The 115,343-nt window shown below is 40.3% G+C and carries 109 protein-coding genes, 1 rRNA gene and 2 pseudogenes (1 of these 112 running past the window's edge); 45 read left to right on the top strand and 67 right to left on the bottom strand.

Annotation, left to right across the window (positions count from 1 at the left end; translation table 11 throughout):
* Positions 1-688 carry the 5' portion of an ATP-binding protein gene (locus NO991_RS15635; protein ID WP_371352173.1) on the bottom strand. Its footprint begins 2,741 nt before the window's first position, so 688 of the gene's 3,429 nt are visible here — the first part of the coding sequence; the start codon lies at positions 686-688; the stop codon falls past the left edge of the window.
* Between the two features lie 61 nt (positions 689-749).
* Positions 750-1,007, bottom strand: a pseudogene (locus NO991_RS15630) (PhoH family protein); the annotation flags it as partial.
* An 85-nt stretch (positions 1,008-1,092) separates the two neighbouring features.
* On the opposite strand from NO991_RS15630, the gene NO991_RS15625 reads away from it, so the two are divergent.
* The 7 genes from NO991_RS15625 to NO991_RS15595 all read left to right on the top strand — a co-directional run bounded on the left by NO991_RS15625 (position 1,093) and on the right by NO991_RS15595 (position 9,136).
* Positions 1,093-2,583 (top strand): site-specific integrase, encoded by a 1,491-nt coding sequence (locus NO991_RS15625; RefSeq protein ID WP_075594024.1) that lies wholly within the window; start codon positions 1,093-1,095, stop codon positions 2,581-2,583.
* Positions 2,567-5,338: a hypothetical protein gene (locus tag NO991_RS15620; protein ID WP_135923588.1), complete on the top strand. Its 2,772-nt coding sequence runs from the start codon at positions 2,567-2,569 to the stop codon at positions 5,336-5,338. Before NO991_RS15625 ends, NO991_RS15620 begins: the two co-directional genes overlap by 17 nt.
* A complete protein-coding gene (locus NO991_RS15615; protein ID WP_008113384.1) occupies positions 5,335-7,419 on the top strand; it encodes a hypothetical protein in 2,085 nt (694 codons plus the stop codon). Before NO991_RS15620 ends, NO991_RS15615 begins: the two co-directional genes overlap by 4 nt.
* Positions 7,416-7,880 (top strand): hypothetical protein, encoded by a 465-nt coding sequence (locus NO991_RS15610; RefSeq protein ID WP_008113385.1) that lies wholly within the window; start codon positions 7,416-7,418, stop codon positions 7,878-7,880. Before NO991_RS15615 ends, NO991_RS15610 begins: the two co-directional genes overlap by 4 nt.
* Before the next feature lie 222 nt (positions 7,881-8,102).
* Entirely contained in the window at positions 8,103-8,480 is a 378-nt protein-coding gene (locus NO991_RS15605) for a MerR family transcriptional regulator (RefSeq protein WP_008464133.1), read from the top strand.
* A gap of 60 nt (positions 8,481-8,540) precedes the next feature.
* Positions 8,541-8,930, top strand: coding sequence for an organomercurial transporter MerC (merC, locus tag NO991_RS15600; RefSeq protein ID WP_008109712.1), 390 nt, complete (start codon positions 8,541-8,543; stop codon positions 8,928-8,930).
* Complete coding sequence (locus NO991_RS15595; protein ID WP_371352172.1) at positions 8,918-9,136, top strand: GDCCVxC domain-containing (seleno)protein; 219 nt, start codon at positions 8,918-8,920, stop codon at positions 9,134-9,136. Before merC ends, NO991_RS15595 begins: the two co-directional genes overlap by 13 nt.
* 1 nt (position 9,137) lies before the next feature.
* On the opposite strand, the pseudogene NO991_RS15590 reads toward NO991_RS15595, so the two are convergent.
* The 7 genes and pseudogenes from NO991_RS15590 to cadR all read right to left on the bottom strand — a co-directional run bounded on the left by NO991_RS15590 (position 9,138) and on the right by cadR (position 15,563).
* A pseudogene (locus NO991_RS15590) lies at positions 9,138-9,699 on the bottom strand (manganese efflux pump MntP family protein).
* A 51-nt stretch (positions 9,700-9,750) separates the two neighbouring features.
* On the bottom strand, positions 9,751-10,482 hold the full coding sequence (gene qatD, locus NO991_RS15585; protein WP_062566148.1) for a Qat anti-phage system TatD family nuclease QatD: 732 nt from the start codon (positions 10,480-10,482) through the stop codon (positions 9,751-9,753).
* Positions 10,479-11,813 (bottom strand): Qat anti-phage system QueC-like protein QatC, encoded by a 1,335-nt coding sequence (qatC, locus tag NO991_RS15580; protein ID WP_063702034.1) that lies wholly within the window; start codon positions 11,811-11,813, stop codon positions 10,479-10,481. The genes qatD and qatC overlap by 4 nt, the downstream gene beginning before the upstream one ends.
* Entirely contained in the window at positions 11,806-12,693 is an 888-nt protein-coding gene (locus NO991_RS15575; RefSeq protein ID WP_016708226.1) for a hypothetical protein, read from the bottom strand. The genes qatC and NO991_RS15575 overlap by 8 nt, the downstream gene beginning before the upstream one ends.
* Before the next feature lies 1 nt (position 12,694).
* Positions 12,695-14,455, bottom strand: coding sequence for a P-loop NTPase fold protein (locus tag NO991_RS15570; RefSeq protein WP_371352171.1), 1,761 nt, complete (start codon positions 14,453-14,455; stop codon positions 12,695-12,697).
* A gap of 11 nt (positions 14,456-14,466) precedes the next feature.
* On the bottom strand, positions 14,467-15,042 hold the full coding sequence (locus tag NO991_RS15565) for a recombinase family protein (RefSeq protein WP_062566150.1): 576 nt from the start codon (positions 15,040-15,042) through the stop codon (positions 14,467-14,469).
* 131 nt (positions 15,043-15,173) lie between these two features.
* Positions 15,174-15,563 carry a Cd(II)/Pb(II)-responsive transcriptional regulator gene (gene cadR, locus NO991_RS15560; protein ID WP_016708229.1) on the bottom strand — a complete coding sequence of 130 codons (390 nt, stop codon included), beginning with the start codon at positions 15,561-15,563 and terminating at the stop codon, positions 15,174-15,176.
* Positions 15,564-15,645: 82 nt separating this feature from the next.
* On the opposite strand from cadR, the gene NO991_RS15555 reads away from it, so the two are divergent.
* The 7 genes from NO991_RS15555 to NO991_RS15525 all read left to right on the top strand — a co-directional run bounded on the left by NO991_RS15555 (position 15,646) and on the right by NO991_RS15525 (position 23,820).
* Positions 15,646-16,299, top strand: coding sequence for a cation transporter (locus NO991_RS15555; protein ID WP_016708230.1), 654 nt, complete (start codon positions 15,646-15,648; stop codon positions 16,297-16,299).
* Between the two features lie 12 nt (positions 16,300-16,311).
* Positions 16,312-17,040 carry a transglutaminase family protein gene (locus NO991_RS15550; protein ID WP_016708231.1) on the top strand — a complete coding sequence of 243 codons (729 nt, stop codon included), beginning with the start codon at positions 16,312-16,314 and terminating at the stop codon, positions 17,038-17,040.
* The gene (locus NO991_RS15545) at positions 17,033-17,932 is read left to right on the top strand and encodes a cation diffusion facilitator family transporter (RefSeq protein WP_016708232.1); all 900 of its coding nucleotides are present in this window, start codon (positions 17,033-17,035) and stop codon (positions 17,930-17,932) included. The genes NO991_RS15550 and NO991_RS15545 overlap by 8 nt, the downstream gene beginning before the upstream one ends.
* 45 nt (positions 17,933-17,977) lie before the next feature.
* Positions 17,978-18,340 carry a hypothetical protein gene (locus NO991_RS15540; RefSeq protein WP_016708233.1) on the top strand — a complete coding sequence of 121 codons (363 nt, stop codon included), beginning with the start codon at positions 17,978-17,980 and terminating at the stop codon, positions 18,338-18,340.
* A gap of 75 nt (positions 18,341-18,415) precedes the next feature.
* Entirely contained in the window at positions 18,416-19,738 is a 1,323-nt protein-coding gene (locus NO991_RS15535; protein WP_231387283.1) for a TolC family protein, read from the top strand.
* A gap of 2 nt (positions 19,739-19,740) precedes the next feature.
* The gene (locus tag NO991_RS15530; RefSeq protein ID WP_016708235.1) at positions 19,741-20,655 is read left to right on the top strand and encodes an efflux RND transporter periplasmic adaptor subunit; all 915 of its coding nucleotides are present in this window, start codon (positions 19,741-19,743) and stop codon (positions 20,653-20,655) included.
* Between the two features lie 54 nt (positions 20,656-20,709).
* Entirely contained in the window at positions 20,710-23,820 is a 3,111-nt protein-coding gene (locus tag NO991_RS15525) for an efflux RND transporter permease subunit (RefSeq protein WP_016708236.1), read from the top strand.
* 91 nt (positions 23,821-23,911) lie between these two features.
* On the opposite strand, the gene NO991_RS15520 is transcribed toward NO991_RS15525, so the two are convergent.
* Both NO991_RS15520 and NO991_RS15515 read right to left on the bottom strand, forming a co-directional pair.
* A complete protein-coding gene (locus tag NO991_RS15520) occupies positions 23,912-24,052 on the bottom strand; it encodes a cupredoxin domain-containing protein (RefSeq protein WP_229677580.1) in 141 nt (46 codons plus the stop codon).
* Between the two features lie 56 nt (positions 24,053-24,108).
* A complete protein-coding gene (locus NO991_RS15515; RefSeq protein WP_353683143.1) occupies positions 24,109-24,228 on the bottom strand; it encodes a hypothetical protein in 120 nt (39 codons plus the stop codon).
* A gap of 698 nt (positions 24,229-24,926) precedes the next feature.
* On the opposite strand from NO991_RS15515, the gene NO991_RS15510 reads away from it, so the two are divergent.
* The gene (locus tag NO991_RS15510; RefSeq protein WP_008109672.1) at positions 24,927-25,448 is read left to right on the top strand and encodes a DUF305 domain-containing protein; all 522 of its coding nucleotides are present in this window, start codon (positions 24,927-24,929) and stop codon (positions 25,446-25,448) included.
* 1 nt (position 25,449) lies between these two features.
* Positions 25,450-26,181, top strand: coding sequence for a MauE/DoxX family redox-associated membrane protein (locus NO991_RS15505; protein WP_016708238.1), 732 nt, complete (start codon positions 25,450-25,452; stop codon positions 26,179-26,181).
* Positions 26,182-26,397: 216 nt separating this feature from the next.
* Here NO991_RS15505 and NO991_RS15500 read toward each other — a convergent pair whose 3' ends face one another.
* From NO991_RS15500 to NO991_RS15365, 28 genes are all read right to left on the bottom strand, one after another.
* A complete protein-coding gene (locus NO991_RS15500; RefSeq protein WP_062566151.1) occupies positions 26,398-26,748 on the bottom strand; it encodes a hypothetical protein in 351 nt (116 codons plus the stop codon).
* Between the two features lie 50 nt (positions 26,749-26,798).
* Entirely contained in the window at positions 26,799-27,170 is a 372-nt protein-coding gene (locus tag NO991_RS15495) for a hypothetical protein (RefSeq protein ID WP_019677951.1), read from the bottom strand.
* 10 nt (positions 27,171-27,180) lie between these two features.
* The gene (locus NO991_RS15490; protein WP_062566152.1) at positions 27,181-27,603 is read right to left on the bottom strand and encodes a hypothetical protein; all 423 of its coding nucleotides are present in this window, start codon (positions 27,601-27,603) and stop codon (positions 27,181-27,183) included.
* On the bottom strand, positions 27,587-28,252 hold the full coding sequence (locus tag NO991_RS15485; RefSeq protein ID WP_063529850.1) for an isoprenylcysteine carboxylmethyltransferase family protein: 666 nt from the start codon (positions 28,250-28,252) through the stop codon (positions 27,587-27,589). The genes NO991_RS15490 and NO991_RS15485 overlap by 17 nt, the downstream gene beginning before the upstream one ends.
* Entirely contained in the window at positions 28,245-28,580 is a 336-nt protein-coding gene (locus NO991_RS15480) for a DUF2933 domain-containing protein (RefSeq protein WP_063529849.1), read from the bottom strand. Before NO991_RS15480 ends, NO991_RS15485 begins: the two co-directional genes overlap by 8 nt.
* Positions 28,570-28,917 carry a P-II family nitrogen regulator gene (locus NO991_RS15475; RefSeq protein WP_138627004.1) on the bottom strand — a complete coding sequence of 116 codons (348 nt, stop codon included), beginning with the start codon at positions 28,915-28,917 and terminating at the stop codon, positions 28,570-28,572. The genes NO991_RS15480 and NO991_RS15475 overlap by 11 nt, the downstream gene beginning before the upstream one ends.
* Before the next feature lie 4 nt (positions 28,918-28,921).
* Positions 28,922-29,275, bottom strand: a complete 354-nt coding sequence (locus NO991_RS15470; RefSeq protein WP_138627005.1) for a cupredoxin domain-containing protein — start codon at positions 29,273-29,275, stop codon at positions 28,922-28,924.
* A gap of 11 nt (positions 29,276-29,286) precedes the next feature.
* On the bottom strand, positions 29,287-31,530 hold the full coding sequence (locus tag NO991_RS15465) for a heavy metal translocating P-type ATPase (protein WP_371352170.1): 2,244 nt from the start codon (positions 31,528-31,530) through the stop codon (positions 29,287-29,289).
* A gap of 101 nt (positions 31,531-31,631) precedes the next feature.
* A complete protein-coding gene (locus tag NO991_RS15460; RefSeq protein WP_016708244.1) occupies positions 31,632-32,045 on the bottom strand; it encodes a MerR family transcriptional regulator in 414 nt (137 codons plus the stop codon).
* A gap of 297 nt (positions 32,046-32,342) precedes the next feature.
* Positions 32,343-32,765 (bottom strand): hypothetical protein, encoded by a 423-nt coding sequence (locus NO991_RS15455; RefSeq protein WP_290209154.1) that lies wholly within the window; start codon positions 32,763-32,765, stop codon positions 32,343-32,345.
* Positions 32,766-33,438: 673 nt separating this feature from the next.
* Positions 33,439-34,299 carry a copper resistance protein B gene (locus NO991_RS15450; protein ID WP_016708246.1) on the bottom strand — a complete coding sequence of 287 codons (861 nt, stop codon included), beginning with the start codon at positions 34,297-34,299 and terminating at the stop codon, positions 33,439-33,441.
* A complete protein-coding gene (locus NO991_RS15445) occupies positions 34,296-36,119 on the bottom strand; it encodes a copper resistance system multicopper oxidase (RefSeq protein WP_135923583.1) in 1,824 nt (607 codons plus the stop codon). The genes NO991_RS15450 and NO991_RS15445 overlap by 4 nt, the downstream gene beginning before the upstream one ends.
* Positions 36,120-36,146: 27 nt before the next feature.
* Positions 36,147-36,617 carry a DUF4440 domain-containing protein gene (locus NO991_RS15440; protein WP_008467847.1) on the bottom strand — a complete coding sequence of 157 codons (471 nt, stop codon included), beginning with the start codon at positions 36,615-36,617 and terminating at the stop codon, positions 36,147-36,149.
* Positions 36,618-36,632: 15 nt separating this feature from the next.
* Positions 36,633-37,520, bottom strand: coding sequence for a copper resistance D family protein (locus tag NO991_RS15435; RefSeq protein WP_135923582.1), 888 nt, complete (start codon positions 37,518-37,520; stop codon positions 36,633-36,635).
* Between the two features lie 18 nt (positions 37,521-37,538).
* Positions 37,539-37,886, bottom strand: a complete 348-nt coding sequence (locus NO991_RS15430; RefSeq protein ID WP_016708251.1) for a copper resistance CopC family protein — start codon at positions 37,884-37,886, stop codon at positions 37,539-37,541.
* Positions 37,887-37,910: 24 nt separating this feature from the next.
* A complete protein-coding gene (locus NO991_RS15425; RefSeq protein WP_135923581.1) occupies positions 37,911-39,743 on the bottom strand; it encodes a 2Fe-2S iron-sulfur cluster-binding protein in 1,833 nt (610 codons plus the stop codon).
* Complete coding sequence (locus tag NO991_RS15420) at positions 39,743-40,354, bottom strand: PepSY domain-containing protein (protein WP_240704499.1); 612 nt, start codon at positions 40,352-40,354, stop codon at positions 39,743-39,745. Before NO991_RS15420 ends, NO991_RS15425 begins: the two co-directional genes overlap by 1 nt.
* Before the next feature lie 88 nt (positions 40,355-40,442).
* Entirely contained in the window at positions 40,443-43,607 is a 3,165-nt protein-coding gene (locus NO991_RS15415) for an efflux RND transporter permease subunit (RefSeq protein WP_135923579.1), read from the bottom strand.
* A gap of 14 nt (positions 43,608-43,621) precedes the next feature.
* The gene (locus NO991_RS15410) at positions 43,622-45,379 is read right to left on the bottom strand and encodes an efflux RND transporter periplasmic adaptor subunit (RefSeq protein WP_135923578.1); all 1,758 of its coding nucleotides are present in this window, start codon (positions 45,377-45,379) and stop codon (positions 43,622-43,624) included.
* Positions 45,379-46,806: a TolC family protein gene (locus NO991_RS15405; protein WP_135923577.1), complete on the bottom strand. Its 1,428-nt coding sequence runs from the start codon at positions 46,804-46,806 to the stop codon at positions 45,379-45,381. Before NO991_RS15405 ends, NO991_RS15410 begins: the two co-directional genes overlap by 1 nt.
* Positions 46,806-47,303, bottom strand: coding sequence for a DUF411 domain-containing protein (locus tag NO991_RS15400; RefSeq protein WP_016708256.1), 498 nt, complete (start codon positions 47,301-47,303; stop codon positions 46,806-46,808). The genes NO991_RS15405 and NO991_RS15400 overlap by 1 nt, the downstream gene beginning before the upstream one ends.
* Before the next feature lie 107 nt (positions 47,304-47,410).
* Positions 47,411-47,776: a hypothetical protein gene (locus NO991_RS15395; protein ID WP_235403999.1), complete on the bottom strand. Its 366-nt coding sequence runs from the start codon at positions 47,774-47,776 to the stop codon at positions 47,411-47,413.
* A 157-nt stretch (positions 47,777-47,933) separates the two neighbouring features.
* A complete protein-coding gene (locus NO991_RS15390; RefSeq protein WP_135923575.1) occupies positions 47,934-48,281 on the bottom strand; it encodes a hypothetical protein in 348 nt (115 codons plus the stop codon).
* A 12-nt stretch (positions 48,282-48,293) separates the two neighbouring features.
* Positions 48,294-48,611, bottom strand: coding sequence for a hypothetical protein (locus tag NO991_RS15385; RefSeq protein WP_135923574.1), 318 nt, complete (start codon positions 48,609-48,611; stop codon positions 48,294-48,296).
* Entirely contained in the window at positions 48,608-49,645 is a 1,038-nt protein-coding gene (locus NO991_RS15380; RefSeq protein WP_135923573.1) for a hypothetical protein, read from the bottom strand. The genes NO991_RS15385 and NO991_RS15380 overlap by 4 nt, the downstream gene beginning before the upstream one ends.
* A gap of 207 nt (positions 49,646-49,852) precedes the next feature.
* Positions 49,853-50,215: a hypothetical protein gene (locus NO991_RS15375; protein WP_076920056.1), complete on the bottom strand. Its 363-nt coding sequence runs from the start codon at positions 50,213-50,215 to the stop codon at positions 49,853-49,855.
* A gap of 194 nt (positions 50,216-50,409) precedes the next feature.
* Positions 50,410-51,792 (bottom strand): PhoH family protein, encoded by a 1,383-nt coding sequence (locus NO991_RS15370; RefSeq protein ID WP_062566157.1) that lies wholly within the window; start codon positions 51,790-51,792, stop codon positions 50,410-50,412.
* Positions 51,792-53,156, bottom strand: a complete 1,365-nt coding sequence (locus tag NO991_RS15365) for a PhoH family protein (protein ID WP_300418929.1) — start codon at positions 53,154-53,156, stop codon at positions 51,792-51,794. The genes NO991_RS15370 and NO991_RS15365 overlap by 1 nt, the downstream gene beginning before the upstream one ends.
* Before the next feature lie 299 nt (positions 53,157-53,455).
* Between NO991_RS15365 and rapA the strand changes: the two genes are divergently transcribed.
* Entirely contained in the window at positions 53,456-56,350 is a 2,895-nt protein-coding gene (gene rapA, locus NO991_RS15360; protein ID WP_300362551.1) for an RNA polymerase-associated protein RapA, read from the top strand.
* A gap of 55 nt (positions 56,351-56,405) precedes the next feature.
* On the opposite strand, the gene NO991_RS15355 is transcribed toward rapA, so the two are convergent.
* Complete coding sequence (locus NO991_RS15355) at positions 56,406-56,636, bottom strand: hypothetical protein (protein ID WP_187490286.1); 231 nt, start codon at positions 56,634-56,636, stop codon at positions 56,406-56,408.
* A gap of 133 nt (positions 56,637-56,769) precedes the next feature.
* Here NO991_RS15355 and rluA point away from each other — a divergent pair, with 133 nt between their 5' ends.
* Both rluA and NO991_RS15345 read left to right on the top strand, forming a co-directional pair.
* Complete coding sequence (gene rluA / locus NO991_RS15350) at positions 56,770-57,423, top strand: bifunctional tRNA pseudouridine(32) synthase/23S rRNA pseudouridine(746) synthase RluA (RefSeq protein ID WP_187490285.1); 654 nt, start codon at positions 56,770-56,772, stop codon at positions 57,421-57,423.
* A gap of 80 nt (positions 57,424-57,503) precedes the next feature.
* The gene (locus NO991_RS15345) at positions 57,504-58,439 is read left to right on the top strand and encodes a DUF3530 family protein (RefSeq protein ID WP_138619088.1); all 936 of its coding nucleotides are present in this window, start codon (positions 57,504-57,506) and stop codon (positions 58,437-58,439) included.
* On the opposite strand, the gene djlA is transcribed toward NO991_RS15345, so the two are convergent.
* The 3 genes from djlA to NO991_RS15330 are packed head-to-tail and all read right to left on the bottom strand — an operon-like array spanning position 58,422 to position 60,972.
* Positions 58,422-59,294, bottom strand: coding sequence for a co-chaperone DjlA (djlA, locus tag NO991_RS15340; RefSeq protein WP_054551003.1), 873 nt, complete (start codon positions 59,292-59,294; stop codon positions 58,422-58,424). The genes NO991_RS15345 and djlA overlap by 18 nt on opposite strands.
* A 23-nt stretch (positions 59,295-59,317) precedes the next feature.
* Positions 59,318-59,974 carry an N-acetylmuramate alpha-1-phosphate uridylyltransferase MurU gene (murU, locus tag NO991_RS15335; protein WP_138619084.1) on the bottom strand — a complete coding sequence of 219 codons (657 nt, stop codon included), beginning with the start codon at positions 59,972-59,974 and terminating at the stop codon, positions 59,318-59,320.
* Positions 59,971-60,972: an aminoglycoside phosphotransferase family protein gene (locus NO991_RS15330; protein ID WP_300420689.1), complete on the bottom strand. Its 1,002-nt coding sequence runs from the start codon at positions 60,970-60,972 to the stop codon at positions 59,971-59,973. The genes murU and NO991_RS15330 overlap by 4 nt, the downstream gene beginning before the upstream one ends.
* A 103-nt stretch (positions 60,973-61,075) precedes the next feature.
* Here NO991_RS15330 and lptD point away from each other — a divergent pair, with 103 nt between their 5' ends.
* The 7 genes from lptD to NO991_RS15295 all read left to right on the top strand — a co-directional run bounded on the left by lptD (position 61,076) and on the right by NO991_RS15295 (position 69,804).
* Positions 61,076-63,322 (top strand): LPS assembly protein LptD, encoded by a 2,247-nt coding sequence (lptD, locus tag NO991_RS15325; protein ID WP_300420691.1) that lies wholly within the window; start codon positions 61,076-61,078, stop codon positions 63,320-63,322.
* Between the two features lie 36 nt (positions 63,323-63,358).
* Positions 63,359-64,651 (top strand): peptidylprolyl isomerase SurA, encoded by a 1,293-nt coding sequence (gene surA / locus NO991_RS15320; RefSeq protein WP_300362139.1) that lies wholly within the window; start codon positions 63,359-63,361, stop codon positions 64,649-64,651.
* 5 nt (positions 64,652-64,656) lie between these two features.
* The gene (gene pdxA / locus NO991_RS15315; protein WP_054550998.1) at positions 64,657-65,649 is read left to right on the top strand and encodes a 4-hydroxythreonine-4-phosphate dehydrogenase PdxA; all 993 of its coding nucleotides are present in this window, start codon (positions 64,657-64,659) and stop codon (positions 65,647-65,649) included.
* Positions 65,646-66,452 (top strand): 16S rRNA (adenine(1518)-N(6)/adenine(1519)-N(6))-dimethyltransferase RsmA, encoded by an 807-nt coding sequence (rsmA, locus tag NO991_RS15310; RefSeq protein ID WP_054550997.1) that lies wholly within the window; start codon positions 65,646-65,648, stop codon positions 66,450-66,452. The genes pdxA and rsmA overlap by 4 nt, the downstream gene beginning before the upstream one ends.
* Entirely contained in the window at positions 66,436-66,825 is a 390-nt protein-coding gene (gene apaG / locus NO991_RS15305) for a Co2+/Mg2+ efflux protein ApaG (protein ID WP_054550996.1), read from the top strand. Before rsmA ends, apaG begins: the two co-directional genes overlap by 17 nt.
* 6 nt (positions 66,826-66,831) lie before the next feature.
* Positions 66,832-67,647 (top strand): symmetrical bis(5'-nucleosyl)-tetraphosphatase, encoded by an 816-nt coding sequence (locus NO991_RS15300; RefSeq protein WP_054550995.1) that lies wholly within the window; start codon positions 66,832-66,834, stop codon positions 67,645-67,647.
* Between the two features lie 141 nt (positions 67,648-67,788).
* Positions 67,789-69,804: a methyl-accepting chemotaxis protein gene (locus NO991_RS15295; RefSeq protein WP_187490280.1), complete on the top strand. Its 2,016-nt coding sequence runs from the start codon at positions 67,789-67,791 to the stop codon at positions 69,802-69,804.
* Positions 69,805-69,970: 166 nt separating this feature from the next.
* On the opposite strand, the gene NO991_RS15290 is transcribed toward NO991_RS15295, so the two are convergent.
* From NO991_RS15290 to rplU, 5 genes are all read right to left on the bottom strand, one after another.
* Positions 69,971-70,348, bottom strand: coding sequence for a DUF3718 domain-containing protein (locus NO991_RS15290; RefSeq protein WP_054551017.1), 378 nt, complete (start codon positions 70,346-70,348; stop codon positions 69,971-69,973).
* A gap of 79 nt (positions 70,349-70,427) precedes the next feature.
* Positions 70,428-70,907 carry a type 3 dihydrofolate reductase gene (gene folA / locus NO991_RS15285; protein ID WP_166340613.1) on the bottom strand — a complete coding sequence of 160 codons (480 nt, stop codon included), beginning with the start codon at positions 70,905-70,907 and terminating at the stop codon, positions 70,428-70,430.
* 79 nt (positions 70,908-70,986) lie between these two features.
* Complete coding sequence (cgtA, locus tag NO991_RS15280; protein ID WP_138619097.1) at positions 70,987-72,141, bottom strand: Obg family GTPase CgtA; 1,155 nt, start codon at positions 72,139-72,141, stop codon at positions 70,987-70,989.
* A gap of 162 nt (positions 72,142-72,303) precedes the next feature.
* Positions 72,304-72,561 carry a 50S ribosomal protein L27 gene (rpmA, locus tag NO991_RS15275; RefSeq protein ID WP_054551015.1) on the bottom strand — a complete coding sequence of 86 codons (258 nt, stop codon included), beginning with the start codon at positions 72,559-72,561 and terminating at the stop codon, positions 72,304-72,306.
* Between the two features lie 16 nt (positions 72,562-72,577).
* Entirely contained in the window at positions 72,578-72,889 is a 312-nt protein-coding gene (gene rplU, locus NO991_RS15270; protein ID WP_036965957.1) for a 50S ribosomal protein L21, read from the bottom strand.
* A 410-nt stretch (positions 72,890-73,299) separates the two neighbouring features.
* Between rplU and ispB the strand changes: the two genes are divergently transcribed.
* Positions 73,300-74,271 carry an octaprenyl diphosphate synthase gene (gene ispB / locus NO991_RS15265; RefSeq protein WP_054551014.1) on the top strand — a complete coding sequence of 324 codons (972 nt, stop codon included), beginning with the start codon at positions 73,300-73,302 and terminating at the stop codon, positions 74,269-74,271.
* A gap of 89 nt (positions 74,272-74,360) precedes the next feature.
* Here the strand turns inward: ispB and mdh are convergent, their stop codons facing one another.
* Positions 74,361-75,296: a malate dehydrogenase gene (gene mdh / locus NO991_RS15260; protein ID WP_054551013.1), complete on the bottom strand. Its 936-nt coding sequence runs from the start codon at positions 75,294-75,296 to the stop codon at positions 74,361-74,363.
* A 225-nt stretch (positions 75,297-75,521) separates the two neighbouring features.
* On the opposite strand from mdh, the gene argR reads away from it, so the two are divergent.
* On the top strand, positions 75,522-75,989 hold the full coding sequence (gene argR, locus NO991_RS15255) for a transcriptional regulator ArgR (protein WP_054551012.1): 468 nt from the start codon (positions 75,522-75,524) through the stop codon (positions 75,987-75,989).
* Here the strand turns inward: argR and NO991_RS15250 are convergent.
* From NO991_RS15250 to ampD, 11 genes are all read right to left on the bottom strand, one after another.
* Positions 75,986-76,885 carry a Dyp-type peroxidase gene (locus NO991_RS15250; protein ID WP_187490278.1) on the bottom strand — a complete coding sequence of 300 codons (900 nt, stop codon included), beginning with the start codon at positions 76,883-76,885 and terminating at the stop codon, positions 75,986-75,988. The genes argR and NO991_RS15250 overlap by 4 nt on opposite strands.
* A gap of 61 nt (positions 76,886-76,946) precedes the next feature.
* Positions 76,947-77,990, bottom strand: coding sequence for an ABC transporter ATP-binding protein (locus tag NO991_RS15245; RefSeq protein ID WP_166340488.1), 1,044 nt, complete (start codon positions 77,988-77,990; stop codon positions 76,947-76,949).
* Positions 77,987-79,621, bottom strand: a complete 1,635-nt coding sequence (locus tag NO991_RS15240) for an iron ABC transporter permease (protein ID WP_300362428.1) — start codon at positions 79,619-79,621, stop codon at positions 77,987-77,989. The genes NO991_RS15245 and NO991_RS15240 overlap by 4 nt, the downstream gene beginning before the upstream one ends.
* Before the next feature lie 77 nt (positions 79,622-79,698).
* The gene (locus NO991_RS15235; RefSeq protein WP_187490276.1) at positions 79,699-80,703 is read right to left on the bottom strand and encodes a Fe(3+) ABC transporter substrate-binding protein; all 1,005 of its coding nucleotides are present in this window, start codon (positions 80,701-80,703) and stop codon (positions 79,699-79,701) included.
* 790 nt (positions 80,704-81,493) lie between these two features.
* Complete coding sequence (locus NO991_RS15230) at positions 81,494-82,138, bottom strand: tRNA-uridine aminocarboxypropyltransferase (RefSeq protein ID WP_187490306.1); 645 nt, start codon at positions 82,136-82,138, stop codon at positions 81,494-81,496.
* A gap of 435 nt (positions 82,139-82,573) precedes the next feature.
* Positions 82,574-83,998 (bottom strand): dihydrolipoyl dehydrogenase, encoded by a 1,425-nt coding sequence (gene lpdA, locus NO991_RS15225; protein ID WP_054550993.1) that lies wholly within the window; start codon positions 83,996-83,998, stop codon positions 82,574-82,576.
* A gap of 188 nt (positions 83,999-84,186) precedes the next feature.
* Entirely contained in the window at positions 84,187-86,079 is a 1,893-nt protein-coding gene (aceF, locus tag NO991_RS15220) for a pyruvate dehydrogenase complex dihydrolipoyllysine-residue acetyltransferase (protein ID WP_187490275.1), read from the bottom strand.
* A gap of 9 nt (positions 86,080-86,088) precedes the next feature.
* Entirely contained in the window at positions 86,089-88,755 is a 2,667-nt protein-coding gene (gene aceE / locus NO991_RS15215; RefSeq protein ID WP_187490274.1) for a pyruvate dehydrogenase (acetyl-transferring), homodimeric type, read from the bottom strand.
* Between the two features lie 85 nt (positions 88,756-88,840).
* A complete protein-coding gene (gene pdhR, locus NO991_RS15210) occupies positions 88,841-89,590 on the bottom strand; it encodes a pyruvate dehydrogenase complex transcriptional repressor PdhR (protein WP_036965924.1) in 750 nt (249 codons plus the stop codon).
* Between the two features lie 478 nt (positions 89,591-90,068).
* Entirely contained in the window at positions 90,069-90,920 is an 852-nt protein-coding gene (gene ampE / locus NO991_RS15205; RefSeq protein ID WP_166340475.1) for a beta-lactamase regulator AmpE, read from the bottom strand.
* Positions 90,921-90,941: 21 nt separating this feature from the next.
* Positions 90,942-91,484, bottom strand: coding sequence for a 1,6-anhydro-N-acetylmuramyl-L-alanine amidase AmpD (gene ampD, locus NO991_RS15200; RefSeq protein ID WP_187490273.1), 543 nt, complete (start codon positions 91,482-91,484; stop codon positions 90,942-90,944).
* A gap of 187 nt (positions 91,485-91,671) precedes the next feature.
* On the opposite strand from ampD, the gene nadC reads away from it, so the two are divergent.
* The 8 genes from nadC to yacG all read left to right on the top strand — a co-directional run bounded on the left by nadC (position 91,672) and on the right by yacG (position 99,905).
* Positions 91,672-92,520, top strand: coding sequence for a carboxylating nicotinate-nucleotide diphosphorylase (nadC, locus tag NO991_RS15195; RefSeq protein ID WP_187490272.1), 849 nt, complete (start codon positions 91,672-91,674; stop codon positions 92,518-92,520).
* A gap of 491 nt (positions 92,521-93,011) precedes the next feature.
* Positions 93,012-93,434: a pilin gene (locus tag NO991_RS15190; protein ID WP_300360988.1), complete on the top strand. Its 423-nt coding sequence runs from the start codon at positions 93,012-93,014 to the stop codon at positions 93,432-93,434.
* Between the two features lie 48 nt (positions 93,435-93,482).
* Complete coding sequence (locus NO991_RS15185; RefSeq protein ID WP_300360991.1) at positions 93,483-94,811, top strand: O-antigen ligase; 1,329 nt, start codon at positions 93,483-93,485, stop codon at positions 94,809-94,811.
* A gap of 63 nt (positions 94,812-94,874) precedes the next feature.
* Positions 94,875-96,104, top strand: coding sequence for a type II secretion system F family protein (locus NO991_RS15180; protein ID WP_300419497.1), 1,230 nt, complete (start codon positions 94,875-94,877; stop codon positions 96,102-96,104).
* A gap of 123 nt (positions 96,105-96,227) precedes the next feature.
* Positions 96,228-97,124, top strand: coding sequence for an A24 family peptidase (locus tag NO991_RS15175; protein WP_300362483.1), 897 nt, complete (start codon positions 96,228-96,230; stop codon positions 97,122-97,124).
* Positions 97,125-97,126: 2 nt separating this feature from the next.
* Positions 97,127-97,723, top strand: coding sequence for a dephospho-CoA kinase (gene coaE, locus NO991_RS15170; protein ID WP_300362480.1), 597 nt, complete (start codon positions 97,127-97,129; stop codon positions 97,721-97,723).
* A 198-nt stretch (positions 97,724-97,921) separates the two neighbouring features.
* The gene (gene pilB, locus NO991_RS15165; RefSeq protein ID WP_138619056.1) at positions 97,922-99,598 is read left to right on the top strand and encodes a type IV-A pilus assembly ATPase PilB; all 1,677 of its coding nucleotides are present in this window, start codon (positions 97,922-97,924) and stop codon (positions 99,596-99,598) included.
* Positions 99,599-99,671: 73 nt separating this feature from the next.
* Positions 99,672-99,905, top strand: coding sequence for a DNA gyrase inhibitor YacG (gene yacG, locus NO991_RS15160; protein ID WP_054550981.1), 234 nt, complete (start codon positions 99,672-99,674; stop codon positions 99,903-99,905).
* A gap of 60 nt (positions 99,906-99,965) precedes the next feature.
* Here the strand turns inward: yacG and NO991_RS15155 are convergent, their stop codons facing one another.
* The gene (locus NO991_RS15155) at positions 99,966-100,493 is read right to left on the bottom strand and encodes a Spy/CpxP family protein refolding chaperone (protein WP_166340462.1); all 528 of its coding nucleotides are present in this window, start codon (positions 100,491-100,493) and stop codon (positions 99,966-99,968) included.
* Positions 100,494-100,664: 171 nt separating this feature from the next.
* On the opposite strand from NO991_RS15155, the gene NO991_RS15150 reads away from it, so the two are divergent.
* Genes NO991_RS15150 through NO991_RS15140 form a run of 3 tightly spaced genes read left to right on the top strand, consistent with a single transcriptional unit; the run spans position 100,665 to position 103,683 of the window.
* The gene (locus NO991_RS15150; protein ID WP_054550979.1) at positions 100,665-101,354 is read left to right on the top strand and encodes a response regulator; all 690 of its coding nucleotides are present in this window, start codon (positions 100,665-100,667) and stop codon (positions 101,352-101,354) included.
* 1 nt (position 101,355) lies between these two features.
* Entirely contained in the window at positions 101,356-102,741 is a 1,386-nt protein-coding gene (locus tag NO991_RS15145) for an ATP-binding protein (RefSeq protein WP_300362472.1), read from the top strand.
* The gene (locus NO991_RS15140) at positions 102,742-103,683 is read left to right on the top strand and encodes an alpha/beta fold hydrolase (RefSeq protein WP_300419440.1); all 942 of its coding nucleotides are present in this window, start codon (positions 102,742-102,744) and stop codon (positions 103,681-103,683) included.
* On the opposite strand, the gene NO991_RS15135 is transcribed toward NO991_RS15140, so the two are convergent.
* The gene (locus tag NO991_RS15135) at positions 103,662-104,570 is read right to left on the bottom strand and encodes a cation diffusion facilitator family transporter (RefSeq protein WP_235372578.1); all 909 of its coding nucleotides are present in this window, start codon (positions 104,568-104,570) and stop codon (positions 103,662-103,664) included. The two genes, NO991_RS15140 and NO991_RS15135, sit on opposite strands and share 22 nt — an antisense overlap.
* Before the next feature lie 101 nt (positions 104,571-104,671).
* On the opposite strand from NO991_RS15135, the gene trmL reads away from it, so the two are divergent.
* A complete protein-coding gene (gene trmL, locus NO991_RS15130; protein WP_054550977.1) occupies positions 104,672-105,136 on the top strand; it encodes a tRNA (uridine(34)/cytosine(34)/5-carboxymethylaminomethyluridine(34)-2'-O)-methyltransferase TrmL in 465 nt (154 codons plus the stop codon).
* Positions 105,137-105,238: 102 nt separating this feature from the next.
* Complete coding sequence (locus NO991_RS15125; RefSeq protein WP_138619044.1) at positions 105,239-107,125, top strand: bifunctional diguanylate cyclase/phosphodiesterase; 1,887 nt, start codon at positions 105,239-105,241, stop codon at positions 107,123-107,125.
* Between the two features lie 73 nt (positions 107,126-107,198).
* Here NO991_RS15125 and gpsA read toward each other — a convergent pair whose 3' ends face one another.
* Genes gpsA through NO991_RS15105 form a run of 4 tightly spaced genes read right to left on the bottom strand, consistent with a single transcriptional unit; the run spans position 107,199 to position 109,456 of the window.
* Entirely contained in the window at positions 107,199-108,206 is a 1,008-nt protein-coding gene (gene gpsA, locus NO991_RS15120; RefSeq protein ID WP_054562802.1) for an NAD(P)H-dependent glycerol-3-phosphate dehydrogenase, read from the bottom strand.
* Positions 108,207-108,209: 3 nt separating this feature from the next.
* Complete coding sequence (gene secB, locus NO991_RS15115; RefSeq protein ID WP_054550974.1) at positions 108,210-108,695, bottom strand: protein-export chaperone SecB; 486 nt, start codon at positions 108,693-108,695, stop codon at positions 108,210-108,212.
* 41 nt (positions 108,696-108,736) lie between these two features.
* Positions 108,737-108,994, bottom strand: a complete 258-nt coding sequence (gene grxC, locus NO991_RS15110) for a glutaredoxin 3 (protein WP_054550973.1) — start codon at positions 108,992-108,994, stop codon at positions 108,737-108,739.
* Positions 108,995-109,024: 30 nt separating this feature from the next.
* Entirely contained in the window at positions 109,025-109,456 is a 432-nt protein-coding gene (locus NO991_RS15105) for a rhodanese-like domain-containing protein (RefSeq protein WP_054551326.1), read from the bottom strand.
* 192 nt (positions 109,457-109,648) lie between these two features.
* Between NO991_RS15105 and gpmM the strand changes: the two genes are divergently transcribed.
* Genes gpmM through NO991_RS15085 form a run of 4 tightly spaced genes read left to right on the top strand, consistent with a single transcriptional unit; the run spans position 109,649 to position 114,434 of the window.
* A complete protein-coding gene (gpmM, locus tag NO991_RS15100) occupies positions 109,649-111,193 on the top strand; it encodes a 2,3-bisphosphoglycerate-independent phosphoglycerate mutase (protein ID WP_054550972.1) in 1,545 nt (514 codons plus the stop codon).
* A 3-nt stretch (positions 111,194-111,196) separates the two neighbouring features.
* A complete protein-coding gene (locus NO991_RS15095) occupies positions 111,197-112,336 on the top strand; it encodes a murein hydrolase activator EnvC (protein WP_371352167.1) in 1,140 nt (379 codons plus the stop codon).
* Between the two features lie 35 nt (positions 112,337-112,371).
* Positions 112,372-113,640, top strand: a complete 1,269-nt coding sequence (locus NO991_RS15090; RefSeq protein WP_300362232.1) for a S41 family peptidase — start codon at positions 112,372-112,374, stop codon at positions 113,638-113,640.
* Between the two features lie 35 nt (positions 113,641-113,675).
* Positions 113,676-114,434 carry a divergent polysaccharide deacetylase family protein gene (locus NO991_RS15085; protein ID WP_209327254.1) on the top strand — a complete coding sequence of 253 codons (759 nt, stop codon included), beginning with the start codon at positions 113,676-113,678 and terminating at the stop codon, positions 114,432-114,434.
* Positions 114,435-115,073: 639 nt separating this feature from the next.
* Here NO991_RS15085 and rrf read toward each other — a convergent pair.
* Positions 115,074-115,188, bottom strand: a 5S ribosomal RNA gene (gene rrf, locus NO991_RS15080).
* Positions 115,189-115,343 lie beyond the last annotated feature (155 nt).

Genomic DNA, 115,343 nt, shown 5'->3' with positions numbered 1-115,343 from the left:
CTATTTTCTTTAACCAGCTAGAAATTGCTTTAAGATCATAAATCAACACGATGTAATCACTACTATTGGCTGCTCGTTGCTTACCAATTGCAAAATAAGCATGGCCATTAATTGTCAACACAGAGCTTGAGGAAAGCTTATTACTATTAACTAATTGAGGCCTAAATTTGTTATCTAACACACTGGTCAAGAATTCACTTTTTGACGTACTTCGGCGCTTAATATAAACAAAACCTTGCTCATTAACATAAGCCACGGCTTCTAAAGATTGAACAAGTGACAGGGTAGTATTAAAAGAGGGGCCAAGGGCGATAACTCGCCGCCACTGATTAATTGCATAAGCGGTTGAGGCAAACTTTCCTTGCCCGACTATCTCCCCCACTCCATCGCCAACACTTTGGTAGTAATAGTGATCATATTGATTCACATTGCGTGCCCAACTTGGATCAAAGTCATAAGAAAGTGGCTGCTCGTAAAGCTTGAACATGGTGTCTATAAGGCCATCTGCGGCACTCATCGCATGGCTAAGCTGAGCGGATATATTATTAAACCCGCTTTGCCTGCTTTCTATCGCCCGCTCAAGTTTTAAATTATATAGGTGTAAACACAAAAAAAACGCCACTAACAGCGGCACAATAAGTGCCACTGCTAAAGAGCGATAGTAATGCTTTAACGGTAAAAAATTCACTGGCTTATAAGTACCTTACCTCGATAAAGCTAGGTTAACGAGGCATAGGAATACTGGCAAGTTATAAATTTTCTTCAGCAAAGCTGGCTAAGCGGCTACGTACCACACCGTTTAAGTTAACGGTGGCACTGCCCTGAAAATCTTTAAAACGTTCAACAATATAGGTTAAGCCTGAGGTGACAGGCGTGAGGTAGTTACTATCAATTTGCGCTAGGTTTCCTGAGCAAATGAGTTTAGTGCCTTCGCCGCAGCGAGTGATAATGGTCTTCAGTTGTGAAGCAGTTAAGTTTTGACTTTCATCCAAAATCACCCCCGAATTGATATAATACTATCATACCCTTAATAAACTTGAACAAAAAAGTTTTTACACACATACTCTAGCTAAGAATCAAAGGTGAACGAAAATGATACTTCGAAATACAACAAAAACTAAAATAATTAAAACATCAGTCAACTTTGGAAAAGGAATGTCTTTTCACCTCGATAAATCAGGGCAACCTATTAAGACTGAAAAAGGCATCAGAACTCACTCATATAGGCACGATAAAATAGAACCTAATTTTCCAGTGCTATATCACCCGACTCGCTTCACAGAATGCCAAGAAATGAACTTATTTTTAATGCACCGCTTTGAAGGTCATTTCAGTCTCAAAAAGAATCAAATAGACAATGAGGCTTTTAGTGACGCTTATCATGCCAGCCAACCGGGAAAGCCATTAGATGTTAAGTCTGTTCGCAGTATAGCTAAGCACTTAAAAGCTTTCTTAGATTGGTTGGATAAAGATGGTGCATCCTATTTTGAAGTAATAGCCGCGCCACTTTCGAAACAGTCTGTAGATGATGAGATTTCTAGGTTACCTGTGTGGAGATATCACGAGCATTTGTGTGAAAGAATCGAAACCAAAGATAAGTCTAAACGCATAAGCTTTAACAGTGCTCAAGAACGAATTAGAGCGGTTAAAGCATTCTATATATGGAGTCATAAACGCGGGGCTATAGATAGCCTCCCTTTTTCGCTCGAATATAAACAGGTACGTATTAAAACAAAAGCTAAATCAGGTGTCAGTTCGTTGTTTCAATTACCTACCAGCAACAATCGTTCTGGGGGCTTATGGAAATGGGTCAGTAATTTGAGCATTCCAAATACATTGAAACAAAAAGAAGACTCACCAGACAAAGGTCTACAACCATATTCTCCAAAAGAACTTAAACAATTACTGGAGACGAATACAGCTCAAAAAGAGACTTATAAACTTTATTTGCAATGTGCTTTGCTAGGTGGACTTCGTTCTTTTGAGATTTCAGCCATCGACCAGAAAGACCTTTTTGATCCTGATGAAAAAGAAAACGAGAAACGTATTCCAAAATTGAACATTGTACGAAAAGGACATAAGCCAGTGAGATTAACAATAGCGCGAGTTCTAATGAAGCTTTTGTACAATCACACTTTGACAATTCAAAATATGAAGCGACGTACCAAACATGAGACTAATCATGGTATGGACAATAGTGAACATCCGCTTCCTTTGTTTATGAATAGTTCAGGATCGCGGATAAGCGAAGATACACCGGGGAATACTATTTCCATAGTTAGAAAAGAACAAAGGAAGCAGGGATTAGAAATACTATTACGCACATTCCATGACTTACGCGCTACCTTTGCTACTTATGTCGCTAAATACCTAATTGACAAAGGTGAATCGGAGAGTTCCATCAGACAGACACTAATGACCTTGATGAGTCACGAAAGTTTTAAAACAACCAAACGTTACATCGACTTTGCCAAAAGTGTAGCAGTGGATGCATACGGAGCAATGTCAGAGTGGGTGAAAGATATCTACGGTGATGTTGACGAATTACTGATGCGTGAGGCTGAAGATGCAGCAGCAAGTTAAAACGCGGAAGTCCAATCGTATTCCTGCTAGATTTAAACCTCATTCAATTGTTCTAGCCAAACAGTTAGACGTTTTATTTAACAGGGCATATGACAAAGAAAACAATATTAGCGCAGATGACGACACTGCTATTTCAATGAGTCGCTTGCGGAATGCTTGTGTCAGTTTACAACACACTCTTCCTCTAGCCCTTAATAAGGTTAGTACAGATACTGCGACATCAATTCAAACTTCGGGATTAAATGCTCTATCAGACTTTGAAATTTGGCAAGAACTGGAATACTTTTGCATTAATGAAATAAATGATGTCAAGCTACCTAGTTATGCTACTCGTATAGAAGAAGCCTTAGAAAACTTAGCTAAGTTTCATTTTTATGATAACGCTATCAACGCTCCTTTTAGGCTAGTAAATGGGGCTACTTCAATCGACATAACTAAATTATTCGAACTTGAATTCCATCAAGTAAAAGAGATTCGTAAATTACTAAATAAATATCTGGACTATCTCGTCCTTCCAGAATTAAGCCTCAAAGATTCTTCTATTAGGGACAATATCCTCAAAACTGCGACAGCTATTATAAATCTTTGTCTACATGATACTTTTAAGAATACTGAACGCGTCAAACTGCCATTATTGGCAACATTACAGGATAGGGAATTCGTTTCATCATTTATATGCAATCACAACTTCCGTACTTTTTTAAAATTTATACTACCCGATGTGTGGGGTAAAGCTAGAGTCAATCAATTTAAAACTGAAGCCGAAGTAATAGGGTATGCACAAAGCATATCATCCAAATTTGGCAATGAAGTTGATGCTTTTTTGAAAAATCAGATAGCAAGCGCTTCGGAAGCTAATACAACAAGAGTTAGATCCTCAACTTTATCATTTCCAAGGTGGTTGAATAGTGCTGGTAGCGTAGCATCACCAATAATTAAGCTGCTTAGTGAGCGTGGAATTCAAGGGTTTGCAGAAAATGGCCTTCAGGGATTTAAATACCTTTATAAGCATTACCAAGAAGAAACTCAAAATAACCAGCAGTTTTTACTGCTACTAAACGCTGCATTGGACCTTTACCACTTTGTTACGGGTGAAAAAATCGCAAAGGAAAGTTTATTACCCTACTCATTGGGCTATTACCTTAAAGAAAGTGACACTACCGAATGGCAGAAGCATGAGTGGGTATATGACAATGCCTATAAATTTTATCAAAACCTAGTCGAATACCATAAAGTTTTTACAAAGCGAATTGATGGCGAGAGCATAGGTATCGTCACTCTCAAAGGTTACATAGGTAGTATGGCTAGAGCATTGAAAGAAAATGCATCATCATTAACAGATGAACAAATGAAGCTTATTGCCAGTCATGGGGTTCATGCTTTTGTTGAAAATAACTGTGAGATACTAAAGGCTATAAGAGAGGCAATTCAACTAAAATCAAAACAAGGCGACTTGTCGGTTTTTGTTGGTAATCAATATCAGAGCGCTATCGACAAATTACTATCGTTTTATGGTCTAGATACTATTAAAAGCTTTCCGGTCAACACCGAATTAACTGCACAACATCAAGAGCAACTCTCTCAGAATCAAGATAAGCTCTACTCATATAGAGAAGTAGTAGAATTAGCATATTACATAGAAAAAGGGCTTTCTGAGACCTTACTCACAATTAAAGACAAAGTTACACTTTATGCAGCAAAAGTCATATTGAAAACTGGTTGGAATTCAACTCCTACGCTAGAGCTTGATACTGACGACTTATTTTTCTTTAACACGCCATTACATTCAAGTAAAACTCCTGCTCTTCGTTTATTTAAACGCCGAGCTAATTATCAAACACAATGGCATAAATTTGAAATTCAAGCCGAAGATCTAGAAAAAGAAGGCGTCTTATACGGCGACGTTGTCGAACCAGTAATATTTGATATTAAGGCTGCGACTAAACTTACGTCTATTTACCGCCCTTCTATTGAGAACCTATCAAAAAGAATTTTTGTTTTTCCCAAAGTAAATAGTATTGGAGAAGTAAAGATTCAATTATTAACAGCATCACGTTTCAAGACCACTATAGATAGGATATTGACTGAGCTTGGGTGTGATATCGTATTTAATTCGCAAAAGATCAGAAAATCAGGGCTTAACTACATTTACCGAAAAGTTGCCAAAGAATTTAAGTGGTATCAAAAAGCTGGCAAGCACTCTTATGAAACGTTCTTGCGTCATTATTTAATGCAAGATAACAAAGATGTTGCAATGACAATCAACAGAGCGACAAAAACAATGGCAGACTATTTTGTTCGCGATGTTACCGACAAAGTAATCATTTTGCAGACTCCACCAGAAGACGGTAAAAAAGTCCCGAATGGCACATGCATTAACTCAAAAGATAAATCCGCAGTAGTGGCATTCGAATCACAAAACAGGAAATTATTAGACCAGCGAGATACAAACGAGCATGCATGTGCCGACTTTAACGCATGCTTGTGGTGTCCGTTCTATCGCTGTGTTGCTGACGCATTGCATGTTTGGAAACTTTTGTCATACCGGGATTTTGTTGTTGCTGATATGGAAAACTCAGCCGCAACATTTGACTCTATAACAGAGCAACTGGAAAACATAGAGCAGTTGAAAAATAGGGTTAACGAAATATTAGCTGATATTGCCAAGCTTAATGCTCAAGCTGTGACTGATGGAAAAGAACTATTGAGAACAGAGGGTATTCATCCTCATTGGAAAAACACAGGTTTGCTATGACCAAAGAGATAACTAAAACAAAACTACTTGATATCGCTGTTGTAAAAACACATACAGGTCAAATCACTATAAAACCTTTGGTTCAGGTGTTAGAAGATTTTAAAGTTGATGATACTAGCGCTTTTAATTCGATTGCTTTGTGGGAAAACAGAGCATTGAATATTGCTAAACATGGCACTATTCACTTTGGCGATGACACTTGGATAAGCTATGAAGAAACGCAAAGAAATGTGAATTTTAAAGGTGTTGATGAATTAGCATATCAAATTCGAATTTATTCACTAATTAAACTCACACATGGTGATGTTGTAGGCGGTAAACCTCTAAAAATCTCTACACTTCAAAATGATGTAACGTATCTAAATTTATTTGCAGCCTTCTTAAGACAAAGAGGTTATCACTCATTTCATGAGTTGGAGTTCAAATCTGACTTAGTTATTAGGAATCTCATAAAAGACTATTTATATGAAGTCAGGAAAATAGCTATTTACAGACAATCACACTCATTTACTAAACTATTTGACGTGCAGCGCAGCTTTCGTCTTTTTGGCCCTAAGGTGTGTAGTGTTTTTATTGATGTACTTAACCAACTAAACGAGTTACACCATCCGAGACCAGTCACTTATTCGCACCCTGTCATTCCTACTAAAGTAATGAAAAAAATTCTGAAGTTTGCAGAAAAAATAGTTGAAAACTCTAAGGATAAGATAGAACGATGGCTAGAATTAAATGCACGCTTAATAGATAGTTTAAATGAAGGCTCCGTTGAACCACCGCCCAAAATTAGTACAGGTGAGCTAATAGCAAAACATGTAAGAAACTTACCCGATGAAGTGGAATTCATTCAATTATCCGAAGAATTAGAAGATTTAAAATTAGCCACATACATTAATATCTTGGCCTATACAGGCATGAGATATAACGAAGTACTTACATGCAAGGTTGGCTGTGCCAATTACAAAGATGATATTTATTACATTACGGCAATCATGACCAAAACCGACAACAGTAAGGTTGAGATGGAATGGTTTTCAAACGCTGAAGTACATGAGTGTGTTGGTATTTACGAAAAATATGTGTTCGGTATGCAAGAAAGGGCAAAAGCTGTACTTTCTTCATGCAGAGCCAATATAACAAGTAGTCAAGCACACAACTTGAAAGAAGGGTTAGAAAGAAACCGTCTTTTCGGGGTTTCACATAGTAGCTGTAGTGTTAGTTTTAGCGATGCTGGGCGATTCACAAAATTTGAGGTTAAAAACAGTGAAAACATTGAGCTTTTTGACTTAACTCTAGACGATGATGATATAGCAGAGCTTGAACGCCTTGAATCTAACTACAAAGAAGTTAGAGGAGAGAATAGAGGTGTCCCATACGAAGAAGGCGATACGTTTAGATTAACCGCTCACATGTTTCGACATACGTTGGCCTACTTTGTCATTGCCAATAAATTAGGTGAGCTTGATGATATTAGATATCAATTTAAACATTTAACCAGCCTAATGACGTTTGTTTATACTCGAAGAGCATTTTTGGCCTCAACAACTTTAATTAAAACTACTGAAGAGTTTAATGAGATTTTAATTGACCGTGTTGCAGAAGAGTTAATAGATGAAGCCGAGTCACAATCACTTAAAGGTGGTGCTGGTGAGCAAATTAATAAAACATCTAAAGATCTGATAATAGGTATTACTGATAGTCAAAGTAAAGATTCGACTGTGATTAAGCAGATCCATTTCAGTTCAATTGAAGAACTGAAAAAATTTCTCGTCAAAAATATTAAAAACATACGTGGCTTGCCTACGGGGTACTGCACTGCGGGAGAAGCTTGCAAGATAAAAGGAGCAGGAATCCCTAGTGGCTGTGTGTATTGTGGTAGTAAAATCATTACCAAACGCCACAAGGTCAATTGGCAAGTGATAAAAAAAGATGCGACCCAGAAACTAGAGGCATATGCAGCATCAACCACAGAAGAGCAAGAAGATTACGAGCTATTTGCTATTCACTGGAAAAATAATATAGCAGCAGCTGACTATGTATTAGATGAAGGCAAAGCGCATACAAACCAAGGAGAACAAGCATGAGTAGCGCATATGATGATATAAAACGTGCTTTTGAAGAGATGAAATCTGATGGCAGCAAGATAACCAAAAATGCAGTAGCAACGAGAGCTAAAAGAAATATTGCGAATCTATCTAAAGAAGAAGAAAAATGGGTAAAGTTACGAGAAAGTATTGAAAAAGCTCAATTAACTTGGGAAGAAAAAAATAAAGATAATTTAATAAAACAACTCAGAACAAAGGTAGCCGAACTAAAAAGCAAGCTTGCTAAAGAAAAGCAAAAAAATAATATCGGCACTAAGGAAATCGATAATAAAGATACAAAGTTATTAGTGTTGTTGAGTGAAATGTACGCAGAAATAGATAAGCTCAAACTGATTAATGCCGATTTACAAAATCAACTTCAGCATTCAGGGCAACATACAGAAATAAGAGTGGATACGTCTACTGGTGAAATTATTGAATTAGTTTCAACGAAACAATAGATTAGATGTAGTAGCTCATATCTCAACTTACAGTTTTGTTGATTAGGCTTAGACTTCACCTGACAGGCAGCAAGAGCGAACAAGAGACGGTCAGAGTGATCTGGATATGTGAACTTAATTCTACAAAGAGGACGCTTAGCGACCCCGTTCATGCAATAAAATTGAGTTTAGGCAATCCGCATTAATTGTATAATGATATTTCTGCTTCTAAAGAGTATGTTTATGAGAACCATTGGAAAACTGGCAAAAGATTTAGATATCAATGTTGAAACAATCCGTTTCTATGAGCGCCAAGGTCTGATAGAGCAACCTTTAAAACCAGAGTCTGGTTACAGAATGTATGGCGATGCCCTTACCAGTCAACTCAAATTTATTCTGAAAGCTAAAGCATTAGGGTTTACGCTGAAAGAAATTGAATCGCTTATGTCACTAAGTGACAGTTGCGCTGATATTGAGTCGATGGGGTTGCAAAAACTTAATCTCATTCGTAATAAAATTGCTGATTTACAGCGATTAGAGAAAGTAATTCAAGATATGACAGATTCTTGCAAGGCCAATCAAGACCCTCAATCCTGCCCGGTAATAAATTCACTTAAATAGCTATTGACCCCGTACTTATGTACGGAGTTTATACTACCTTAAAAATTGAGGTAGATAGTTATGATCAATAAAATTCTAGATAAAGTAGGTTCTGGTGGCGTTTGGCTAGCCGCCCTTAGCTGCACAGCATGTTTTCCTGCACTCGGCTCATTGGCATCTGCTCTTGGGTTAGGTTTTCTTTCACATTTTGAAGGGATAGCGGTGAACACCTTATTGCCATTATTTGCTTCACTAGCGTTGTTAGTTAATTTCTATAATTGGTATCAACATCGAGATTCATTGAGAGGCGTTTTAAGTGTCATTGGCCCAATTGCAGTATTGCTGACCCTTTATCCTTTATGGCAATACGACTGGAGCACTTACTTATTTTACTTTGGGATCATTTGGATGGTCGTAATGTCTATTTTAGATATTGTTAAGCCCATTAAGGAACCAGTATGCAAGGTATAGAACTAGAATCTAAAATCACTTGCCCTGAATGTGGATTTAGCAAAGTTGAAACCATGCCTACAAACGCTTGCCAATGGTATTACGAATGCGAAAGCTGTAAAGCACTACTTAAACCGTTCAAAGGTGATTGTTGCGTTTACTGCTCTTATGGAACAGTTAAGTGTCCTCCTATTCAAGAAGGCAATGCATGTTGCTCAGGTAAGTAGCCTAGTATTCGGTGGTTCTGTGCCAACCAAGTAATATCTTAAATGCGATTGCGATTAACACTAAACCACCAAATAGTTCAGCTTTAGACTCCAGCCATACGCCACTTCTTTCGCCGATATTCACACCAATCTAGCTAAAGGCAAACGTCGTGACGCCTATTATCAAGCAAGCTACGGCTATGTCTACCTCAAGCAATGTGATTGCATAACCTGCCGCCATTGCATCAATACTGGCGGCAATAGCAAGAACAAATAGCACACGATGAGTAACATTAGCAATATCTTCTTCAATTCCTTCAGATTGGGACTCATAAATCATTTTTGCCACCGATAAATAATAGCAAAATAAAAGCTATCCAAGGTGCATAATCTTCAATCCAAGATGATCATCCTTTACCGCTGTAATAGCCTAAAAGAGGTATAAAGCCTTGGAAAAATCCAAAATAAGCAACGGCTTTAATAAAGAGTTTTTCAGCATTTGCTACTTTTTTAGAACCTAAGCCTATGGATACTGCAAACACGTCCATACTGAGTGCTATAGCTAATACAAATACTTCAAACAAATCGATTAAACCTGAATAAAATTGTTATAAGATTACGTGACGTATAATTAGTTACTTGACTGATGTTAAACACCTAAGGTTTGCTGACAGTTGCTCAATTATCGAAGCCTTATTTTTACACCAAATTTCAGCCAGATATTCAGTAACAGTGCCAACACTTGAAGGAAACAGAATATTCCCCGCCACTTTGGCGAAAGGGCCATCAGTTTCGAGTAAAATCCTATCTTGAGGTATCCACGATATTACTTTTTTAGCTCTGGCTGAAGTAAGCATGGCTGGCCCAATAGAAAAGAAACAGCCTAGCTCGACGGCTTCTAGAACTTGCTTCTTAGTACCTAAAAACCAATGAAGAATAGAAGTACCAGCATCGGGGTATAACTTAAGTTGTTCAAGTACTTCACCTGTCGCATTAAGACTATGGATAGTTAATATTTTGTTATCGAAGCCTTCACATTTTTTCAAAATATGCGTAAAAACCTCTAATTGATCATCAAAGTAATCAGCATAACCTTTTGAGCCATCCAGCCCAATTTCTCCAATATATCTAGTTCTATCAACTAGCTTATCGAATAGAGGTAGTTCATTTTTCCTTAAATGAGCAAGTTGAGGGTGCAGACCCAAAGCCGTTTTACAGTGTTTTATGTCACTTGTTAACTGGACAGTACCTTCAAAAGCTGACGGCACCGTAGTTACTGATAGCACGTAATAATTACTGCTTTTTATGTCGTTCAATACCTCTTGATAATCTGGATATAAATCAACATGGCAATGAAGATCCATCATGATGATTTATCCGCTTGGAGAAATAATTCAACCTCTGCCAATCCTCGCTTAATAGTTGATTCTAATTTTTCTCGTATATCTTTTTCTTGTGGTATTGGTCCTGACTTTCGAAGCCAAGAACGATAGTTATCTGATTGTTTCAATCTAATAATGGCAGTTTGAACCGCTTGGAGATCATCGCGAGTATCTTTTTCTTTAATAAGACCTCTCAACCGCTTTGTCTTGTATGGCGCATCTTGTGTAAAACCAGCATGAAAAACTGACGCTCTTCGAATAAGGCAAGGTACACAATGCCCACACTGTTTATGCTCTCTGTGCCAATGACTACAAGAAACACTCAGAGGAACTGCTTTTCTAATTGCGTCTTGATCAACACATTCCGCTAACATTTCACCTTTAGTTTTGAATTGATAGGGGTTTACAAATTTGACATGAAACCCAGTGTCTCTAAGCAAAGATTCAAGCCTGCTTAGAAAATTAGGATGAGTAGTTCTAGTACTATGGCTACCAATCCGTCTTCTGGTAAGCGGTGGATTTATAGAAATATAGCCATTCTCAGGGACGACAATAGTTTCAATACTGCTATCGCAATTAGCATTTCTTAAGGCTGATATACCAAGTACCGCCATAGCTAGGAAGTTGAAGCTTCTTCCCCTCATGCTAATGTCAGTTTTACCTTCTAACTGCTTGATAATATGAGGAGACATTGAATAGGACAATTCGCCGAATGGCGGGGACAATAATTGCTTAATATCTTCCTGTTTTGCGCCATCACCACGATAAGCGTGACTAACCAAAAGCGGTTTTAAGGCTGACTCTCCGTTTAAAATGTCAATTGCACCAACTGCGCTATCAAGACCTCCTGAAAAAAGGCAGACTGAGTTGAGTCCAATTAATGATTTTGCTTTTGCTTTCGCTTGCTCACTTGTTTTAGGAGTCGGCATCGGCATAGTTGTTTTTTCAAAAGTAAACTGCCATTGATCGCCCGTTAGAAAGTTGAGCAAAGAACTTAGTTCAGGCTCAACAGTATTCCACATATCCTCATCGGTAACAGGAACATGCAAGTGCATTTTTCTAGCCCATGCATTTTCTGCATTATCCCTCAATTCAAATGTATCAGCGGCGGTAACGGCGGTTGCAATTGTTATCAGATCTATTGCATCAGCATCTACATGCAATCCTAAATCACGAACTGTTTGTAGTAGTTGTTTTGACACCAAGCTGTGCTTAGTGATGTCATTTTGATGCGTGTGAAACATTTGGACAGGATGACAGTCTTCAGAAAAATCAGGCAAGTTAGCTGGGTCATGGTTAAAATAAAAATTAGTCATCAAAACTCTCCCATTCATCCACTGTCATTGCAATTGCATCAGCTTGAATTTTAGTAATATTTTCCTTGCTAATAGTACTAGGGTTGCCATTAGTTACTTTGTCTAACTGCTCTTGTGTGATCACTTTTATTAATTCCCTTAATTCTACTTCCATTTGATGATGCTTGCTTGCTGGCTCTACATGAAACCAAGCTCTGCCCATGCCTTCAACCACATCCTGAAAAATAAGATCTGTTAAATAACAGCCTATGGCTTCTTGAATAACTTCGTCAGTAAAACTGTTTGGGTCAAATTCTTCTGTATCGGGGAGTGCTTCTTCTAGTGCGTAATCCAACGCAACTCTTACAGCATCCGAATCGGCATTATCAGGTGCCAAATGACTAGCAATTTTGTCAATTGCTTGGTCAGTCGATAACCCAGTTAGATCACCTAATGATAAGCTTTGATTATTAACCGTTACGGTGTCGCCACGCATGACACCAAGCAATCCAGAACCAGCCGTTATACCGCTTGCTAGTCTCCGGCTTGTGCTTTTACCTCCGCCAGAGCCTTTTCTAGAGTAGCTTTTTAATGAACGCCTTAGATCTGAGGTTGAGCCACCTGTTTGTGCATATTTACCAAATGCTCTTCTGGCGCTGGCAAACCTATTTGGAGGTGGCGTTGCTGTTGGCGAACCACCGATTTCTTGTTGAACCTTGTCATTGTCAATATCGTTGGTATGGTCATTCTGATCATCAGATTGATTGTTATCAGAACCAGTTTGATCATCCCCATCAGTACCTGATGCAGGCTCTATTGTGACGGGATCTCCTTGCTCTGCCCAAGATGGAATTAGCGGACTCTTGTTATTCGGTCCTGTAGACGATGCGGACGTACCCATATTACTTAATTCCCTCTAGTTCTTTTAAGATTGGATTGAGCCACCTTTGACGAGGCAAGCTTTTTAAGAATGTAAGAAGACTTAAGCAACATTTATCATCCTGCTTGGCAAGTAACACGGCTCCATAGATGCCTGTTGGTTTTTCGGTCCAATCACCAATCAACTTAAAGTTTTCAATCAAACCATCCATGACTGACATGTACTCTTCCTTCGGAGTTGTGGTAATCGCAGTAGAGTTAACGCCACTGACCCTTACCTTTTGCTTCATTAATTCTTCTACAAGTTTTTGAGCAGCTCCCGACATTACCGCATTAACAGCACCCATTGGAATGCTTTCTCGGCTAAGGTATGCCGCTGGGGTCAAATCCATCTCAGTAAACATTGGAGGTAATTTTGACCATTTATCAATAAAAGCTAGGTCGAGTTTCCACTCTTCAGGTAACTTTATTTCATCAAATTCAACTTCTGAATTTTCGAGATCCGCTAAAACTTTTGGATATCCGTTTTCCTTATCAATTAATTCATAAAGCTTGTTAGTAGCCTGAGTGCCTAAGCACCTCTCAAAAATTACCAGCTTAGTGATAGTTTTCTCGTCAAGCTGCATTCCTCGACGGTGAGCCGTTTTCTTTCTCATCTTAACTTGATTGAGTAATCGCTTAACTATGCGAGGGTTACCGTTAATGTTTGTGGATTCAGCTAATAGTGGAGCTAACTGTTCAGCAACTACAAATTTGCTTCTGAGTCCTGAATGCTTTTCGATATCGTGATCCTGAAGAAGCTCATCAACGGTAATTTGTGGTTGTTTCCAAGAAAGCCTTAATGATTCTTCAAGGGCACATCTTATCGCTTCTAACTGAGCATCTGTCACTCCGTGGTCTTGAGCGGTGAGCATCATTAAATATGCCCTTATCTCAAGAACACCGGGCCTTGGTACATGCACAGGAATTTGAATAAGCTTGTCTAAATAATCAGTTTGATGTCGTTGAGATGCACCTTTGTGATATTCAGGTACTGCCAAACGGATCATGTCTTCATCGGCGGCAATGACAAATGCGGTATTTGGTAAAAATAGAAATAATCTGATCGCCTCAAGTGTTGAAATGGCATTAAATGGAGAGCAGCGATCTAAATTATCGACATAGACAATAAGTGGCTTATCAAACTCCTTTAACAGATCAGAATATGCTTTTCGGAATTCTTTAATTTCTTTAGGAGGTGAGAATGATTTCTTATCTTTGATCAAACCTTTGTTTTTCTTCGCAACATCCTTAGCGCCATCGACAGCACCTTTTACATCATCAACATCAAGTTCACCATCGTCACCACCACTGAATAGTCCCATGATCTTCTGTATACCACCCATAGTCGGTATACCAGCTAATGCTGCACCACCATCCATTAGCAGTCCCATCAGTCTGATCTTATCTATTCGTCCAGCAAACTCTATTGCTTTTGCACTTAGATTTTTATCGTCTGCTGCTTTTTTTACTAAAGTAGATGCAATTGTTTCTAATAGCGCTGCTTTAGCGTCATCGTATCCTTGGAAAGTCCATGCATCGAAATGCACTTGTATATATTCTTGTTCATCAGTTTCCAAAGATGCTTTGGTAAGTTCAAGAATCGTGGATTTTCCAGCGCCCCAATCACCAAAGACACCTATACTAATAGGCATTAATTCCTTTTCAGTGATAAGATCTTTAATCGACTCAGCCGCTTCATTAAAATTTAAGAAGTCAATTTTTGACTCTTTATCAGACCACATAACATCTCCTTTTATTTATTATTTTTTTGTTCCATTCTTTCAATAGTTCGATGAACCGTCGGGCGGCTAACAGAATATTTCTTCGCTAATGCAGAGATCGATTCACCATTTAATTTATCTTTATATAATTCTTTCGCTTGTTTGTCTGATAAAGCAGGCAACCTACCCATATGTTTGCCTTTAGCCTTCGCTTCTTCGCGACCTTCTGCGGTTCTGGCTTTTATAAGATCCCGCTCAAGTTGAGCGAATACTCCACATAGGTTGATCATGGCGGTGGCAAACGGATTATCATTTTTAGTATTGAGAGAGCCGTCGATAATATTTAAACAAGCCCCCTTTTTGTGGATACTTTCAATAGCCTCAAGAATAGACTTTAATGATCGGCCTAGCCGATCAAGGCGAGTAACAATTACCTCATCACCCTCCCTGATAAAATCGATGAGTTCCTTTAGCTTTTCTTCATTTCTAATGGAAGCACCTGACTGTTTTCCTTGAAATATTTTTTCACAGCCATGAGCGTCCAACTTGGACAGTTGAATATTTAAATCTTGCTCTTTAGTTGAGACTCTTGCAAAACCAACTTTCATATGTACGAAACCTGTAACTTTCGTACATCTTAACAATCAAGTGAACGAAAGTACATTAAATAAATTTCGTACATGAACGTAATAAAATATAGTTATTCGTACACAACACGGATAGAAAATGAATGACAATTCTAACTATCAAGTGACTTAATTATTCCACACGCTTCAATGGTGTTTTCAGTTGTACACAAACTTGCCATTTGTTGAAGCTCAGCTTTTAGTGCTTTGAGTTCTCTCATTCGATTGTTAACTAAGGCCAATTGTTGAGCAATGAGCTTATTAACACTTGCACAGCTTTCTTCTGGCTTATTTTTCAGTTCCATAAGGCGTTTAACATCTGTTAGAGGGATATCCAAACTTCGGCAATGCTTTATAAACTCTAATTCTTTTAAAGCCCGTTCACCGTATAACCTGTAATTCCCTTCAGTACGTTCAGGAGTTGAAAGCAACCCTTCTTTCTCGTAATACCGAATTGTTTGTATCGAACACCCTGTCGTTTTTGAAAGTTCACCTATCTTCATAAAACTTTAGTCCTAAATCTTGACTCTATAGTCACTATAGACTTTATAGTTAAGTTATCAAGCAAATAACTAAGGCCGTGCAATGAGTGGTTGTGGTTGCGAAGTCGAACTAAAAGATGCGAAACAAAAACATGTGCTGTATTGGTTGCTAGGTATTAATGCGGTTATGTTCTGCGTTGAGATTACTGTGGGCCTATATGCAAACTCAACGGCTTTGATAGCAGATTCAATGGATATGCTGGCTGACGCAATTGTCTATGGTATTGCTCTATATGCCGTGAGCCGATCTTTAAAGCATAAAGCCAATGCAGCCCTTATCAGCGGTTACTTTCAGCTGACACTCGGAATACTGGTAATCTTTGACATAGTAAGAAGACTCGGAGAAGGTGAGCCTCACTCTTGGTTCATGATCGGCTTTGGTTTTGTAGCATTAATAGCAAACGTCATTTGTTTAGTTTTAATCAGAATGCAAAGCAATGGTGAAGTCCATATGCGTGCAAGCTGGATATTTTCAGCCAACGATGTGATCGCAAACTTGGGGGTCATTGCTGCTGGTGTTTTAGTGATGCTACTTGATTCTCGCTGGCCTGACATTGTGATTGGTAGTGTGATTGCAACCCTAATTTTAAGAGGGGCTTACCTGATTATTACTGATGCGAAGAAAGAGCTGAGCAACGCAGAGTTAACAAGCGAAAACAATAGCTGTAGTGGAAGTAAATCAAAATCATGTTCTTAAAGGAGATGGATAATGAGTGCTAATTATTTAGAGAAAACACAAATATTAGACTTAGATGATCACAGCATCCAATCTCTAATAGCAGATCGGAATTGGAATACAATGGATGAATACAACACAATAGGAGCTGCTTACACCTTTGTTAAAGATGAGATTCAGTTTGGTTACAACCGCAGCGATGATATATCTGCGAGTGAAGTTTTAGCGGATGGCTATGGACAGTGCAATACCAAGGGAAACTTGTTAATGGCTCTATTCCGAGCGCTTGGTATTCAGTGCCGATTTCATGGTTTCACGATTGACCAACAGCTTCAGAAAGGCGCTATTCCTTCTTATGTATTTTGGCTTGCCCCAAAATCCATTATCCATAGCTGGGTAGAAGTGCTCTATGAAGGTAAGTGGATCAATTTAGAAGGCTTCATTCTCGACGAAGCTTACCTAAGTTCAATTCAATCCAAATTCAGTCAAGCTAAAGATAATTTTTGTGGTTATGGAATAGCTACTACCTGCATAAGTAACCCAGAGACGAACTGGGTTGGTAAAGATACTTATATTCAAAAAGAAGGCATACACGACGACTTTGGCTTTTATGACTCACCCGATGAATTCTATGCTGAGCAGGGAACCAATCTAACGGGTATTAAACGTTGGGCGTACCAAAACTTTATCCGTCATATCATTAATTGGAATGTACAAAGGCTTAGAAGAAAAAATGTAACCGCCGAGGCTCAACATGCATAACCACTCTCACGGTCATGATCACCCTCACAATGATGAGGACGCTTCGAGACGCATTGGCTGGGCTTTTTTTCTAAACCTCACGTTTACCATCATCGAATTTATCGGAGGTTGGTTAACCAATAGTACGGCAATCATGGCAGATGCTATCCATGATTTAGGAGATAGCATCTCCATAGGCACCGCATGGGGATTAAATAAGCTCAGTAACAAGCCTGCCTCTAGCCAGTTTTCATATGGTTACAAGCGCTTTTCATTGCTTGGCGCATTGATTAACGGTTTGGTATTAACTGTTGGTTCTGTTTTTATACTAATTGAGGCCATACCAAGATTAGCTAACCCCGAAATGCCTCAAGTCGAAGGAATGCTTTTATTAGCTATTTTTGGCATGGTGGTAAACGGTTACGCTGCCTATAAGCTAAGTCATGGAAAGACCTTAAATGAACGAGTTTTAAACTGGCACTTGCTTGAAGACGTTTTAGGTTGGATAGCTATATTTATTGTATCAATCGTATTGATGTTTGTTGAATGGCCCATACTCGATCCTATTTTATCAATTGGGTTTACCCTTTTTATTTTATTTAATGTTGTAAGAACACTGAAAACGACACTTATGCTCTTCTTGCAAGCGACACCAGATATTGATCTTATTGAAAATATTAAATCGAAAATAGTTTCTAAAGCCATTGTGGGTGAAGTACATCACTTACACATCTGGTCACTTGATGGTGAACACAACGTTTTAACCGCCCATATTGTTTTAAACACTGAAATATCTAACGAAGAGCTGAAATCGTACAAGCTAGAGTTGCGACAGGAGCTTAAAGAGTTTGATTTTGCTCATACAACAATTGAAATAGAGTTCATAGACGAGCAATGTCGTGACGCAAGCTAAACGATAGTGTTAACATTGGCATAACTAAGAGATAGTTGAAACGAAATGAATATTAAACAATTCCCTGCATACATCATGATAGTGCTGATATTACTTCAGTCATTTTCTGCTGTGGCAAAAGTTGCTGATGTTCATATTGTTGATTCCGAGCATATAAAAACCGAGCATGTTCATGCTTTAGATGACCACATTTCTTCTGAAAAATTAATACAATCATCAGCAGATAATGACCAACACAACCCCGCTGATTGTCATCATTGCGGACACTGCAATGGCTCGCATGTACAGTTTGCTACGCATGTTTACATCAGTAGAGACATTGATTTCAAATCAAGTCAGGTATTTGATTATTTAAAAGTAGTCATTGAAGCTCCCCCTTCCAGATTACTTCGACCTCCCAAAAGTTAGTCCTTTTATTTAATTGGCGCGTTAGGCGGTGAAGCCAACGCTCGTTTCATAAAATAAACAGGACAAAATATGAATATGTCTTATTTTAAGGCCCCCGTACTTGCTTGGAAGAAAGTAAAACGGTTGCTTCTGTTGTCGTTTTTAGTGACAACTAATAATGTATTTGCAAATGACTTAACTGTTGATTCAGTTTCATTGTCAGAGGCAATACAACGAACACTTGCAAACAACCCACAGCTAACAGCTTTTAAATACAAACAAAAGCGTTTAGACGGCGAGTTAGCTACCGCAGGGTTAAAACCTGAATATAACGTCAGCGCTGAATTGGAAAACTTTGCAGGTACAGGTGATGTATCTGGATTCAGCGACGCTGAACTTACCTTATCAATATCTTCCGTGGTGGAATTGGGAGATAAGGTAAATAGCAGAAAGCTTTATGTTAATGCCCAACAGCAAGCAATAGCTGTTGAAAAAAGAATACAAACACTCGATATTTTGGGTGAAGTAGCAGCTCGCTATATCGATGTTTTGACGTTACAGCAAATCATGCTCGTCAATGAAAATGCAGAAAAGCTAGCACGAGAAACCTATCAAACTGTCTCCAAAAAAGTTCGTGTTGGTTCGGCACCGTCATCAGAGCAAAAACGAGCTGATGCAGCTTTAGCAACAGCTCGACTAAAGACGCTAACCATTTCCAAGCAGTTAGAGGCCAGTGTTCGTAAGTTAGCTATTATGTGGGGAGAACAATCACCGCAATTCTCTCGTGTATCAGGCGATTTATTTGCACTTCCCAAAACAATATCACTCGAATACATCATGGCTCAACTTTCTCAAAGTCCTCATATATTAGCTTATGCAGAGCAATCGAGAATTCAGCAAGCTCAATTACAATCAATCAACGCACAAAGCCACGCTAATATAACGTGGAGCGCAGGTGTGAAAAGACTTGAAGGTAGCAATGAGACTGCGTTGGTTGCAGGAATTAGCGTCCCTCTGTTTACGAGTGATAGAAATAGAGGCAGCTATCAATCTCAAAAAGCAAAACTCGATGAAGTTGAGCAGCAACGGAAAGCCAGTGAGCGAGCAATTTACAGCCAATTAGCGACATTTTATGCGGCTCAGGAAGAGGCTCGCCTTACGGTTGAAACCTTACAAACCAGTATTATTCCGCCTCAAGAAAGTGCTTTGTCATTAGTGCAAAAAGCCTATTCGGACGGGCGCTTTAGTTATTTAGAGCTAGTTTCAGTTCAAAAAGAGCTTATTGAGATGCAATATGCGCTTATTTTTGCCGCAAGTGAGGTTCACAAACAAAGCGCCTCCATTGAGTCCTTATCAGGCATTCCATTAATTTCTTCCGGCAATACAGAAAGCCAACTTTCAAGCTTTATTGAGAATTAATCATGAAAAAGAAAAATATATTAAATTCACCAATCAGCCTTTTCAAATTAATGCTTGTTGCTGTAATTGGTTTCACCTCCATCACGACCTCAGCCAGTGAAGAACACAAAGATGAAATAGTCTCTATGTCTGTTGAGATGGCTAAACAAAACAGCATTGAAACAGTAGCAGCAACTAGCGGTGTTATTCATAACGAAGAAGTTGTATATGGAAAAATCGTTGCCGATCCTGCCTCACTTGCGCACGTTAACGCTAGATTCGATGGTGTTATTAAGGAAGTAAAAGTCAATCTCGGCGAAGAGGTCAAAAAAGGTGAAACGTTGGTAGTGATTGAATCCAATGAGAGCTTAAATCAATATTCGATAAAAGCACCAATGTCTGGGCGTATAGTCGCTAGGCAAGCCAATATTGGCGAGCTTACAAATGGTGAAAACTTGCTGACAATAGCCAATTTTGACGTGGTTTGGGCACAACTATCAGTGTTTCCTACTCAGCTAAGTAAGGTTAACGCTAACCAGCAGGTGCTAATTCATAGCACTGAATTTAATCAAAGTGCGCAAATTAGCTATTTAACACCATCACTAAACGACAAGCCATACTCATTGGCATTTGTAAAATTGGATAACAAAACCAACAAGTGGCCGCTTGGCACTGTAATTAAAGGTGCGGTTACGACCAGTCAACACTCTGCTCCAGTTGTTGTGCCAAAAGGAGCCATTCAAGAGTTTGAAGGCAAAGATGTTGTTTTTATTAAAGAAGGCAATGAATACCACCCTAGCGCCGTAAAAACTGGCGCTTCAGACGCTATCAATATTGCTATCATCGACGGTTTGAACGTCGGCGAAAGTGTGGTTGTAAAGAACAGTTATCTGCTAGTTGCTGATCTAAAAAAATCGGAGGCTGGACATGAACACTAATCTCCGACCTTTTTGTCCTCTACATATTGGCTTCAGTATTATCGAGGTGAAAATATGATCGCTTGGATACTAGAATTATCTATCCGTAGACGTGGTACTATGTTGCTTATGGCCTTGTTTATCATCGCTTTAGGAATATGGAACTATCAGAAGCTACCTATTGACGCTGTGCCAGATATAACCAATGTACAGGTACAAATAAACACGCAGGCTCAAGGTTATTCACCTTTGGAAACAGAGCAACGGATTACGTTTATCGTCGAAACGGGCTTGGCGGGTTTACCTAAGCTGGATTATACCCGTTCACTTTCTCGATATGGCCTGTCGCAAGTGACTGTTGTGTTTGAAGAAGGCACAGATTTGTATTTTGCCAGAAACCTAATCAATGAGCGACTTAGCGCAATTAAGGAGCAACTACCGTTTGGCATTGAACCAGAAATGGGACCAATTGCTACGGGCCTCGGTGAAATATACATGTACAGTATAACTGCCGACGAAAGTGCAAAGCAGAATAATGGCTTACCCTATGATGCGATGGCGTTAAGGGAGATCCATGACTGGGTAGTGAAACCACAACTTGCATTGGTTAAAGGGATTACGGAAATCAATGCAATTGGTGGCTATAAAAAGCAATACCATATCAATCCCGATCCGTTAAGGATGTTGCACTTCGGTATTACCAGTGAAGCACTATCAAATGCAATAATGCGAAATAATGCAAATCAAGGGGCTGGATTCATCGAAAGAAGCGGACAGCAAATTCTTGTTCGTTCACAAGCTCAGTTGCAATCTATTCAAGACATCCAAAACGTCATTATAAAAAGCGACGACGGCACACTTGTAAAAGTTAAAGATGTCGCCGAAGTTGCGATAGGAAAAGAGCTAAGGACAGGAGCTGCATCACTGGAAGGCAAGGAAAGTGTGATTGGCACCGCAATGATGCTGGTAGGAGAAAATTCACGCTCGGTGGCATTGGCTGTTGGTGACAAGCTTAGTGAAATCCAAAACAGTTTACCTCAAGGCGTGTCCATAGTTCCCTTATATGACAGGACAACTCTGGTTGATAAAGCAATTAGCACCGTACAGAAAAATCTTATTGAAGGTGCATTACTGGTTATCTTCGTATTGTTCCTATTACTGGGTAACATACGCGCCGCTTTGATTACCGCCGCAGTAATTCCTTTGGCAATGTTGGCAACAATCACGGGCATGGTTCAAAGCAAAGTCTCTGCGAATTTAATGAGTCTGGGAGCCTTAGATTTTGGATTGATTGTCGATGGCGCGGTAATAATCGTTGAGAACTGCATTAGGCGGTTAGCAGAAAGCCAAAAACGAAATAGTTCTGTCATTTCCCTGAAAGAACGCCTAGACATTGTTTATTCTGCTACCAATGAGGTTATACGACCTAGTGTTTTTGGCGTATTGATCATAACGATTGTCTATTTACCTTTGTTTACCTTATCGGGTGTCGAGGGCAAAATGTTTCATCCGATGGCCGCAACGGTGATAATCGCTCTATTGTCTGCAATGGTATTTACCTTCACGCTAGTCCCCGCTGCGGTTGCTTTATTCTTGAAAGGCAAAATCAGCGAAAAAGAAAGTCCAGTAATTGTCGGCGCTAAGTCAGTTTATAGTCCTGTTTTGAAGTGGGCTTTAAAACTACGTTGGCTAGTTGTTTGCGGCGCTGCTTTACTTGTGACATTTAGCATATTACTTGGTAGTAAATTAGGATCTGAATTTGTTCCTCAACTTAATGAAGGTGACATTGCACTGCACGCGATGCGTATTCCGGGCACGGGTATTGACCAAGCTGTAGAAATGCAGAAGGTACTTGAACAACAAATTATGAAATATGATGAAGTTGTTACGGTGTTTTCAAAAACGGGCACAGCAGAAGTTGCGACAGACGCGATGCCGCCAAATGTGACTGATACTTTTCTGATATTAAAGCCGAGAGAGCAATGGCCCGACCCTAATTTAACGAAAGAGGATTTTGTTGAAAGGCTGGAAAAAGATCTCAGCTCTATTCCCGGCAATAATTATGAGTTTACTCAACCAATTCAGATGCGATTTAACGAATTAATTAGCGGAGTAAGAGCTGATTTAGGGATTAAGCTCTACGGTGATGATCTATCCCAACTTGTCATTTCTGCACAAGAAGTTTTGGCTACACTCAATACAATTTCAGGTGTTGCTGATGCGCGGCTCGAACAAGTTGATGACGTGCCTATCTTTACCGTTAACCCCAAGCCTGAAGCATTAGCGCTATACGGGTTGGATGCAAGCGACTTACAGTCTTGGTTAAAAACAGTCGTGTCAGGTGAAGGCGCAGGGTTAATATTCGAAGGTGATCGTCGATTTGAAATTGTAGTTAGATATCCTGAGCTGTTGAGAGCCAACCTTGATCAGCTAGGTAATTTGCCAATCGCGACAGAAAGTGGTGAGTTTGTACCTGTAAGCGAAGTTGCAGAGTTAAATTATACGACAGTTCCAAGTCAAATAAGCCGAGAAAATGGTAAGCGACGAATTGTAATTACAGCAAATGTTAGAAACCGAGATCTAGGCTCATTCGTACAAGAGGCACAGCAAAAAATTCAACAAAATGTTGAATTGCCTGCTGGTTATTGGCTTGAGTACGGCGGAACATTTGAGCAACTTGAGAGTGCAACGCAAAGATTATCCATCGTAGTACCTGCCACATTGTTTGTAATTTTGACACTGCTTGTCATAGCATTTAGTTCAATAAAAGATGCCCTGATCATATTTAGTGGTGTGCCTTTAGCACTTACAGGCGGCGTATTGGCTTTGTGGTTAAGAGACATGCCTCTTTCAATTTCTGCTGCTGTTGGATTTATCGCTCTTTCAGGGATAGCTGTATTAAATGGACTGGTGATGCTGTCATTCATTAAACAGCGATTACTTGAAACAGGAGAGCTAATAAACTCAATTATCGAAGGTGCAACTATCAGGCTTCGCCCTGTATTAATGACCGCTTTGGTTGCTAGCTTAGGTTTCATTCCTATGGCATTAAACGTCGGAACTGGGGCTGAAGTTCAGAGGCCATTAGCAACGGTGGTAATTGGAGGGATTATTTCCTCTACTTTACTTACTTTAGTTGTTTTGCCTGTTCTATATAGAATTGTTTACAGTAAATACAAATCTTAACTTTAATTTAGAGGCTTCTCGTAATGTTTTCGAGAAGCCTTTTGTTAAGTTACTTTTGCTCGTTCAGGTGTGTAAAAAGACCTATTTAAAACTAAATTACTTTTAAGACGCCGCGATACATTTGTATCTGACAATGAAACTCATGCTCTCCCTGTGACAAGTTTAATAAGGTAATTTGAGTAATTTCATTTAACTTAAGCTGTTCGCTTATATCCAATGAAGGAATAAGCATTATTTCAGCGCAGGGGGATTGCTCTTTATGACCGTTATGAACGCACGTCATTATTGCTAATTGCGCAGATTATGAATGAAACTGGTAAACGGATTATCATTTTTTGTACTGACAGAACCATTAATAATCTTTGAACAATCGCCCCGTTTGTGAGTACTTTCAATGTCCTCAAGAATAGACTTTAATGATCGGCCTAGCCGATCAAGGCGAGTAACTATTACCTCATCACCCTACCTGATGAAATCGATTAGCTTCTTTAACTTTTTTCATTTCTAACCGAAGTACCAGACACATTGCCTTATAATATTTTTTTACAACCATAATAGCCCAACTGAACAGTTGAGCATTCAAATCTTGTTCTCTAGTAGATACTCTTGCAAAACCACTTTCATGTGTAGGAAACTTTTAGCTTTCGGACATGAACGAGATAAAAGATCAATATTCGTTCATTTAAAAAGTGAAATAAATGACAACTCTAACTATCAAGATTAATTCTTCCACATGCTTTAACTGTGTCTTCACTTGTACACGAGCTTACATTTGTTGAAGCTCAGCTTGTAGTACTTTGAGTTCCCACATTAGATTGTTAACTAAAGCCAATTCCGCCTGTGTCTATCACAAGTTCAAAACTCAAACTCTAAATATAAGCTGATTTGATCTCCTTCAAAGAAGATTTTTTGCCCATAAACTCTTACACCGAAATGTGTAGATTAGTACTGATTCACAATAATTGCGCTGAAATTGAGTCAATCGTATTACAAATACTCTTATTGATACTGGCTCATTACTTGCAATTTTTCGAGAACATGACCACATGTAGAGAATAATAGGCTAACAGTGGGAAATATTTACACTATCAATGTAAGGATTACTTATGAAATACTCAAGATTTGCTGCAATGATCATCACCTCAACCATTGCTATGTTTGTCATGATGTATCTCAACACTTACGCAGTATCACATATATGGTTTAGTGAAACGCGTATCTATATGGCGTTGTATATGGGAGCAGGTATGGCAATGATCATGCTGGCCTTTATGCTTGGCATGTACAGTAACAAGAAGCTCAACATGGCTATTTTTCTATTGGCGACAATACTGTTCGCCATATGTCTTTATCTTGTTCGCTCTCAAAGCACAATTTCTGACACTGCCTACATGAAAGCGATGATTCCTCATCACTCCATTGCTATTCTTACTAGTGAGCATTCAACTTTGGAGGATGTACGCGTGCGTGAATTGGCAAATGGTATTATTAAAGCCCAACGAAAAGAAATAAAAGAAATGGAATGGCTGATTAAGGATATTTCTGAAAATGGAAAGGTCAGCTCACAAGCTCAGGCTGAGCAACGACCGCTCCCAAAGTTTGAAGGCACACTGAACAAAGGAGACTAAGATGACTAAGACAGCTACCCTGTACAGAATGGTCACTGACGAACATATCTGCCCCTATGGTTTAAGGTCGAAAGATTTGCTGGAGAGGCAAGGGTATGATGTAGAAGATCATAAGCTCACGTCAAGACAACAAGCTGATGACTTCAAAGATAAGCATGATGTCAAAACTACGCCACAAACCTTTATTGAAGGAAAGCGTGTCGGAGGATACGATGACTTAAGAGAGTATTTTGGTAAAGATGAAGCAGGTCAAACTGGCACAACCTACACGCCAGTTGTAGCCATTTTCTCGATAGCTGCACTTCTTGCTGTCGCATCTCAACATTTTGCTTCCGGCTCATTTATCTCCATCAGAACACTGATGCTATTTATAGCTTTTTCAATGACGCTCTTAGCGGTGCAAAAACTGAAAGACCTATACAGTTTCACAAATTCGTTTATTACTTATGATTTACTAGCGATGAGATGGATAAGATATGGTTATATTTATCCCTTCATTGAAGCATATGCAGGTATTGGTATGGTTGCCCAACTACAGCCTCTCGCAGTGGCACCATTTTCATTGTTTATCGGCACAGTTGGAGCAATTTCAGTTTTCAAAGCCGTTTACATTGACAAACGCCAGTTAAAGTGTGCCTGTGTAGGCGGCGATAGTAGTGTGCCACTTGGATTTGTATCGCTATCTGAAAACTTATTTATGATCGCGGGAGCATTGATTATGCTGCTGATGTAAAGGTATAGCTCTATTCGGCGGCTCCTTAACTGTTAAGATTAGACCTAGGATGCCAGCCCACACCTTTCTAATCCATATGTAACATTTTTTCTGTCGTACTGGCATCAAGATAACCAGAACTGAGCAAACAATCTCAAAGGTTGTACAAAATAACACTAAAGCTTTTTCATTAAGTTTTATTGTTATGCTCTTGTGGTGGCTTTCGCCACCACTTTATTAGTTTTCAAGTTCCACCATATCTTTCGCTGCAATGTCACCAGACACTAGCTTTACAGTTGCGAAATGATCATTCACAATTTTAGTAATTTGTACCGTTCCTACCTTTTCGATAGTGTAGGGATCGTCACCTTCACTCAATACTATTCTTTCATGGAATCTAATAACACTGTATTTTTGCCCAACCTCTGCGCCATGCTTAGCACCAATACAGATTAGAGTTCGATTATCAGAACTTTCTACTACCTGACCTCTCATCATGTATTTATGATAAAAAGTGGTATTAGAACAACCCACTAAATATAAACCGAATGTAAGCAATAAAAGAGCTTTTATATAGGGTGTTTTCATCACTGTTACCTCATTTGACTAACTAATTATCTATACACTTTTTTATGAATTCATTTGTTTTTCCGGCCAGCCCCCGAAGGTGCTTGATGACAACTCCAAGGCTTATGAACAGAGTTATCTTTGATGTTCTGATCAACAAATTTATAGTAACTTTCTTTAGTATGTGTCCACCAATCATCATGAACATCTGCGCCATACTTACGGATTACCTCCTCAATCCCATCAAGGCTTACGTTTGCGGCATCATAGGCAAGGTGTATTTCACCTTCTTTGATGTTGTAACTAACTTCATCTATACCAAAAAGCTGATCTATTTCTTTTACTAACTCGTCACAGCTTTCTTCTGTGACATTGCTAAGCTTTAGATTTCGAACAACTAAATTTTGCTCTCTAACGCCAACTCTATGATCTAAATCGCTCATAATTTTTCTCCTAATGTTTGTGTGAATGCTGTTGATTGCTATCTTTCATTTCTTCCATTTTCCGGTTCATCTGCGGCATCATGTTCTCCATCATTTCTAAATGATGTTCAGTCATCTTGATTTGTTGATGCATTGGCATTTCTTCCATATTTTTGTGCATGGATTGCATCATCTTCATCATTGAACGGTGATGTTCAACCATCATCTGCTGTTGCTTGTCAGGATCTTTTTCAGTTTTAATGGCATGGACTTCCTTTTTCATTTCCATCATTTTTTTATGCATTTCTCCCATGTTCTCATGTGGTATTGTCATGCCTTGATGCATATCAGCTTTGTTCGCACCTTCATGTTTATGCTCATTGTTTTGGGCAAATGAGCTAGTGGTTATCAGTAGTGAACTAATAAATAAAATTGATTTAGTTAACGTTTTCATGATTTTTACCTTCTACACTTTTATTAAAATTTGGGATCCAACTTGGTGTCGATTCCATATACCTGTGGTACTCCGAACCAAACTCAGCAATCGCTTGTGCTTCTTCGCGTTTCGCTAGCTTGACGTAAACAACGACTAAGATCGGAAACATCGCAAGTGTTGGGATTGTCGGCCACTGCAATAAAAAGCCGAACATGATTAGAATGAAAGCTACATACTGTGGGTGGCGACACCTTGCATACCATCCAGTTGTAGCCAATTGATGATGCTTTTGCGCGTGATGCAATACATTCCATGCTGAAGACAACATAAAGAAACCTGCAACAATAAACACCATACTCACTATATGAAATGGGTCCCAATGGGCATCACCTTGAAATCCAAAGAAAGTATGTAATAAATGCCCATTCTCATGCGCAAAGAAATTTACTTCTGGATAGGTCTCCGTCAGCCACCCCGACAGAAAATAGATAGTTAAAGGAAAGCCATACATTTCAGTAAATAGGGCAACAATAAAGGCGGAGAACGCTCCAAGGCTTCGCCAATCAGTAGATGTTTTTGGTTTGACAAAACTAAAGGCAAAAAAGATAAAAATTGCTGAGTTCAGTATCACCATTGACCATAAGCCATAATCATATGTCTCATTCATCACTGTTCTCCTTTTTATGTGATTCCTTACGTCCTTCTTCTAAACCTTGTATGTAGCCGTCACGATAGGCAGCATTTTTATCCGTGAGTTCTTGAAAGCTCTCTTCCTTTTTCTCATCAGGCGCATGTGAATGATCGTGGCCATGTTTGCCATGACTGCCATGCATAAATACGTGCATCAACGGGCATAGCAATAAAATCAAATAAGGAAGAAATTGCAGTACATGCTGTCCATGTTCAAAGATTAAAAAATAGGTGGCTGCGGCAATAAGCACCAATGCAGCCCAACCCGTGGGTGTTGACCAAAATTTAGGGTGCTCATTTTTCATATTGGCCTCCTATTGACCTTAAATTTTCCGCTGAAGCTTCAGACTTAGAATTTATCCAGAAGAGATTATCCACAGGGGAGATACTAACTAGTCCTTCTCCTTCAACGTTGGTATACGCTGCATCAAGCAAAACTTTAGCAACATGTTCTGCATCATCAAAAGCAACATAAATTGTCATAACTATATGTGCTGATAAGTGATTTCTGTTGTAAGTATCAGCATATGCACCTCTGCCCGTTGCTTTATGAATGGTAAAGCCTTTATAGCCATGTGAAAGTAGTGCCTCTTCTACTCGTGTTAACACCATTTCATCGAAAATGGCGGTCACTTTTTTCATCCTCCTAAACAACCTTTAAGACACCGCGATACATTTGCATCTGACAATGAAACTCATGCTCTCCCGGTGATAAGTTCAATAAGGTAATTTGAGTAATTTCATTTAATTTAAGCTGCTCGCTTACCTCCAATGATGGAATAAGCATTGTTTCAGCGCAGGGTGATTGATCTTTGCGCATAAACTTCAGAGTGACAGGTTGACTAGCAGACACTTGGATTGAGGATGGTGAATACACGCCATCCCTCACTTCAATGAGTACTTCATTACCTTGAACAATTGTTTTATTGGGTTTGTATAGCCAAAACCACCAAACAATCAGTGCGATTAACACTAAGCCTAATAAGTTAATTAACATCATCGTGTTTCTCCTTAATGCTCTTTTGCTTTAAACAAGCGAAGTCGATTTGCATTTGACACTACAGTCAATGACGAAAACGCCATTGCAGCACCTGCAATTACAGGGCTAAGCAGAATGCCAAAGAAGGGATATAGAACCCCCGCAGCAAAAGGAATCCCGGCTACGTTATAGACAAACGCGCCAAACAAGTTTTGTTTTATATTTCGTAAAGTAGCTTTGCTTACCGCTATGGCATCAGCTAGGCCATGAAGTGAACCACGCATTAGGGTAATGTCAGCACTTTCGATAGCTACATCAGTCCCTGTGCCTATGGCGAAGCCAACATCGGCTAACGCTAGCGCAGGAGCATCGTTGATGCCATCTCCTGTCATACCAACAATTTCGCCGCCTTCTTGTAGCTCTTTCACCTTGTTGGCTTTATCTTCTGGCAGCACTTCAGCAAGAAACTCACTAATACCCGCTTTTTTGGCAACAGCAGCAGCGGTTTCCTTGTTATCACCCGTTAACATGATGACGCGTATACCATTAGCCTGAAGTCGTTTGATAGCAGAGATTGAGTCTGACTTGATAGGATCTGCAACAGCAATGATTGCTGCAAGTTCACCATCTACAGCAAAGTACATAGGTGTTTTGGCTTCTTTGGCTAAAGACTGCGCTTGTTCAACAAAGCCTGTGAGGTCTATGCCTTTTAACTTCATTAGTTTATCGTTTCCGAAAAGCAGGGCTTTATTGTTGCAGTTTGCTTCTACACCAAAACCCGTAATGGCGTTAAACGCTTCAATTTTTAGTAACTCAATATCCTTATCTAACGCACTTTCAACAATCGCTTGCGCTAAAGGGTGCTCTGAGCCGCTCTCTAAACTTGCAGCAAGCTGTAGTACGTCTTTTTCGTCCGTAGCTTTTGCTAAAACAATATCGGTTACCTTAGGTGCCCCTTCAGTAATAGTGCCCGTTTTATCTAAAATCATGGCAGTGATTTTAGAGGCGGTTTGCAGTGCTTCACCGTTGCGAATTAGCACGCCTGCTTCTGCGGCCTTTCCTACTCCGACCATGACAGACATGGGCGTTGCCAAGCCCAAAGCACATGGGCAGGCAATAATGAGTACAGTAGTTGCTGATACGATGGCAAAAGCAATTGCTGGCTCAGGTCCAAAGTTAAGCCATGCTAGCGCACTTAACACAGAGATGATCATGACAACAGGAACGAAAAAAGCTGAAATAACATCAGCCAAGCGGCCAATCGGCGGTTTAGAATTTTGTGCTCGTTTCACCATATTGATGATTTGCGCAAGCGCCGTGTCTTTTCCAACACGTGTGGCTTTAAACATAATCATGCCTGATTTGTTCAAAGTACCAGCGACAACCTCATCTTCTTCGGCTTTTTCAACAGGCATAGGCTCGCCTGTCAGCATGGACTCATCAATAGAGGTGTGCCCTTCCAATACCACACCATCGACGGGAATTTTTTCGCCCGGTTTTACCTTTACAATATCGTTAAGTAAAACCTGCTCAATACCAATCTGAACTTCTTTGCTATCACGAACTACGGTTGCCGTTTTGGCCTGCAAGCCGATAAGACGCTTAATGGCCTCAGAGGTTTTACCTCTGGCTTTTATTTCTAATGCCAGACCTAAATCAATTAAGCCAATGATCATGGCGGTAGCTTCAAAATAAACATGCCGTGCCATTAATGGAACGGCGTCAGGTGCAAACACGACAACCATCGAATACACCCAAGCTGTACCTGTTCCTAAAGCTATTAGAGTGTCCATATTAGCGGAGTGGTTTTTAAAGCTTTTCCATGCTCCTACATAGAAATGCTTACCTGAAAAATACATAACACCAAAAGTTAAAATGCCTACAACCAGCCAAGACATGCGTTCAAGGTTTGTTTCAACCGTCATTTCTCCAACCACAATGCTGTAGATCATCAAAGGAACACCAAGTGAAAGGGCAATAAACGTATCGCGCATTAGTTTTTTATAATATGCCCAATCAGCCGCTTCTTTCTCGTCAAGCGCATCTGCTGCCGAGCTATCATCAATTGACTTCGCGTTATACCCCACAGACTCAACAGCTTTGATCAATTCTTCTGTCTTAGCTGTCCCAGAAACTGTTACAGTCCTATCAGCAAAATTCATTTCCGCACTGACTACACCAAGAGTTGCCTTTAACGCCCCTTCAATTTTGCCTACACAGCTAGCACACCCAGCGCCTTCAATGATAAGCTGTTGGTTATGTGATACTTTCTCCAACGTATTCTCCTTACTTTTACACGAAGAGGATTGAGCTTTTGCCTGACAGCAACAGCCTGATTCAGTTTTTATATTTGTGTTAGTAGCCACCCTTTTTCCTCCTATGCTTTTTTAATTTGCTCAAAGTTTTCGATGAGATGACAAACCATGTTTGCAGTCGGTGCTTTGTCTTCCATTTCTTCCCATTGAGAAAGCGCAGAAGACATTTTTCCTCGAAGTGCCAACATTGCTTGAAACTGCTTTTCTGTTTCTTCAAGCCGCTCTTTGATCAGGCTTCTGACTAATGGGCACGCACTTTTACCATCTTCAGATTCATTAATAATTTCCTTGATATCTGCAACGGAAAAACCAAGGTTTCTGGCACTTAAAATGAATTTAAGTCTCGATACTTCTTTATTCGAGTATGACTTGTAGCCGTTCACTGACTTAGCAGGTTTTAACAATCCTAATCTGGTGTAATAGCGCACCGTATCAGCAGTCGTTCCAAGGCTTTTTGCCAGCTCCGCAACTTTCATATTCACTCCTCAGTTTTTTAGCTAAGTTTGTACTCTCATCTTCAGCTTAGACCTGTGTCTAAGACACAGGTCAAGTACTAATTCTAGTGAATAAGCTAAAAACTAATTTTTTGGTAAAAGAGAAATCTCGGCCAAAATCGACAGCATTAAGTACTGTAAATGGCAATAGTTTGAGAATTTTCATAGTGCCTTCAAAATATCGTACTAATCGTTCAAAACAATTGATTATTTAAATCAATGAATAAGTCATTCTATTTTTGATGGGAGTGGCGAAAAAAAGACGCACTGATCCCGTGATTAGCCAATAATTGGTGGACGATAAAGTAAGAGATGGATACCAGATTTTGGTAGAGGTGTACGCTGTAGAAATAGCTCAGAGTAAATATTGCAAATACCTTCCTCTTGCGCTTGCACAAGATAGGCATTTAAATGAAAGCTTGAACAAAATCCCCCCTCACAACAAACACAATCACTAGCTTTGCATTTTTCACATACTTCATCACCATGACGGTGTTTAGAGTCTTGCGAGTTTACAGTGTGATAGTGACTATTGTCATTCATTGATTGATGGTGAATATTTTTGCTTCGTTGCATAATATGAGTGTCGGAAGATCCATTTTTATGTTCTTCACAATTCATTGGCTTAGCTGTAACAAAACTATGCTGCGTAAGCAACACAGTTATTATCACTATTTTAAACCACCTGAAAAGTCCAAACATTATCATTCCTTCTTTAGCACCTATAATATTAGCCACTTTGTAAAAATAATTTTATGATCTTGATCAACCTTTGAACTAAAACCTAAACTTTTTACTTTTTACTTTTTACTTTTTACTTTTTACTTTTTACTTTTTACTTTTTACTTTTTACTTTTTACTTTTTTAAACAGCTTAAACTTAACAAGTATAAAAGGGGTGTCTAATTTATACTCATGAGATTGAAGCCAAGCATGAGCACCATTAAAAAAAATAAAAACCCTACGCTCATAACTAGGTATTGAGAAAGGGATCATTTTTCCAATTGTTCAGCTTTAAGCGTAGTACTTTGCAACAATCGGTTCTATCCCGAGCACACCCAATTCCCGTTCATCAAAAGTGATAAAATGGCCTATTGTACGTCTTTCAATGGCGATGTTTTTTGGCTTGACTCTTTAACCTTAAACATTCGCCAACTTTACTTCTTAGCTGATATTCCACCTTGATAGGTATACACCAGACTGGCACCGACTGAAAACAAGAAGTAGCTTACTATTACTGCTCTTAGTTCTTTCCAAAAAAACTATTAGTTAGGCCTTTCCTAACATAACTAAAATGGTTTAAATCCCAAAAAACGAAAGCTACCATCAATATAGTTGCGGTAGCTCTCATCAAGTCAATATAGTATTTCTTCACATCAGAGCCAGAACTTGATACCTGCAACAAAAGCAGTATCACGAGTACTTTGCCCATTTAACTTCGCAAAGTCGGCTGTATTACCAAATTTATTTGTCCACTCAACGCCAACATAGGGAGCAAACTGGCGGGTAAACTCATAACGAACCCGAAAACCAATAGCACTGCTAGATAAGCCACTACCAAGGTTATTTTGGACGTCATCCTTACCGTAAAGCGTCAACTCTGCTCGTGGTTGAACAATTAACTTTTGAGTAAGTAATAGCTCATACTCAGCTTCGATCGAAAATGCACTATTACCTTGCTCTCCTAAATACGCAGTCATATCAATTTCAAACCAGTAGGGGGCTAGACCTTGTAAACCAAAAGCTAGCCATTTGCGGTTTTCACCTTCGTTATTGTAATCAAGTCGAATACCGACTTGTGTATCCCAATAAGCAGATATTGCGTGGCCCCATAGAAAATCTGTTTGGTTCTCCTCTAAATTACCTTCGCTAAAATCTCCCTCAGTTTTGATGACTAATCTATCAAAAGTAGTGCCATACCATGCCTGAAAGTCAAAAACACCTGCGTTTGTTTGCTCATTATATTCAAGACGATCCCCTAGTAGCGCGTAAAATGAATGCTCATCTGCCAAAGTCAGTCGTTTGTCGCTATTGAGTGCATAAGGACCTTCAGTCAATGTTGTACCTGCGGCATAAGCATGAGGGTCTCTAGCATCTTTAGGTGCATCTCCACCTTGTGCTTGCATTTTAGAATCACCCATCTCAGTCATCTCATCTTTTGCAGATACAGATACACTTATAAGGGGCAAACCTATTAATAATAGTTTTAACGTATTGGTTAGTATTAATTTTCTCATGATACAACTACCTCTCTAAACATACCTGCATCCATGTGGAATAATAAATGGCAATGCCATGCCCAGCGACCTACGTCATGAGGTGTTGTTAAAAAACTAATTCTTTGCGCTGGTTGTACAGGGATAGTATGGCGACGAACCTGTACATCACCTTTTTCATTCTCCAAATCGCTCCACATACCATGCAGGTGCATTGGATGTGTCATCATTGTATCGTTTTGTAAAATAACTCTTAAACGTTGATTATGCTTCATGTGAACTGGCGTGCTTTTTCCAAATTCCAAGCCATCAAATGACCAGCTATAACGCTCCATGTTTCCAGTTAAATGTAATTCAATTTCAGCCTCTGGCTCTTGCTGGTTTGTAATTCCCTCAAGAGAATGTAAATCTGCAAGTGTTAAAACACGGCGTCCATTTTTACGTAAACCTATACCGGGATCATCAAGGTTTGTTCTAGGCATATCAACACGCATATCAACAGAAGCTCCATACTCTGTTTTTGCATGACGCACTTTAGTGCTAGCAACAGCTAATGGGTTTTTAGTCATTCCATGTTTACTATGATCCATTGCCATCGCTCCATGACCCATTGCACTATGATCCATTTTATTAGAATTCATGCCCGACATACCTGCCGTATCAGCCATTGTAGAATGCACACTATCATGGGTCATATTGCCCATCATATCTGTCATCGTTAACCACTCAACGGGGTCTAAAGAAGGTACTGGTGCATCAACGTTAGGTGCCATTGATAAAGTACCTTTAGCATAACCTGAGCGATCCATGCTTTGTGCAAAAATCGTATATGCATCATTTTTTGGCTCGACAAGTACATCATAAGTTTCACCGGGACCAAATCTAAATTCATCTACTGTCACAGGTTCAACATTTTGTCCATCAGCTTGTACAACTGTTAACTTCAGCTCAGGTATTCTTACATCAAAAAACGTATTGCTAGAACCGTTAATAAATCTAAGCCTAACCTTTTCGCCAGCTTTAAACATTCCACGCCAATTTGTCAAAGGCGCACAACCATTCATTAAAAAAGTCATTGCAGATGCTGATAAGTCTGCAAGATCTGTAGGGTTCATTCTCATTTTATTCCACATTTCCCGGCGTTGTAGCGCATTTGAAACGCTGCTATTTGAAATGTCATCAAAAAACTCTGGAACAGTAGGTTGATTAAAGTTAAATACATCGCTCTGTACTTTTAACTTGCGAAACAAATCCATTGGGTCATCATCAGTCCAATCAGACAATTGGATGACATGCTCATTGTCAGCACTAATAATATCCTTTTCTCTTGGCTCAATAATTAATGCGCCGTACATACCTGTCATTTCTTGAAAACCACTGTGTGAGTGATACCAATATGTGCCGCTTTGTTGCAGCTTAAATTTATAAACAAAGGTTTCACCCGGCATTATACCTTTAAAGCTAATACCCGGTACGCCATCCATTTGATACGGAAGAATGATCCCATGCCAATGAATTGAACTCGGCACTGATAATTTATTCGTTACCCTGATAGTAACGTCATCACCTTCTCTGAGGCGCAAGGTAGGAGCTGGTATTGAGCCATTGATTGTTGTAGCCATTCTTACAACACCTGTGAAGTTTACTGGTGACTCATCTATCACCAGATCTATGACTTCCCCACTTAGTTCGGGCGCAGTACCTGTTGAAGTTCCAGCAAGCAAAGATGAAGCTGCATGAAGAACACTTGGAAAAGCAGCTAATACACCGCCAGCAGCTAATCCTTGTACAAAGCGTCTACGTGGCGTAGAAACTTGATGTAATGGATTGTTATTTCTCATTTTACTCTCCGTTGTTTGAACAATAAATTAATGTGACCAATGAATGTGCTTAATCTTCCATTCACCATTTTGTTTTTCCAGCACCATCGTTTCCATGCCTTGATAATCGCGTTCAACACCTTTATGAGTACCTGTAGTTTGACTGCGCGACGCAGAGATAGCGGTATTTCCAAGTATCGTCACTTGATGTTCAAGTGTGTCGCTCTTCATCGCTGCTAAATACTTCATATCCGACAACATATGATGATGAGCATATTCATCAGCGCTCCTTTCAACGCGGCCTCCCTCGAAGATGGTGACATCATCCGCTAACTGCGCTCTAGCCTGTTTTTGATTGCCAGTTTCAAGTGCTTGATGAAATGCCAAAACAACTTTTGCGGCTGGGGTATCTATACCTTTAAACAAACCTTTGTCTTTGTTCTTATCACCATGAGCGTTTGCTGCGAAACTAAACGTCATTAATAAAACGAGTAATATATTTATTGTTTTCATTTTCATTCTCTCTTTTAGGTTTTAATTTGCAGGGCCAACAACACTAGTAAGCCCAGCCGTTACAGATAAAATGGCAAAAGCTACTACCATTTCTATCGAGATAGATTTAGATAAAGCCTCTCTGCCTTGACTATTTTTAAGTTGTGGAACGAGTATTAGTTTATGTTTAGCAGCAAGTGCCAAAATAGACACTACAAGGGCCAATTTAAACAACATTGTTTGTCCGTAACTTGAGCTTATTAGTGCATCAAGACTTCCGACCAATTGAATCACGAGCCAGAGGCCTGCTACCAACAATAGGCTCAATGTAAAACTTGCTTGTTTGCCAAAGCTTTCCATCAGCAAATGAAGTTCTGCATAACTTAGCTGATGGCAAGCCTGTTTTAGTGGCAATAACGCCCCAAACCACCATGCCATAACGAGCACATGCAAAATAAGCAAGCCTTTTTCAATTGTGCCTAACTCAGAAATATGACCCAGTAACGTGAATGAGTATGCAAGGATTAATAAACTCAACATTAAAGCGCTTTGTTTTAAGTACGAGTTCACAGCGAGTTTGAACCTTAAAGCTAAAGCGATTATTGCGGTAACTAGCCCAAGCGCTCGAAGCAAAGCTCCAGTGCCGACAGAGGAGTCCCACATAATAGCCAATATATCAGCGTCTATCGCCCCCTGAATTCCCTCTTCTGCCATTGCACCAGTACTGGCAAAGAACCAAGTAATATTAGCGATCAAAGCCATAACTATATAAGTTCTTGTCCACGTTAAATTCGCTATTACAGCATTACTATGAGATTCATTATGCTCAAAAATTTGTCTGAAAAATGTATAGCCGGCAATACAGGCAAAGCCGACGTAAAATACAATTTTTGACAGTACAATGACTGTATTCCAGATATACATTTCCATATCAATCACACAGCCTTACTAATGAACCATAAAGCCGAAGCTATCTTTCATTTTATGTCCATCTTTACCTAAATAGGTCACATCAACGATATAGTTTGTTGGAGCTAATTTAGGTAGTTCCCATGAAAACTCTCTGGAAGCTTCTTTTGATGGTTTAAAGTCAAATTTAATATTTTCACCTTTTTTATTTTTCAACGTAACTTTAACTACACGTACCTCTTTGCTAAATCCCAATGTCAATTTTTCTGGAGTATTCATTAGCATTGCATTATCAGCAGGCACGCTTTTTTCAAGATGCACATGTGCAAATACTGCACTACTAAAAACAACACTGATTATGGTTAAAAGTTTAATTAATGTTTTCATATATACCTCTATTTATTTAATGGATTAACGACTAAATTTATCTTTGAAAATTTGATTACTTGGAATCCCAGCATTTGTAATTATTTTTTCCACTTCACTCATCATTGCTTCTGGACCGCACAAGTAAAACTCAGCCAAATGCAGTTCTGATTTTTGGTTCATATACGGCAGAAGTACTTTTTGAACATAGCCTGAGTGCCCTTGCCATTCTTCTGAAGGATTAGAAAGAGTAGGAATATAAGAGAAGTTTTTATGCTTCTCACTCAGTGACTTCAATTCATTATGGTATAGCAAGTCATCTTCAGTTCGCGCACCATAGATAAGAGTCAAACCACTTTTATCTTTATGCTTTTTCAACTGTTCAAAAATAATAGACCTCAGTGGTGCAAGTCCTGAACCCGCACCTATAAACACGCGACTAACTTTTTTATTTGAAGTGGCATAAAAATCAGAAAAAGGGCCTCTTGCAGTTATCGTTTCACCTACTTGGAGTGAACCTAAATAACTTGAACCTATTCCTGCTTTAAAACCATTCTTTGCGGTCTGCCAACGGATATTAAACATTAACTCATCAGACTCCTCGTCAAAGTTAACTAATGAGTAGTGGCGAGTTACACCGTTATGAGAAAATTTTCCATGATAGTAGCTATCCCAGTATTTTTCATAGCACTCTGGCATATCATCTGGACGTAAGCTATTCATCCCTGCTGGCACATCAAATTGCATATATGCACCAGCTTTAAATGCCAACTGTTTGCCTGATTTCACCTTAAACTTCACTTCCTTGATAAAAGGAGTAATGAAGTTAGTCGCAACCACAACTAGCTCATGATTTTCAATATTGCGATCAGTATTAACTTCAATCGAACTAATTTCAGAGAACCTATGCTGACATCCAAGCCGATAACCTTCCTTAAGTTGCTCCTGAGATAAATGTTCCTGTTCAGATAGTGTGATAGGTAATTTAGTTGAACTTAAGAACACGCATTTGCCACAAGTACCGCCACCACCGCAACCTGAAGGAAGGTATACATGTGAACTAGCTAGCCCTTCTAATACAGTTGAGCGACCAACTGCTGAGATGTCAGTAATAGTATTTTCATTGGAAAACGTCACTGCCACTTTTTGCCTGTTAGTGCCCCAACCTAGCTTCAGTAAACCACTTCGATACTGTTGTATCAGCCAAGTAACACCAGTAATTGAAAGGAATAGCGTTGCAAAAGCAAATGCAATGATCAACCAATGGTTAAATCCTCCAGAATTGCCATAGTCCATAAAGTGAAGCTTCATCATCAGATCTTTCAATCTGAAATCATCATTGGCATGGCGAAGTACTTGGCCTGTAATACTATCTAAATAAATAGTTGTATTGTTCTCATCCTCAACGGCAACTTGCCACATAGGATTTTGCTGCCTTACGTGATCAGAAAACGGAGGTTGAGATAACACTGGAGTAGTTAACTTACCCTGTCCTGAGTAGGAGTTTTTTGCCAAAGTTAGTACTTGTTCTTCAGACAAATTAAATGGCTTTCCTGTTACAGCATCAAATAGCTTTGAGTGGCGTTCTTGATAGCTATGCTGCCCCTTATCGAACACAAAATGATAGTAAGGCTGATGTAAAACCCATATAAGGTTTACTTCCTGCGGAGCATTACTAGTAATGTCTTTAATAGGGAATAGGTCAAAGCCTGTAATGCTACCTTCATGATGAGAATGAACTCTAAGTTCATTACCACTGGCTTTACTGTGATCCATCAAATTGAAGTAAAGGCCCGTTCCCAACCAAATAAGCAGTTGTAAACCAACAAATAAAGAAAGCCACTTGTGTATCGTTGTATTTAACTTAAATAGTCGCATCAAATGACTCCCTTTTTATTTGGGGAAAGCACTCGGTAATAAGTCAATACTGCGCCAGTAATTGCTCCCATTAGACCTAGAGTTGCGACCAAGAACAAAAACCAGTTAGATACGTTTTCTCCATCATAGTAATCCATAATGTGGAACCGCCACATCCAATCAAACAATCGCCAGTAATCATGACGCTTGGCAACAAGTGATCCTGTTTGTTGACTTATATAAAATGTCGGTGTGGAGAATTGCTCAAACGTCACTCTCCAAACAGGTAAATGCCTTGGGGACAACTCAGCAGGCAAGTTTGTCGCTGACTTAATCAACCTTATGCTGTCGATTTGATGATTCAGCGCATAATGGTATTGTGCGATTTCTTTAGCCTTGGTTTCATCTACAAGGGCCTGAACAGCTCCAGTTTTAGCATCTATTGCTACTTTTCCATTTTCTCCATTAATAAAAGAATACAAAGGGCGGCCCATACTTTGAGTAAGTGTAACTTGGCTAGCTTTAGGATAATCCGCAGCTAGCTTTACAATGGAGTAATCCATACTTGCTAAATCTATTTTGGGTTCCTCACTCTTAGCCAAGGTTTCGCCGTGTATATAGTGAATATCCATAGTCACCATATACACGCCTGTAATAGACCAGAAGAGGAATTGTATTCCGACAAATGCCATTAGCCATTTGTGATATTTTCTAGCCGTGCTAAGCATTATTCTCAGGCTCCACGTTAGAAAGCTCTTTGTTAAAGGCATTTACTTCAGGCTTTTTAATGATTGAGTAAATTGCAGGGAGTACAATAAGCGTGAGCAGCACAGCACTTGTCATTCCGCCTACCATAGGAGCAGCAATGCGGCTCATGACCTCAGAACCTGTACCAGTACCATATAAAATAGGCATTAAACCTATAATGATTGTAGCTACCGTCATCATTACTGGACGAACTCGTAAGCCAGCACCGTGCAATAATGCATCTTGATATGCATCATCTGAGATGAGTTCTGCTCGCTCCACCGCTTTTTCCTTAAGCTCAGCAAGTGCTTGATTAAGATAAACCAGCATTATCACGCCAATCTCAACCGCAACACCAGCTAGAGCGATAAAGCCCACACCAACAGCTACTGAGAAATTAAACCCTTCTAGATACATCAACCATAAGCCACCGATCATTGCCATCGGCAAGGTAACGATAATGATAGCCACTTCACTAAACGCTCTGAAATTCAGGTAAAGCAGAATAACAATAATGGCGAGTGTTAAAGGCAATACATAGGTGAGCTTTTCTTTCGCTCTTTCCATATATTCGTATTGTCCGGCCCAAGTAATTGAATAGCCTGCTGGTAATGTCAGGTTATTTGCTAAGTGTTCTTTAGCATTTTCAACATAAGTACCTACATCAACGCTATCAATATCAATGAAAGTCCAACCATTGATTCTGGCATTCTCACTTTTAATACCCGGTGGGCCATTCTCTATTCGAATATCAGCAACATCACCTAGTGCAATGCGTTGACCACTTGGTGTTACAACAGGTAATCGTGCTAGCTGCTCAGGAGAATCTCGATAATCTTGCGGATAGCGCAGATTAACAGGGTAACGCTCTTGACCTTCTATCGTTTGTGTCACATTCATACCGCCAATCGCAGTAGAAACTACTTGTTGGACATCTTCGATATTTAACCCAAAGCGACTTGATTTATCTCGTGAAATATCAACCTTGATATATCGTCCACCTGCAACTCGTTCAGAGTAAACTGACGCTGTGCCTGTCACTTCTGGCAAGAGTTGTTCTATTTGTTGGCCGATATCCTGAATTACATCAAGTTCTGGTCCGGCGACTTTAATACCGACAGGCGTTTTTATACCTGTAGCTAACATGTCAATGCGGGTCTTGATTGGCATGACCCAAGCATTGGTTAAGCCCGGAAATTTAACCAACTTATCAAACTCAGCTTTTAACGACTCAGTTGTCACGCCTTCTCGCCACTCCTCCCGTGGCTTCAATTGAATAAAGGTTTCAATCATGGTTAGAGGCGCAGGGTCAGTTGCGGTTTCAGCTCGTCCTACTTTACCGAATACATTTTCAACTTCTGGCACAGTGCGAATAAGCTTGTCCGTTTGCTGCAATAACTCTCTTGCTTTACCGATTGAAATGCCGGGATATGTAGTAGGCATATACATAAGGTCGCCTTCATCCAATGGCGGAATGAATTCACTACCAATTTTATCGACAGGCCAAAAACCAACGATAGTCACTAATACTGCTGCGACTATTGTCGATTTTGGAAACTTCATGACTTGCTTTAAAACAGGCATGTAGATAGCAATCAATAATCGGTTTAACGGGTTTTTCTTTTCAGAGACGACTTTGCCTCGAATAAAGTAGCCCATCAAAACAGGCACCAATGTTATTGCCAAGCCTGCTGATGCAGCCATTGCATAGGTTTTTGTATAGGCGAGCGGTGAAAACATTCTTCCTTCTTGCGCTTCTAAGATAAACACAGGTAAGAATGAGACAGTTATGATCAGCAAGCTAAAAAATAATGCAGGGCCTACCTCACTCGCAGCCTTAGCTACAATTTGCCAACGGTTTTCATCTGTTAGTGGTGTTTTCTCCATATGTTTATGCATATTTTCAATCATCACTATTGCACCATCAGTCATCGCACCAATAGCAATAGCGATACCGCCTAAAGACATAATATTGGCATTGATGCCTTGCATATACATGATGATGAATGACACCAATATACCTAATGGTAGAGTAACAACTGCCACAATTGATGAGCGAAGATGAAATAGGAAAGCAACACAGACAATAGCCACGACTGCAAGCTCCTCTAGCAACTTGCTCCAAAGGTTATCAACAGCACGATCTATTAACTTCGATCTGTCATAGACAGGGACAACCTCCACCCCCTCTGGTAAAGAAGATTTGAGCGACTCAAGCTTTTCTTTTACCCCATTTATGGTTTGTTGAGCGTTTTCACCAAAGCGCATAACGACAACGCCACCAACAACTTCGCCTTCGCCATTAAGTTCTGCGATACCACGGCGCATTTGAGGACCAAGGTTAACGTTGGCAACATCACCAATACGCAACGGCGTGCCTTGTTCGTTAATACCAAGTGGAATTTTCTCTATATCACTAACTGATTGAATATACCCCGTTGCGGTAACCATATATTCAGCTTCAGCCATTTCCACAACGGATGCGCCAGTTTCTTTGTTCCCTTTTTGTAAGGCTATTTGTATTAAACTTAGAGGAATATCGTAAGCTCTCAATTTGTCAGGATCTACTTGCACTTGATACTGCTTAACCATACCACCAACGGCGGCAACTTCGGACACGCCCGGAACAGTTTGTAGTTCATACTTTAAGAACCAGTCTTGAATGCTTCTTAATTGGCTTAGATCATGGTTTCCAGACTTATCTGTTAAAGCGTAAATGTATACCCAACCCACACCTGTTGCATCAGGTCCTAATTGAGGTTTTGCCGAATCAGGCAGGCTTGATGCTACTTGGCTTAAGTATTCAAGTACTCTGCTTCTAGCCCAATACAAATCAGTATCATCATCAAAAATAATGTAGACGTAGGAATCACCAAAGAATGAGTAACCACGAACAGTTTGCGCCCCCGGCACTGATAACATCGCTGTAGTAAGAGGAAATGTCACTTGATCCTGCACAACTTGTGGTGCCTGTCCCGGATAACTCGTCTTAATTATCACCTGCACATCAGAAAGATCTGGGAGTGCATCTACTGGCGTTTTTTGTAATGAATACAAACCACCAAACGCGATAATTAAGGTAATCAACAAAACAAAGAAACGATTGCCGATAGACCACCTAATAATTGATTCAATCATTATTTTTCTCCCACTTAATGATTCGAATGGTCAACAGCACTTTTTTGTTCATGCTCGTGTTGATCATCAGATTCAAGGGAAATTTCAGTTATCACTAAGTCATCTCTTACCTCAAAGGTGAAAGTGAGATTATCACCGACATTGAAATCAACCATTTCTATATTGTCCGCGACGATAAAATCCATCGTCGCAGCAGGCCTATCCCATTTATCTATTGGGCCTCTACTAATATTTAGAATCCGTGTATCAATATCAATCGCATTAATTAAACCTGATACTGTTGCTGATGATACTTCTTCACTCATATCAGCAGGCTCACTCATGATATGAATTCCAGTAACTTCATATCCACCGTCTTCGGTTTTGCTCACTTCAAAGTGCAAAGATTGACCAGACTTCAGTGAATCAATATCTACCTTTGCACCCACATCGAAGTCCATTGTCATTTCAGGCCAATCCCAAGCCTCAGCAGGCCCATGAGTAATATTAACCATACGATGTCCCGCCATGACGCTGTTGATTTCGCCTTCCATCCAAACAGAGCTAGGCACTTCGTCATGAGTCATTCGTTTAAAATCAGAGTTTTTACTTGATTCAGAATCAATCAAGAATTGAGCAGATGTCACCACAACATCATCTTCATTAAGACCCTCTAAGATTTCGATACTATCGATATCAACCCGGCCAATTGTCACTTCGATAGACTTAAATTGCCCATCCCCCAAGGCAAGTACAACTCTGTCTTGTTTACCTGTGCGAATGACGGCTTCTTTAGGTACGAGTATCGTGCTATCAGCTTGATTAGCGTGAATAGAGACTTGTGCAAACATGTTTGGTTTTAATTGATAGTCTGGGTTGTCAAACTTCAGTCTCACTCTGAGTGTGCGTGTTTTACTATTCAATGTTGGATAAACATAATCAACGACACCAGCCCAGTCCTCACCGGGTAAATAGTCAAGTGTGATTGATACAGGCAGTCCTTCTTTAATTAAGGCTGCGTCACGTTCAAACACTTCTGCTTCAACCCAAACTTGCTCTAGTTGACCAATGCTTAATAAGGTGTTTCCCGGCTTGACATAAAAGCCTTCTCTAATCTTCAAACCGTCAACAACACCTGCTTGTGGTGAATAAAAGGTGATGGTTTGCTGAACTTTTCTAGTCTTTTCTAGCTTTTGAATGAAATCTGCTGAAAGCTGTAACGCTTTAAGGCGATCTTTCGCCGCCGAAATTAAGGAACTATTGTCGCGCTTTAAAGCTATTAAAAGTTCTTCTTGCGCGTTAACTAACTGAGGAGAATACAGTGTATAAAGAGGCTGCCCTTTCTCTACAGGGTTACCTGCCGCTTTGACATAGAGTTTTTCAATCCAACCATCAACACGTGGGTGGATATGAATTAGCTTATCTTCATCATATTGAACGTAACCAACCGTTGATATTTCAGTATGCATATTTTTCAGCTCAACAGGTGCAGTGCGAACCCCTAGGTTATTCACTACATGAGGCGCAATTTTTACTGCTCCGGGACCAAAATCATCACCAGATGATTCTTCCTCATACACAGGAATTAAATCCATCCCCATAGGCGACTTACCGGGCTTGTCCCGGCGGTAATTAGAATCCATCGGTGCAACCCAATACAGAGGCTTTTTCTCTGCTGATGTTGTTTCATCTCTATTACTGTTTGAACCTGCACCTTGATATAAGCTCAATACTCCTGCGCCTAGTGCAGCACCAATGATGATGGCAATAATTGTTTTAGTATTCGTTGACATTATTTTTCTCCAAATTGCTGATTGGATAAGTGCTGATTAGTTTTGTGTGAAGTTTGCATCGACTTATGTTCAGCATTTGAGTTAGATTGAGAACGCGCAAAGAAATAGTTGATACGAGCAACTGTTTTAAGTGCGTCAACATCAATTCTTAAGGCTGATATTCTGGCATTTAATTCTGCGATTCTTGCTCGAACAACTTCGGCAAAATCGCCATCATCATTTGTGTAAGCTGTCAATGACGCTTCTGCTTGGTCATGAGTTTGTTTAAGGAGTTGTTCTTGATAGATAGATTGCCTATCAGATAAACGCTTAAGCTGTCTAAGCTCCTTTTCCACCATACTGATCATTTGCTTTGTCAGTAATAGTTTCTCGGTTTTAATAGTCTCTGAATCTGCAATAGAAGCTGCAACTTGCTTATCTTGTCTGTTCTCGGTGAACAAGGGTAAATCAAACGTTACTCCAACAGAAAATAAATCAGCTCGGCTATCACCAGAGGGCATATTGTCACGATAGGCATAACTAGCATTAACACCCCATTGCGGCTCATATTGCTGTTTAGCTAACTCAACTGCTTTTTCTGAAGCTTTGCGTTTTATATCAATTGCAAGTATGGCTGGGTGATTCGAAAGCTCCTGAGCCAATAGATTTCTTGAGTAATTAGATGCTTTTAGGACTGTTGAATTGTTCAAATGTATTGTAGGCAACTTTTTAGAAACCCTAAACTCTAATGGTTGCGTATCAAAGTTGAATGATTCATTCAAGCCAGCAGCATCGTAGATATGAAGCCACTCATTAAGGCGAGCGATTGTTGTTTCTAGTTTCTGCTTTTGCGAAGTTAATCGGTCATCTAACTGCACGATTTCCAATTGAGCACGAATAACATCTTGTTGTCTGGTTTTACCAACAACATTTGAGTAGCTAGCTTTAGTAACTTCCGCCATCTGCTCAAAGAGCGCCCAATCCGCTTCAATCAATTTAATGGTTTGTTGGGCTAAGTAAGCATCTAACCATAACTGTGATACTTGGCTTATCAGTTTAGCCTTACGATCCTCTCGTAGCAGTGGAAATTTCGTTGACTCAATTTTTAATTGCTCTTGTTTAATCTTTAAACTATCACCTCTAGGAAACATTTGAGAAACACCAACCTTTAGTTGAGTCATTCCTTCCTGATCTAAGTCCCAAGTATCTGTTGGTAAATTCATTATCCCTAGTGATACTTTGGGGTCAGGCAAAGTACCTGAAGCGATACTTCTATTTTCAACCGCGCTTTGTTTTAACCGACTCCCATGAAGCCAAGGATCATTTTGCTGAGCCAAGGTGATAGCTTGTTCAAGTGACACTACTTTCTCAGCTTGAGCTGAGAATACAGACAAGCCGAGCATTAGCGAAGTTGAAAGTAGAGTAAGGCTTGAAACATTTAATCTCATTAGAATTGCTCCTCATAAGCCTTAACTTCTGCATATACTTTACTCGTTCCATCTTTAAATAAAATTAATACGTTATATGACATAAAGCGGTCGCCGACTTCCATACCCGGAGAGCCAACAGGCATTGCTGGGACAGATAATCCAATCGCATTGGGGTGCTCTTCTGACAAGAACTGCTGAATAAACTTAGCGGGTACATGGCCTTCAAAGGCAAATCCATTTCTACTCACTGCCGTGTGGCATGAACGGTAATTAGGTTTAATACCATACTTAGTTTTGATATTGCCGATGTTTCGGAAATCTTTGGAATGCGCAACGATCCCTTTGTCTTCAATATGAGTTATCCATTTTTTACAACACCCACAAGTAGGGGTTTTATAAACGATTAACTCCAAAGGTGTTACGTCGTTATTGTGTGCATGCTTATGTTCATTGGCGTTTGCAAACGCAGGTGAAAGCAGCATTACAACTGCTATTTTTAAATACTTATTGATCATTTTTGCCCCCAGACATCGCTGGAAAATAGCTATAGCGCTACGACGCTATATTGACTAACAGAAAAATTAATTACATGTGCGCGAAATTTAGACGCACTAATCCTGTATTAGGCAAAAATTGGTGGACGATAAAGGGAAGTGGAAATTGAATGAGGTTGTTTAGATTGCAGAGCAGCTACAGATTCACTCAATATTTGAATATCTGTCGAATCAATACTGGAATTTAGGACTGTCGTAGATGAGCAAGCATTTGCAGGACAAACACATTCAACGTCACAACAATCTTCTGATTGACCATTACTGCTTTTATTCATATCACCATGATCCATGTTCATGTTCATGTTCATGTTCATGTGTGATTCGTGAGAACCTGATGACATTTCGCACGGCATAGCAGAATACGCAAATGCTTGCCCTACAAAGGCAAACAGCATAAGCGTTATTACTAAGACTTTTGAAAATGCTTTAGACATAAAATTCTCATAAAAATATACATTGTCTATGCTAATACAAATTTTCGAATAAGTAAATTGATGTCATGTAAACATTTATGAATATTTGACTAACGTCAATTTTTTCAAAGAGGTAAGTGACAAATAATAATCTCATCAGACTTTTTATCTTCGTTATTCAATGGCTTTTATTTTGAGACTTAAGTTGCTCTCTCATTTCTAAAACTCGATCTACCGAATAAGCTCCCGCCCTCATAACAACCAGTTCAACAAACGAAATATCAATTAACTTATGGTCAGCATCAATCACATAACAACTCTCACTATGTGTGTATATTTCTAACTTATCCTCATCAGCAGATTTGCTAACAACCTTTGAAGTCACGATTTGCTGAAATGGCCGGAACCTGAATGTTTCATCTTCAATAACCACCCCTGATAAAAACTCGCCAAGAAATATTTTTTCAAATTCTTTATAGTCGTAAACAGATACTATGTAGGCATCCTTTAAATATATTCTATCCAACGTATTCCCTTACTAATAACTAGCCGGGAGCATATTTCGCAGCTCTAATAACTTATTAGGAGAATACATACACTCATGCATTAAATTAAACTCAAATGCATTTACATCAAACTCTTTTGGTACAGCATCTAAGATATAAAAGTCAACACCAAAGCACTTACTTTCTTGACCATTGATTTCCAGAACCTTTATCGTGAATAAAGCATCTCCTTCTTTACCATTTTCATTTTCGTCAGCAAATGTGCCGTAAAGCACCCGTTCAACTTTTTCCTCTGTATCAGATTGAATTGAGATAAGTTTTGCGTTGGTTAGTTTTACTCTAGGTCTCATGCTTGAACTCCTTTCATATCTTCTACAGAAAAAGGACGAAAGAAACTTAGATATTTAACCCCATCAACTTTAAGTAAATTGTTGTCAGCATCAAAATGTGACAGAACACTAGATTGATACAACGAAATGTATTTTTCATAATCGATGGTGTTAAAAAAATTGGTATCAACGCGCCTCGCATAAAAAACAAGATCTTGCTGATCGATACGAACAATGAACTTCTGATCGCCATCTAGATTTTTAACACGTAAACACAAATTAGGTTTGTGCCAATCAGATACAAAGGAAGGAATCAGAGGGAAGCCGTATACCAAATAGCGCATACCTTCGATTTTGAAGGTTGTTGGATTGAACTGAGCCTTATTTACTTTGCCGCTACTGAATAATTCAAGTGTCAACACCAGCCAGTGCACATGCTTAGAAAATGTATTTCCTTCAGAAATACAGCCTTCGAACTCACCATTATGGTTTACATGATTGATGTACATGTATTTTTTAATGTCATCCAAGGAAAGCTTTTCAACCGGAAACTTTGAAGCTATGAGCCTGAAATAACAACCATGAACTTTTAAATCTGCATATTGAACTATCAACGGATCATCAAAGGCATCAAAGTATGGTCGCCACTCTAAGCGGAAGTCTGCGCCTGTATTAACAATAAACTTGGCATCTTCAGGTAACCCTAAAACTTGGTATATCAATGAAACTAAATCTAAAGTTTCAATATCTACCAGCATCAGGCTTTCAATACGGTTTGCCATTGACTCAATTTCTTTATGAAGCGATTCAATAATTTCTTGATCATCGTGTTCGTTGATCATTAAATATTTCAGGGAATCGTGCTTTAGAATTGAATCCAGTTTTTTCTGTTCAAATGCTTCAGTGAGGCTATTATGGGTATCAGAAAAATGAGGGCAGTTATAAACACCTCTAGCCCACAGGCCTTGGGCGTAAAGATCAGGAAACTCTAATAACTCAGCAAACTCTTTTGCTTGTTTATTGAGTTTATTCTTTAATTGATAAAGTGAGATCATTTAGTTCTCCAAACAACTTTTTAATAAACAATGGCCTACCAACACATTGCTTTATTTATTGTTCAAATAACCAAATTTTTACGGATGCTCCGCTTCACTGTTCACGTTTTCAAGGCGAAAAACATGTGTAGGCGTAGGCTGTCCGTTCAGCCTTCTTATTATAATATCGCCAAAAAACAAAATGACAACTTACGTATTTGTACAACTTTAGGTAGATATTTTGAGTTTGAACTCTGAAAAGCTAAGCCCAAACAAGGATACGACCATCTCTTCATTTATATTGGAGCCGGGAAATTTTTTTTCAAAATTTCCAATAATGCTATCTAGGTGGCTAGCTAATATTTTTACTAAAAATATTTCCGAGTTTGGTGAGAGTGCAGACAGTGCTATCAATGGGTTATCAAAGGATTCAGCTTTTATTTTTACTAGTAAATCGCTGTAACTGTCACAGCCATATAGACAAATAGCTGCCCCTTCTTGGGCTTGTCCAAGGGGAATAGTTAATAATTTAGATAATCGTTTTGCCTGCCTTTTTATATTTACTAGCAGGTCTTCTTTATTAAAAGACATCAATACACCAAAAAACGGCAACGCTAGGCCACGCACCTATGTCACTCAGTTTTTATGTGAATATTTAATCTTTTAGTTCAGAGTAAATCCATTTCGTCCTGTTTTCGTGGGAACGGGCTTCTCTGAAAAGCCACTGCAAAAAGCAGTGGCCATTGTCGCAATATTATAAGGAAATGTGAATGGTAGTTTGATGCCTACATATTCTTTTCAGTGAATTCAGCCAAGCTACTACGCTCTACTTCATCAAAAATCAGCACTGATCCTTTTTCATAATGACGAAACACATTAACAGCCGCACTTGCACCAGAAGAAGCAGGTGTTACAAACTTATCGTCAATCTGGGCTAGGTTGCCCAATACGATTGTCCGACAATTTTTCCCACCACGGCTTAACATGCCCTTGATTTGCGCTCTAGTCATGTTTTGAGCTTCATCAATGATTAAAACAGCATCGTCTATTGAACGGCCACGAAAATAAGCCATGCTAGTAAATTCTATATTGGCTTTTTCAATCACATGCTCGACTGTAGCGTAGACATTTCCTTCATGATTATCATCCGAGTGCATCGAAATTAATGCGTCAGTAATACCTGCCAGAAGAGGCATTGATTTTTCAGTTAAATCCCCCGGTAAGAATCCCGGATCGTCGTCCATAAAGTCTCTGGAGCGCACCACAACGATTTTTTTGTACTTTTTCAACTCCAATACTTGATGCAGCGCCGAAGCAACTGCCAAAAAAGTTTTTCCGGAGCCAGCAGGACCAAGGATGATATTTAAATCATAGTAAGGGTCTGTTAATTGGCTTAAAGCTACCGACTGACGCTGATTTTTAGGCAAAATGCCCCATACTTTTTCTTGTTTACGAGGCAATAGCTTTGTGAATACCTCAGTATCTGTTACTTCTGAAATTCGCCCAATGTGTCCAGCTTCATCGTACCAATACATGTTTGGCTGAACTTCATCATTAAATAGACTTATTGGGAAAGTATAAACTTCTCCTGAAACCTTGAAGTCTTTGTCTGATTTAATTCGATCAAAAAGATCTCCTTTAAAGGCTTGTACCCCTGTGTATAAAAGATCAATATCTGATATTTGATTATCTACGGCAACGTCTTCTGCCATGACCCCTACGGTTCGAGCTTTCAAGCGCATATTAATGTCACGGCTAACAATTATTACGTCTTTATTGAGTTCTTTTTGAAGATATAAAGCATAATTAATTATTCTGTTATCAGCATCACTTCCTATCCCGTGCTTTAACTCCTTAGCCAGATCCAATTGAGTGTCAATTCCAATGAAAAGCTTTCCTCTCTGGGCTGTTTCGGTAGATGGTAAAGGAATACCTATTTCCATTTCCTCGGCTGTATGTCCATTTATAATGTCTTCAAGCATTCTAATGCACATACGGGCATCGGCACTTACCGATTTATTAGTTCTTTCTTTCAGGTTATCAAGCTCTTCAAGGACAGTTAGACAGATGTAAATATCATCTTTGTAGCTAAAAATAGATTTTGGATCATGTACTAATGCAGATGTGTCTAGTACACGAGGATTTCGATTATCAATAGAGCTTTTCATTACGCAGCCTCCCAAAAGATTGAATCGTTGCTAGGCTTTGTGTTGTACTTTTCTTGTAAATTACAAATTTTGAGTAAAGGTTTATTGTTGAGAGACTGCTCAGAGTAGCTAAGGTAATCAATTTTTTTGGAAATTCTTTTTACTTTTTCTACAGGCCAATAAAAACAAGGGGGTAAAAACTTTAAAATACCCCCAATTCGGGGTTGTAAAATGACAACCGCATTTTGAATACTACGACCACGCATAAAGTTTACCGATTTAAACTGTACGTTGGCTTTTTCCATAATGTAATTACGGCTCGAAATCGGATTCTCATCTCCTTTATGCAGCACTTCTAACGTATCGGTAATGGCAGCTAACCACGGCGCCATTTTCTCTTCTTCAGTGCCAGGTAAAAAGCCAATTGATTCAGCAATCTCTGGGGTATTACGCGTAACAATCACTTTATCGTAAATGCCTTTTTCAATAATCATTTCGAGGGCACTAGCAAGAGCAAGTAAGGTTTTACCACAGCCAGCGGGACCAGTTAAAATCACCAATTCAATACTTGGGTCAAGTAGCGCATCAAGTGCCATCCCTTGATAAACATTTTTTGGTTTTACACCCCACGCGGTATGACTCATCAAGCGCTCAACACTGATATCTTTTAAAGTAATTTGTTTATCATCGTAGCTTGTTACTCGAGCCGCAAAGTGGTCGCTTTCATCTAAAATATATTCATTGCAGAACACATCGCTAATCGTGCTTTTTGCCACATAATGATAGGTATCTCGGCCTTGCTGCTCTGTTTCACATTCTCCAACCTGTTGCCAAAAATCACCGTCAATTTTTTTATAGCCGCTTGTAAGCAACGCTATGTCGTCAATTAATTGGTCTGTTCTGTAGTCTTCAACAAATTTAAGCCCTGCCCCTTTCGCTTTAAGGCGCATATTGATGTCTTTAGTGACAAGCACCACCTTGCTGTCACTGTGCTGTTTTTGCAGATGTACAGCGCAATTGATAATACGATGGTCGTTTTCGTTGCCAGGTAAACCCGAAATACTGTCTGCAAATAAATGGTCATTAACAATAATTAAGCGGCCACGAGATTCTGATTTTGCCTTTTTGTTACTAGGGAGCGCGACACCCTGCAACATTTGCTCTGGCGAAGCGTCCTTTAGAACTTCATCTAAACCACGAATAGCAACACGGGCGTCACGGCTAACGTCATGTTTCCTATCTTTAATGTGGTCGAGCTCTTCTAATACTGTCATGGGGATAACAACATCATGTTCTTGGAAAGATAAATAAGCGAGGGGTTCGTGGAGTAATACATTGGTATCGAGCACATACATTTTACTATCAAGGTTCGAAGCTTTTTCCATAGCACTTTCCTTACGTTTTATGATTTTTATGCTATACCCAATAAACTAAACAAGCGGCGGATGAAGCTATGGTTTATTCGTCAGGTATATACTCAGTTTAGTCTATTTACGACAAAAGTCCTTTTTATGACAAACAAATATACAATTATTTAACTGGTTAAAATACATACAATTTTTACCATTAATAATGGCTTAAAAAGGTTGACTAAATTTAATTGTGTGCGGCGAGTTTACTGCCTTGAAGTAGCATGGCGTTACAGGTAACATAGCCGCCTTTTTTCTTCATAGACGAGACATACATGAATTTTTCCTTAGGTCAGCGTTGGATCAGTGATACTGAGTCAGATTTAGGATTAGGCACCGTTGTTGCCCTTGAAGGCCGTCAGGTCAGCATTTTATTTCCAGCCAGTGGAGAAAACAGAGTTTATTCTTTAACAGAAGCGCCTGTTACTCGTGTCGCATTTAATCCAGGTGATATTATTCGCAGCGTTGAAGAGTGGGAATTAGAAGTTGAGTCTGTTGAAGAGCAAGGCGAGTTACTATGCTATCACGGCATTCGCGTTGATAATGGTGAAAAAGCGCAGTTAAAAGAAACCTTTTTAGATCACTTTATCAAATTCAATAAACCACAAGACCGTTTATTTGCAGGTCAAGTGGACCGCTTTGACCGCTATACCCTGCGCTACCAAACTTGGCAGCACCAGTTTGAGCGCCAACAATCACCTTTAAAAGGTTTAATTGGTCAGCGTGCAAACCTTATTCCGCATCAGCTTTATATTGCACAAGAAGTAGGTAAACGTTTTGCACCACGCGTATTACTTTCTGATGAAGTAGGTTTAGGTAAAACCATTGAAGCAGGTATGATTTTACATCAACAGATCATCAGTGGCCGAGCTAGCCGTGTATTGATTGTTGTGCCTGAAAACTTACAGCATCAGTGGTTAGTCGAAATGCTACGCCGCTTTAACTTACGTTTTTCAATCTTTGATGAAGAGCGTTGTGATGAAGCATTTGCAGACTCACCAAACGTATTCGAAACAGAACAGTTAGTACTTACTAGCCTTGAGTTCTTAAGCAAGAAAAAACGTTGGTTTGAGCAAGCAACCCTGGCTGATTGGGATTTATTGGTTGTTGATGAAGCGCACCATTTAAGTATCAATAATGGTAAGCCAAGCACTGAATACCAACGCATGGCAGAGTTAAGCCAAGATATTCCAGGTCTTATCTTATTAACAGCGACGCCAGATCAACTTGGTCACCGCAGTCACTTTGCCCGCTTGCAATTACTCGACCCTGATCGTTTCTACGACTACGATGCGTTTGTTGAAGAAGAAAGCAACTACAAAGAGGTTGCTGAAGCTGCTAATCAATTACTGGGTGAAAAAGGCCTTGATGATGCATCTCGAGCAACATTAAAAGAACTATTAAAAGAAACCGATATCACAGAGCTTTTAGCCAAAGCAGAGCAAGGTGATGAAACGGCGCGCAACGAAATATTATCAATGCTGCTAGACCGCCATGGTACGGGTCGTATTTTATTTAGAAATAGCCGCAGCGGTATTGATGGTTACCCAAGCCGTAAGCTTCATGCATACCCTATGGCAATGCCTAAACAATATAAAACGGCGATGTCGGTACTGGGTAACATGGGCGGCATTCAAAATGCTGAACTAACGGCACTTCGCGCTCTATTCCCTGAAAAGATCTTCCAAGAGTTTGAAGGTGAAAATGCTAGCTGGGGGGCATTTGACCCACGTGTTGATTGGTTAATCGAAACCTTAAAAACCCTTAAACACGAAAAAGTACTGCTTATCTGTGCTAAAGCCGAAACCGCACTTAGCCTAGAACAGATTTTACGTGAGCGTGAAGCAATTAAAGCCTCTGTTTTCCACGAAGGCATGTCGATTGTAGAACGTGACCGTGCAGCGGCTTATTTTGCCGACGAGTACGACAGCGCGCAGATTCTACTTTGTTCTGAAATTGGTTCTGAAGGTCGTAACTTCCAATTCTCGCATCACTTAGTATTGTTTGATTTACCACTAAACCCAGACTTACTTGAGCAACGTATTGGTCGTCTTGACCGTATTGGTCAAACTCAAGACGTAAACATTCATGTGCCGTATTTTGAAAACACCGCACAAGAAGTGTTACTGCGTTGGTACAACGAAGGCTTAGATGCGTTTGAAACAACCTCGACAACAGGGCAAATGCTGTATAAAGAGTATGGCGAAGAATTGCTTGAGTTTATTGGTGCACACAATTGCGACGAAGAAGAGCTAGACCCACTACTAGAACAAGTTGCAGGTCAAAATGCCAAGCTTCGTAAGCAAATGGAAAGTGGTCGTGACCGCTTACTAGAGCTGCATTCAAGTGGCCAAGGCCGAGCAGAAAGCCTTGTAGCTGATATCGAAGAATTAGACGATCAATTCACGCTACCAAGTTATATGATCAATGTGTTTGACACCTTTGGGGTAAGCCAAGAAGATAAAGGTGAAAATACCATTATCTTAAAACCAACTGAGCACATGTTAAACCCATCTTTCCCATGCTTAAAAGATGATGGCATCACAGTAACGTTTGATCGCAGCACCTCGCTTTCGCAAGAAGACGCGCATTTCATCAGTTGGGATCACCCAATGGTGCAAGGCAGCTTAGACATGATTTGTGATGATGACTTTGGTACTGCCTCTGTGGCGTTACTGAAAAACAAAAAGCTACCTGCTGGTACCTTCTTTGTTGAGCTCATTTTCATTGCGGAGGCGATGGCGCCTAAAGCACTTCAGGTTGGCCGCTTTTTGCCACCAACGCCTATTCGTATCTTATTAGATAAGGGCAGTAACAATCTGGCTGATAATGTTGCTTTTGATGCTTTCAATCAGCAGTTGTCTGCGGTTGGTCGCCAAACTGCAAGTAAATTAGCCAGCGCGCTACAAAGTGCCATTCACCCAATGATCACCAGCGCACAAGGCATGGCACAAACCAAGCTAGAAGCACTGCGTGCTGAATCACTAGAGAAAATGCAAACTGCACTCGGTGAAGAACAAGCTCGTTTAACGGCACTTAAGCAGATCAACCCAAATATTCGTGATGAAGAGCTTAGCTTTTTTGATAAGCAACGTACTGAACTCACTACTTACATCGAAAAAGCCCAAGTTAAACTGGATGCAATTCGTTTAATTGTCGTTTCTCACTAACGTTGAAGCGCTAAACTCAAAACTACAAACGCGATGTGCTTTCACATCGCGTTTTTTATGCAAAAAACACCACAAGGGTAATAATTACGGCCAATACCGCTAGCTTGCAAAATAACTTAGCTAAGCTTTTATTTCTTTGTATTAAATCGTCTTTATAAGCCTGCTTTAAATATACTGCTTGTAGGCCTGAAAAGCCTTTACAGTGCGGGCACTCTGGCTCAAGGTCATTAACTTCTAAGCCACAACGTGTACAAGGTTTACTGCGAATTAAACCAAGGCGAAACATTCACTTGTCCTTTTATTTAAACTCCATAGCTGAATTTACTGTATCTTAGCTGCTACTCGAAAACCAGCTCTGGCATTGTGTAAGCGCTCATACTCCTTTAAAATAGCGCCCTTGCATATCATCGAGGCTGGCTGTGTTACTCAATTATAATCCCCCAATGACACCTTATTTAAGTATTGTTTATCAAGACGATGACTTACTTATTGTGAATAAACCAAGTGGTTTACTTACTGTGCCGGGAAAAGACCCAAAACACGCCGACTGCCTTATTGCTCGCATTAATCGCGTTTTCCCAACGGCAAAAATTGTTCACCGCCTTGATATGGCGACCTCTGGCATTATTTGTTTAGCTATGCATAAAGAAGCGCATCGTAATTTAAGCATTCAGTTTCAAGATAGAAAAACCGCGAAACGCTACATTGCTCGTGTATTTGGTAAGCTTGAGCAAGAAACTGGTTCTGTAGATTTACCACTTATTTGTGATTGGCCGAACCGCCCAAAGCAAATGGTTGATCACGACAATGGCAAACCGTCATTAACCCATTTTAAAGTACTTGAGCATGAACAGAATGCAACTCGTGTCGAGCTGACTCCTATTACTGGGCGTTCTCACCAACTACGTGTGCACATGCTGTCATTAGGTCACCCTATTTTAGGCGATAAGTTGTATGCTCACCCCGAGGCATTCGCCATGGCTCCCCGCTTACAACTGCATGCCGAAATGCTTACCTTAGCTCACCCTGCAAGCGGTGAAACACTGATTTTTGAAGCCGCTCCTGAGTTTTAAGACAATTCGCTAAATATTTAATAAAGACTGCCGATAGTTAATTAATCACTGATTTAATTAAAGACTCAGGTAATATCGGCATGAATTTAAAACCCGCACATCGCTTAGCTTACGCAGCCTGTTTTGCGTTGATGGGCAATGTGAATGCTGCCGATTTTATTAAACCCACCCCTTGGTCAAGCTTGGTCACTAACGATATTCAACGCTTTTTACCAAGTGATGAAGTACGTACTCTGCTTGCCGGTGAAGATGAGTTCATTAGTTTATACCGTCAATCGATGGCAGCCAGTCAACGCGGAATTGTGCTAATCATTCCTGATTGGCAGCACTTACCCACTAATAATGCTGGTATTAACTTTTTGCGCAAGCAGTTAAACGAAATTGGCTATGCAACCCTTGCCATGACCATGCCTGACATTGATTGGCACCCTGTCGATGTGACAACGCCCGAGTCACCTAAAAGCTCTGAAGCTGAGTCAACAACACAAAGTAGTCAACAAGGCGATGAGCAATCAACTCCTGCTCCACCAGCCGAAACACAACAAGCGCCGCATTTTGTTACAGGTGAACCTAATATTAGTGAAGCCGTACTTGATGATTATAAATTAAAGCTAATTGCCAGATTCAATGCCTTGTATAACAGTGCCATGGATGAAGGCGGCAACATTATTGTAGTAGCACAAGGTGCCAGTGCGGGGCTCTTGATTGAGCATTATGCTAGCTTTCCAAATAACGAACTAAACGCTTTTATTAGCCTAGGTAGTTATTTACCTAACAGTGTTCGTAACCAGCATCTCAATGCGACGCTTTCGACTATCAGCCCACCGCTACTGGATATTTTCTATAGTGAGGGCAACCCTGACACGCTGCAAAGCGTTAAAGACAGAAAACGTTGGGTAAGAAAACACGCAAAATATGACTACCGACAAAGAGAGTTATTTGGTGTGCCTTCAGAGCCTGAGCAGCACCAGCGGCTGCTCAAAGAAGTCGACGGATTTTTACGCCGCCTTTTTTAAATACTCATAAGCCGCTTGAATATCTTGGCTTTTCTTTACCGCAACTTCCATCATATGTTTTGGTAAACCTTGCGATACCAGCTTATCGGGATGATGCTGAGCCATGAGCTTTCGATAAGCAACTTTAATATCTCTCGCAGAAGCATCATTGTTTAAACCTAAAAGAGCCAACGCTTGGGCGCGATTCATACTATTATTCGGTGGCACACTGTGCCCTCTTTGTTCACTATGACTGCTGCGATTTTGCTGACTTTGTTGACGCTGCTGTTCATAAAAACGCTGTTGTTGCTGACGAAATGCAAATTCGGCTTGGTAACGTTTTAATAAAATTGCAAACTGCGTACGTGAAATACCTAACTGCTTACTCACCTCTTGCAAAAGCTGCTTTTCTTGCTCTGCAAGGTGACCATCAGAAAAGGCCATTTGAATTTGTATTTCGAGGAACAGTTGCAATAAATCATGGCGTCGAGCAAAGCGCTCTTTAAAGTCATGAACGGTTTCTTTTAATGAAAAGTCGCTTTCTTTACCACTACGAAAGGCATCTTGTGCTTCTCTTCGCTCATCACCCGATAAACCCATTTCGTCCATAAACAAACTTGCAGCACGAATATGCGTTTCACTAACGCGACCATTCGATTTGGCGATATGCCCCATCACTGCAAAGCAGCTAGAAAAGAAAAGTGCTTGGCGCTCGTTAATATCATCGCCTTTAAACAAACCAGAAAAACCACCTGCTTTATCAAAATCTTGTTTTAAGCTGCGATCGAACATATGGCCTAGGTATAGGCCTAGTAAGGCTCCTATAAATTTGCCAAACATAAAGCCAAAACAAAAACCGAGTACTTTTCCCCACATAATTTGGCAAACCTCTGTTGTTTTTACAAAGCGAAACGCTGATTGATTTCGTCGAGTCTGGCTGGTGTGCCAATGTCATCCCACTGACCTAAATAAAGTTCAGTCGAAACCTGATACTCACTGAGCTTTTCTCGCAAAATAGGCCCAAGTGGACGAATACCAGTGCTGAGACCTTTAAAGAAATCAGCATGATAGCGACTTATACCGGAAAAAGTATACTTTTGACTATCTGGGCTTAGATGACTCAGCGCAAAATCACCATCAGGATTATGCGCGGGATTTTCAACAAGGACAATATGCGCCTCTCCTGCTTGCAGGTGTAACTGCATCAACGAAGTCACATCGTAATCAGTAAACACATCACCATTGATGACAATAAATTGCTCGCCCAATAACGGCAATGCTTGAATGATCCCCCCAGCGGTTTCTAGCCCCCCAGCTTGTTCTTGGCTATAAGTGATCGTTACACCAAACTGCGAACCATTACCGAAATACTCGGTTATTTTGTCACCCTGCCAAGCAAGGTTAATGACAATATCGGTAATGCCTGCTTGGCGTAAGTTATTAATATGATGCTCTAATAATGGCTTGCCTTTAATCTTTAGCATCGGCTTTGGTTGCGTTTCGGTTAGCGGCATCATGCGTTTACCACGCCCCGCCGCTAGGATCATTGCTTTCATTTGGACTCTTTCGTTAAACGCTGCTTAGTCTGTGGAATAATTATCTGCTCTATCCACTGACCAAGGGCTGTTAACTCTGGGTATTCTTTACTGACATTACTGATGTATGTAAGGGTTGGCAGTACATTATTCAAATAGCCAGACTTACCGTCACGTAATTTTAATCGGCAAAATATGCCCGCAGCTTTTAAATGACGCTGCACGCCGGTTAAGTCAAACCAACGTTTAAACATCGCAAACGAAGTGTCTTGCAATAGCTGCTGCTCGCTAAATTCGTCATAAGCGTAATGTAAAAGGTAGTCGAGCTCTTGTTCTGGTAGCTTGAAATAGCAATCTCTTAATAATGAAACAAGGTCATAACACACCGGCCCTTGCACCGCATCTTGATAATCGATGATTGCCCATTGCTGCCCTGTGCGCATAATATTGCGACTATGGAAGTCTCGGTGCACCGTAACAATTGGTTGCTCAAGGGCATTATTAATTAATAACTCACAGGCTTGTTGCCACATTTGCTGTTCATCAGCAGAGAGTTGCTCACCGATAAAGTTATCGACTAACCAATCTCTAAAAATACTTAGCTCAAACTGTAAAAACTCGCCATCAAATACTTTCATATATTGGGCAGGCGGAATTTGCGCCCACTGTGCACTTAACTTTATTAGATGTTTGTAGTGTAAAGTGCGGTCTTCGTCGCCCAGTAAATCAGCCAAATGAGTATTGCCTAAATCACTCAGCAAGAAGAAGCCTTGTTTTTCATCAGCCTGAAGAATTTTTGGTAATTTAAACCCATGCTGAGAAAATACTTTATTGAGCTCTATATAAGGCGTGTTATCTAATTTATCTGGATCTGAGTCCATGACAATATAGCTCTGATCACTTGTATTTACGCGGAAATACCGGCGAAAACTCGCATCCCCAGTGATGGCGGCTAATTGATATTCATCCTCTTTAAAGTGAGGATTTAAAAACTGCTGTAAACTTTTATAACGATTCATTTAGTAAGATATCTATTTTTCACTAAGTCAATTACTGTATTTGCCATTGTTTTCCTTTATTATGTCTAGCTTATATCCAACCAAAGAGCATTAAGGTCATTAAATGAGCAAAACCTGGGGCATAATGATGCTAAGCGTACTTAGCGCACCATCGTTCGCCGAAACTGAACTGACACACAATTTTTGTGGCACTTCAATGCAAACCAGAGCTTGGCAACCGCTCCCTGGCCTTGAACTTAATATGATCGATATCAAATCCGATGATATTGAACTATTGGGTACCCAAAGCGCAGAATTTACCGGTAATGTAGATATTAACACCCTAACGATGAATTTGTCCGCACAAAGTGCACTGATTGACAAACAACGTGGGTTACTTAATGCAACCGGTCCTATCGTTTATCGCGATAAAGTAAGCCAAATTAATAGCTCTGGACTCAATGCAGATTTAAACAATTCTGAATTGAGCTTGCTAGGCGCAGACTATAAGTTTACTGATCAACTTGGTCATGGCGGCGCAGAAAAACTAACAGTTAATGAGTCTGGCCTAAACCTGATGAACGCAAGCTTTACTACCTGTCCGGGTGAAACACCTGTGTGGGCCATCGAAGCTGACGAAATCGACTTATCAAGAGAAGAAGGTTGGGGCGAAACACATAATACTGTGCTTAGAGTGTTTGATACCCCAGTACTTTATGTTCCTTATTTTACTTTCCCATTAGATGACCGTCGTAAGTCAGGTTTACTAACACCTAACTTCTCGAGCTCAGGCCGCTATGGTATCGAAACCATTACTCCTTATTACTGGAATATTGCACCAAATTACGACGCGACTATAACACCGCGCTATATGTCTAAACGCGGTTTACAAATGATTGGGGAATTTCGTTACTTAACTGAGCAAAATAATGGCTTAGTTGCTGTTGAGTACCTAGACAAAGATGACGAAGAGCCAAATGTAGACTCTCGTTACCTGTTCCACTGGCAACAGCAAAGTTATTTAGGTGAAAACTGGCGTGCTAATATCGACATAACAAACGTCAGTGATGATAACTACTTAACCGATTTAAACTCTGGTTATGCGACTCGCACCGATACTCAGTTGTACCGCACCGGCTCTCTAACCCACTTAGGTGACACTTGGCGCACCAATATCAAGTTGCAAAGCTTTGAAGTACTTGGTGATCACCGTGAATCATATGCGGCGTTGCCACAAATTAGTTTTTCGCAAACTGATGCATATGATTTTTATGGCATTGATTTAACCCTTGATGGTGAGCTCAGTTATTTCACGAATGATGAAGCTGTAATTGATGAAGCAAGCCGTGTTCATATAGAGCCTAAAGCAAGTTTTGGTTATCAAGAATACGCATGGTCATTTTTATCTGAGTTCAGCGTATTACATACTGAATACAACCAACATGGTGACTTAGCTGGTACCGAGTTTGATGAAAATGTCACTCGAACCCTACCTAAAGTACGTTTATACAGCCAATTAAATTTTGAGCGTGATACTGCATTTTTCTTTAAAGATGGTATTCAAACTCTTGAACCACAAATTCAGTACTTATATACGCCAAATAAAGACCAATCAAATATTGGTCTTTACGATACAGCAAAATTACAAGACGATTTCTTTGGCTTATTTAGAGATCGCCGTTTTTCAAGTATCGACCGAATAGCAACTGCAAACCAATTTACGTTAGGTGCAACAACACGCTTATTTAGTAGTGAAAATGAAGAAGTATTTAACTTCAGTGCCGGACAAATTTTTTATTTAAGTAATGATGCCAAGCCTACATCACAAGGTATCGACTCCGACACTAACTACAATGCCTTGTTTGCAGCGCAAACCATGTTACATTGGCACCGTCGTTGGTATTTATCAGGTGGTATCCAGTACGACACTGATGGTAAAGAAATTATTCAGTCAAATATCACCTTAGATTATAAAGGTGACGATAAACAGCTCGTGCAATTGAACCATCGCTATGCAAATGATGTCTCAGGCAATACAATCGAGCAAGTTGGTCTATTTACCAGCATTCCGCTATCAGAAGATTGGCAGTTTGTTGGCAGCTACCACCGTGATTTAGAGAGCGGTCGTAGTATTGAGGTTTTCAGCGGTCTTCAGTATGAATCATGCTGTTGGGCGTTTCAAATCACAGGCCGTCGTCAAATCGAAACTGATTTGAACCAGGCGATTGGTCAAGAGCAAGCCACCTTTGACACAAGTATTGGTTTCAATATTGTGTTAAAAGGGCTTGGAAGCAAAAGCCGTTATGATGCACAAAAATTATTACAACAAGGTATTTTTGGCTATCGTAGACCGTATTTTCTTAATAACTAGTACCGCAGTACTATTAGCAAGAGTATTAGAAAAAGTATGAATTTAAAAAAATTATTTGCATCAGCATTATTAACAGTTGGCCTATGCCAAAGCGTTTTCGCAAAACCAGTTGAAATTGACAAAGTGGTGGGCGTTGTTAACCAAGGTGTTATCTTACAAAGTGAAGTAGACACCATTGTTAATCGCGTAAAGACTCAGGCTGCAGAGCAAGGTCAAGAATTACCTTCTGATGATACACTGCGAATTCAAGCCATTGAGCGTTTAGTTAGCCAAGAACTAATGATGCAACTTGCTGAGCGTATGGGTCTTGAGATTTCAGACTCGCAATTAGACCAAACTTTAGAAAATATGGCGCGTGAGCAAGGTGGCAGTATTGCTGACTTACGTCGGACAATTGAAGCGGCTGGAGACAGCTACCCTGCATATCGCGAAGAAATCCGTAAAGAGATCACCACGCAACAAGTAACTCGCATGAACGTGGATCGCCGTATTTATATCAGTACGCAAGAAATTGATAACCTGTTAAAAATCATGGAAACACAAGGTAAAAATGCCGAAGAATATGACATTGGCCATATCTTGATTGATATTCCTAGTGATGCTACTGCGGATGAAATTGCGAGCGCTAAAACGCGAGCTGAGAAAGTTATTGAGTTTTTAAAAGAAGGCAAAGAGTTCAAGCGTATTGCTATTTCATCTTCAAGCGGCTCAAAGGCACTTGAGGGTGGTCAGCTTGGTTGGATGAGCATCAACGAAATGCCATCGCTATTCGCAGAAGCTGTAAAAGGTCATAAAAAAGATGACATTGTTGGTCCGCTTCGTTCAGGTGCTGGTTTCCACATCGTCAAAGTGCAAGATGTTCGTGGTCGTCAAGTTGTTGAAACAACAGAAGTTCGTTCACGCCATATCTTAGTTAAACCATCAATTATTTTAAGCGAAGAAAAAGCGCGTGACATGCTTAAAGGCTTTGCAAAAGATCTTCGTGATGGTAAAGCTGACTTTGCAGAACTTGCTAAAGAGTACTCTGAAGATCCAGGTTCAGCACTAAAAGGTGGTGAGTACGACTGGACTGACCCAAGCACCTATGTACCAGAGTTTAAAAATACCCTGCTTTCTCTAGATAAAAATGAAATCAGTGAGCCATTCAGAACTCAGTTTGGTTGGCACATTGTACAGCTACTTGATAAGCGTGTAGCAGATAAAACAGAGCAAGCTAAACGTAACCGCGCTCACCAACTACTGTTTAATCGTAAATTTAAAGAAGAAAGTTTCAACTGGCAGCAAGAAATGCGTGAGCAAGCACACGTTGATATTTTCCCAACAGAATAATAATTATGACCATTAGAATTGCAATTACCCCAGGTGAGCCAGCTGGTATTGGCCCTGATTTACTTATCAAGTTAGCGCAGCACCAGTGGGATGCCCAACTGGTGGTGATTGCTGATGGCGCGTTATTAAAACAGCGCGCTAAGTTGCTTGGTTTAGATATCAATTTAATTGACTTCGATGATAGCCAAGCACCAAGCATTGCCCCTGCAGGCAGCGTTTACTTACACCAAGTAGATTTAGGCACTGACGTTGAAGTGGGCGTACTTAATGACGCTAACGGTCAATATGTGTTGGATACACTGCGCATTGCCAGTGAAAAAAATATGGATGGTACTTTTGCTGCTGTTGTTACAGGCCCTGTTCATAAAGGGATTATCAACAAAGCGGGGATTTCGTTCAGCGGTCACACAGAGTATTTTGCACAGCAATCAAATACTGCTGATGTGGTGATGTTGTTAGCTACAGAAGGCTTACGCGTGGCGCTTGTTACAACGCATATACCGCTTGCTTATGTATCGCGCGCAATCACCGTTGAGCGTTTAAGCAAAGTAGCCACAATATTAAATCATGACTTACAAACAAAGTTTGGCATTGAAAAGCCACGCATTCTCGTATGTGGCTTAAACCCACATGCCGGCGAAGATGGTCATTTAGGCACAGAAGAAATTGACACTATAACGCCAACTCTTGAGCTCTTAAATAACCAAGGTATGAACTTAATTGGCCCATTGCCTGCTGACACCCTATTCCAAGATAAATATCTTTCGCAAGCAGATGCAGTGCTTGCAATGTATCACGATCAGGGATTACCTGTGCTAAAATACAAAGGTTTCGGCAATTCGGTCAACATCACTCTTGGCCTGCCATTTATTCGCACCTCAGTAGATCACGGCACGGCTCTCGATTTAGCCGGCACAGGTACTGCTGATGTAGGTAGTTTTGAATTAGCGATCCGCGAAGCAATTAAGCTCGCCCATGAAAAAGCACAGAATCAATGACAGATAAAGTACATTTAGGACACCGCGCTCGTAAGCGTTTTGGTCAAAACTTTTTAAACGATGACATGATCATCGACAAAATCGTCACGGCCATTGATCCTAAACCTGAAGATAATTTAGTAGAAATCGGCCCGGGTCTTGGTGCTATCACTGAGCCAGTCGCTGATTTAAGTGGCCACCTAACGGTTGTTGAGTTAGATAAAGACTTAGCAGAACGTTTAACGAGCCACCCATTTTTAGGGCCAAAGTTAACAGTGCATCAAGGCGATGCAATGAAGTTCGACTTTAGCTCTTTGATCAAGTCAGACGAAAAATTAAAGATTTTTGGTAACTTACCTTACAATGTTTCGACCCCGCTGTTATTCCATTTATTTGAGTTCGCAGATAACGTAGAGCATATGCACTTTATGCTGCAAAAAGAAGTGGTTAAACGTATGGTCGCAGGCCCAGGCAGCAAAGCTTTTGGCCGCTTGAGTGTAATGACACAATATTACTGTCACGCAATGCCAGTGATTGATGTGCCACCAGAGTGCTTTAAGCCAGCCCCTAAGGTCGATTCAGCAGTAATTCGTTTGATCCCTAAAAAGCCTGAACAGCGTTCAGCTAAAAGTACAAAACTTCTTAACACAGTATGCTTAGAAGCCTTTAATCAGCGCCGTAAGACTCTGCGTAATAGTTTATCTAACTTACTTACAGCTGAAGAACTAACAAGCATCGGCATTGATATCACGCTGCGTGCTGAAAGCCTGTCTTTACAACAATTTATTGATATAGCTAATTGGATTTATGACAACAAGCAGTAATCTAGGTTCTCCAATTAAGGTGTCGGTTGAGACCTTCTACGTAGAAGGTCAATCAGAGCCTGAACAAGATAAATACGTTTTTGCTTATTCTATCACCATTAAAAACCACAGTTTATGCAGTGCTAAGCTTTTGAGCCGTTATTGGTTAATTACTGACGCTAACGGCAAAGAAGTGGAAGTACAAGGTGAAGGTGTTGTTGGTGAAACCCCAACCATTGCCCCAGGTGAAAGCTACAAATACACCAGTGGCGCTGTGCTTGATACCCCAGTTGGGACAATGCAAGGTCATTACACCATGCGTAACGAATTTGGGACTGAATTCGAAGCACCAATCGAGGTGTTTCGTTTAGCTCGCCCAAACATATTGCACTAAATAACGATGGCTGATTATGCAATTGGTGATTTACAGGGGTGTTATAGTGAATTTGATGCGTTATTGAAACGGGTCAACTTCAACCCAAGCCAAGATCACCTTTACTTAGTCGGCGATATAGTCGCTCGAGGTCCTGACTCACTCGCCTGTCTCGAGCGTCTTCATACTATGCAAGGCAGTGTAACTATTACCCTTGGTAATCATGATTTACACCTTATCGCTTGTCATTATCTAAATAAACCTGCAAACCCCAAAGATAAGCTGGCCGATGTTTTTAATAGTCCAAAACGCGCTGAATATATTCATTTTTTACAGCAACAGCCATTAGCTATTTGGCTTGAACGCTATAACATGCTGATAAGTCATGCTGGCCTAAATCCTAGCTGGTCAATAAAAAAAGCATTGAAACGTGCTAGTTTTGCCCAGCAATGCTATCAAGGAGCTGATGCAACTCATTACTTCGCCAATATGTACGATCCCCATCCGTTACAGTGGCAATCGAATTTAAGTAGTGAAGCTAAATTTCGCTATATTGTTAATTATTTCACTCGGATGCGGTTCGTAAACCTTACAGGTGAACTCGATTTTGCAAACAAAACCAGTATTAGTGAAGACAGCTCAATAATACCTTGGTTCGATCACCCTGATATTTCTAAGTTAAAACAGCATATTGCATTTGGCCACTGGGCTGCTTTAGAAGGTAAAGTCAAACAAGAAAACATCCACGCACTTGATACAGGCTGTGTTTGGGGTGGCGCAATGACCCTAATGGAACTCAACACAAAAGACTATTTCGTCGAAAAATCCCACTCTTTTATCTAAATAAACTGAAAAATAGCTGAACATCTGTTAGATTTATAACAATTAAAATAAATTTAATTTAAAGCTAATTAAATTTAAATACTTAACTAATTGGCAACCTTGCCGATAAGTGTTGATTAGTACTATTTTCTGGAATTGCATATGAACTTGACCGTTAGACAGCGCATTTGGGGTGGCTTTATTGTTATTACGTTACTCCTGCTTTTTATTGGTGGTAACTCGTTGGTAAAAATTACCAACATAGATCAATCAACACAGCGAGTTAACCAGCTTTCGCTGCCAGCTCTCGATAAGAGTTATGAGTTACAGGTTGAATTTATTTTAATGAGTAAGTCAGCTCAGGCAAGTTTTTATACTAATGCGCAAGATGAACTGGCGACATTAAGAAAAAATTTCAACCAACAAAAAAAACGATATGATAATTCCTACCAAGAGCTTCAACAAATTGTTAGCAACGATCCAAAGCTAAAACAAAGCAGCCAACAAGTTGAGCAAACTTATAAGCGCTTTGTTAAGTCTGTCGACAACCTGTTTGCAGATAAACAAACTCAACTTGAGCTAAATAAAACACTACGCACCCAGCTTGAAAACATCGAAATCAGTGCTGAAGATGCAAATTCAGTGGTGCTTGATATTATTGATATAGATGGACTTGAAGAAAACCATTCACGTGCTTATCAAGCCGCCAATAACATGGAAAACAACTTCCAATCAGTCGTCACTAACAGCACTGATATGCTAACGGTGAAAACTCTCAACACATTAGACATCGTAAAAAATGAACAGGTTTATTACTTAGAAGAAGTTGAGCGTAGTTTAGGGCTCATTCGCCCAGCAATTATTGATAATAACGCCGGTTTGTATAATGATTTAAACGGCTACTTTGAAACGCTTTCAGATAATGTTCGTGGTAATAACAGTTTATCTGCAAATAAAAAACGTTTAATTGATGCAATTGCTAAAACAGAAGCTGAATTAGCAAACGCAGAAAACTCTACTAGTGAAGCATTAAAGCAATTAAAAGAACTAGTTGACCAAGCTACAGTGCTGGCTTTTGACTTGCAGCAAGATGTCAGCGGTAATGTCTCAACAGCAACTATTTGGACTTGGGTTGCCATGGTGATTGCTACTTTAATTGCTATCATCGTTGCTGCTGTGACTGTTAATCGTATAACCAAGCCCCTTTCTGAAGTAAACCGTATCCTTGATATCGTGGCAAGCGGTGACATGACACAGCGTCTTGACGACTCAGCTAAAGACGAATTCGGTGAACTATCACGTAGCTGTAATACGCTAATTGAAAGTTTGCGTACGCTTATCCAAGGTATAATCTCTCGCTCTACACAGCTAGCTGCTGCTTCTGAAGAGACATCGGCAATCACTGAAGAATCTAGCCAAGCTATACGTAATCAACAAGCACAGGTTGAACAAGCGGCAACGGCAACAACTGAGATGAGCAGTACATCACAAGCGGTAAGTAGCAGTGCACAACAAGCTCTTAGTGAAATAAAGAACGCTGATAAAGAAGCAGATCGTGTCAAAGGCATTTCATCACAAAATAAAGCAACCATTGAGCAACTAGCTCGTGAAGTCGATGATGCATCGCAAGTTATCAACCAACTTCATAAAGACAGCGCTTCAATCGGTGGCATTTTAGATGTTATTCGTGGCATTGCTGAGCAAACCAACCTACTTGCGCTTAATGCAGCCATCGAAGCAGCCCGTGCCGGTGAACAAGGCCGAGGCTTCGCCGTAGTTGCTGACGAAGTGCGCTCTCTAGCGAGCAAAACACAAGAGTCGACTCAAGAGATTCAAGCTATGATTGAATCGCTTCAGGTTGGCGCTGAGGCTGCTGTATCAGCAATGTCGAAAGGTAAACAACAAGCTGAGTCATGTGTTGAGCAATCAGACCTTGCAAATACCGCCCTTGATTCAATCACTGCAGCCGTTGCGCAAGCTCACAACGTAAGTGAAGAGATCTCAACAGCTGCTCATGAGCAACAGCAAGTTTCACAAGAAATTAGCGAACGCTTAGAGTCGATTGTAGCAATTGCTGAACAAACAGCTGAAGGCGCAAACCAAACCAATATTTCAAGTTCAGAAGTAGCAAAACTGGCTGAAGAACTACGTTTATCGGTGGATGCGTTTAAAGTTTAAGAAGCTGTAAACGAGCTACGAGCTACGAGCTACGAGCTAACAAAATATAGAAGCCGTGTTTGTGAAAACAAACACGGCTTTTTGTATCTATTCACTTTATAAGCTGTTATTCAGGCATAAAAAAACCGCAACGAGTGCGGTTTCTTAAATTCTATTTGCGTTTCAATTAAAGGCCTGCGCGGTCTTTAATAACAGCGATTAGTGGTGAACCACCGTGACCGTTCGACTCAGCCCAAGCAATATCAGCACCATCTTCTAAAGAGCTTTTTGATAAGTTCTTAACAATATACTCACCAGTATCTGCCGCGCCGCTTTCGATTGCATGACGAAGCATGTTATTGCCATTGCATTTCACAGCATCAAAAATGTTACGAATTTTCACACGTGAGCTTTTAAGCTTACTACGCAAACGGTTTTTATCATCAGCTGCGATATATTCACAGATAGAAACCGCTAATTGATCATCAGCTTTTGCTGGTGCTGTATACGCAACTGACGCTGATACAACAGCCGCTGCAAGTAACATATTTGGTAACTTCATCATATTTTGCCCTTATGTAATACTTTTTTCTTACCAAGATTGTGTAATATTGTACCAACTAATTAATTTTACCGCAATAATGTTACGAATTTTTGTACAGGGTTACAAAAGTATACGAGTGAGGGTTTTTGTTATCAGGCTGATGCTTTTCTTGCTCGGCAACTGTCCAATTAGCAACACTTTCGTAATCTGGGAATTGCGTATCACCGGCCACTTCGAGGTCGATGAATGTTAAGTATAGACGATCTGCTTGAGACAGGAATTGTTCGTATATATTTCCGCCACCAATAATCATAACTTCTTCAACATCAGCAACCAATTTCAGCGCAGCTTCTGGAGAAGTAACCACCTCAATACCCTCTGCTGTGTAATCAACATTACGCGTGATAATAATATTTTGACGACCTGGTAAAGGGCGGCCTATTGATTCAAACGTTTTGCGGCCCATGATCACAGGCTTTGCCATGGTTACTTTTTTAAAGTGTTGCAGATCGGCGGGTAAATGCCATGGCATTTGGTTGTCTTGGCCAATTACTCGGTTATTTGCCATAGCAGCAATCATTGAAATTTTCACACTAAACCTTAATACTTTTTTCTTATTAATAAAAAAGGAGCGCATGGCTCCTTTTCAGTTTTAAATTTTATCGTTGGTAGATAACTTCTACGTCGTAGTCATCATCATCCCAGTCGTCATCCCAATCATCATCGTCTTGAGAGGTCGCTTTCTGATGGTAAGTATCCCACTTAAATTCAACTTCTTCTTTCTCTTCTTCAGCGAATTTCTCTTTCGGCATACTATCAAGTAGCGCCATAATGTCATGACACAATGCTTGAGTATTTTGTTTATTCGCAGCAGAGATACGGTAAACATTAGCCTCTTCACCTAGCTCTTCGGCAATTTCATTACACAGGGCTTCAGCTTCATCTTCTGGTAATAGGTCAATTTTGTTAAATACTAACCAGCGCGGCTTTTCAGCAAGTTTAGGGCTGTATTGGTGTAGCTCATTAATAATCGCAAAGGCATTATCAACCGGATTTGTGCCATCAACAGGCATAACATCAATGATATGCAGTAATACACGACAACGCTCTAAGTGTTTTAAGAAGCGAATACCAAGGCCTGCGCCATCTGAAGCCCCTTCGATTAGACCTGGGATATCAGCAATTACAAATGACTTATTCGCATCTGGGCGTACTACACCAAGATTAGGAATAAGCGTCGTAAACGGGTAATCTGCCACTTTTGGTTTAGCTGCAGAAACACTACGGATAAACGTTGATTTACCAGCATTTGGTAAACCAAGTAAGCCAACATCAGCAAGTAGCATTAGCTCTAGACGTAAGCTGCGAACTTCACCAGGTGTACCTAGTGTTTTTTGACGTGGAGCGCGGTTTGTACTTGATTTAAAACGTGCATTCCCCAAGCCATGGAAACCACCTTTTGCAACAACAACCTTTTGACCATGCTTGGTCAAATCACCTAATGACTCTTCAGTATCAACATCAATGATACGTGTACCAACAGGCACTTTAAGCGTTAAATCAGCGCCTTTTTTACCAGTCATGTTACGGCTTTGACCATTTGTGCCGCGCTCTGCTTTATGAAAACGCTCAAATTGGTAATCAATTAACGTATTTAAGTTTTCATCGGCTTGTAGATAAACGCTGCCGCCATCGCCGCCGTCGCCGCCATCAGGACCGCCATCTGGTACATATTTTTCACGTCGGAAAGATACGACACCGCTGCCGCCATCACCCGCGTCACAACGAATTTCTACTTCATCTACAAACTTCATGATTACTCACTTTAAGATTGGCTTGTTAATAACTCTATTATATACCTAAGTGCCCTATTCAGCACCCAATGCCAAGGCGCTTAGGTATATATTTATACGCACGATTATGTGCCTTAAAACAAAAAACCCCGCAAAGGCGGGGTTTTTCAAATATCGAGATGATTACTCAGCTACGATATTTACGTATTTACGGTTTAAAGGACCTTTCTGTTCGAATTGAACTTTACCATCTGCTTTTGCGAAGATAGTGTGGTCTTTACCGATACCTACGTTTGCGCCAGCGTGGAAACGAGTACCACGTTGACGAACAATGATGCTACCCGCTAGAACTGATTCGCCACCAAAACGCTTAACACCTAGGCGTTTGCTTTCTGAATCACGACCGTTACGAGTACTACCAGCTGCTTTTTTATGTGCCATTTCTCAGTACCTCTAATTAAGCGCTAATGCCAGTGATTTTAACTTCAGTGAACCATTGACGATGGCCCATTTGCTTACGAGAATGCTTACGACGTCTAAATTTAACAATCTTAACTTTCTCACCGCGACCGTGTGAAACAACCTCAGCTGTTACTTTACCACCGTTTACGAACGGTACACCGATCTCGATTTTCTCACCATCAGCAACTAAAAGTACTGAATCAAATTCAACTGCTGCACCAGTTTCAACGTCTAATTTCTCAAGACGAATTGTTTGACCTTCAGTCACACGGTGCTGTTTACCACCACTTTGGAAAACCGCGTACATAATTAACTCCGTCTGTGCGCCCTCAAATCGACGCAACTAAAATATTCTTCAATAGGGCGCGAAGTTTACGCTAATGTGCAAAAACTAGCAAGCCTCTTTTTCGATAAAATGAATAAAAAATAGCTGCATTGAGAGCAATTCAATATTTTCCCCTATTCTATCCTAAAAACACCACATGCCAAGCGGTTTTTACGATCTCATGACAATTAAATTACGCTAATAATACGCACCTTTAAAATTCAAAAAGCTGATCACTTATTAATCAAGGTTATAAATTTATCTTGGCAAAATTGATCTCAAATAAAAAACTTTACAGTGTTTTTTTACTGAATCATCACAAAATATCGAGCAAGCGCTTTTTTTGTTGTACAATCAGCCCCGTATACCCATAAATATTGGCTCGGAGATCAATGGATATAAAAGCTATCCAGACGTTAATCGAAAATGAAATGGATGACGTCAATCAACTTATACATGCCCAAATGCGCTCAGATGTCGCATTGGTTAACCAACTCGGTTTATACATAGTAAACAGTGGCGGTAAACGCGTTCGTCCTATGTTGGCCATTTTAGCGGCAAAAGCACTTGGTTATGAGGGCAAAGACCATATTACGCTTGCCACTATCATCGAATTTATTCATACCGCCACTTTATTGCATGACGACGTTGTCGACGAGTCACATTTGCGCCGTGGTACGCCTACAGCCAACGCAGAGTTTGGTAATGCAGCGAGCGTTTTGGTCGGTGACTTTATCTATACACGTTCATTTCAGCTTATGGTTGGCCTAGGTAAAATGCCAATCATGCAAATTTTAGCGGATGCAACCAATGTCATCGCTGAAGGTGAAGTATTACAGCTAATGAACTGTAATGACCCTGACACCACAGAACAAAGCTATATGCAGGTTATTTACAGCAAAACGGCAAAATTGTTCGAAGCTGCAACCGGCCTTGCTGCAATTATTACCGAGCAAGACAAACAAACCCTTGAAGCATTAAACTTATACGGTATGCATCTTGGCACTGCATTCCAATTAGTGGATGATGTACTTGATTACAACGCTGATGCCGAGCAACTTGGTAAAAATATTGGCGATGATTTAGCTGAAGGTAAACCTACCCTACCGCTTATCTACGCAATGCAAAAAGGCACACCAGAGCAAGTTAAGCTAGTACGCGAAGCAATTGAGCTTGGTAATGGTATGGACCATTTAGAAAGCATTCTAGCGGCATTAGCTGACACTAAGGCCCTTGAGTTTGCAATGCAAAAAGCTGAGCAAGAAGCTGACAAAGCAATTGCTTGTATTGCGTTCTTACCAGATACACCGTACAAACAAGCCTTAGAGAGTTTGGCCCGTATCGCCGTTGCCCGCGATCACTAAACACTATTTATTCGAGCCATTAAAAAAGCCTGCATTTGCAGGCTTTTTTGTTTTCGGCGATTTAAAAAATCGCCTATCATCTGTCGGAATTAACCGTTGATGAAATCAACACCTTCTTGGATGTCTTTGTTAAGTGTAGCTAGCATGTCGTTTTTAGCTTGCTCTTCGAATGCACTTAACTCACCGTAAGAAAGGATTTCTTCAACGCCGTTTTTACCTAGACGAACTGGGTGTGCGAAGTATGCTGCGTCACCGTTTTCAACTGCAACGTATGCGTAATCAACTACTTCTTCACCTTGTAAGCCTTTAACTAAAGACATACAGAAGCGTGCTGCAGCTGCACCCATAGAAAGAGTCGCTGAACCGCCACCCGCTTTAGCGTTAACAACTTCAGTACCTGCGTTTTGGATACGTGGAGTTAATGCCGCAACTTCTTCGTCAGTGAAAGTAACACCTTCAACTTGAGAAAGAAGAGGAAGGATTGTCGTACCTGAGTGACCGCCGATCACTGGAACTTTAACGTCAGTTGCGCTTAAACCTTTAAGTTCAGCAACAAATGCTTCTGAACGGATCACGTCAAGCGTTGTGATACCGAATACACGGCCTGCATCGTAAGTACCCGCTTTTTTGAATACTTCAGCAACGATTGGCACTGTGCCGTTTACTGGGTTAGTGATGATACCTACTAACGCTTTAGGACAGTTTTTAACGATGCCTTCAGCTAATGTTTTGATGATACCTGCGTTTACGTTGAAAAGGTCCGCACGGTCCATGCCTGGCTTACGTGGCATACCCGCTGGGATAAGAACGATATCACAACCAGCTAATGCTGCGTCTAAGCTGTCAGCACCAAAGCCTTCAACTTTAACGTCTGTTGGGATGTGAGAAAGATCAACCGCTACACCAGGAACAACAGGGGCAACATCGTATAACGATAATTCAGAACCTGCAGGTAAACTTGTTTTTAATAATAAAGACAATGCTTGGCCGATACCGCCAGCTGCGCCTAAAACAGCAACTTTCATTGGAATTCTCCGTAATTTGAGGTAGGAAATATTTGTGGCCCTAAAGATAATGAAATTAGCGACTAAAAACAAATTTATCCTGCTTATTTCGCGTATAATTTCGACCATAGTTGTAAACTTGGCTGTAAAGACACAGCATTTTGGACGACTTTGTAAACTAATACTGCATAAATATGCAGAGTTGTGTAGAATTACCCTACATTTTATGAATAAAGAAACGGCAACATGCAACCACAAGACAAACAAGAAGCACTGATCAAAGCGTTTAAAGCGCTATTAAAAGAAGAAAACTTCGGCTCACAAGGTGAGATTGTCGAAGCATTAAAAGAGCAAGGCTTTGATAATATTAGTCAAAGTAAAGTCTCTCGCATGTTAAGCAAGTTCGGTGCAGTACGTACTCGTAATGCAAAACAAGAAATGGTCTATTGCTTACCGGCTGAGATGGGTGTGCCAACAGCGAAAAGCCCGCTGCGTCAGCTTGTTATTGATATTATGCATAACGAAATGATGATTATCATTCGCACCAGTCCAGGCGCAGCACAATTAATTGCTCGTTTACTTGATTCACTCGGTAAGGCGGATGGTGTACTCGGTACCATTGCAGGCGACGACACTATTTTTATCGCCCCTGCGAAGATTTCTGAAATCGATGTGACGCTCGATCGCGTGCGCACTTTATTCGATACCGTTTAAAGTTGCTTTAAGAAGTTTACTGACGGGGCGAAAAACGCAGATCCCATATCGGCTTGAGTAAAATCGAGCCAATAATCATAGCAATCGCCCTGCCCCAAGCGACTCTTTAATACCTGCTCAAACGCATCCCCTTGCGCAGCACACGAAACCATTAAAATTCCCTGCTTATGCACATCACCAAATGGCATGCTTTGGTTTAGCAATAGTGGCTGGCCATGCTCATCTTTTAATTCACTACGAACCGCATGACTGGTTTCTACAGCAGGCACAATCAAGGTGTTATCTAGACGCGTGCGCCCCATGATTTGCTCTTGCTCTGATAACGATAAATGCTGCCAGACACTCAAATCATGCACAAAGCGCTGAACATGGATATAGCTGCCTTGGTCTTCAAAGTGACCCGGTTTGTCGATAAGTGCTGTACTACGCTTTTGACGGCCATGAGGTGTATCGCCTGCATAAATAAAGCCGTTAAAATCACGTCCATCTAAAAACCGAAAATTACGGACCTGCTCCACCAGCTCAACATCCGGTGTTAATAATTTTAGGATTTGCAGGGCAAATAGATGGTTTACATCTTCACGGTCTGAGCGAATTTGTACATACAAATCAAATGGCTGGGCACTCATCACATGATCACTGTGAGTTACATTCGGAAAGCTTTGCAATTGACTAGGAATAAACTCGGGCAAGATATGCGGCCAATACTGAGCACCAAGGGCAACCACGCACGATAGCATGGCTTCTGAGAACTGATCAGCAAACTCATCTTGAATGACGCTAACGCGTTTTAGTTTTTTACGTAATGACTCATCGTGGCCATCGTAAACATTAAAAAACAGGTGCAAACCATGTAAGTTTGCTTCAGCACAAATCCCAGATTGCGCTTGCGCCATAGTGAATCCTTAGCTTCTCGTTATTTGCACAAAGCCAAGGATTCAAGATTGTTATTTATTACTAATCATGAAAAAAATTGACTGTGTGCGGCATTATTTTTATTTTTACAGGTTGCTCAACAGCTAACACGCGGTCTTGCTCTGCAGCAACTTCACACTCTTGCCCTGCAATATTAATTCGATATACATAACGCGTACCGATAAAGCGCCTGTGCAAAATAGTTAAACTGTTTGCGTCACTGTGCGCAGCTTCACACAACTGAATATGGTGCGGTCTTATATACACTTGACCTTGCTGACAATCTGCATTGTTCGGTGTCAATGAGTGAACCACACCAAACGCCGTTTCGTATTCAGTTGGCGTTAATACTTTTGCCGTTAAGTATATGCCCGTACCAAGAAACTCTGCAACCACCTTTGAGTTAGGTTGGCTAAATAACTGCTCAGGAGAGCCTTGTTGGGCTATTTTTCCACCATGCATAACCGCAAGCGTGTCAGCAAATGCGAAAGCTTCTTCCTTTGAGTGAGTAACAAATACCGCAGAAACCTGCTGAGCTTTAATAATTCGGCGTATATCTGCAATAAGCTCAAAACGCACTTGTGTATCAATATTCGAAAATGGCTCATCAAGTAATAATAAACTTGGTTTGTAAGCAAGTGCACGGGCTATTGCCACACGTTGCTGTTGGCCACCAGAAAGCTGATGAGGGTATCGCTGTGCACAACCATCGAGTTTAACAAGGCTAAGCATTTCATCTACACGCTCTCGCTTTTGCGCTTTGCTCATATTGCTAAGACCAAACGCAATGTTGTCGCTTACCGTTAAATGAGGAAACAGCGCATAGTCTTGGAACATCATGCCAATATTACGTTTTTCCGGTGCAACAAACAGCCCACTATCGTTGACCACTTTTGAATCAATACTCATATAGCCTTGATCAGGCTGTAAAATCCCGGCAATTGCCTTTAAGGTGGTGGTTTTGCCGCAGCCACTTGCGCCAAGCAAACAGACGATTTCATCTTGTTCAACATTGAGGTTTAGTTCACTCAACACCTGAGTCGCATTGTACTGATAAGCTAAGTCTTTAATTATCAAATGACTCATGAGTGATTTTGCTCCATCGAACGATTAACGAAATACAAAGGGATTAACCCAACTAACACGATAAACAAGGCTGAAATTGACGCAAGCTCCAATTGCTCATCACTAACATATTGAAAAACATGAGTTGCTAGGGTTTCAAAATTAAAAGGTCTGAGTAATAGAGCTGCAGGTAACTCTTTCATGCACTCAATAAACACTAACAAACCAGCTGTTAAAATACCGCGTTTTAATAGCGGTAAATGTACTCGCCAAAGGGTTTGCATGGGCCCTTTGCCCATTGATTGGCTGGCCATATCTAACGATGGGCTAATACGTAAAAAACTGCTTTCAAGCGCGCCATGCGCAATCGCATAAAAACGTACAACATAAGCAAAAATCATCGCAAATAAAGTACCGCTTAAAAGTAACCCTGGTGATAGACCAAAAGGCTCAAGCCAATTATTTAATGCATCATCTAACTGAGTTAATGGAAGCAATACAGCAATCGCTAATACAGTACCAGATAAGGCATAGCCAGTACTTGCTAAACGCCCAGGGATCAAAGGGTAAGCTTGCTTCGCAATGCGTTGATAAAACAATACCAATAAGCTCAATAGGATAGTTGCAATGCTCACCACTACAGCCACTTTAAAGCTTTGCCAAGCGTAATTAAAGAATGCCCCATTCCATGCTTCATCTGCATAGACAATGGCATATTTAACTAATACTCCAACCGGCAGAATAAAAGCCAATACCAGCACAACGGTGCAAGCCAAGCTTGCAGCCCATGCCGCACCGCCTTTTAAGCGATACAAAGTTGCGCTGTTTACGCTTGACTGACGTTCATACACAGCTTGATTGCGACGACTAAAGCGCTCAACCATGATGGTTAAAAACAAAATCAGTAACATAATACCTGATATTTTCGCCGCTGCGGTTAATGAGTAATAGCCAAGCCATGTATCATAAACAGCGGTCGTCAGTGTGCTCACAGCAAAGTAGTTAACAGTAGCAAAATCAGCCATAGCCTCCATACTGATCAATGTAACCCCTGCCACAATTGCCCCACGACCAAGAGGCAAACTAACGCGTAAAAAACTTTGTAATGGTGATAGCCCCATTAGTTGACTAGCTTGCACTAGTTTAAAAGACTGCTCTCTGAGTGCCGTTTTAAAAATTAGGTATAAGTAAGGATAGAGTACCAAGGCAATCATAAAAATAGCCCCAGTCAATGTACGAATATCAAAAAACCAGTAATCGTCTGGTGATTGCCAACCAAACCAGTCTCTGAGTGCGATCTGTACAGGCCCTGCGTAATCAAGTAAGTCGGTATACACGTAGGCGATAAGATAAGTTGGCATTGCTAAAGGCAGCATTAACGCCCATTCAAATTGCTTACGCCCAGGAAACTCGCAATATGCAGTTAACCAAGCTAACGGCAATGCTATTACACAGCTCAGCAGCCCTACCCCTGCAATGAGTATGAGAGTATTACGGGTATAATCCCACAGCACAGTATCGAAAAGGTGCTGAAATACATCTGAATCTCCTTGCAGAGATTCAAATAATAAAAAGCCTAATGGCGTAACAAGCAACAGGCCAATAAGCCAGGCTATAAGCTGCCAACGCGACAGCGAAAACTTCACATGCATAAGTGGATTAATACCAGATAAAATAAAAGCTGTTAAAAAACAGCTTTTATAAAAATGTGTTACGAGAAATATCCTCGTTATAAATCAAACTTTACTTCATCAATCAGCTTCAGTGCCACAGGGCGATATTTGCTGATCTCATCAAGAGGAAGGCTATCTTCTTTAAACTCACCCCATGATGCAACCATCTCAGATAATGCAACCCCTTGCTTTACAGGGTATTCCATATTAACGGAAGCATACATATTTTGCGCCTTATTGTCGGTCATATACTCAACCAGTTTCAAGGCATTTTCAGGGTTTTTAGCATAACGGGTCATAACAACGCCCGATACATTGATATGAGAGCCACGGTTCGTTTGGTTAGGGAAGTTAATATATACCGCTTCTGCCCATGATTTTTGCTGCTCATCTTGCATCATTTTGCCAAAATAATAGCTGTTGCCTAACGCCAGATCGCATAAACCTTCTTTTACGGCTTTGACTTGAGCTCTGTCATTACCTTGCGGTTTACGTGCTAAATTGGCTTTTACGCCCTCAAGCCATTGCTTAGTTTTTGCTTCGCCATGGTGAGCAACCATAGAAGCAACTAAACCTAAATTGTAAGGATGTTTACCAGAGCGAGTACAGATTTTACCTTTGTATTTTGGGTCTGCTAAATCTTCGTATGTTAACTCACCAAGCGCACCAACGCGCTCTTTTGCGGAGTAAACATTACGTACACGCTTGGTAAGTGCTATCCATTGACCGTCGGAATCGCGAAAAGTACTTGGCACATTCGCATTAACTACATCACTATTAATTGATTGCGTTAAGCCTAAATCTTCTAATTGAATCAGCGCACTAAAATTTGAGGTTAATACTAAATCAGCCTTGCTGTGCTTACCTTCACGCTTTACACGTTCAATCAGCCCTTTTTTGGCAAAAACCACATTGGTTTTAATACCTGTTTGCTTAGTGAAATCATCCAAAATAGGCTGAATTAAGAATGGTTGACGAAACGAGTAAATATTTACTACATCTGCAGCAAATGTAGGCGCGCTTAATAATGCGCTAAGTAATACTAAGGCTGTTTTTTTCATTTTATAGCACCTAAATAATAACAATTATCAAAATATTTTACCTAGAGTTAGGGCAAAGTGCACCCGTTTAAACTTATATTTCAATCAACATAGCTGCCATTTAGGAATTTGCATGTAAGACATATCTCACCCACATGGCAGTTATTGAGTAAAAAGCACCAGCAAACACTGCATAAAAACACTTAACCAACTGAAATTTAATGAAATATATTAAATGACAATAAAATAACCAACAGATTAAATAAGATTTTGACCTACTCAGCTTTGCCTATTTCTCTATAATTACTTACATCAACTAAGCAAGAAGCTTAATGAGTAGATGGATAAGGAAGCATTACTCATAATACCGCGGAATAAGGTTCATTAGGAGAATAAGGAATCAAGGACAGGCTCAGGAAGAGTAACGCAATGGAGTGACAACCTACGGACAGCATCAGGATGATGTGGAATGGCATAACAACAGGATGTTGTTATACAGGAAGTTCAAAAAGTGGAATAAAGGACAGGCCGTTAGGGCATCGCAACGGATTTGCAAATAAAGGGATAGTGTCGGGATGGCACGTAAGGGAATGGTAAAGTGATTACCAGCAAGGATGTAAAGGACTAACAAGGAAACAAGGCGGGATTGCCTTATATTACACAGAACCAACAAGTAAAGTGTAATCGCATGGATTGGCAAAGTTTAGGGAGTTGATTAGATTCAATTGCAGGATGCAAAAAATTAAGAAGATTCCGCAAGCGCGACTAGAGATAGTACGCGCTTTTCTTTTGCCTACAATTTAGTAAAAAGTTATTGCTCTGGGCGTCCCTTATTTCGCTTACCAAGCAGGTAAGCATCTCTAAACTTAATAAAATGTTGCTCAAGCTTTTGAGTTGCATCTTCTTCACCAGCAAGAGCAAGAACCATAATAGCCACCTCAGCAGTACCTAGTTGATGCTCATGCGGGGCAACACGCAATCGATAATCCGAAAGCTTTTCAGGTGTAATTGAAAGCACAGGAAAATTATCTAGATAAGGGCTTTTACGGATCATTTTCTTTGCTTCGCGCCAAGTACCATCTAAAAAGATAAACAATGGACGCTTACCTTCAACAGGGGTTACTTCGGTGATCACCCGCTCTTCGTCGTCTACATCGCTAGCAGGAAAAATAACCATTGGCTGATACTGGGGATCTGCCAATAAGCTTAATAAGGCTTCATCTGGATTTGTTCTATCCCATTTAAAGGCATGGTTATCTGGCACGATTTCAGCAATTAAACGGCCAGTATTTGACGGCTTAAAACTCTCATTATGGTACATAAGTAAACAAACCGCGGCATCACACTTTGCCTGTTCAACACCATCACAAATACAATAGTGTTCGGCTAATAAACATCGCTCACAACGCGTTAACTTTGCTCCTCGCGCTTTAAATTCACGACGAGACTCAGTCATTTGCTGAGCACGAAGCTTTAACACGGAATTATTTGAGATAGTAGCCACTGTATTTACCAGATAATTAAACGGCGCGTATTGTAGCTAAAAATAAGGGGAATAGATATTGATCTAAGTGGTTAGTGGTTAGTGGTTAGTGGTTAGTGGTTAGTGGTTAGTGGTTAGTGGTTAGTGGTTAGTGGTTAGTGGTTAGTGGTTAGTGGTTAGTGGTTAGTGGTTAGTGGTTAGTGGTTAGTGGTTAGTGGTTAGTGGTTAGTGGTTAGTGGTTAGTGGTTAAACAAGTATAATTCATTTCATGTATAACAAGCTTTTGTTCAACTACAAAAAATAAAACAACTCTCTCGATCAACTAACGACTGACATCTGATATCTAACCTCTAAGAAAACAAAAAACCCAGCCGGAGCTGGGTTTTTAAAACGATTAGTCAAAAGAACTTACTTCTTTTTAACTGCTTTTTTGTTTGGAAGGTCAGTGATTGAACCTTCGAAGATTTCAGCAGCTAGACCGATTGATTCGTTTAACGTTGGGTGAGCGTGAATAGTTAACGCTAGGTCTTCACCGTCTGCGCCCATTTCAACTGCTAAGCCGATTTCACCTAGCATTTCACCTGCGTTGATACCAACCATAGCACCACCGATAACACGACCTGAGTCTTTATCGAAGATTAGCTTAGTTTGACCTTCAGTACGTGCTGAAGCGATTGCACGACCAGAAGCAGCCCAAGGGAATACAGCAGTTTCGATGCTTAAGCCTTGCTCTTTTGCTTCTTTCTCAGTTACACCAACCCATGCGATTTCTGGATCTGTGTATGCGATTGAAGGGATGCACTTAGGATCGAAGAAGTGTTTCTGACCAGAGATAACTTCTGCAGCAACATGACCTTCGTGTACCGCTTTGTGTGCAAGCATTGGTTGACCAACAATATCACCGATAGCGAAGATGTGACCAACGTTTGTTTTAAGCTGTTTATCAACATTGATGAAACCACGCTCATCAACATTAACACCTGCTTTATCAGCATCAACAAGCTTACCGTTAGGTGTACGCCCTACTGCAACAAGTACTTTGTCGTAACGTACTGCGTCAGCTGGTGCATTTTTACCTTCGAATGAAACGTATAGACCGTCTTCTTTCGCTTCAACACCAACAACTTTAGTAGAAAGCATTACATTGAACTTGTTCTTAACGTATTTTTGGTAGATCTTGATAACGTCTTTATCTGCTGCTGGTACTAATTGATCAGCAAACTCAACAACGTCGATTTCAGAACCTAGTGCACGGTATACAGTACCCATCTCAAGACCGATGATACCACCACCTAAAACAAGTAGTTTCTCAGGAACGTCTTTAAGCTCTAGCGCACCTGTTGAGTCAATTACGCGGTCATCTTCAGGGATGAAAGGTAAGTTAACTGGTTGAGAACCTGCTGCAATAATAGCATTGTCAAACGTGATTGTTGTTGTACCGTCAGTACCTTCAACAGCAATGGTGTTGCTGCCAGTGAATTTACCGTAACCGTTAACCACTTTCACTTTACGCATTTTAGCCATGCCGTCTAGGCCGCCAGTTAATTGACCGATTACAGACTCTTTCCAAGAACGGATTTTGTCTAGGTCGATTTCAGGCTTGCCAAAAGTAACGCCGTGAGATGACATTTCTGCAGCGTCATCGATCACTTTAGCTACGTGTAAAAGTGCTTTTGAAGGAATACAACCCACATTTAGACATACACCGCCTAATGTGTTGCGAGATTCTACCAATGTTACTTCTAAGCCCAAGTCAGCAGCACGGAAAGCCGCAGAATAACCACCAGGACCACCGCCTAGTACAACAACTTGAGTTTTTAATTCGTTGCTCATGCTATTACCTTAAATGTTTGAACGGGACACTGCCCCTATGTTTAACTGCCATGTTTCTGCAAGGCAGAAAGGGAGAGCAGATATCTATACCAAGATTGTTCTATAGCAAAGATTGTATCATTGCCAATGGTAAAAATCCCAGCAAAAAACAACTTGCTGGGATTTGATTCTTATAATTAATGAGGAGATTACATCACTAGTTGACGAATATCGCTCATGTAGCTTGCTAGCGTCACAGTAAAGCGTGCTGCTAGTGCACCGTCAATAACCCTATGGTCGTATGACATTGATAATGGAACCATTAATTTAGGTTCAAACTCTTTGCCATTCCACTTAGGTTTCATTTCTGACTTAGATACACCCAAGATAGCAACTTCTGGCGCATTTACAATTGGTGTGAACGCTGTACCACCAATACCACCAAGGCTTGAGATTGTGAAACAACCGCCTTGCATATCAGATGACGTTAGCTTGCCGTCACGTGCTTTCTTAGAAATATCCATTAACTCACGAGAAAGCTCAATGATGCCTTTCTTATCAACATCTTTGAATACTGGAACAACCAAACCGTTTGGCGTATCAACAGCAACACCGATATTGATGTACTTCTTCAAGATTAAGCTTTCGCCGTCTTCAGACAGTGAAGAGTTAAACGTTGGGAATTCAGCCAATGCTTTCGCCGCTGCTTTCATCACAAATACAAGTGGTGTGATTTTAACACCCAGCTTTTTCTTCTCTGCAAGCGCATTTTGCTCTTTACGGAATGCTTCAAGGCTGGTGATATCAGCTTCGTCAAACTGTGTAACATGCGGGATTTGCACCCAGTTACGATGTAAGTTAGCACCTGATAGCTTCTGGATACGAGAAAGTTTTTTCTCTTCGATTTCACCAAACTTAGCAAAATCAACCTTAGGCCAAGGGATAAGACCTAGCTCGCCGCCACCGGCATTACCTTTACCTGCAGATAGCTGACCTGACTCAACTTTCTTCACAAGGTCTTTCACGTAGTTTTGTACGTCTTCTTTCACAACACGATTCTTACGACCCGTGCCTTTTACGTTCGCTAGGTTAATACCAAACTCACGTGCTAAACGACGTACCACAGGCGATGCATGTGCATACGCTTTGTTATCTGCAAAGCCTTCGTTGCTTGCAGGTGCTGATGCAGGCTTTTCAGCCGCAGGCGCTTTTGCTGCAGGCGCTGCTTCAGCTTTTGCAGGAGCAGGTGCCGCTGCAGCTGGTGCACTACCCGCTACTTCAAATACAAAGATAAGTGAGCCAGTTGATACTTTATCCCCTGCTGCTACTTTGATTTCTTTAACAGTACCGGCAAATGGTGCGGGTACTTCCATTGATGCTTTATCGCCTTCAACGTTTAAGATTGACTGATCTTCTTCAACCTTGTCGCCTACAGCAACCATCACTTCGGTTACTTCAACCTCGTCACCACCGATATCAGGCACGTTAACTTCTTTAGTGCTTGATGCCGCTGCTGCCGGCGCTGCTTCAGCTGGTGCTGATTCTGCAGCAGGCGCTTCTGAACCGCTTGAAGCTGTTTCAAAAACGAAGATTAGAGAGCCCGTTTTCACTTTATCGCCAGTCGCGATTTTGATCTCTTTAACCGTACCCGCAATTGGAGCAGGTACTTCCATTGATGCTTTATCGCCTTCAACGCTTAATAAAGATTGCTCTTCTTCAACCGTGTCACCTACCGCAACCATGATTTCAGTTACTTCAACTTCATCATCGCCGATATCTGGCACAGTTACTTCCTGTGTAGCAGAAGCTGCAGGCGCAGCTGCTGGAGCTGGCGCTTCTTCTTTAGCCTCTGCAGGAGCCGCAGCTTGTTCTTCACCTTCGAAGATCATGATAAGTGAACCAGTAGTTACCGTATCACCTTCAGCTACTTTAATTTCTTTAACCGTACCTGCTTGTGCAGCAGGTACTTCCATTGATGCTTTGTCGCCTTCAACCGTTAATAACGATTGGTCAACCTCAACCTTATCACCAACGCTAACAAGGATTTCGGTTACTTCAACTTCATCGCCACCGATATCTGGTACATTAATTTCAATACTCATTGGAACCTCTTATGCGTATAGCGGGTTAACTTTGTTTGTGTCGATGTCGAATTTCTTGATTGCTTCAACAACCACTGACTTCTCAACTTCACCACGTTTAGCAAGCTCAGATAGTGTTGCAACCACAACATAACCAGCATTCACTTCGAAGTGACGACGTAAGTTTTCACGGCTATCAGAACGACCGTAACCATCAGTACCCAACACTTTGTAGTTGCTACTTGGTACGAATGAACGAACTTGTTCTGCGTAGTTCTTCATGTAGTCTGTTGCAGCAACAGTCACGGCATCAGTTAATGCGTTCGTGATGTAAGCAGTCTTTTGTTCTGCTTCAGGGTTAAGCATGTTGAAACGCTCAGCGTCTTGACCGTCACGCGTTAACTCATTAAATGACGTTACAGAGAATACATCTGAACCAATACCATACTCTTCGCTCAGGATTTGTGCCGCTTTACGCACTTCAATCATGATAGTACCTGAACCTAGTAACTGTACTTTCGCTTTATCGCCAGCCACAGTTTCAAGCTTGTAGATACCTTTACGAATACCTTCTTCAGCGCCTTCTGGCATTGCTGGTTGATGGTAGTTTTCGTTCATTAGCGTTAGGTAATAGAACACGTTTTCTTGTTCTTCGCCGTACATGCGACGGATACCGTCTTGCATGATTACCGCTACTTCGTATGCGAATGTCGGATCATAAGAAATACAGTTAGGAACCGTGTTAGCAAGAATGTGGCTGTGACCATCTTCATGCTGTAAACCTTCACCGTTTAGTGTAGTACGACCTGCCGTAGCACCTAGTAAGAAACCACGTGCTTGTTGGTCACCGGCCATCCACGCCATATCACCTACACGTTGGAAACCAAACATTGAGTAGTAGATGTAGAATGGGATCATTGGTAAATCGTTAGTGCTGTATGATGTTGCAGCAGCAACCCATGATGACATTGCACCTAACTCGTTGATACCTTCTTGTAGTACCTGACCTGATGTTGCTTCTTTATAGTAAGAAACAATGTCACGGTCTTGTGGTGTGTAGTTTTGGCCATGCGGGTTGTAAATACCGATTTGACGGAATAAACCTTCCATACCAAATGTACGCGCTTCATCAGCGATGATAGGAACGATGTTTTTACCAATGCCTTTGTCTTTTAGTAACACGTTAAGTGCACGTACAAAGCCCATTGTTGTAGAGATGTCACGTTTTTGCTCTTCAAGTAGTGGCTTGAACGCGTCAACTTCTGGCAATGTTAAGCTTTCAGTAAACTTAGGAATACGCTTAGGTGTGTAACCTTGAAGCGCTTCACGGCGAGCGTGAAGATACTTGTACTCTTCAGAACCCTCTTCAAGAGTAAGGTATGGTAAGTCTTTAATTTCTTCATCAGAAACTAAGTCTTGTAGACCTAAACGTGAACGTAGGTGCTCAACGTGGGTCATGTCCATTTTCTTAACTTGGTGCGCGATGTTTTTACCTTCAGCCGCTTCACCCATGCCGTAACCTTTTACAGTTTTAGCAAGGATTACAGTTGGACGGTCTTTAGTTTCTTCCGCTTTTTTGAATGCAGCGTAAAGTTTAGAAGGCTCATGACCACCACGCTTAAGTGCGAAGATCTCTTCATCAGTCATATCAGCAACAAGTGCTGCTGTTTCTGGATAACGACCGAAGAAGTGCTCACGAACATATGCACCGTCTTTTGCTTTATATGTTTGGTAATCACCGTCAATCGTTTCGTTCATTAACTGCAGTAATTTACCTGATGTATCTTTAGCAAGTAGGATATCCCAACCACTACCCCATACAACTTTAATCACGTTCCAGCCTGCACCTTTGAATAGGCCTTCAAGCTCTTGAATGATCTTACCGTTACCCATTACTGGGCCATCTAAACGCTGTAGGTTACAGTTGATTAGATAACATAGGTTATCTAGCTTCTCACGCGCAGCGAATGAGATTGCACCACGTGATTCTGGCTCATCCATCTCACCGTCGCCTAAGAAAGCGTATACACGTTGGTTTTTAGTATCTTTTAAGCCACGACCGTCTAGGTATTTTAAGAAACGAGCTTGGTAGATTGAAGCAATTGGACCAAGACCCATAGATACCGTAGGGAACTGCCAGAATTCAGGCATTAACTTAGGGTGTGGGTATGAAGGAAGACCTTTACCATCAACTTCTTGACGGAAGTTATCAAGCTGCTCAGCAGTTAAACGACCTTCAACAAATGCACGTGCATAGATACCTGGAGAAATGTGACCTTGGTAATAAACTAAATCACCGCCATCAACATCGTTTGGTGCTTTGAAGAAGTGGTTAAAACATACTTCATAGAATGCAGCTGAAGACTGGTAAGACGCCATATGGCCGCCTAAGTCTAGATCTTTTTTCGACGCGCGTAATACGATCATGATCGCATTCCAACGAATGATTGAACGAATACGACGTTCAATGTTTACGTCACCTGGGTAAGCAGGTTCTTGATCTACCGGAATGGTATTAACGTAGTTAGTGGTTGTGCCAGTAGGCATATCAACACCGTCTAAACGGGCTTGCTCTAACACTTGCTCAAGTAAGAATTGAGCACGTTCAACACCTTCTTCACGCACAACAGACTCAAGGGCTTGTAACCACTCTTGTGTTTCTAGCGCGTCTACGTCAATTTTATTGACTTCAGACATATGGAGGTTTCCTTATGTTTAAAATACTAATTATTTTAATAAATCTTAAAATTAAGTAGTTAACTAAACTTAGCTAATCACTTGCTTAATGTTGTTTGGTGCGTCTTAAACTACGTTCAATCCGCGAATGCTCTTTGCCAGCCTCAAGTAAGGCTTCTTCGATAAAGGCTAAGTGAGCATTACTAGCAAGACGTGCTTGCTCTGGGTTTCCTTCAATAACCGCATCCATCAACAGTCGTCTATGTTCTGCGAGCTGCTGGCTGATCTGTGGTTTTTTTAACAGTACAGTTAAATTCTGTAATACATTTTGCTCTAGCAAGGCCTGCATACCACGTACTAAATGTAGCAGTACCACGTTATGAGACGCTTCTGCCACACTAAAATGGAATGCATTAATTGCTTTTGCTTTTTGCACAATGTCGTCATTAACGAGCGCAATGTTGTCAAAGCTTTGTTTTACTTTTTTGAAGTCATTCGTTGTGCCACGCATAGCTGCATAATATGCTGCGATTCCTTCAAGGGCATGACGAAATTCGAGTAAATCAAATTGTGACTCTGGATGCTTACTAATCAAATCAAAAAGCGGATCAGTGAGCCCCTCTTCAAGCTGATTTTTTACGAACGTTCCACCACCTTGGCGACGCGTTACTAACCCCTTGGCTTCTAGCTTTTGAATCGCCTCACGCAGTGAAGGTCGCGATACTTCAAATTGTTTCGCTAATTCACGTTCAGGAGGCAGCTTTTCGCCTGGCGCCAACGACCCCTCAAGAATCATATTCTCAAGTTGTTGTAAAATTACATCAGATAATTTTGCTGCTTTAATCTTTAAAGACATTTATTAACGTCCGCATTGTTATGCGCTAACCCCATAAATATCGGGTATTTAGCCTTGTGCTTTGACCAAAAAGGTAAATTGGTCATACCAAATTTGTCGCATACGTTATCAAAAACCCGTATTTCTGTCAATTTCACTACGTTCAGCGCCTAGTTACACCCTAACGTAATTCGTCTAAAGATTAAACAGTATGGATTAAAGTGGCTTTTTCTGAAGGAAAAAACAATAAAAAATAAATGGTCAGACCAGATTGAGCGACAAAAGCTTTTAGAGGTCAGGTTTTAGATGTTAGTTGAATTGAGTAGCTTTGTAACAACGGGGTTACCCCGCGTCGTTGAATTGAGTACTGAAAAATATTCGAAGTAGGATGCACTTCAGTGCTGAAAAAATCAGAACTTAATCGAAGTGCATTAGTAGAGCAATTAATGAATAAAGTTATACAACAAGCTTTACTCTTTCAACTCGCTAACTTTACACACTACGCCAAACCACCAAATAAAGTAAGTGCTGCGATGATCACTAAAAAGAACAATACATTTCGTTTTACAAGCTTCATCATGCAAGTAGCTTCATAAGTACAACCAAAATGTTGTTGCTCTATTTGCTCAGCGGCAAGTGCGGTTTGCGTAACAACTTTGCGGTTACTCACTGAAAAGTCGAGCACATATTTGAGCCAACAACTGGTACCTTTATTAAAGTTACCAATCACTAAATAACCAAAGCTTGCAACTCGTGCAGGTAACCAATCAAGCCAGAACAATAAGCTATGGATCAGTTTAAAACGCTTAGCGTACGCCACTTTATGGTCGTCTCTGACTTTATCAGCAAAAGTTCGAACTAGCGCATAAAGAACTGCGCCAGGCACACCTAAAACCACAAACCAAAAAATAACTGCACAGTAAAAGCGAAAATTTAGCCAAGCTAGAGTTTGGCCAAAAGTCTCACCTTGAGGATCATCTTCTGTTTTCTTTTGACCCATTTGTAATGCATATAAGGTAGCCGCTTCTTGGTCGTTGCGGGTTAACGCATTTAAGTAAGACTTATATAAAGCACGTTGTTTAGCACAGCCAAAACAAACCAGCAGCACAGCAACATTCACTGCCAGCTGCCAAATAATAAAATCAGAGAGTTGATAGACTAAACCTGCGGCAACGACAGGCAACATTAACCAAATCAAAAAGCCAATTGGCGAATTAAATAAACCTTTTTCTGAGAGTTGTTTTTGCGAGTGTTTAAGATATCTATTGGCATAAAAACCGATTTGCCAATAATCTGCTCGAGCTCCTAAACGCTCAATCACCAAAGCAATAATTATTGAAATTAAGATCATGCCTTTACCTATATCCTTTAACTAAAACACTAAATCAAAATAGTATTGCCAATCAAAACTCGCACCTGGGTCAGTTTTTCTGCCCGGCGCAATATCACAATGGCCAACAATGCGCGAACGGTTTATCTCAGGGTACTTTGCCATCAACGCCTTAGTCACTAAGTGTAATGCATTATATTGGGCTTGGGTATACGCTTTGGTGTCTGCACCTTCAAGCTCAATACCCACGCTAAAATCATTACAGCGCTCTCTACCTTCAAACGTTGAGATACCGGCGTGCCAAGCTCGTTTCTCAAAAGGCACGTACTGAATAACTTCACCGGTACGACGAATAAAGCAATGTGCTGACACTCTTAAGCCTTTTAAATCAGCAAAGCTTTCATGCGCCGTACAATCAATTGTTCCCATAAATAAATCATCAACATAAGGCGTTGCGAACTGCCCTGCTGGCAATGAGATATTATGAATAACAAGCAATGACACCTCGCCTTCTGGGCGTTCATCGTAATGTGTACAGGGCCTTTGTAACACATTGTTTAATTGACCCAATTCATTTATATGCATATTAAAAACTAACGATGACAATAAAGTTAAATAGTGTAAAGGGTTAAAATCTCAGGGTCTAGTTGCTTTGATTCAATCACTTAAAGTAACAGTGGGGATACTTTACTGTAGCCAATCTTTGTCTTCTATTGAGGGGTTAAACATAGTAAAATTTCGCCAATTTATTAATAAACAATGAGCTTTCGACATGTCAGTCCCACACACATTAATTAGCCAACTGGTAAAACTTGCCCTTGATGAAGATTTAAATTACCAAAGCGCAAATGACGGTGATATTACCGCGCAACTAATTCCAGAAAACGAGCTAGCCAATGCCAAGGTAATTACCCGTGAAGACTGCGTATTTTGTGGTAAAGACATTATTTTAGAAGTTTTTAACCAAGTCGATCCTACAGTAAACGTTGAAGTACTTGTAAATGACGGCGACAAAGTAGCTGCAAATAGCACACTTTTTACAGCATCAGGCTCAGCTCGCGCAATTTTAACTGCAGAGCGCACAGCCCTTAACTTTGTACAAACACTCTCAGGTACAGCAACAACAACTGCTCATTACGTAAAAGAGCTTGAGGGCACGACTACGCAGTTACTCGACACACGTAAAACAATTCCAGGTTTACGTGCGCTACAAAAATACGCTGTAAAATGTGGCGGCGGCGCGAATCATCGTATCGGTTTGTTTGATGCGTTTTTAATTAAAGAAAACCACATCGCTGCCTGTGGCGGTATTGATAAAGCAGTAGCTCAAGCAAAAATCAATCACCCTACAAAACCAGTTGAGGTTGAGGTGGAGTCACTTGATGAGCTTGAGCAAGCAATCACAGCAGGTGCTGATATCATCATGCTTGATAACTTTACAGTCGAACAAATTCAACAAGCAGTCGTGCTGACAGACAAGCGAGCAAAGCTCGAAGTATCTGGCAACATGACACTCGAAACCTTAAAAACCTATTCGCAGGCTGGCGTTGACTTTATTTCAAGTGGCGCACTTACAAAAAATTTACAATCAATCGACCTTTCAATGCGTTTTAGTGCTTAAAAATAGCTAGCCACGTATTTAATGCTTACCTAATCCGTTGACAACGAAATAAAAAAAGCATTAAATACGTATAAAGCTTGTAATAGTAACAAAAAACAAACATTTATACGGCAAAATATCACTCTTTAGTATGTCTGCACCCTAGGCTATTACACACATTTTAGTTTCACTCTTCAAAGTATTAGCAAGGATGCCATATCAAACAGTGCAATAATTGAATTAGCTTGACCTGTCTCAAACTAAAGTAGGAAAGTTCTGAAAAAACCTCTAGCTAACAGGAAAATAGCTTTCAAAATCATTGAATAATGCTAAAGTTAATTAATGTTTTCAGAACATGGGAAGTTCTAAGAGTTTTATGTTATCGATCAAGCTTTATTTAAAGAAGTTTTAATTAAAACTGTAAGATTTATCCTGTAAATTGAGCCTTGGTTTACAACGCTGAAGTTACAGCTAAACTTACAAAATCATCATATCCTTTAGGAGAGGAACAAATGACAAAACAAAACCAACAGGGTTTCACCCTAATTGAATTAATGATTGTAGTTGCAATCATCGGTATTTTGGCTGCAGTAGCACTTCCTGCATACTCTGACTACCAAGCATCATCAAAATTAACAGCTGGTTTAGCTGAAATTACTGGTGCGAAGACCGAGTTTGAAATCAAGAAAAACAACGGTGAAACAATTTCTGGTGTTTCTGATCTTAAAAGTATCAAAAACACCTCAACGAAAAATTGTACAATTACAGCATCTGACTCAACAATTGTTTGTACTATTGTAAATGCGCCATCACAACTAGCTAGCGCAGTTGTAACTTGGACTAGAGATAACTCAACAGGAGCTTGGACTTGTGCTACAACAGGCTTATCTGCAGATAACAAAGATTTAGCTCCAAAAAGCTGCCCACAGTCTTAATATTTAATTTTGTTAAAGTGCCTCTCAGAGGCGCTTTAACTTTTCAAGATGAAAACATTTCCTTTTGTAACACTTCTTTGTGTACTTTATTTCCTTTCAACGCTTCTACCATTTATTCCTGTAGTTTCTTTTGATTATCATAACCATCAAAGAATACTACAAGTTATTTTACTGTCTTTAATTTCCATAATATTTTTTATAAAATTCAGCGTAAGCAAAAAACGACTTTCAACACCCATAATAAGCAAACTAATATACCTATTTATCGTAATGGGGATTATTTCATCTATTTTTTCAGAAGAACTAAATTTCAGTTTGTTTTATACAATTCATTTTTCTTTTCTATTTATACTTTCTCTAGCAGTATTTAATGAAGAAAGTGAAAAGAGAACCCTCTATTTTATAACCTCTATTGTGCTCTTGCATAGCATCCTTATATTAGTTTGCTTTTTGAATGTTATTTTCTCCATTGCTGACCAGGTAAAGCTTAACCCATTTGTAATCTATCAAAACTTCATTAACATTCGATTTTTTAATCAAGTTCAAGTTTTCATAGTACCTTTACTAATATTCTTATTAAAATATAAGGATGTTAAACGCGTAGTATGTTTTTTTCTTGCTTTAAACTTTCTTTTAATGTTTATAGGGCATGCAAGAGGCGCTTTATTAACTTTTAGTATGATTTTAATGCTATCTCAACTTTTTGATAAACATCAAAGAAAAGAGTATCAAATTGCATTAGTTTGCCTTTTAATCGGTTTGTTAACTTATTCCGCCTGTAATGTACTTTTTAGTTCTAGTGAAGTTTCATTAAATACAAGCTCTTCAGGCAGATTCTTCATGTGGCAACAAACTATTTCTGAGTTCACCTGGCAACAACTTTTTATAGGCAATGGGCCTGGAGTATTTCAAACCTCATTAGAAGGTCGAGCCCCTATGAGCCACCCTCACTCCTCAGTGATAGAGGTTATTAACGAGTGGGGCTTTTTAGCATTTATTTTTTTGTCTTTAGCTATTTATTTAACAATTAAAAATGCTGTCACTTATCTTGTAGTAAATAATGAAGACAGTTCGTCAAAAGCACTACTTTACTCTTTTATCTCTGGCCTCATATATTCTATGTTATCAGGTGTACATGTAATGCCGGTTTCACAGACATTACTATTTATTGTATGGGGTCTACTATTGTCTCGAACTTCAAATAAAGCTTTACCATTCATTAAGTTTAAAAGATGGAAATTAGTTGTTTTTGCTATCATAATAGCCGCAGTGTGGTATTTTTATGGATGGGTGGCTTTAGAAACCTACCAAAAAATGAATCCTGATACTGGTTATATATTTGGGCCAAGGTTTTGGTCTATTGCTCATAGATTATGAATTATAACAATCTAAAATTTCAGAATAATATTTTAAAACATTACAAGAAGATGGGTTTTATCCATGGCTAAAAAACAGGAAGATAAAGACCTAGATACATTCCAATGGGTAGGTGTTAATGCTAGGGGAAAAAAGCTTGAAGGAGAGCTAACAGGGAGTAGTATTGCTCTAATTAAAGCTCAGTTGCGTAAACAAGGTATTACTCCATCAAAAGTAAAGCGTAAACCAAAACCACTTTTTGGTATTAAAAGCGTACAAAAAATAACCCCTAAAGATATTGCATTAATTACTCGTCAAATCGCAACTATGCTCATGGCCGGTGTACCTTTGATTCAATCAATAGAACTTATAGCATCAGGTGCAAAAAACAAAAGTGTTGCGAAATTAATGGACGAAGTTGGTGATGAAGTTAAGGCCGGTGTACCACTTTCTCAAGCTCTTCGAAAGCACCCTCGTTACTTTGATGACCTTTACTGCGACCTAGTTGCTTCTGGTGAACAATCTGGTGCCCTTGATAAAATATTTGACCGCGTTGCTATATACAAAGAAAAAGCCGAGGCATTGAAGTCAAAAATAAAGAAAGCTATGTTTTACCCTATTTCAGTAATTGTCATAGCTGTCATTGTTACTTCAATCCTTTTAATTTTTGTTGTACCACAATTCCAAGATATTTTTAGTGGTTTTGGTGCTGAATTACCGAGTTTTACTTTAATGGTGATTGGTATTTCCGAATTTCTACAAGAATACTGGTGGATAATCCTAATCGCTCTAATCGCGTTTGGTTACGTATACAAAGAAGCTTTACTTAGAAGTAAAAAATTCCGCGATGCTAACGATAGAGCCATATTAAAACTCCCCGTTATTGGTATGATTTTGAATAAAGCAGCGGTTGCGCGTTACGCTCGTACTTTATCAACTACGTTTGCTGCTGGTGTACCTCTGGTTGATGCACTTGACTCTGCTGCGGGTGCTTCTGGTAATGCGGTTTATCGCTATGCAATTTTAGAAATTAAAGCAGAAGTGAGCTCAGGTAATTTAATGAACTGGGCAATGCGTAACTCTAAAATATTCCCCGATATGGTGATCCAAATGGTAGCCATTGGTGAAGAGTCTGGCTCACTTGATGGCATGCTTGCTAAAGTCGCAACTATTTATGAGCAAGAGGTTGATGATGCCGTTGACGGTTTATCAAGCTTACTTGAGCCACTCATTATGGCTGTATTAGGTGTGCTGGTTGGTGGTTTAATTGTTGCTATGTACTTGCCTATATTCCAGTTAGGGTCGGTGATTTAACACATGGCTGTAAGCAAAACTCAAAACGCTAATTGATAACTTGCTACATAAAATAAATAATAAAAACAGTTCAACACAGCGAAATAAATTCGGCCTCTAAATGGTCAGATGTTAGGTATTTTAATGGAAAACTTTTTTCTTGATATAACCACTGCGATGCAAAGTCAGCAGTGGTTTTATTTTTTAACTGTGGGATTAGTAAGCCTATGTATTGGTAGCTTTTTAAATGTGGTGATTTATCGTTTGCCACTAATGATGAAAAAAGAATGGCAAACTGAATGCCGTATTGTATTGGCCGATGAGCTAAATTCAAAACAGCAAACAGAACAAGCCCCCTTTAACCTAGTAAAACCTAATTCAACCTGTCCAAAGTGCAAGGCTCCGATTAAAGCTTGGCAAAATATCCCTGTGCTAAGTTGGCTATTATTAAAAGGTCGCTGCGCAAATTGTCAATCACCAATATCTGTACGCTACCCTATTGTGGAAATGCTCACAGCAGTTTTAAGCATAATTGTCGCTGTAATTTTTGGCCCAACTAAGCTTGCTCTGCTTTATATATTTATTACCTGGGTTTTAGTCGCTTTAACCTTTATCGATATAGATCACATGTTACTACCCGACCAACTAACCCTTCCTTTAGTATGGTTGGCACTGATTGCAGCCACTATGGATATTACCATTGCTCCAAGCGACGCTATTATTGGCGCAGCAATTGGCTATTTAAGCTTGTGGAGTGTCTACTGGCTATTCAAGTTAGCCACAGGTAAAGAGGGTATGGGATATGGCGACTTTAAACTATTAGCTGTGTTTGGTGCGCTATTAGGTTGGCAAGATATTTTAACCATAGTGCTGTTATCAAGTGTCGTTGGTGCCATCATCGGTATTGCGCAAATCATTATTCAAGGTAAAGATAAAACCACGCCAATTCCATTTGGACCCTACCTTGCCATTGCCGGTTGGCTAACCTTGCTTTGGGGTGAGCAAATTCAAGCTTACTACTTTAATTATTTGAGCTACTGATTATGGCAAGCTGGATTTTAGGATTAACGGGTGGTATCGGATCAGGCAAAAGTGCAATAAGCGCCATGTTTGAAGAGCTTGGCATTCAAGTGGTTGATGCTGATATCGTGGCTAGAGAGGTCGTTGAGCCAGGTTCAACGGGACTTGAAAAAATTACTGAACACTTTGGTGAGGAGATACTCACTACTGATGGCAGCCTTGATCGTGCAAAACTAAGAGCAATTATCTTTGCTGATGAATCACAAAAGCAATGGCTAAATAATTTATTGCATCCGCTTATTAGAGAGTCAATGCTCGCTCAATTACAGCAAGCCACCAGCCAATATGTAATATTAGTTGCGCCTCTACTTTTTGAAAATGGCCTAGATCAATTCTGTGATCATACTCTATTGATAGATGTTCCTGTTGAAGTGCAAATAACGAGAACCACAGCTCGAGACAATATCTCTATTGAATTAACTAAGCAAATCATCGCTTCACAAATGCCCAGAGCAGATAAGCAACAAAAAGCGACAGATACATTAGATAATAACCGCCTTCTTTCTGAGGTAAAAATTGATGTACAAAAGTTGCATGAGAAATACCTGACTTTAATTTAACGATATTATTGATTTAAGTACTTATTTTTGTAAAAAAGCAGCAACAGAAAAACAATACCAAAGTACCAATAAACTAGCTAAACATTTGAGTTTATGGTTAATTTATTTTGCAATTTTTCCAAAATCAGACAAGACTGATGTAACCGTTTTACTTTTTCTGTTAGATTGTGGCAAATAAAGGATCAAACTAGGTGCGCAATGAATATTAACTCACCGCTACTTCGAAAATTTATCACTCTAGGTCGCATTGATGCAGAGACCGTAAAATCAAAGCAGCGCGAATACAGCTCTACTGCGGAGCTTATTTCTAAAACATGTGGTATGGCTGGCCATGAGCTAGCAGAGCAATGCACAGATCTTTTCAGAGTCCCTTATTTTGACATCAAAGATTTTGATGTATCACACATTTCTGAAGAACTTGTTAAAGACAAACTCATTCGTGAACACCACATTCTGCCTTTAGTAAAAAAAGGCCGTAAACTCTACATTGCCGCCTCTGATCCAACCGATTACGGAGCCTTTGAAAACTTTGAATTTAGTACTGGCCTTTCATGTGAAGTAGTTGTTGTTGATTACGTTCAGCTCGAAAATAAAATAGAACAATTACTTGATGCTGCAGGCGGTTTACACTTAAGTGAAGATGAGTTTAAAGAACTTGGCGATCTTGAAACCGAAGCTCCTAAAGACTTAACCAGCAAAGATGAAGACAAAGACGATGCGCCTATTATTGTCTACATCAATAAAATTTTGATGGATGCGATAAAAAAAGGTGCATCGGATCTACACTTTGAACCTTATGAACACCGTTACCGTGTACGTTTTCGTATCGATGGTATTTTGCATGAAATGGCAAGTCCACCCAATAGCTTAGCGAGCCGTTTGTCGGCGCGTATTAAGGTTATGTCTCGACTTGATATTGCAGAAAAGCGCAAACCTCAAGATGGTCGTATTAAGCTTAAAATCACTGAACGTAAAAGTATCGACTTCCGTGTAAGTACATTACCAACTCTTTGGGGCGAGAAAATAGTAATGCGTATTCTCGACTCATCAAGCGCTATGCTAGGTATCGATGTACTTGGTTATGAACCAGAGCAGAAAAAACTCTACATGGATGCACTTGAACAGCCCCAGGGCATGATCTTAGTAACTGGTCCAACGGGCTCGGGTAAAACCGTATCACTTTATACTGGTTTGAATATTCTTAACCAGCCAGAGCGCAATATCAGTACTGCCGAGGATCCAGTAGAGATCAACCTTGAAGGGATTAACCAAGTACAAATTAATCCAAAGGCAGACATGACCTTTGCCAATGCATTAAAAGCTTTCTTACGACAAGATCCCGATGTCGTCATGGTTGGTGAGATCCGTGACCTTGAAACCGCTGAAATTGCAATAAAAGCGGCGCAAACAGGTCACTTGGTATTATCGACTCTGCATACAAACTCAGCACCAGAAACCCTTACTCGTCTTTTAAATATGGGTGTCCCTGCTTATAACGTCGCAAGTTCAATCAGTCTTATTATTGCGCAGCGTCTAGCAAGACGACTTTGTCCTAAGTGTAAAACACCAGAAACACTCCCTGATGAAGAATTGATTCGCCAAGGTTTTGATAAAGACAAACTCAATGAAGTTCAGCTATTCGCACCAAAAGGCTGTGACAGCTGTACTGAAGGGTATAAAGGTCGAGTTGGTATTTACGAGGTAATGCAAATTACCCCTGAAATAGCGCAAATTATTATGCGTGGTGGTAACTCACTCGAAATCGCTGAAGTATCTCTTCGCTCAGGCTTTAATGATCTACGTTTATCAGGCCTAAAAAAAGCCGCCGATGGTGTTACCTCTCTGGCTGAAATAAACCGAGTAACGAGTTTCTAAACAAATTCGTTACTGGATTCTCAACTAACTGTTCAGTAAGATCTGACGAAAGAGCTTAATTAAGAGTGATATCATGCCAACCGTTGTAGACTGCCCAACATGCAAAGCCAAAGTAGAATGGTCAGAACAAAGCCCACATCGTCCATTTTGTTCAAAACGCTGCCAGCTAATAGATTTAGGTGAGTGGTCGTTTGAGAACAATAAAATTTCTAGCCCAATTAGCAATGCTAATGATTTGAGCCAAGATATGATTGAAGATATCGAAGCGATGCTAGCTAAAAACGATGATTCATTCTTTAAAGAATAAAGCGTCAAATATAAAAAATGCGGCATTTGCCGCATTTTTTATATTAATAGTAATTTGGTATTAACCTTCAGAACGCTCACCTTTGCGCTCTCCGCGTGGACCATGGTGACCCTTTTTGTGACCTTTTTTACGCAGGTGCTTTTTAATCTCTTGATAGCTTTCGCGCTGCTCTGCATTTAAAACCTGCCAAATGGCATGATCAGATTTCATTTTTAGCATTGCAAACTGCTGGCCTTTTTCTTGACGCGCATTAATTAGTTCTAATGCGGCATTTTCATCAAATGTTTTAGCTGCTAATAATGCATCCATTTTCTCTTTGTGTGCAGTACGAGCGGCTTTCATTGCATCTTTATCACCACGCAGTGCTGCAAATTGTGTTTTCTGCTCGGCAAAAATCGCTTTAAGTTGCGTTTGCTGATCTTCTGTAAGTTGTAATTTATCAATACCACGCTCAGAAAGTAAAAAACGTGCTTGTGGATTCATCCCACGGTTAAAGTCACCTTTCGCCATTGCTGAAGTAGCACCGACACTCGCTGCTGCTAAACCACAAACAAGTACGAATTTAGAAAGCTTATTTGAAATAGTCATAATCATTACCTTTTGTTGGGTTGTGCTCTGTTGTCGTTTCCGACTGATGGGTTAACTATAACTAATTCAATGCAAAGGAACGCAAACCAGTGTAAAGGTTGTGTAAAGATTCACTTTTACACAATTTACTGAGTAAAATAACCTTAAAGAAATAAATAGCTAGGTGTCAGAATGAAACTATTAATGATCGACGACGATACAGGATTGTGCGAATTACTCAGCGAGTACTTATCAGCACAAGGTTTTACAGTAGAGTGTGTTCATGATGGCGCTGAAGGCCTAAAACAAGCTATAAAGCATAACTATGAGCTAATATTGCTTGATGTGATGCTGCCATCTATGGATGGCTTTGAAGTGTTAAAGCAGTTAAGACAACATAAGCTTACTCCAGTGATCATGCTAACCGCTAAAGGTGAAGACTTTGATCGTATCTTTGGTTTAGAGCTAGGCGCAGATGATTATATTCCTAAGCCATTTAACCACAGAGAACTGCTAGCTCGCGTTAAAGCAATTACCCGTCGCATCGAACATATCAATAGCTTATCGAGCCAACAGGCCAGCTCATTGAGTGTTAACAGCATCAATGTTAATTTTGCAACGCGAGAAGCTTCTGTTAAAGACAATGTACTTAGTCTAACCGGCACTGAGTATGAGATCCTTGCCATGCTAGTACAACATGCCGGTGAAGTGATCAGCAAAGAACAAATAAGTGAGCAAGTCCTTGGTAGACGCCTTGCCCCTTTTGACCGTTCAATCGATATGCATGTCAGCAACATCCGTAAAAAGATTGCAGAACACGTTAGTAATGAACGAATCAAAACCATGCGTGGCAGTGGTTATGTATTAATACAAGGCGAATAATATGCAAACTCCAAGCTGGCTAAAGCATCCTCGGCATTATTTGTTTTTAAAAATATTTGCCTGGTTTTGGGTTACCGTCATAGCGACTATCACAATATTGGTTTTTTTAAGCCAATTAACGAGCAATGTCGGCAACGATGAGCTGCGTGGACCCATGCTTAAGAACCTAGAGTACACTGCTAAAAGTATTGAACGTATTGTTGCTAAGCACGGCAAATCAACTCAAGAGGTTTTATCTCATCCGCGCTTATCTAAGCATAAATTACTGTACTTAAATGGTGAGGCACATGGTGTTGAAATGCTCAGCGAACCTGTATCCAAAGACATTGATTTAAGCTTGCTGAACTTTACCAAATATATGCGCCCGCAAATTATTTTTACCGATGAATACCAAGCTTATGGACCGATAGCATTAAATGTGCCTGAAGGTAAGTTTTATCTTTATGAGATTGATGAAAAACGTAAAAAACCGTTTTTTGTTAGCTTATGGCTAATGCCAATTTGGCTAAAGCTACTCATTGCTTTAATCGCCTCATTGATGCTGAGTTTCTTCTTTAGCCGTAACTTAATAGCTCCCATTAATAGTTTAAAAGAAACCGCAAAAAAACTGGCTCATGGCGATTTAACAGCTCGTGCCGATGTATCTCCTACTCGTCAAGATGAGTTAGGTGTACTTGGTCGTGACTTTAATACCATGGCAGTACAACTTGAGCAGCTTATTAGCGCGCAAAAAAGATTACTAGCAGATATTTCCCATGAACTACGCTCACCATTAACGCGCTTAAAAATGGCCACAGGCCTTGCACAAATGCAAGCTGATGACGCTCAACACGCTTATTTAGAGCGTATTGAAAAAGAGGCAAATCAGCTTGATAAAATGATTGCCGATGTCCTTCAAGTTTCTCGCTTAGAGGCCAAAAGCCAAACCCTAGCGTTGAGTACGCAGTCTTTACAAGTGATTGTTGATCATGTTCTCAACGATGCTCAATTTGAAGCCAAGCAAAACAATAAAGAGCTTATTGTCAATGGTACACTAACTGCCGATTTAAAATGCGATGAAACCTTAATAGCCAGCGCACTTGAAAATGTACTACGCAATGCCATTAAATACGCAGAACATTCAATCTCAATAGGCTTAGTTGAATCAGATGCTATTTACATTACTGTTTGTGATGATGGTAAAGGTGTTGATGAAGCGAACCTTGCAAGGCTATGTGAACCCTTCTTTCGCCAAGAACATGCTCGCGATAGAAACACTGGGGGTACAGGCTTAGGTCTTGCAATTGCAAAGAATGCTATCTCAGCACATGATGGTACACTAACACTTGAAAACCAAGAACATGGCGGACTATGCGTAAACATCCGTCTCCCAATTAAGAGTGAGTAAATGTTTTACAGTAGCGAAGCAAGTCTTGTTAGTAACCTACCTAATATTAACCAGTTTTTTTCTGAGCAATTAAAGCAAGACTTTCTGAGCACCGCTCATGGCAAGCTTTATTACGGCTATGCTATTCCTCAGCAAGCAAAAACGGCCATCGTTATCAGTACTGGCCGTATAGAATCTCTAGTTAAGTACAAAGAGTTGCTTTGGGAGCTATATCAAAATGGTTTTGCGGTTTTTAGTGTTGATCACCAGGGGCAAGGCCGCTCTTATCGTCATCTAAAAAATACTCATAAAGGCTATGTAAACCGTTTTACTGATTATGCAAATGACTTTGCTGTATTTATAGAAAAAGTGGTGCAGCAACACTGGCAAGGTAAGCAGGTTTTGCTTGGCCACTCTATGGGCAGTGCCATTGCCTATGATTACCTGTCGCGTTATCAACATCAATTTGCGGGTGCTTTTTTATCAGCGCCGATGTTTGATATCTATACTAAAGGCACGCCAAAGCCTGTAGCAAAACTGGCTGCTAAAATTGCATCCTTACTTGGTCTTGGCCGCAGTTACGCATTTGGCCAAAGCGATTATTTACCCGTCGACTTTGCAGCTAATGAACTAACCAGTAGTGAAATTCGATATAAGCTGTTCAGAGAGCTGTATGCAGCAGAAGGTGATTTACAACTAGGTGGCGTCACCTATGGTTGGCTTAATGCGTCGTTTGATTTTATTGCCTCTTTAGTGGATAAAAAAGTCCATATTCCTTTGTTTATCGCCAGCGCAGAGCAAGATACCGTAGTCGATAACGCTGCGCAATTTGCACTTACTCATAGACAAAAGCAAGCACAAATAAAAAGCTACGCAGGTGCTCGCCACGAGTTATTGTGTGAACGCGACGAAATTAGACAAGCAGTACTCAGCGATTTTTATCAATTTTGTGCAGAACTTTGACGTGTTTTCTTAACCACAGAAAGTGGGTCTAGGTGCATCAGAACATCCATTTCACAATCAAAATGCGTTTGAATTAATGCTTCGACTTCATCTGCAACTTGATGGGCTCTTATTAATGATAATGAGTCTTCTAACTCTAAATGCATCTGAATAAACTTAATTTTACCACCTTGGCGGGTGCGAATATCATGGGCGCCAAATACGTCTTGATGACTATTCACAATGGCGAGTATCTCTGCTTTTTCTTCATCTGGCAGCTCTTTATCCATTAAATGATCAGCACTGTCACGAGCAATGTCCCAACTGTTATAAAGTAAATAAACAGCCACACCAATAGCAAATAATGGATCGGCATAAGCAACACCGTACTTAGCTAACACAATTGCCAGTAGTACGGCCAAATTTAAGATTAAATCGCCTTTATAATGAATCGAGTCTGCTTTAATGGCAATGGATTCAGTGTGGTTGATCACCTTAGTTTGCACAAACACCACCACGAGCGTACAAACAATAGCGAAAATACTGACCCAAATACCAAGATCAGAATGCTTTAAAGTTACAGGATTAAATAAGCGCTCAATGCCATGAAACGCTAAAAAACAACCAGAACCTGCTATAAAAGCGGCTTGTGCAAGCCCTGCTAATGCTTCGGCTTTACCGTGACCAAAGCGATGATCGTCATCAGCAGGACGCAGTGCATAACCAAGCACTAAAAAACTCATCAGTGATGCGGTGATATCCATTAACGAATCAGTTAAAGAACCCAACATTGATGCCGAGCCAGATGCAAGCCATGCCCAGCTTTTTGCAGCAATCATTAAACTCACCATAACAATGGTGACTAGACTCGCTGTTTTAACCCAAAACTCGTAACTACGATGCTGCACAACAACTTACCTTAAGTGAGTAACTGTATTGAGTATATCATCTTTTCTTTCTAGTTCGTGTATACTCAGCAGCAGATCAAATCCTTTAAAATGAGATTCACATGCTTGATATTGTGTTGTACCAACCAGAAATTCCACCAAACACGGGTAATATCATTCGCTTATGCGCAAACACAGGTTATGCGTTACACCTAATTGAACCACTTGGTTTTGAGTGGGATGATAAACGTGTAAAGCGAGCTGGCCTTGATTATCATGAGTTTAGCCATGTACAGCGCCATGCCTCGTTTGAAGCATACCTTGAAAAATGCCAACCCAAAAAAGTCTATGCTTGCACAACAAAGGGCAGCCAATTTCATCATCAAGCACAATACCAACCCGGCGATTGTTTAGTGTTTGGGCCAGAAACGCGTGGCTTACCTGATGAACTCATTCAATCATTACCGAAAGAACAACGTGTACGCATTCCAATGCAAAAAGACAGCCGTAGCATGAACTTATCTAACTCAGTGGCTGTATTTGTTTATGAATCTTGGCGTCAATTAGGGTTTGTGAACGGTCAATAATGCACTGAAAATGTGATTTAAAATTATCCACTAATTATTTAGCACGACCTTTTTTAATATACTAATCTAAAAGGGCTGATTTAATACTTTAGATGGAAAGTAATGCGTATTTTCACCCTAGTGTGCTGTATCATTTTACTGTTACAGCACTTTGCCAGTGCTGCAACAGTTTTCACTTCCAACCCACCGATTGCTTTAACAAGTTATGTTATCACCGCAGCACTTACCTTGTTATTACTCATCGCAGTAGTGATAATTATTAGTATTGCTCTACAGCGTAAAAAACAGAGATTGGTTTTTGTTGATGCGTTACTTTCAAAATCGAAAGACGCTGTCTGGGTTACTGATGATGAGTTCAATATCATTGAGGTTAATAGAACATTTAGCGAAATCTCAGGTTTTAGCGAGGATGATGTCATCGGTAAACGATTTAAAGCACATACATCTAATGGCCGTGACCAACAATTAGAAGCAATTATAAAGCAAGAGCTTATAGATGATGGCTATTGGTCTGGTGAAATTTGGAATGTCCGTAAAAATGGCAAACCCTACGCCCTTGATTTATCCATTACTAAAATTACGACTTCGCGCTTTTTCAAAAAATCAGTTCGCTATGTCGGAGTATTTTCAGATATAACAGCCCGCAAGAATAACGAGCGCACGATGCTCAAGCTTACAACCAAAGATACTGTTACTGGTTTATCAAACCGCGCCATTTTTATAGAGTCGCTCGAAAAAGCGATTAAAGCCTGTAACGACACATACCCAAGCTTGCTAATCATATTTATCGACCTAGATAACTTCAAAAAAATAAACGACTCTTTGGGCCATACTGTTGGAGATGTTTTATTAAAAGAAGTTGCTTGCCGTCTTACTGGCGCACTCAACTCAGCTTTTACCATTGCAAGACTCGGCGCAGATGAATTCGCGATTCTTGTGCCGCCCTATCTCTACTCAGGTAAAACGGTATTCTTCGCCAAAAAGACCGCAGACATCGTGCTGCAGCAATTCAAAACCCCTTTTATGTTGGATGGTTTTGAGACTTCGCTATCTGCCTGTTGCGGCCTTGCTATTTATCCAGACAACGCCTATAACTGCGAAAACTTAATGCGCAGCGCAACCAGTGCTTTGAATCATGCTAAGAAAATGGGCCATAATACATATCAATTTTTTGATAAAGACCGCCACACACTCGACCCAACCGAGTTAACCAAAGAAAGCGCTTTATTTAGAGCTATCAACAACAATGAGTTTGAGCTTTATTTTCAGCCTAAGTTTGATGCCCAGCATAATCAGTTATACGGCTTTGAAGCATTAGTTCGCTGGCCTCAAGAAGATGGCAGTGTGATTAACCCCGATGAGTTCATTCCGCTAGCTGAACAAAATGGTGCCATTATTCCGCTTACCCAATTACTAATGGAACAACTACTTAATCAACTGGCACAGTGGCGAAAACAAAACATTTCGTTTGGTAATGTAGCTATTAATATTTCAGCCCTACACTTTCAACAAAGTAGTCTTATAGAAACACTCGTTGATAATTTGGCTAAATTTGACGTCCCAGCACATTGCTTAGAACTCGAGATCACAGAAAGCGCTATGATGGACAACCCCGAGTTCGCAGAGCAGCAAATGAAACGTATAAAATCACTAGGTGTACATATTGCACTAGATGATTTTGGAACAGGTCATTCATCACTCAGTTACTTAAAACGCTTTCCTATTGATACGCTAAAAGTTGACAAGTCATTCGTAAAAGACATCGATAAAAACGACCAAGATCGTAATATCACTGCCACCATAGTGCGACTAGCTAAATATTTAGATATTAATGTGGTCGCCGAAGGAGTAGAAACAGAAGAACAAGCCTACATGCTACATATTATGGGCTGTCATTTTCAACAAGGTTATTATTACTGTAAGCCATTAAAAGCTGAGCAAGTTAGCGAATTTATTAACGAAAAATTAAAAAAGCAACAATCAAGCTAATGATTAGAATATACTTTAAATAAAAAACGCGATTAATAAATCGCGTTTTTTATTTAAAAGTGCACAATCTAAATTATTCAGATTTTTGCTCACGGCCAAGTAGTGCCATCGCAGCTTCTTTTACATCTTTATTTTCATAAAGTACTTGGTAAATTTGCTCCGTTATTGGCATTTCAATACCTGTGCGCTCAGCAAGTAAATACACTTCTTTGGTATTTCTATAGCCTTCAACAACCTGACCAATAGATTCAATCGCAGCTTCTACGCCTTCACCCTTGCCAAGAGCAAGGCCAAAGCGACGGTTACGAGATTGGTTATCTGTACAGGTTAAGATCAAGTCACCAAGGCCGGCCATACCCATAAAGGTATCTGAACGGGCACCTAATGCACAACCTAAACGGCATAGCTCAGCTAAACCGCGAGTGATTAAAGCAGTACGTGCGTTGGCACCGAAGCCAAAACCGTCAGACATACCTGCGCCAATCGCAATGACATTTTTAACTGCGCCACCAAGCTGTATTCCAATAAAGTCATCATTGTTATACACCCTAAATGAGCGGCCACAGTGTAAAAGGTCAGCTAATTGCTTAGCAAAGTCTTTAGAAGTCGACGATACCGAAATAGCAGTTGGTAATCCCATTGCCATTTCTTTTGCAAACGTAGGTCCTGAAAGCACAGCCAGAGGAACATCATCTCCTAGCTCTTGTACCGCTACTTCTTGCAATAAACGCCCTGTATTTGGCTCTAAACCTTTGGTAGCCCATGCAACCTCAGCACCTTCTGACAACCAAGGTTTGATTTTTTGCAGCGTGCCAGCAAAAGCATGACTCGGCACAACAACCAAAATGATCTTGCTTGCTTTAACTGCCGTTTCTAAATCAGCTTCTAGTTGGAGGGTGTCAGGAAAGCTAACATCTGGAACATAACGTTGATTCTTTCGCTCAGCTGCAAGCGTAGCAACGTCATCGCTATTGCGGCCCCACAAAGTAACTGGGTGGCCATTTCTGGCAAAGCAAATAGCAAGGGCGGTGCCATAAGACCCCGCCCCTAATACTGTAACAGCTGATTGTGCTGTACTCATAGCTTATGCGTCTGCAGTTGCCTGTTGATCTTGAGCTGCACGTTGTTGCATGTATTGAGCAAATAGTGCGTCGAAGTTAACTGGCGCTAAGTTTAATTGTGGGAAAGTACCACGGTTAACTAGGTTTGATACTGCTTCACGAGCGTATGGGAAAAGTACGTTCGGGCAGAAAGCACCTAACATGTGTGCAAGTTGAACTTCTTCAACTTCACCAATTGTGAAAATACCCGCTTGTTGGATTTCACATAGGAATGCAGTTTCTTCACCGATTGAAGCCGTTACTGTTAAAGCAAGAACAACTTCAAACACACCTTCTTCTAATTTGTTAGAACGAGTATCTAAGTCAAGCTTAACTTCAGGAGTCCACTCTTTTTGGAAAATAGCAGGTGAGTTAGGCGTCTCAAATGAAACATCTTTTGTGTAGATGCGTTGGATTGAGAATTGAGCGCCGGCTTGTTCTGCTGCTGCGTTTTGATTTTCTTCGTTCATTGTAATTCCTAACTTGTATTCGTTTTTATATTTAAAATTTATTAAGCGTTAAGCTTTGCGTCTAAAAGGCCTTGCGCTTCAATTGCCATCATGTCGTCACAACCGCCGATATGTTCATCATTAATGAAAATTTGCGGAACTGTGTAACCACCATTTGCTTTGTCGATCATTTCATCACGACGCTCAGGGTGAACACCAATATCGATATTCGTGTAGTCTACACCTTTACTGTCTAATAACGCCAAAGCACGTTGGCAGAATGGGCAGTATGCTTTTGTGTAAAGAACAACATTACTCATAATAATTCCTCTATCGGGCAGTGAGCCTTATTAACGACCGGTCGTTGTTGGTAAGCTAGCTGATTGCCAAGCGCCCATACCGCCCGCTAATACATAAACTCGCTCAAAACCTGCTTTATGCATTGCAGTTGCGATACCTGAGGCAGTCATGCCCGTGGTACATACTAGTATAATGGGTTTCGTCTTAAACTTTTCAAGGCTTGAAAAATCAGATTGCTTTGCTTTTTCCGGATTTAAGTGAGTTGCGCCTGCAATACGGCCAGAGTTAAACTCTTTTTGTGAACGTATATCAATCACTTGGCCATCATCACGGTTAATTAGCAAGGTAAGTTGCTGTGGGTTGATTTGACGGATAGCCGAAAATTTACTTTTAAACCAACTGCTGATCAGCATTGCAACTAATGCCAACCAGATAATGCTCAAAACCGGATGATTCGAGATAAATTCAATATATTGATCCATGCGTTTTCCACTAAGAAATTTAGGTACCACAGCGCATAGCCATGGGTTAATTAAAATTTGCCACGCAAGTATACGTGCTTGAATTGAAAATGCTAGGGCGTGAAATATTTTAATATGACATATTGATAGCTGATCAAAACCATAAAACACGGTATGCTAGTGATATATAAGTGCCAATCTTCAGGAGCTATAATGACAGAGCATAAAAAACCATTGGTATTAATGATCTTAGACGGTTGGGGATACCGTGAAGACACAGAAAGTAACGCCATACTTGCTGCTAATACCCCAGTACTCGACAACCTTTGGGCAACCCGCCCACATACATTAATTTCAGGTTCGGGACTTGATGTTGGTTTACCTGCAGGACAAATGGGTAACTCTGAAGTAGGCCACGTAAATTTAGGTGCTGGCCGTATCGTTTACCAAGATTTCACGCGTATCACTAAAGCCATTGAAGATGGTGAGTTCGACAGTAACCCAGCGCTTGTTGATAATATCGACAAAGCAGTAAATGCAGGCAAAGCCGTGCATATCATGGGCCTTTTAAGCCCAGGTGGCGTTCATAGTCACGAAGACCACATTGTTGCAACAATCGAACTAGCTGCTAAGCGCGGGGCAAAAGAAGTTTACTTCCATGGTTTCTTAGACGGTCGAGACACGCCACCACGCAGTGCAAAAGCGTCAATTGAGCGTATCGAAGCTGTATTTGCTGAACTTGGCTGTGGCCGTTTAGCCACGCTTGTTGGTCGTTATTATGCAATGGACCGTGATAACCGTTGGAATCGTGTCGAGCTTGCTTATGATGTTATGGTGAGTGGCATTGCTGAATACAGCTACACTGACGGTGTAACCGCACTAGAAGCCGCTTATGCACGTGACGAGAACGACGAGTTCGTGGCTGCAACAACGGTTGTACCTGAAGGCCAAGCAGCTGCAGAGATCAATGACGGCGACACTGTTATCTTTGCTAACTTCAGAGCAGACCGAGCACGTGAAATGACTCGTGCCTTTGTTGATGCTGACTTCAGTGGTTTTGATAAGAAGAAATCACCTAAGTTAAGTGCATTTGTAATGATGACAGAGTACGCAGCAGACATTAAAGCGCCGATTGCGTTTGCTCCAGAGCCTTTAACAAATGTATTAGGCGAATGGTTAGAGAAACAAGGTAAAACTCAACTACGTATTTCTGAAACAGAAAAATACGCACACGTGACTTTTTTCTTTAGTGGTGGTCGTGAAGATGAATTTGTTGGTGAGACTCGCGAACTAATTCCATCACCACAAGTGGCAACATACGATCTGCAACCAGAAATGAACTCTGAAATGCTGACCGATAAACTTGTTGAAGCAATCGCTAGCGGCAAATACGATGCCATCATCTGTAACTACCCTAACGGAGACATGGTAGGCCACTCAGGTGTATTTGAGGCTGCTGTGAAAGCATGTGAAGCAGTTGATCATTGTATTGGTCGTGTAGTTGCAGCACTTGAAGAACATGGTGGTGAAGCGCTTATTACTGCCGATCATGGTAATGCTGAACAAATGGCTAACCCAGCAACGGGCCAAGCACATACCGCACACACCAGTGAGCCAGTGCCATTTATCTATGTTGGCCGTGATGCAACACCACATGATGGTAAAACATTGAGTGACGTGGCTCCAACTATGCTTCACCTACTCGGCTTAGAGCAGCCAAGTGAAATGACTGGTAAACCAATCATGACGCTGAAATAAGCTATGAGTAAATGTATTAACCACTTCCTTAAAACTGGTTTAATACTGACTTCATTAGTAGCAACTACGGTTGTTGCTAATGAAGATCAAACCAAAAAAGACTTATCAGACATTCAATCAGCTTTACAAAAAACAGAGGCTGAGCTTAAAGGTCAACGCAAGTCCATTGCCCAAATGCGTAAAGATCTGCGCGCCCATGAGCTCGACATCGCCAAAAATGCCAAAGCAATAAACCTTGCCGCCCAATCTGTTAAAGAGAATGAGCAACAACAACGCGAACAACTAGCTAAAGCTGAGCAACTTAAAGCCCAGCAAGCACAACGCCAAACCTTATTAGCTGCACAACTAAAAAGCGCCTATATGGCAGGTAGTCATGACTACTCAAAGATGTTGCTTAACCAACAAGACACAGCCAAAATTGAGCGTACACTAAGTTATTACAATTACTTAAATAAAGCACGTATTGAGCAAATTGAAGAACTCAAAGCACTGCAGCAAGAAATTGCAGACAACCAAGCTGAGCTTGAAAAAACCAAACAACGTCTAGTTGCCTTATATGATGAGCAAAAAAGACGCCAGCAAGCTCTAGTCAATGCACAGCAAGAGCGTAAAACTAACCTCAATAAACTCCAGTCAGCGTTAAAAGAAACGAAGAGCTCAATTGATTATTTAAAAGAAAATGAGCAAACCCTGATCACCGCCATTGAAGAGCTTGAACAAGAACGAAACGAAAAAGTTGAATTACTAGGCTTACAAAGTAGTAAGGGCAAACTCGACTGGCCAACCAAAGGAGCATTACGCCACCGCTTTGGACAACGCAAGCACGGCAACATAGATTGGAAAGGCGTACTAATCAGCGCCAAAGAAGGCAGTAATGTTAAAAGCGTACAGAACGGCCAAGTAGTTTACGCTGACTGGCTAAATGGCTTTGGCTGGGTTATCGCTATTGATCATGGCGATGGCTTTATGAGCTTATATGGTCACGCTCAAACCCTTCTTCGCGATGTTGGCGACCTTGTTAGAGAAGGCGAAACGATTGCTTTAGTCGGTCAAAGCGGCGGACAACCAGATCCTGGTCTATACTTTGAAATACGCCACAAAGGACGCGCAGTAAATCCTGTAAAATGGTGCAGACGCATTTAATTGATTAAATAGCTGCACTCTATGTGGAGCAGCTGATGCTAAACACAACTTACTCTTACAATGCTCATTTTTCCCCAGCTAAGTTTTTTACTCAGCTGTCTTTTCTATTACTTGTCAGCTTGCTATGCCTGATATTGCAATCGTTTCAGGCTGTTGCAAAACCCTCGTTACAATCACTACAGCATCAGCAACTAAACGAAATCCTATTTAATATTCATACGTATTATGTTGATGATCTTAAACTGCAAAACGCATTTGTAACTCAGCCTGATAACTTACAAGTCGAAGCGTTATTCAAGCGCCTTGATCCATATTCAAAATATCTCGACGAAACTGAGCTCGATGCTATCTTCAGTAGCACTAATGGTAGATACACAGGACTCGGTATAGAAGTAAAAATTGAAGAGGGTCGCGTGTATATTGTCAACACTATTAATAACTCACCTGCGGCGCTTGCGGGTCTTCAGGTAAATGATGAAGTTATTGCGATTAATCAACAGCCTATTTTAGACAAAAGCATCGAAGAAGTGGCTAAGTTGATTCGCCAAAGCGGTGAGAACGCCGTTGATGTAGTTGTTAAAAGAGAGACAAATACTGAGCTTAATTTCTCGGTTAAGCGCCAACAGATTAACCTAGAAAGTGTGAGTGGCCATTTAGCAGATACAGGCGTTGCACTGATCAGTATCAATGCATTTAACAATCATACATTGCACGATGTTGCTCGAGAGCTTGCAAAAATGCAGGTCACCAATAGCTTCCCTCTTTCAGGTTTAATCATTGATTTACGCGATAACCCTGGCGGTACATTACAAGGGGCGATTGAAGTTGCAGATCTGTTTTTAGATAACGGCACCATCGTATCCACCAAAGGTCGCTTTAATGAAGCTAATCAGAAGTTTAAAGCCCATAAAGGCGACATACTCAGTGGCGCTCCTATTGCCGTGCTAATTAACGAAAACTCAGCCTCTGCAGCTGAAATACTCGCAGCAGCACTGAGAGACAATCAACGAGCGGTGCTAATTGGCGAAACTTCATTTGGTAAAGGCTCAGTGCAATCGTTGATACCATTAGGTAATGGTAATACCGCATTGAAACTGACTACAGCACGTTATTACACACCTTTGGGTCAATCTATCGATGGGAAGGGGATCACTCCAGATGTGAGTATTAATCAAACAATGCTTTCAGAAATTGACCAAGGCGTTATAATAAAAAATATCCAAGAATTGGCGCTTTTTAGCTCACTTCTAGATAGACAAGAAAAAAAGCAACTTACAGCAAAGCAGCTCGTTATTATGCAGTAAGTAAATGCTCACAACGGATATAATAATTACAAAAAGTGAACTTAAAAAAAGGCTTATTACTCGCCGTATGTTGCCTACCGCTATTTTGCCAAGCAAAGCAAATAGCCATAGTAATTGATGATATAGGCAACCATCAGCGCGACCTTGAAATATTAAACTTACCAGGGCAAGTGACCTTCTCGATCTTGCCCCATACTCCCTATTCACAAATATTTGCAGAGCGCGCCAGTAGAACTCATAAAGAACTACTTTTACATGTACCAATGCAAGCGCTTGATAAAAGTAAAGCACTTGGTCCGGGTGCACTCACCAATACTATGAGTAAGTCAGAGTTACAAACAACCCTTGGCCATGCGTTAGCCTCTTTACCACAAGTAAAAGGGGTCAATAACCACATGGGATCTGAGCTAACACAGCTTACCGAGCCAATGAAATGGACGATGGAAGTTTTAAAGAAACGTGGTTTGTACTTCTTAGACAGCCGTACTACGAGTCAAAGTGAAGCACAAAATGTTGCTAACCTGTATGGTGTCGCAAATGTATCTCGCCATGTATTTCTTGATAACAATGTCACCCAAAGTCAGCTACAACACCAACTAGAAGAGCTAAAAACCAAAGCTCAACACTTCAACTACGCAATCGCCATTGCCCACCCCTACCCAGAAACCGTTGCTTTTCTGCAACAAGCCCTCCCAGAACTACAACAGCAAGGCTTCGAACTTGTTCCCCTCTCACAACTAGTCGAAACAAAATACATTCAACTAGCCAAAGCTGAGCAAAAACAAGGGGAATGAGTGTTATAAACGAGAGTTAGCGAGGGGAAAGTTGAAGGAGTAAAGTTTGGAAGTCTGGCGTAGGTTGGGTAGAACGCAGCGAAACCAAACACAGAGCTATCAGCTTTCAGCCGTCAGCGATCAGCCGCGGTGTGGGTGTTTAGGTCAGAGCCTCCTTAAACAATAAAGCCCTGCCAGAGGCACTTCAGAGTTTTCTATTAGCAAGGTAAAGCTTGAAGGTCTGGCGTAGGTTGGGTAGAGCGAAGCGAAACCCAACAGCGTGGTAATTCGTCATGCAGAATGAAGAGATAAAGCTCATTAATAAAAGACGAATTAGCGCAAGGTGAAGTAAGCCATTTTAGAGCTCGCTAACCTGTTAGACCAGTAGAGATTTTAAGAATTTTTAACCATGGGTTATGAAGAAGGTCATATGGATTATGTTGGGTTTCGCTCCGCTCTACCCAACCTACCTGGGGAATGAACTGGGTTAATGCTGAGGGTGACTCTTTACTAAACAACACTACAGTTCAACTTTACCCTTGCTAACTTGTAACTCACTAACTCACGTTGGGTTTCGCTACGCTCTACCCAACCTACCTGGCTGAAAGCTACAAACGCAAAAAAGCCCGACTCTTTCGAATCGGGCTTCTCTTATTTGGAGCCTGGCGATGACCTACTTTCACATAGCAGCTGCTACACTATCATCGGCGCTGTTTCGTTTCACTACTGAGTTCGGCATGGGGTCAGGTGGGTCCAAAACGCTATTGTCACCAAGCAAATTTGGTTTGTTAATCGCCTTGGCAATTAACTAAAATCTGGAATTCTGATATCAAGTAATTGTCTACTTTAGTAACTTAACTTCTGTCTGTTACGCTGTCATAAAACGCGTTTGGCGTTGTATGGTTAAGCCTCACGGGTAATTAGTACAGG

The sequence above is a fragment of the Pseudoalteromonas sp. DY56-GL22 genome (genome assembly GCF_041414715.1).
In the GTDB taxonomy this organism is placed as follows: domain Bacteria; phylum Pseudomonadota; class Gammaproteobacteria; order Enterobacterales; family Alteromonadaceae; genus Pseudoalteromonas; species Pseudoalteromonas simplex.
Note: the sequence above shows the minus strand (reverse complement) of the source record. Positions and strands in the feature narration are given on the sequence as shown.

What these genes read in the sequence shown, in the direction of transcription:
- NO991_RS15400 (WP_016708256.1), bottom strand. Translation starts at nt 47,303, where the DNA reads ATGATCAATAAGTATTTAAAAATAGCAGTTGTAATGCTGCTTTCACCT.
- NO991_RS15395 (WP_235403999.1), bottom strand. Translation starts at nt 47,776, where the DNA reads ATGTCTAAAGCATTTTCAAAAGTCTTAGTAATAACGCTTATGCTGTTT.
- pdxA (WP_054550998.1), top strand. Translation starts at nt 64,657, where the DNA reads ATGACCATTAGAATTGCAATTACCCCAGGTGAGCCAGCTGGTATTGGC.
- NO991_RS15545 (WP_016708232.1), top strand. Translation starts at nt 17,033, where the DNA reads ATGCATAACCACTCTCACGGTCATGATCACCCTCACAATGATGAGGAC.
- merC (WP_008109712.1), top strand. Translation starts at nt 8,541, where the DNA reads ATGATCAATAAAATTCTAGATAAAGTAGGTTCTGGTGGCGTTTGGCTA.
- NO991_RS15180 (WP_300419497.1), top strand. Translation starts at nt 94,875, where the DNA reads ATGGCTAAAAAACAGGAAGATAAAGACCTAGATACATTCCAATGGGTA.
- NO991_RS15485 (WP_063529850.1), bottom strand. Translation starts at nt 28,252, where the DNA reads ATGAATGAGACATATGATTATGGCTTATGGTCAATGGTGATACTGAAC.
- NO991_RS15295 (WP_187490280.1), top strand. Translation starts at nt 67,789, where the DNA reads ATGAACTTGACCGTTAGACAGCGCATTTGGGGTGGCTTTATTGTTATT.
- apaG (WP_054550996.1), top strand. Translation starts at nt 66,436, where the DNA reads ATGACAACAAGCAGTAATCTAGGTTCTCCAATTAAGGTGTCGGTTGAG.
- NO991_RS15185 (WP_300360991.1), top strand. Translation starts at nt 93,483, where the DNA reads ATGAAAACATTTCCTTTTGTAACACTTCTTTGTGTACTTTATTTCCTT.
- pdhR (WP_036965924.1), bottom strand. Translation starts at nt 89,590, where the DNA reads ATGTCTTTAAAGATTAAAGCAGCAAAATTATCTGATGTAATTTTACAA.
- pilB (WP_138619056.1), top strand. Translation starts at nt 97,922, where the DNA reads ATGAATATTAACTCACCGCTACTTCGAAAATTTATCACTCTAGGTCGC.
- NO991_RS15535 (WP_231387283.1), top strand. Translation starts at nt 18,416, where the DNA reads ATGTCTTATTTTAAGGCCCCCGTACTTGCTTGGAAGAAAGTAAAACGG.
- NO991_RS15410 (WP_135923578.1), bottom strand. Translation starts at nt 45,379, where the DNA reads ATGTCAACGAATACTAAAACAATTATTGCCATCATCATTGGTGCTGCA.
- NO991_RS15330 (WP_300420689.1), bottom strand. Translation starts at nt 60,972, where the DNA reads ATGAATCGTTATAAAAGTTTACAGCAGTTTTTAAATCCTCACTTTAAA.
- NO991_RS15480 (WP_063529849.1), bottom strand. Translation starts at nt 28,580, where the DNA reads ATGAAAAATGAGCACCCTAAATTTTGGTCAACACCCACGGGTTGGGCT.
- NO991_RS15245 (WP_166340488.1), bottom strand. Translation starts at nt 77,990, where the DNA reads ATGAGTCATTTGATAATTAAAGACTTAGCTTATCAGTACAATGCGACT.
- NO991_RS15445 (WP_135923583.1), bottom strand. Translation starts at nt 36,119, where the DNA reads ATGAGAAATAACAATCCATTACATCAAGTTTCTACGCCACGTAGACGC.
- NO991_RS15235 (WP_187490276.1), bottom strand. Translation starts at nt 80,703, where the DNA reads ATGAAAAAAACAGCCTTAGTATTACTTAGCGCATTATTAAGCGCGCCT.
- gpmM (WP_054550972.1), top strand. Translation starts at nt 109,649, where the DNA reads ATGACAGAGCATAAAAAACCATTGGTATTAATGATCTTAGACGGTTGG.
- NO991_RS15625 (WP_075594024.1), top strand. Translation starts at nt 1,093, where the DNA reads ATGATACTTCGAAATACAACAAAAACTAAAATAATTAAAACATCAGTC.
- NO991_RS15495 (WP_019677951.1), bottom strand. Translation starts at nt 27,170, where the DNA reads ATGAGCGATTTAGATCATAGAGTTGGCGTTAGAGAGCAAAATTTAGTT.
- rplU (WP_036965957.1), bottom strand. Translation starts at nt 72,889, where the DNA reads ATGTACGCGGTTTTCCAAAGTGGTGGTAAACAGCACCGTGTGACTGAA.
- secB (WP_054550974.1), bottom strand. Translation starts at nt 108,695, where the DNA reads ATGAACGAAGAAAATCAAAACGCAGCAGCAGAACAAGCCGGCGCTCAA.
- NO991_RS15300 (WP_054550995.1), top strand. Translation starts at nt 66,832, where the DNA reads ATGGCTGATTATGCAATTGGTGATTTACAGGGGTGTTATAGTGAATTT.
- NO991_RS15140 (WP_300419440.1), top strand. Translation starts at nt 102,742, where the DNA reads ATGTTTTACAGTAGCGAAGCAAGTCTTGTTAGTAACCTACCTAATATT.
- cadR (WP_016708229.1), bottom strand. Translation starts at nt 15,563, where the DNA reads ATGAAGATAGGTGAACTTTCAAAAACGACAGGGTGTTCGATACAAACA.
- aceE (WP_187490274.1), bottom strand. Translation starts at nt 88,755, where the DNA reads ATGTCTGAAGTCAATAAAATTGACGTAGACGCGCTAGAAACACAAGAG.
- NO991_RS15530 (WP_016708235.1), top strand. Translation starts at nt 19,741, where the DNA reads ATGAAAAAGAAAAATATATTAAATTCACCAATCAGCCTTTTCAAATTA.
- argR (WP_054551012.1), top strand. Translation starts at nt 75,522, where the DNA reads ATGCAACCACAAGACAAACAAGAAGCACTGATCAAAGCGTTTAAAGCG.
- NO991_RS15425 (WP_135923581.1), bottom strand. Translation starts at nt 39,743, where the DNA reads ATGCGACTATTTAAGTTAAATACAACGATACACAAGTGGCTTTCTTTA.
- NO991_RS15430 (WP_016708251.1), bottom strand. Translation starts at nt 37,886, where the DNA reads ATGAAAACATTAATTAAACTTTTAACCATAATCAGTGTTGTTTTTAGT.
- NO991_RS15450 (WP_016708246.1), bottom strand. Translation starts at nt 34,299, where the DNA reads ATGAGAAAATTAATACTAACCAATACGTTAAAACTATTATTAATAGGT.
- NO991_RS15510 (WP_008109672.1), top strand. Translation starts at nt 24,927, where the DNA reads ATGAAATACTCAAGATTTGCTGCAATGATCATCACCTCAACCATTGCT.
- lpdA (WP_054550993.1), bottom strand. Translation starts at nt 83,998, where the DNA reads ATGAGCAACGAATTAAAAACTCAAGTTGTTGTACTAGGCGGTGGTCCT.
- surA (WP_300362139.1), top strand. Translation starts at nt 63,359, where the DNA reads ATGAATTTAAAAAAATTATTTGCATCAGCATTATTAACAGTTGGCCTA.
- aceF (WP_187490275.1), bottom strand. Translation starts at nt 86,079, where the DNA reads ATGAGTATTGAAATTAATGTACCAGATATCGGTGGCGATGAAGTTGAA.
- NO991_RS15500 (WP_062566151.1), bottom strand. Translation starts at nt 26,748, where the DNA reads ATGAAAACACCCTATATAAAAGCTCTTTTATTGCTTACATTCGGTTTA.
- yacG (WP_054550981.1), top strand. Translation starts at nt 99,672, where the DNA reads ATGCCAACCGTTGTAGACTGCCCAACATGCAAAGCCAAAGTAGAATGG.
- ampE (WP_166340475.1), bottom strand. Translation starts at nt 90,920, where the DNA reads ATGATCTTAATTTCAATAATTATTGCTTTGGTGATTGAGCGTTTAGGA.
- NO991_RS15435 (WP_135923582.1), bottom strand. Translation starts at nt 37,520, where the DNA reads ATGGAAATGTATATCTGGAATACAGTCATTGTACTGTCAAAAATTGTA.
- NO991_RS15620 (WP_135923588.1), top strand. Translation starts at nt 2,567, where the DNA reads ATGCAGCAGCAAGTTAAAACGCGGAAGTCCAATCGTATTCCTGCTAGA.
- NO991_RS15540 (WP_016708233.1), top strand. Translation starts at nt 17,978, where the DNA reads ATGAATATTAAACAATTCCCTGCATACATCATGATAGTGCTGATATTA.
- cgtA (WP_138619097.1), bottom strand. Translation starts at nt 72,141, where the DNA reads ATGAAGTTTGTAGATGAAGTAGAAATTCGTTGTGACGCGGGTGATGGC.
- NO991_RS15345 (WP_138619088.1), top strand. Translation starts at nt 57,504, where the DNA reads ATGAATTTAAAACCCGCACATCGCTTAGCTTACGCAGCCTGTTTTGCG.
- NO991_RS15095 (WP_371352167.1), top strand. Translation starts at nt 111,197, where the DNA reads ATGAGTAAATGTATTAACCACTTCCTTAAAACTGGTTTAATACTGACT.
- gpsA (WP_054562802.1), bottom strand. Translation starts at nt 108,206, where the DNA reads ATGAGTACAGCACAATCAGCTGTTACAGTATTAGGGGCGGGGTCTTAT.
- NO991_RS15570 (WP_371352171.1), bottom strand. Translation starts at nt 14,455, where the DNA reads ATGTGGTCTGATAAAGAGTCAAAAATTGACTTCTTAAATTTTAATGAA.
- NO991_RS15290 (WP_054551017.1), bottom strand. Translation starts at nt 70,348, where the DNA reads ATGATGAAGTTACCAAATATGTTACTTGCAGCGGCTGTTGTATCAGCG.
- qatD (WP_062566148.1), bottom strand. Translation starts at nt 10,482, where the DNA reads ATGATGGATCTTCATTGCCATGTTGATTTATATCCAGATTATCAAGAG.
- rpmA (WP_054551015.1), bottom strand. Translation starts at nt 72,561, where the DNA reads ATGGCACATAAAAAAGCAGCTGGTAGTACTCGTAACGGTCGTGATTCA.
- NO991_RS15440 (WP_008467847.1), bottom strand. Translation starts at nt 36,617, where the DNA reads ATGAAAATGAAAACAATAAATATATTACTCGTTTTATTAATGACGTTT.
- NO991_RS15355 (WP_187490286.1), bottom strand. Translation starts at nt 56,636, where the DNA reads ATGTTTCGCCTTGGTTTAATTCGCAGTAAACCTTGTACACGTTGTGGC.
- NO991_RS15240 (WP_300362428.1), bottom strand. Translation starts at nt 79,621, where the DNA reads ATGCATGTGAAGTTTTCGCTGTCGCGTTGGCAGCTTATAGCCTGGCTT.
- mdh (WP_054551013.1), bottom strand. Translation starts at nt 75,296, where the DNA reads ATGAAAGTTGCTGTTTTAGGCGCAGCTGGCGGTATCGGCCAAGCATTG.
- lptD (WP_300420691.1), top strand. Translation starts at nt 61,076, where the DNA reads ATGAGCAAAACCTGGGGCATAATGATGCTAAGCGTACTTAGCGCACCA.
- NO991_RS15475 (WP_138627004.1), bottom strand. Translation starts at nt 28,917, where the DNA reads ATGAAAAAAGTGACCGCCATTTTCGATGAAATGGTGTTAACACGAGTA.
- NO991_RS15385 (WP_135923574.1), bottom strand. Translation starts at nt 48,611, where the DNA reads ATGAGACCTAGAGTAAAACTAACCAACGCAAAACTTATCTCAATTCAA.
- NO991_RS15555 (WP_016708230.1), top strand. Translation starts at nt 15,646, where the DNA reads ATGAGTGGTTGTGGTTGCGAAGTCGAACTAAAAGATGCGAAACAAAAA.
- NO991_RS15230 (WP_187490306.1), bottom strand. Translation starts at nt 82,138, where the DNA reads ATGACTGAGTCTCGTCGTGAATTTAAAGCGCGAGGAGCAAAGTTAACG.
- NO991_RS15565 (WP_062566150.1), bottom strand. Translation starts at nt 15,042, where the DNA reads ATGAAAGTTGGTTTTGCAAGAGTCTCAACTAAAGAGCAAGATTTAAAT.
- NO991_RS15470 (WP_138627005.1), bottom strand. Translation starts at nt 29,275, where the DNA reads ATGATGTTAATTAACTTATTAGGCTTAGTGTTAATCGCACTGATTGTT.
- NO991_RS15520 (WP_229677580.1), bottom strand. Translation starts at nt 24,052, where the DNA reads ATGCTTATTCCTTCATTGGATATAAGCGAACAGCTTAAGTTAAATGAA.
- NO991_RS15490 (WP_062566152.1), bottom strand. Translation starts at nt 27,603, where the DNA reads ATGAAAACGTTAACTAAATCAATTTTATTTATTAGTTCACTACTGATA.
- NO991_RS15610 (WP_008113385.1), top strand. Translation starts at nt 7,416, where the DNA reads ATGAGTAGCGCATATGATGATATAAAACGTGCTTTTGAAGAGATGAAA.
- NO991_RS15250 (WP_187490278.1), bottom strand. Translation starts at nt 76,885, where the DNA reads ATGGCGCAAGCGCAATCTGGGATTTGTGCTGAAGCAAACTTACATGGT.
- NO991_RS15125 (WP_138619044.1), top strand. Translation starts at nt 105,239, where the DNA reads ATGCGTATTTTCACCCTAGTGTGCTGTATCATTTTACTGTTACAGCAC.
- NO991_RS15370 (WP_062566157.1), bottom strand. Translation starts at nt 51,792, where the DNA reads ATGAAAAGCTCTATTGATAATCGAAATCCTCGTGTACTAGACACATCT.
- qatC (WP_063702034.1), bottom strand. Translation starts at nt 11,813, where the DNA reads ATGACTAATTTTTATTTTAACCATGACCCAGCTAACTTGCCTGATTTT.
- NO991_RS15375 (WP_076920056.1), bottom strand. Translation starts at nt 50,215, where the DNA reads ATGTCTTTTAATAAAGAAGACCTGCTAGTAAATATAAAAAGGCAGGCA.
- NO991_RS15525 (WP_016708236.1), top strand. Translation starts at nt 20,710, where the DNA reads ATGATCGCTTGGATACTAGAATTATCTATCCGTAGACGTGGTACTATG.
- NO991_RS15550 (WP_016708231.1), top strand. Translation starts at nt 16,312, where the DNA reads ATGAGTGCTAATTATTTAGAGAAAACACAAATATTAGACTTAGATGAT.
- NO991_RS15575 (WP_016708226.1), bottom strand. Translation starts at nt 12,693, where the DNA reads ATGGGTACGTCCGCATCGTCTACAGGACCGAATAACAAGAGTCCGCTA.
- folA (WP_166340613.1), bottom strand. Translation starts at nt 70,907, where the DNA reads ATGATTGCTGCTATGGCAAATAACCGAGTAATTGGCCAAGACAACCAA.
- rapA (WP_300362551.1), top strand. Translation starts at nt 53,456, where the DNA reads ATGAATTTTTCCTTAGGTCAGCGTTGGATCAGTGATACTGAGTCAGAT.
- NO991_RS15420 (WP_240704499.1), bottom strand. Translation starts at nt 40,354, where the DNA reads ATGGATATTCACTATATACACGGCGAAACCTTGGCTAAGAGTGAGGAA.
- NO991_RS15105 (WP_054551326.1), bottom strand. Translation starts at nt 109,456, where the DNA reads ATGGATCAATATATTGAATTTATCTCGAATCATCCGGTTTTGAGCATT.
- nadC (WP_187490272.1), top strand. Translation starts at nt 91,672, where the DNA reads ATGTCAGTCCCACACACATTAATTAGCCAACTGGTAAAACTTGCCCTT.
- NO991_RS15365 (WP_300418929.1), bottom strand. Translation starts at nt 53,156, where the DNA reads ATGGAAAAAGCTTCGAACCTTGATAGTAAAATGTATGTGCTCGATACC.
- rsmA (WP_054550997.1), top strand. Translation starts at nt 65,646, where the DNA reads ATGACAGATAAAGTACATTTAGGACACCGCGCTCGTAAGCGTTTTGGT.
- NO991_RS15595 (WP_371352172.1), top strand. Translation starts at nt 8,918, where the DNA reads ATGCAAGGTATAGAACTAGAATCTAAAATCACTTGCCCTGAATGTGGA.
- grxC (WP_054550973.1), bottom strand. Translation starts at nt 108,994, where the DNA reads ATGAGTAATGTTGTTCTTTACACAAAAGCATACTGCCCATTCTGCCAA.
- murU (WP_138619084.1), bottom strand. Translation starts at nt 59,974, where the DNA reads ATGAAAGCAATGATCCTAGCGGCGGGGCGTGGTAAACGCATGATGCCG.
- ampD (WP_187490273.1), bottom strand. Translation starts at nt 91,484, where the DNA reads ATGCATATAAATGAATTGGGTCAATTAAACAATGTGTTACAAAGGCCC.
- NO991_RS15455 (WP_290209154.1), bottom strand. Translation starts at nt 32,765, where the DNA reads ATGTTTGGACTTTTCAGGTGGTTTAAAATAGTGATAATAACTGTGTTG.
- NO991_RS15090 (WP_300362232.1), top strand. Translation starts at nt 112,372, where the DNA reads ATGCTAAACACAACTTACTCTTACAATGCTCATTTTTCCCCAGCTAAG.
- ispB (WP_054551014.1), top strand. Translation starts at nt 73,300, where the DNA reads ATGGATATAAAAGCTATCCAGACGTTAATCGAAAATGAAATGGATGAC.
- NO991_RS15505 (WP_016708238.1), top strand. Translation starts at nt 25,450, where the DNA reads ATGACTAAGACAGCTACCCTGTACAGAATGGTCACTGACGAACATATC.
- NO991_RS15605 (WP_008464133.1), top strand. Translation starts at nt 8,103, where the DNA reads ATGAGAACCATTGGAAAACTGGCAAAAGATTTAGATATCAATGTTGAA.
- NO991_RS15175 (WP_300362483.1), top strand. Translation starts at nt 96,228, where the DNA reads ATGGAAAACTTTTTTCTTGATATAACCACTGCGATGCAAAGTCAGCAG.
- NO991_RS15405 (WP_135923577.1), bottom strand. Translation starts at nt 46,806, where the DNA reads ATGAGATTAAATGTTTCAAGCCTTACTCTACTTTCAACTTCGCTAATG.
- NO991_RS15150 (WP_054550979.1), top strand. Translation starts at nt 100,665, where the DNA reads ATGAAACTATTAATGATCGACGACGATACAGGATTGTGCGAATTACTC.
- NO991_RS15145 (WP_300362472.1), top strand. Translation starts at nt 101,356, where the DNA reads ATGCAAACTCCAAGCTGGCTAAAGCATCCTCGGCATTATTTGTTTTTA.
- NO991_RS15190 (WP_300360988.1), top strand. Translation starts at nt 93,012, where the DNA reads ATGACAAAACAAAACCAACAGGGTTTCACCCTAATTGAATTAATGATT.
- NO991_RS15380 (WP_135923573.1), bottom strand. Translation starts at nt 49,645, where the DNA reads ATGATCTCACTTTATCAATTAAAGAATAAACTCAATAAACAAGCAAAA.
- coaE (WP_300362480.1), top strand. Translation starts at nt 97,127, where the DNA reads ATGGCAAGCTGGATTTTAGGATTAACGGGTGGTATCGGATCAGGCAAA.
- NO991_RS15460 (WP_016708244.1), bottom strand. Translation starts at nt 32,045, where the DNA reads ATGAAAGTTGCGGAGCTGGCAAAAAGCCTTGGAACGACTGCTGATACG.
- djlA (WP_054551003.1), bottom strand. Translation starts at nt 59,294, where the DNA reads ATGTGGGGAAAAGTACTCGGTTTTTGTTTTGGCTTTATGTTTGGCAAA.
- NO991_RS15615 (WP_008113384.1), top strand. Translation starts at nt 5,335, where the DNA reads ATGACCAAAGAGATAACTAAAACAAAACTACTTGATATCGCTGTTGTA.
- NO991_RS15155 (WP_166340462.1), bottom strand. Translation starts at nt 100,493, where the DNA reads ATGACTATTTCAAATAAGCTTTCTAAATTCGTACTTGTTTGTGGTTTA.
- NO991_RS15415 (WP_135923579.1), bottom strand. Translation starts at nt 43,607, where the DNA reads ATGATTGAATCAATTATTAGGTGGTCTATCGGCAATCGTTTCTTTGTT.
- trmL (WP_054550977.1), top strand. Translation starts at nt 104,672, where the DNA reads ATGCTTGATATTGTGTTGTACCAACCAGAAATTCCACCAAACACGGGT.